Annotated in this window: 62 protein-coding genes, 1 tRNA gene and 6 pseudogenes (1 of these 69 running past the window's edge); 46 read left to right on the top strand and 23 right to left on the bottom strand. The window is 70.8% G+C overall.

Annotated elements, in window-relative coordinates:
• Window positions 1-1,410: hypothetical protein (locus AB0G13_RS01345; RefSeq protein WP_357867157.1), on the top strand; the 1,410-nt coding region annotated here is incomplete at its 5' end.
• 88 nt (window positions 1,411-1,498) lie between these two features.
• On the opposite strand, the gene AB0G13_RS01340 is transcribed toward AB0G13_RS01345, so the two are convergent.
• The gene (locus AB0G13_RS01340) at window positions 1,499-1,759 is read right to left on the bottom strand and encodes a hypothetical protein (RefSeq protein WP_357867154.1); all 261 of its coding nucleotides are present in this window, start codon (window positions 1,757-1,759) and stop codon (window positions 1,499-1,501) included.
• Window positions 1,760-1,963: 204 nt separating this feature from the next.
• Between AB0G13_RS01340 and AB0G13_RS01335 the strand changes: the two genes are divergently transcribed.
• Window positions 1,964-2,971 (top strand): hypothetical protein, encoded by a 1,008-nt coding sequence (locus AB0G13_RS01335; protein ID WP_357867150.1) that lies wholly within the window; start codon window positions 1,964-1,966, stop codon window positions 2,969-2,971.
• A 14-nt stretch (window positions 2,972-2,985) separates the two neighbouring features.
• Here AB0G13_RS01335 and AB0G13_RS01330 read toward each other — a convergent pair.
• A pseudogene (locus AB0G13_RS01330) lies at window positions 2,986-3,177 on the bottom strand (transposase); the annotation flags it as partial.
• A gap of 480 nt (window positions 3,178-3,657) precedes the next feature.
• Between AB0G13_RS01330 and AB0G13_RS01325 the strand changes: the two are divergent.
• From AB0G13_RS01325 to AB0G13_RS01310, 4 genes are all read left to right on the top strand, one after another.
• On the top strand, window positions 3,658-5,112 hold the full coding sequence (locus AB0G13_RS01325) for an alpha/beta hydrolase (protein ID WP_357867147.1): 1,455 nt from the start codon (window positions 3,658-3,660) through the stop codon (window positions 5,110-5,112).
• A gap of 396 nt (window positions 5,113-5,508) precedes the next feature.
• A complete protein-coding gene (locus AB0G13_RS01320; protein ID WP_357867144.1) occupies window positions 5,509-6,609 on the top strand; it encodes a hypothetical protein in 1,101 nt (366 codons plus the stop codon).
• A 269-nt stretch (window positions 6,610-6,878) separates the two neighbouring features.
• On the top strand, window positions 6,879-8,441 hold the full coding sequence (locus tag AB0G13_RS01315) for a hypothetical protein (RefSeq protein ID WP_357867141.1): 1,563 nt from the start codon (window positions 6,879-6,881) through the stop codon (window positions 8,439-8,441).
• A 72-nt stretch (window positions 8,442-8,513) separates the two neighbouring features.
• On the top strand, window positions 8,514-9,452 hold the full coding sequence (locus AB0G13_RS01310) for a hypothetical protein (protein ID WP_357867139.1): 939 nt from the start codon (window positions 8,514-8,516) through the stop codon (window positions 9,450-9,452).
• A 62-nt stretch (window positions 9,453-9,514) separates the two neighbouring features.
• Here the strand turns inward: AB0G13_RS01310 and AB0G13_RS01305 are convergent.
• The 5 genes and pseudogenes from AB0G13_RS01305 to AB0G13_RS01285 form a co-directional block, all read right to left on the bottom strand.
• Window positions 9,515-10,318, bottom strand: a pseudogene (locus AB0G13_RS01305) (MerR family transcriptional regulator).
• Window positions 10,311-10,847 (bottom strand): VOC family protein, encoded by a 537-nt coding sequence (locus tag AB0G13_RS01300; RefSeq protein WP_357867135.1) that lies wholly within the window; start codon window positions 10,845-10,847, stop codon window positions 10,311-10,313. Before AB0G13_RS01300 ends, AB0G13_RS01305 begins: the two are co-directional and overlap by 8 nt.
• 18 nt (window positions 10,848-10,865) lie before the next feature.
• On the bottom strand, window positions 10,866-11,771 hold the full coding sequence (locus tag AB0G13_RS01295; protein ID WP_357867132.1) for a helix-turn-helix transcriptional regulator: 906 nt from the start codon (window positions 11,769-11,771) through the stop codon (window positions 10,866-10,868).
• Window positions 11,772-11,844: 73 nt separating this feature from the next.
• Window positions 11,845-12,867, bottom strand: coding sequence for a zinc-dependent alcohol dehydrogenase family protein (locus tag AB0G13_RS01290; protein ID WP_357867129.1), 1,023 nt, complete (start codon window positions 12,865-12,867; stop codon window positions 11,845-11,847).
• A gap of 357 nt (window positions 12,868-13,224) precedes the next feature.
• Window positions 13,225-14,019, bottom strand: a complete 795-nt coding sequence (locus AB0G13_RS01285) for a hypothetical protein (RefSeq protein ID WP_357867126.1) — start codon at window positions 14,017-14,019, stop codon at window positions 13,225-13,227.
• Window positions 14,020-14,812: 793 nt separating this feature from the next.
• Here AB0G13_RS01285 and AB0G13_RS01280 point away from each other — a divergent pair.
• The 12 genes from AB0G13_RS01280 (at window position 14,813) to AB0G13_RS01225 (ending at window position 25,205) form a co-directional block, all read left to right on the top strand.
• Complete coding sequence (locus AB0G13_RS01280) at window positions 14,813-15,811, top strand: ABC transporter substrate-binding protein (RefSeq protein ID WP_357867124.1); 999 nt, start codon at window positions 14,813-14,815, stop codon at window positions 15,809-15,811.
• Between the two features lie 59 nt (window positions 15,812-15,870).
• Window positions 15,871-16,638: an ABC transporter ATP-binding protein gene (locus AB0G13_RS01275; RefSeq protein ID WP_357867121.1), complete on the top strand. Its 768-nt coding sequence runs from the start codon at window positions 15,871-15,873 to the stop codon at window positions 16,636-16,638.
• Complete coding sequence (locus tag AB0G13_RS01270; RefSeq protein WP_357867118.1) at window positions 16,635-17,435, top strand: ABC transporter permease; 801 nt, start codon at window positions 16,635-16,637, stop codon at window positions 17,433-17,435. The genes AB0G13_RS01275 and AB0G13_RS01270 overlap by 4 nt, the downstream gene beginning before the upstream one ends.
• On the top strand, window positions 17,432-18,511 hold the full coding sequence (locus AB0G13_RS01265; RefSeq protein WP_357867115.1) for an Ldh family oxidoreductase: 1,080 nt from the start codon (window positions 17,432-17,434) through the stop codon (window positions 18,509-18,511). Before AB0G13_RS01270 ends, AB0G13_RS01265 begins: the two co-directional genes overlap by 4 nt.
• A 28-nt stretch (window positions 18,512-18,539) precedes the next feature.
• Complete coding sequence (locus AB0G13_RS01260; protein ID WP_357867113.1) at window positions 18,540-19,274, top strand: SDR family oxidoreductase; 735 nt, start codon at window positions 18,540-18,542, stop codon at window positions 19,272-19,274.
• Window positions 19,271-20,911 (top strand): FAD-dependent monooxygenase, encoded by a 1,641-nt coding sequence (locus tag AB0G13_RS01255; RefSeq protein ID WP_357867110.1) that lies wholly within the window; start codon window positions 19,271-19,273, stop codon window positions 20,909-20,911. Before AB0G13_RS01260 ends, AB0G13_RS01255 begins: the two co-directional genes overlap by 4 nt.
• A complete protein-coding gene (locus AB0G13_RS01250; RefSeq protein WP_357867108.1) occupies window positions 20,904-21,275 on the top strand; it encodes a cupin in 372 nt (123 codons plus the stop codon). The genes AB0G13_RS01255 and AB0G13_RS01250 overlap by 8 nt, the downstream gene beginning before the upstream one ends.
• On the top strand, window positions 21,272-21,805 hold the full coding sequence (locus AB0G13_RS01245) for a hypothetical protein (RefSeq protein ID WP_357867105.1): 534 nt from the start codon (window positions 21,272-21,274) through the stop codon (window positions 21,803-21,805). Before AB0G13_RS01250 ends, AB0G13_RS01245 begins: the two co-directional genes overlap by 4 nt.
• Window positions 21,806-21,834: 29 nt before the next feature.
• Window positions 21,835-22,245, top strand: a complete 411-nt coding sequence (locus AB0G13_RS01240; protein ID WP_357867102.1) for a RidA family protein — start codon at window positions 21,835-21,837, stop codon at window positions 22,243-22,245.
• Complete coding sequence (locus AB0G13_RS01235; protein ID WP_357867099.1) at window positions 22,245-23,126, top strand: fumarylacetoacetate hydrolase family protein; 882 nt, start codon at window positions 22,245-22,247, stop codon at window positions 23,124-23,126. Before AB0G13_RS01240 ends, AB0G13_RS01235 begins: the two co-directional genes overlap by 1 nt.
• 181 nt (window positions 23,127-23,307) lie before the next feature.
• A complete protein-coding gene (locus AB0G13_RS01230) occupies window positions 23,308-24,078 on the top strand; it encodes a GntR family transcriptional regulator (protein ID WP_357867096.1) in 771 nt (256 codons plus the stop codon).
• Window positions 24,079-24,248: 170 nt separating this feature from the next.
• Window positions 24,249-25,205 (top strand): amidohydrolase family protein, encoded by a 957-nt coding sequence (locus AB0G13_RS01225; protein ID WP_357867094.1) that lies wholly within the window; start codon window positions 24,249-24,251, stop codon window positions 25,203-25,205.
• Window positions 25,206-25,252: 47 nt separating this feature from the next.
• On the opposite strand, the gene AB0G13_RS01220 is transcribed toward AB0G13_RS01225, so the two are convergent.
• Window positions 25,253-26,236 (bottom strand): LysR family transcriptional regulator, encoded by a 984-nt coding sequence (locus AB0G13_RS01220; RefSeq protein WP_357867093.1) that lies wholly within the window; start codon window positions 26,234-26,236, stop codon window positions 25,253-25,255.
• A 93-nt stretch (window positions 26,237-26,329) separates the two neighbouring features.
• On the opposite strand from AB0G13_RS01220, the gene AB0G13_RS01215 reads away from it, so the two are divergent.
• Both AB0G13_RS01215 and AB0G13_RS01210 read left to right on the top strand, forming a co-directional pair.
• Window positions 26,330-27,595 carry a TDT family transporter gene (locus AB0G13_RS01215; protein ID WP_357867091.1) on the top strand — a complete coding sequence of 422 codons (1,266 nt, stop codon included), beginning with the start codon at window positions 26,330-26,332 and terminating at the stop codon, window positions 27,593-27,595.
• Between the two features lie 582 nt (window positions 27,596-28,177).
• Window positions 28,178-28,434 (top strand): annotated as a pseudogene (locus AB0G13_RS01210) (hypothetical protein); the annotation flags it as partial.
• On the opposite strand, the gene AB0G13_RS01205 reads toward AB0G13_RS01210, so the two are convergent.
• Window positions 28,382-29,149, bottom strand: coding sequence for a VOC family protein (locus tag AB0G13_RS01205; RefSeq protein ID WP_357867088.1), 768 nt, complete (start codon window positions 29,147-29,149; stop codon window positions 28,382-28,384). The pseudogene AB0G13_RS01210 and the gene AB0G13_RS01205 overlap by 53 nt on opposite strands.
• Before the next feature lie 132 nt (window positions 29,150-29,281).
• Window positions 29,282-29,812: pseudogene (locus tag AB0G13_RS01200) on the bottom strand (VOC family protein); the annotation flags it as partial.
• Between the two features lie 507 nt (window positions 29,813-30,319).
• Here AB0G13_RS01200 and AB0G13_RS01195 point away from each other — a divergent pair.
• From AB0G13_RS01195 to AB0G13_RS01180, 4 genes and pseudogenes are all read left to right on the top strand, one after another.
• Entirely contained in the window at window positions 30,320-30,916 is a 597-nt protein-coding gene (locus AB0G13_RS01195; protein ID WP_357867085.1) for a hypothetical protein, read from the top strand.
• Between the two features lie 86 nt (window positions 30,917-31,002).
• Window positions 31,003-31,551 carry a sigma-70 family RNA polymerase sigma factor gene (locus AB0G13_RS01190; protein WP_357867082.1) on the top strand — a complete coding sequence of 183 codons (549 nt, stop codon included), beginning with the start codon at window positions 31,003-31,005 and terminating at the stop codon, window positions 31,549-31,551.
• A gap of 1 nt (window position 31,552) precedes the next feature.
• Window positions 31,553-32,590 (top strand): CU044_5270 family protein, encoded by a 1,038-nt coding sequence (locus AB0G13_RS01185; protein ID WP_357867079.1) that lies wholly within the window; start codon window positions 31,553-31,555, stop codon window positions 32,588-32,590.
• A gap of 259 nt (window positions 32,591-32,849) precedes the next feature.
• A pseudogene (locus AB0G13_RS01180) lies at window positions 32,850-33,203 on the top strand (transposase); the annotation flags it as partial.
• Between the two features lie 240 nt (window positions 33,204-33,443).
• On the opposite strand, the gene AB0G13_RS01175 reads toward AB0G13_RS01180, so the two are convergent.
• From AB0G13_RS01175 to AB0G13_RS01150, 6 genes are all read right to left on the bottom strand, one after another.
• A complete protein-coding gene (locus tag AB0G13_RS01175; RefSeq protein ID WP_121398059.1) occupies window positions 33,444-33,647 on the bottom strand; it encodes a cold-shock protein in 204 nt (67 codons plus the stop codon).
• Window positions 33,648-33,864: 217 nt separating this feature from the next.
• Window positions 33,865-34,089 carry a hypothetical protein gene (locus tag AB0G13_RS01170; protein WP_121398060.1) on the bottom strand — a complete coding sequence of 75 codons (225 nt, stop codon included), beginning with the start codon at window positions 34,087-34,089 and terminating at the stop codon, window positions 33,865-33,867.
• Between the two features lie 2,017 nt (window positions 34,090-36,106).
• Window positions 36,107-36,652, bottom strand: a complete 546-nt coding sequence (locus tag AB0G13_RS01165) for a hypothetical protein (RefSeq protein WP_357867076.1) — start codon at window positions 36,650-36,652, stop codon at window positions 36,107-36,109.
• Between the two features lie 384 nt (window positions 36,653-37,036).
• Window positions 37,037-37,453, bottom strand: coding sequence for a YeeE/YedE thiosulfate transporter family protein (locus tag AB0G13_RS01160; RefSeq protein WP_357867073.1), 417 nt, complete (start codon window positions 37,451-37,453; stop codon window positions 37,037-37,039).
• Window positions 37,453-38,115, bottom strand: a complete 663-nt coding sequence (locus tag AB0G13_RS01155) for a YeeE/YedE thiosulfate transporter family protein (RefSeq protein WP_357867070.1) — start codon at window positions 38,113-38,115, stop codon at window positions 37,453-37,455. Before AB0G13_RS01155 ends, AB0G13_RS01160 begins: the two co-directional genes overlap by 1 nt.
• Window positions 38,116-38,862: 747 nt before the next feature.
• On the bottom strand, window positions 38,863-39,273 hold the full coding sequence (locus tag AB0G13_RS01150) for a PPOX class F420-dependent oxidoreductase (RefSeq protein WP_357867067.1): 411 nt from the start codon (window positions 39,271-39,273) through the stop codon (window positions 38,863-38,865).
• Window positions 39,274-40,671: 1,398 nt separating this feature from the next.
• Here AB0G13_RS01150 and AB0G13_RS01145 point away from each other — a divergent pair.
• Window positions 40,672-40,768 (top strand) — tRNA-Arg (locus AB0G13_RS01145).
• A 109-nt stretch (window positions 40,769-40,877) separates the two neighbouring features.
• On the opposite strand, the gene AB0G13_RS01140 is transcribed toward AB0G13_RS01145, so the two are convergent.
• A complete protein-coding gene (locus tag AB0G13_RS01140; protein ID WP_357867065.1) occupies window positions 40,878-41,075 on the bottom strand; it encodes a tyrosine-type recombinase/integrase in 198 nt (65 codons plus the stop codon).
• A gap of 44 nt (window positions 41,076-41,119) precedes the next feature.
• Window positions 41,120-41,674, bottom strand: coding sequence for a sigma-70 family RNA polymerase sigma factor (locus AB0G13_RS01135; protein ID WP_357867062.1), 555 nt, complete (start codon window positions 41,672-41,674; stop codon window positions 41,120-41,122).
• A gap of 945 nt (window positions 41,675-42,619) precedes the next feature.
• Here AB0G13_RS01135 and AB0G13_RS01130 point away from each other — a divergent pair.
• Complete coding sequence (locus AB0G13_RS01130) at window positions 42,620-42,829, top strand: zf-HC2 domain-containing protein (protein WP_357867059.1); 210 nt, start codon at window positions 42,620-42,622, stop codon at window positions 42,827-42,829.
• A 27-nt stretch (window positions 42,830-42,856) separates the two neighbouring features.
• Here the strand turns inward: AB0G13_RS01130 and AB0G13_RS01125 are convergent.
• Window positions 42,857-43,664 (bottom strand): annotated as a pseudogene (locus AB0G13_RS01125) (transposase family protein).
• A gap of 277 nt (window positions 43,665-43,941) precedes the next feature.
• On the opposite strand from AB0G13_RS01125, the gene AB0G13_RS01120 reads away from it, so the two are divergent.
• Window positions 43,942-46,770, top strand: a complete 2,829-nt coding sequence (locus AB0G13_RS01120) for an AAA family ATPase (RefSeq protein ID WP_357867057.1) — start codon at window positions 43,942-43,944, stop codon at window positions 46,768-46,770.
• Window positions 46,771-47,363: 593 nt separating this feature from the next.
• Here AB0G13_RS01120 and AB0G13_RS01115 read toward each other — a convergent pair.
• Window positions 47,364-48,203 carry an SAM-dependent methyltransferase gene (locus AB0G13_RS01115; protein ID WP_357867054.1) on the bottom strand — a complete coding sequence of 280 codons (840 nt, stop codon included), beginning with the start codon at window positions 48,201-48,203 and terminating at the stop codon, window positions 47,364-47,366.
• A 169-nt stretch (window positions 48,204-48,372) separates the two neighbouring features.
• On the opposite strand from AB0G13_RS01115, the gene AB0G13_RS01110 reads away from it, so the two are divergent.
• Window positions 48,373-48,633: a hypothetical protein gene (locus tag AB0G13_RS01110; protein WP_357867051.1), complete on the top strand. Its 261-nt coding sequence runs from the start codon at window positions 48,373-48,375 to the stop codon at window positions 48,631-48,633.
• On the opposite strand, the gene AB0G13_RS01105 is transcribed toward AB0G13_RS01110, so the two are convergent.
• Complete coding sequence (locus AB0G13_RS01105; protein WP_357867048.1) at window positions 48,617-50,788, bottom strand: Hsp70 family protein; 2,172 nt, start codon at window positions 50,786-50,788, stop codon at window positions 48,617-48,619. The genes AB0G13_RS01110 and AB0G13_RS01105 overlap by 17 nt on opposite strands.
• 240 nt (window positions 50,789-51,028) lie before the next feature.
• Between AB0G13_RS01105 and AB0G13_RS01100 the strand changes: the two genes are divergently transcribed.
• Together AB0G13_RS01100 and AB0G13_RS01095 are read left to right on the top strand one after the other, a co-directional pair.
• Window positions 51,029-51,682, top strand: a complete 654-nt coding sequence (locus AB0G13_RS01100; RefSeq protein WP_357867046.1) for a response regulator transcription factor — start codon at window positions 51,029-51,031, stop codon at window positions 51,680-51,682.
• Between the two features lie 4 nt (window positions 51,683-51,686).
• On the top strand, window positions 51,687-54,041 hold the full coding sequence (locus AB0G13_RS01095; RefSeq protein WP_357867043.1) for a hypothetical protein: 2,355 nt from the start codon (window positions 51,687-51,689) through the stop codon (window positions 54,039-54,041).
• A 60-nt stretch (window positions 54,042-54,101) separates the two neighbouring features.
• Here the strand turns inward: AB0G13_RS01095 and AB0G13_RS01090 are convergent, their stop codons facing one another.
• Window positions 54,102-55,190 carry an ATP-binding protein gene (locus tag AB0G13_RS01090; RefSeq protein WP_357867041.1) on the bottom strand — a complete coding sequence of 363 codons (1,089 nt, stop codon included), beginning with the start codon at window positions 55,188-55,190 and terminating at the stop codon, window positions 54,102-54,104.
• Between the two features lie 86 nt (window positions 55,191-55,276).
• The gene (locus tag AB0G13_RS01085; RefSeq protein WP_357867038.1) at window positions 55,277-55,825 is read right to left on the bottom strand and encodes a sigma-70 family RNA polymerase sigma factor; all 549 of its coding nucleotides are present in this window, start codon (window positions 55,823-55,825) and stop codon (window positions 55,277-55,279) included.
• Between the two features lie 322 nt (window positions 55,826-56,147).
• Here AB0G13_RS01085 and AB0G13_RS01080 point away from each other — a divergent pair, with 322 nt between their 5' ends.
• From AB0G13_RS01080 to AB0G13_RS01005, 16 genes are all read left to right on the top strand, one after another.
• Window positions 56,148-57,566: a galactosyltransferase-related protein gene (locus AB0G13_RS01080; RefSeq protein ID WP_357867035.1), complete on the top strand. Its 1,419-nt coding sequence runs from the start codon at window positions 56,148-56,150 to the stop codon at window positions 57,564-57,566.
• Between the two features lie 84 nt (window positions 57,567-57,650).
• Window positions 57,651-58,919, top strand: a complete 1,269-nt coding sequence (locus AB0G13_RS01075) for a hypothetical protein (protein ID WP_357867032.1) — start codon at window positions 57,651-57,653, stop codon at window positions 58,917-58,919.
• Window positions 58,916-60,787 (top strand): hypothetical protein, encoded by a 1,872-nt coding sequence (locus AB0G13_RS01070; RefSeq protein ID WP_357867028.1) that lies wholly within the window; start codon window positions 58,916-58,918, stop codon window positions 60,785-60,787. The genes AB0G13_RS01075 and AB0G13_RS01070 overlap by 4 nt, the downstream gene beginning before the upstream one ends.
• A gap of 115 nt (window positions 60,788-60,902) precedes the next feature.
• Window positions 60,903-64,370, top strand: coding sequence for a right-handed parallel beta-helix repeat-containing protein (locus AB0G13_RS01065; RefSeq protein WP_357867025.1), 3,468 nt, complete (start codon window positions 60,903-60,905; stop codon window positions 64,368-64,370).
• A 56-nt stretch (window positions 64,371-64,426) separates the two neighbouring features.
• On the top strand, window positions 64,427-64,909 hold the full coding sequence (locus tag AB0G13_RS01060; protein WP_357867024.1) for a hypothetical protein: 483 nt from the start codon (window positions 64,427-64,429) through the stop codon (window positions 64,907-64,909).
• A gap of 118 nt (window positions 64,910-65,027) precedes the next feature.
• Window positions 65,028-69,002, top strand: coding sequence for a type VII secretion protein EccCa (eccCa, locus tag AB0G13_RS01055; protein WP_357867021.1), 3,975 nt, complete (start codon window positions 65,028-65,030; stop codon window positions 69,000-69,002).
• Window positions 68,999-71,035 carry a hypothetical protein gene (locus AB0G13_RS01050; RefSeq protein WP_357867018.1) on the top strand — a complete coding sequence of 679 codons (2,037 nt, stop codon included), beginning with the start codon at window positions 68,999-69,001 and terminating at the stop codon, window positions 71,033-71,035. The genes eccCa and AB0G13_RS01050 overlap by 4 nt, the downstream gene beginning before the upstream one ends.
• Window positions 71,032-72,411, top strand: coding sequence for a type VII secretion integral membrane protein EccD (eccD, locus tag AB0G13_RS01045; RefSeq protein ID WP_357867016.1), 1,380 nt, complete (start codon window positions 71,032-71,034; stop codon window positions 72,409-72,411). Before AB0G13_RS01050 ends, eccD begins: the two co-directional genes overlap by 4 nt.
• A 1-nt stretch (window position 72,412) precedes the next feature.
• Window positions 72,413-73,744 carry a type VII secretion protein EccB gene (eccB, locus tag AB0G13_RS01040; RefSeq protein WP_357867013.1) on the top strand — a complete coding sequence of 444 codons (1,332 nt, stop codon included), beginning with the start codon at window positions 72,413-72,415 and terminating at the stop codon, window positions 73,742-73,744.
• Window positions 73,745-73,861: 117 nt separating this feature from the next.
• Window positions 73,862-74,179 (top strand): WXG100 family type VII secretion target, encoded by a 318-nt coding sequence (locus AB0G13_RS01035; RefSeq protein ID WP_357867010.1) that lies wholly within the window; start codon window positions 73,862-73,864, stop codon window positions 74,177-74,179.
• A gap of 66 nt (window positions 74,180-74,245) precedes the next feature.
• Complete coding sequence (locus AB0G13_RS01030; RefSeq protein ID WP_357867007.1) at window positions 74,246-74,533, top strand: WXG100 family type VII secretion target; 288 nt, start codon at window positions 74,246-74,248, stop codon at window positions 74,531-74,533.
• 206 nt (window positions 74,534-74,739) lie between these two features.
• Window positions 74,740-75,111: a hypothetical protein gene (locus AB0G13_RS01025; RefSeq protein ID WP_357867004.1), complete on the top strand. Its 372-nt coding sequence runs from the start codon at window positions 74,740-74,742 to the stop codon at window positions 75,109-75,111.
• Window positions 75,112-75,113: 2 nt separating this feature from the next.
• Complete coding sequence (locus AB0G13_RS01020; protein ID WP_357867001.1) at window positions 75,114-78,335, top strand: hypothetical protein; 3,222 nt, start codon at window positions 75,114-75,116, stop codon at window positions 78,333-78,335.
• Window positions 78,336-78,423: 88 nt separating this feature from the next.
• The gene (locus tag AB0G13_RS01015; RefSeq protein ID WP_357866999.1) at window positions 78,424-78,846 is read left to right on the top strand and encodes a YbaB/EbfC family nucleoid-associated protein; all 423 of its coding nucleotides are present in this window, start codon (window positions 78,424-78,426) and stop codon (window positions 78,844-78,846) included.
• On the top strand, window positions 78,843-79,184 hold the full coding sequence (locus tag AB0G13_RS01010; protein WP_357866997.1) for a hypothetical protein: 342 nt from the start codon (window positions 78,843-78,845) through the stop codon (window positions 79,182-79,184). Before AB0G13_RS01015 ends, AB0G13_RS01010 begins: the two co-directional genes overlap by 4 nt.
• A gap of 97 nt (window positions 79,185-79,281) precedes the next feature.
• Window positions 79,282-81,241, top strand: the 5' end (the start) of a protein-coding gene (locus AB0G13_RS01005; protein ID WP_357866994.1) for a LuxR C-terminal-related transcriptional regulator. The gene runs 37,394 nt beyond the window's last position; the window shows 1,960 of its 39,354 coding nt (coding positions 1-1,960); its start codon is at window positions 79,282-79,284; the stop codon falls past the right edge of the window.

Here is an 81,241-nt window from a genome sequence, read left to right as displayed (position 1 = left end):
GCCGGCGCGCCGGCCGCCGGCGCGGTGCCCCAGGCCGAACTGCTGCGGGCCGCGCACAGCGCCCGGCTGGCGGGCCTGCCGCGGGCCGAGAGCGCCGCGCTGCGCACGGTGCGTGGCCTGCGCGCACACCGGGGACGGCAGAACGGCCACCGGCTGGCCGAGCTGGTCGAGGTGCTGCACGACCTGCTGTACGTCGCCGGCCGGCTGGCCGCCGGCGATCCCGACCCGGCGCTGGTCGGCGTCCTCCGGCGGGCCTACCAGCCGGACGGCACGCTGGAGGTGTACGGCGTCTGTCGGGAACCGGTGATCAGCGCGACCGGGTACGCCGGGGTGGTCACCCACCTGGTCGCCGCCGACGGGCGCCAGCTCTCCTTCGGCGACGTGAAACCGGGCGGCCCGGACCGGGCACGGGACTGCGCCCGGGCGGTCACCGAGATGGGTGCGGTCGCGGTCAACCACGCGGTGCTGGCCCGCGGCGGCCTGCGAATCACCGGCACCACCGTCTCCCCGGACGGCCGGCTCGGCGCCGGCAAGGGCGTCCGGGCCACGCCGCTCGCCGGGACCGACTGGTCCACCGGGGCGCTGGCGGGACTGTTCGCCCGCTCGCTCGCCGAGGTGGTGACCGCCCAGCTCGCCACCGACGACCCGGAGGACCCGGGGCGGGCGGGGACCGCGCTGGTCGGCGGTGACCTGATGGTGGTGGGTGCCGTCGGTGACCAGGTGCTGGCCCGCGAGTTGGCCCCCGCCACCGACGCCGGACCGGAGCGGGCGCCGGTGCCGGACGGGCCGGTGATCCGGTTGGTGCCGGTCGACTCCCACCCGATGCTGGCCCACGTGGCCAACCTGCGGCGGCTCGCCTCCCGGCCCGGCCTGCGGATCCGGGTGGTCGGCCGGCTGGACCCGGACCGGGCCAGCACCCTGCGTCCGCTCGCGGTCGGGCCGGTGCCCGGCGCCGCCGCGACGCTGCGGCTGCCGGCGGACTGGCACGGCCGGGTGGACCTCGGCTACGACGAGATCCAGGGCAGTCACCTGCCGCCGCGCGAGCCGGACCCGACGATTGGACCGATGCTCGCCGTCGGCGCCGACGCGATTGCGGAGTCCCCGCTGTGGCGGGTCCGCCGGCTGGTGGAGCTGGCCGTATCCGGTGGTCGCCGCGCCGTCGCCGAGGCGGCCCGCGGCGACGGCACCGGGCTCGCCGGCCCGCTGCGCCGCGCCGGCTTCACCACCGCCGCCGCCGTGGCCGCAGCCCTCGCCGCCGAGTCTGACCGGCGCGGCCGGGACGCGTTCGGCCGGCTCACCGATCCGGACCCGGACCGGTACGCCTGGGCCTGGCTCGCCGTGACCGCCCACCTCGCCGCCGCCGAGCGGGAGCTGATCCGGTCCTCCTGGACCGCCCCATCCGTCGGCTGACCCGCCGACACCGACCACCTGCGCCCCGGCGCCCGCCCGAACCCGGGCGGGCGCCGACCCCCGGACCGCTCTCGCGGCTGTGCGCGGATCAGCGCGGGCGTGCGACGTCGCGGGCCAGCGCCCGGCGGGCGGGTGTCGCCGGGTCGGCGACGAATCCGGCGGTCTGGGAGCGGATCCGCCGTTGCCTGCTGGCGTCCAGCCGGGCGGCGACGCGGGCCAGGGCCCTGTCGTCGGGACGGGCGGCGAGGTGGAAGTGCGAGGCCTTCGCCGGGGTCAGGTCCGCGCCCCACACGACGTGCCGGCGCAGTCGGCGAGGATGTCCCGCACGATCGCCTCCTCGTGTGGCCACAGCCGAATCCGGCTATGCTAATTCGTATTAGCGTATTGACGCCGCCGAGAGGGCGCGCGCAGACTCATCGATCAACGAGCCCGTCCGCGACGAGCGTCCACACCGTTCGGCCGCTCAGCGCGGTCGAGTGGCGTCTGTCTCGATCACGGCCGGCCCGCTCCCCATGCCCCCGTCGGCTCGCCCCCCACGCTCGGAGGGAACACGATGACGCGTACCCCTGAAGGCTCCTTCTCCCGACGCACGCTGCTGCGTGGTGCGGCCGCCGCCGGTCTCGCGACCGCGACCACCGGCGCCGGCCTCGCTGCGGCGCCCACGCCGGCGCTCGCCGGACCGGCCGGCTTTCCCAGCTATCGGTACGTGCGCGACGCGTTCGCCAGCCCGTTGCGCTACAGCCCGACCGGCGAGTTCATCTTCCCGTGCGTGCGCGGTGTCTACGACAAGATCGGCGGTTATCTCGGTCGCTACTACCTCTACTACGCGCCGCACGACGCGCCCGGCGGGATCTGCCTCGCCTACGCCGACCGGCTCGAGGGCCCCTACACCGAGTACGCCGACAACCCGATCATCGACCGGGTGCTGCCGAGCACGACGGTGAGCCACGTGTCGTCGCCGCACGTGGTGTGGGACGCGCCGACCCGGCAGTTCTACCTGTACTTCCACGGCGAGAACTACACGACCCGGGTCGCCCGCTCGACCGACGGCGTCCACTTCACCGACGAGACGCCGATCCTGTCGACGAGACTGGTGCCCAACACGACCGAGACCTCGTACGCGCGGGTCTTCGAGCACTCCGTGGCCGGCAAGGGCAACCGCTACGTGATGGTGTTCATGGGCTACCACACGATCGGACCGGGCACCCGGAAGATCTTCTGGGGCTGGTCGCCGAACGGCTGGAGCGGCTGGCAGTTCGACCCGAACCCGCTGGTGTCACCGTCGGGCGACGGGCTCACCGACATCTCCGCGCCGCACCTGTTGAAGCGCAACGGCACCGCCTATCTCGCGTACCACGGCAACAGCGGCAACATGTATCTGACCGAGATCGGCAACAACTTCGACCGCGAAATTCACCTCGGCGTGTTCCACCGACCCATCGCGTCGGACAACGGCCGGGTGGCGGCACCGACGTTCGGCACCGACGGCGGCGTGGAGTACATGCTCTACGAGGCCGGACCCCGCCTCGACGCCAGGATCTGCGTGGCCCGCGCGGTCTAGTAGTGCTTTGTTCAGCGGCCTTCGACGTGGTCCAGGCCGAGGCCGGTCTTCAGTTCGCGGTAGTCGTGTTCGATCCGCCAGCGGATCTTGCCGTAGCGGACCAGGTCGGCGTGGCTGGTCGCCTCGGGGAGGCTGGACAACCAGTACCTGACCGGGTCGGCCTCGTTGTCGGGCCACTGGGCGATCAGCCACCGCTCGGGCAGGATGGGGGCTACCCCCCCCCGGATCGGCAAACTTGCCGTGCGTCAACAAGCCACTGTGCATATCGCCGCGATCATCGAATGGCTATGACTTCGGATACACGCCCTAACCGGGTGATCCCCCGGCCGCAGGCAGAGTCATGTACAGGACCTGCTTTCGGATACTTTCGCAGCACTCTGTGAGTATTGCCGACCCGTTCTGCGGTCTACAGTGGGTCGTGCCCGGGTGGAGAGATGGGTCCTGCGCGATCCGTGCGCGTCTGGCATACCCGAAACGGGGCAGCGTTCCGATGTTCGGCTCGAGCCAATGCCTGAACGCGCCCATTCCTGCAATGAGGGGGAATTGTGGATCGAAAGATCGCGAGGGGCCTCGCCCTCCTCATCGCCGCGGCGACGGTGGCAGTCGCACCTGCGGCGAACGGCGCCTCAGCGGCGTCCGGAGCGGACACGGCAAAGGCTGCCAAGATCACATGGGAGCCCTGCGGGATGCCCGACCCGCAAGGGGTCGGCGCTGAGTGCGGGCTGCTCGACGTGCCGCTGGACTACAGCAAGCCGAACGGCAAGAAGATCCAGATCGCCGTCTCGCGGATCAAGTCGACGGCAGCCGCCAAGGACTACCAGGGCGTCATTCTGGCCCTTCCGGGTGGCCCCGGCAATTCCGGGCTCTGCACGTCGCCGGCACAGTGCATCCCCACCAGCGTCGGGGATGCATACGACTGGATCGGCTTCGACCCGCGTGGCGTCGGCTCCAGTGTGCCCGCGTTGTCCTGCGACAACGACTACTTCAACGGGCCGCGCCCGGAGTACATCCCGTGGAGCCGGAACATCGAGCAGACCTGGCTCAACCGATCGAAGAACTACGCCGACGCCTGCCGTGCGGCCGGCGGCGCGCTGCTGGACCACATGACCACGCTTGACACGGTCAAGGACGTGGAGTCGATCCGCAAGGCGCTCGGCGTCGGCCAGGTCAACCTGTACGGCGTCTCCTACGGCACCTACGTCGGCCAGGTGTACGGCACGCTGTACCCGAAGACGGTGCGCCGCATGGTGCTCGACAGCAACATCGACCCGCGCAGGGTCTGGTACCTGACCGGCCTGGATCAGGACGTGAACTTCGAACGCAACCTGCGCATGTGGTTCGAGTGGGTGGCAAGGTTCGACGACGTCTACCACCTCGGCAAGACCGCCGACCAGGTCAGACAGCGCTGGTACGCGGAGCAGAACAACCTGCGCACGGCGCCGGCCGGCGGCGTCGTCGGCCCGGCCGAGTTCACCGACATCTTCGTGTACGCCGGCTACTTCCAGTGGATCTGGCCGACCCTGGCCGAGTTGTTCGCCAGCTCCGTCAACGACCCCAACGCCGAGCTGATGGTCGCGGCGTACGAAAGCTCCTTCCGCCCTGCCAACGACAACGGCTACGCCGTCTACAACGCGGTGCAGTGCACCGACAACCGGTGGCCGCACAGCTGGAACACATGGCGGCGCGACAACTGGCGCACGTTCCGCAGCGCACCGTTCGCTACCTGGTACAACGCCTGGTACAACGCGCCGTGCCTCTTCTGGCCCGGCAAGGTCTCCAAGCCGGTCGAAGTCGACGGCTCGAAGGTCAAGAGCGTGCTGTTCGTCAGTGGCACGCTGGACGCGGCCACGCCGTTCGAGGGCAGCCTCGAGGCACGGCGCCGCTTCCCGAACGGCTCGCTGTTGGCGGAGGTCGGCCAGACCACCCACGTCAACTCGTTCAACGGCAACCCGTGCATCACCAGCGCCATCGCCGACTACCTCGCGACGGGCAAGCTGCCGCAGCGCAAGCCCGGCAACCAACCTGACGCGACCTGCAACGCCCTGCCGCAGCCCGACCCGACCGCAACGTCGCCGCAGGCGATGTCGCCGCGGGTCGACAATGGAGCGGTGCGTGCACCGCTGTACGCAGTGCGCCGCTGAGGTCTGTCCGTCAACGTTCTGTGGCTCCGCGCGGCATGACGCCGGCGGTAGGTACGCGCCGACAGTCGCGTGAGCGGCGGACGCGCGCAGCACGACGGCCCGGTCGCGATGCGGCCGGGTTGTCGGTGCTTCTCTGGTTCGGTGTTGCCGTGACCCCCGACGAGCTTTCGGTTGTGCGGCAACGGCTTGAGACGTTCGCCGGGCCCCCAGCAGGGACGCCAGGTCGGGATCCGCCATCGCCGCGGCGGTGGCGATTCCTGACAGGATGATCACGTGTTCTTCACCCCTCGCCTCGTGACGTCCTTCCGCGTGCCCGCGAACGCCCCTCGCGTACCTGGTTCCGCCCGCACTGCGGACACGCCGGCCGTCCAGCGGTGGCCGCATCGCAGGCTCGTCGTGATCCGCCGGGACGACGAGCTGTTGGCGTACGACCTCGACCGGCTCCTCGCCGGTGACGACGCTCCCGCCGCCCGCTTTCCGGCGCCATGGCCGCGCGGGGCGGGCGGGATCGACGCGGTGAGCCCCACTCTCGACCTGGCGGTCTTCAGCGGTCAGCACGCCCTGCACGCGGTCGACGCCGCCGGCGCGCTGCGCTGGACGGTGCGGCACGCATGCTGGGGCTCGTCCTGCTCCTCGTTCCACGACTCCTACGAGGAGTACGCGGGCAGCGGCGAGCACCGCCATCCCGATTCCGGCTCGTGCTGGATCAGCGCGGACGGCTCGACGGTCTGGGCGCACGTACGCACCCCCCTGCCGGATGACGTCGAGCCGGAGCTGGACGAGGAGTGGCTCGTGCTGGACGCCGCCGACGGCCGTGTTCTCGCACGGGTCTCGACCGGCACCGCGGCCGCCGGCTCCCACCACGTCCCGCACCCCGACCCCGGCCAGATGGGCCTCAGCGTCGGCGAAGGCCAGGACGGTGCGCCGTTGCGGTGGGGTCGGTGGGACGGCACTCGACTCACCGTCATCCGCATCGGTGATGACGACCGCTGCCTCGTCGACGTCAGCCCGTGTGGCACGCGGCTCCTCACGATCGCCCACTGGGGGAGGGAGCCGGCGATCCATCGCCTTCCCGACGGTGCGGTGACGCACGAGGTCGCCGCGGACCACCGGTTTCCGCCGCATCCCCAGGCGCCGCCGGACGCCGAGGAGGAGCCCGACTGGGGCTACCAGTGCGGCTTCGTCGACGAGCGCACGGTGGTCGCGAGCACCAGGGAGAGACACGGGCGTCCCCGGCACTGGCTGATCGGCGTGGCGCGCGGGGACGTGCTCGGCCAGGTGGAGTACCCGATGCCCGTATCCGAGGACCCGATGGCGCTTGGCGACGGCACCTGGCTCACCTGCGGCGAGGACGACCCCTTCCATCTTCTGCTGTGGAGTTCACCCGCGATGGTGGAGGGCGGCGTCACGTCCACCGGGACGCGGAGGGATTCTCCCCTGATGACGCGCGACGGCGGCACCGCCGAGGACGAAGGCGTGGTTACCCTGGCGCCATGACGTCCATCCTGCGTAGTGGCAGGTCTCGACCCGGTGCGGGACGAGGACGGCCTGCACGATCGCGGTCGCCCGGCGTCCGGGTGGCCTCGTCCCGGAGCCGTGGTGGTCCGACGGGACGATCGGTGGGCGCGGGCCGGCCGCGTCGCTGGCGGGCCCGGGGCCGGGCCACGGCCGGCAGGTGGCGGCCCGCTGTCACAATCGGACACGCGTTTCGCTCGACCATCGTCGATGCCCGGCTCGGTCGGGCACCTGGGCTGTGAGGTCATCGCATGGGGAGACTCGTACTGCTGGTCGTCGTGACGCTGCTGGCGCTGTCCGCGGTGCGATGGGCCGATCCGGACGCCCTGCGGGTTGATGGGTTCTGGCCGCTGGCGGCGGTCGCGCTGGTCACCTCCGTCGGAGCGGCGGCGACCCTGCGGCTGTTCCGCCTCGTCCTGACGCACGTGCCGCCGTGGATCAGCGGCCTCCTCGCCACCGTCGTCGCCTTCGCCCTGCTGACGTCGTTCACCGACGGCCCCGGCCTGGCGGCGGTCATCGGGGGGATCGTCATGGCGCTGGTGCTGCTCGTCTCCCTGCTGCGTGGCGGCGGACGCGCCCTGCGGGCGGAGCCGTTCCCGCCGGACGTCCTCGGCGTGGCGCGGCTCGCGGCACGGTTCGCGGTGCCGCTGCTCTGGTACCTCGCCGCCGTCGAGCTGGTGCCGGGCGTGCAGTCGGCGCAGCGGTGGCCGGGCGCGCTGCTGGGCGGTCTGGTCGCGGGCGGCACGCTGGTCATGGGTACGGCTCTGGCGTGGACCAGGCCGTGGCACGCCAGCGTGACGCCGGTGCCCGTGGACGGCGGCCTCCAGGTCGCGTACGGCGGGATCGGCCACCTCGTCGGGGTCGGCGACCCGCGTGCCGGCAGGGAGCTGCGGGTGATGGGCTCCGCCGGCGTGCTGATCGAGCTGGCGGGCCTGCTGCCGACCCCGATCCCGGACCGCATCCTGCCGTACCTCGACCGCCTCACGCCCGGCCTGGTGCGGGCGGTCTGCGCGGTCGAGACCCCGCAGCGCGTGCTGCTCGCCTCCGCCGGCTACGGCGAGGCCGTGCACCTGTGGGACCCCGCGACCGGTGCGGCGGTGCACGCCCTCGCCGGCCACCGGGGACCGGTGAACGCCCTGTGCGCCGTGCCGGCCGGCGACACCGTCCTGCTCGCTTCCGGTGGGGACGACCGGGGGATACGGTTCTGGGAGCCCGAGACCGGCCGTCAGCTCCGGGCCGTCGGCCGTGAGGTGCGCCCGTCCGTCCGGGCGCTGTGCACCCTGTCGGTGGACGGTCAGCTCCTGCTCGCGGCCGGTTACGCGGACGGCGTCGTCCGGCTGTGGGACCCGGTGCGGCTGCGGCTCGTCGGTCAACTGGGCGCCCAGCGGGGCGGCGTCAACGCCCTCTGCGCGGTCACCGTCGACGGCGCGGTCCGGCTCGCCTCGGCCGCCGGCGACGGCACCGTGGTCCTGTGGGACCCGGCCACGGGTGAGGGCCTCGGCTCCTTCGAGGACGGCGCCCCCCGGTACGCGCTCTGCGCCGTGGAGATGGACGGCGAGGTGCTCCTGGCCGCCGCTGGGGACGGCGTCGGCGTCACGCTGTGGGACCCGGCGAGGATGGCGCGCCGGGGCTCGCTGGGCACCGGCTCGCCGATCAGCATGCTGCTCGACTCGACGGGTTGGATCCGGTCGATGTGCCAGCTCGGCACCGGCGACGACGCGTTCCTGATGCTCGCGGGGTACGACCGGGCGGTCCAGCAGATCCGGCTCCGGCCGGCGCTGCGGTCCCTCGCCGAGAGCGAGAAGAACTCCTGATGGGGTTCGCTGGGCAGCGGCTCCGGTCGGGGGCCCCTGCTGCTTCGGGCGCGACGATCAGGGGGGTCGGGCATGGGTGACGCAGGCCGCACCACCGACGCCGGAGACGCCCCGTCCGGTTCCCGCGGCGGTCACCCGGGTGGCCGGCCCGTCCGGCCGGTCGCCGCTGTGCTGACCGCGGTCCTCCTCGGCCTGGCCTCGACGGCCACCTGGTACATCGAGCGGCGGTCCGATTCGCTGGAGCGGCAGCAGCGTCAGGAGGCGCGGGCCCTGTTCGAACGGGCGTGCAACGACCCGATCTCCGCCGCGGCCATGGTGATCAACATGCCGTCCTTCGCCAGCCGTTGCCCGGTGGGGCTGCGGCACCTGCTGTCGATACCGGCCGACGAGGTCCGCCCGGGTCCGGCGTTGGTCGACGCCTACCTGGACCGGCTGTTCGTCCTGCTCGGCGCCCAGGTCCCCGGCGGCGACGTCGGGCCGTACCTCAGCGCGCTGCACCGCGACGACGACCACGCCGCCGCCCTCCGCGCGGCGAACCGGGCCGTCCGGTCGTGCCGGGCGGTGCTGCCGACCGGCCCGCCCACGCCCACCCCGGACGCTTCCGGGCCACCGGCGGGCTTCTGGGACGACCCGCAGCGCATCGAGGTGCGCCCGCAGCGCTCGACGGTGCGGGTGAGCGGCGCGCCGGGCGGCGTCACGGTGATCGACGTTCGGGTGGTCGAGACGACCCCGTCCTGTCTGACCCGGCCACCGGAGGAGGTGCCGGTGCCGCGGTACATCGGCACCACCGCCCTGAGCCTGTCCTTCAGCACCGGCACCGGCCCGAGCGGGCAGCGGGTGTGGCTGCTCGACCGTATCGACGCCTGCCCGGTGCACCCGGACCCGCTGGCCTCGGCCCCGGTCATCGACGCCGACTCGATGGCCCGGAACAGATCGATCCGGGCGAGTGCGACCGACTCCCTCTTCGCCTACGCCGGGAGCACCTGCCCGTCGCCGCCCAGCCCGGGGTGAGCCGCCTCCGGGTTCGTGAAGGCGCCGGACGCCCCCACGAATGCGGGTTTCGGACCCGCGCTCTACCGCCAGGTGGCGGTGTCGGGGTCGATGTCGTGGGCGCGTGCGCTGGCGTCGATGCTTCGACGCAACCACGTGGCAAGGCCGGCGCGGATGCCGTCGTAGTGGGCGGCGAATCCCGGATCGGCCTCATACATGCGGCCGAGGCAGACCTGCATCTGCCGGGTGAGGGGAAAGTACGACGTGAACACTTCGCGATGCCGCTCGACGAGTCGATTGGCTTCCGGTCAGCCAGGGTTGACACCGGCGTCCATCGCGTCGGCGAGGGCACGGTCGAGGTCGGCGACGGCGTCGGCGATGGCCTGCCATTCCTCCGGAGTACGAGAGGCTGAGCGTTCGGCGTACTGCTGCCATTGCGTCGTGTCGCCGTAGCGCTGACGGGCCTGGGCGGGCCAGTCCGGGTCCCACTGGGGGCCGAAGATCGCGGCCTGCTGCTCGACGGTCAGCAGCAGGCCGCGCTCGTGGGCGGCGATCATCCGATCCAGGCCGGTGCTGAGCTGCTGGAGGCGCTCGATCCGTTGGGCGACCTGGGTGCGCTGCGCGCGCAGTGCGCCGGGCACGTCTGCGGTCGAGTCGTCCAGGATGTCCCGGATCCTGTCCAGGCCGAGGCCGATCTCCCGGTAGATGACGATGCGGTGTAGGCGTTCCAGGTCGCCAGCGGTGTAGAGCCGGTATCCGCCGGTCGTGCGCAGCGACGGTCGCGCCAGACCGATGTCGTCCCAGTGGTGCAGCGCGCGGACCGTCACGCCCAGACGCGTCGAGACCTGACCGACGGTCAGGCCATCGGCGTCGGTGGCGTCAGGCATGCTCGTCATTGTCGCCGCGGCCGACGTCCGGTGGGGTGATCCCGATGGCTTCGAGGTTCCGCGCCTCCTGACTGGCCGGATCGAAGGGCTTTGCCGCAGTGAGGACGATCCGGGCGTTCTCTGGGGTGATCACCTCCACGTCGCGGCTGTTCCAGGGGGTGTCGCGTGGGCCGTCGACCGAGTTCGGGTTCAACGCACGACAGGCCTCGACAAGGGAATCGATCTGGTTGAGCACGCACGCGAAGCTGAAGCTCATCGCTGGTGCCTGCGCCGGAACGCCCGCCGCCGAAACGAGGAGTACGTCCTGGAACGCCCACCGGCGCAGGTGCACGAGGCTGCCGGGGATGCTGAACAGCTCGAAGAACCCGAGCCCGCGAATCCAGAAGTCCACCGACGCCGCCAGATCGCTCGTGGGGATCGTCGCGAAGGCGGGCATTCCGTAGATGCCCCGGAACGGCTCCGGCGCCACCGCATCCGGGCCGGGATCGGGCACGGGACTCATCTCGAAAGCGTTGTAGTAGTCGCTCATGCACCCCACCCTCCGGCCTCACGCACCGTGAGGGTCAAGCCGGTCCGTTGCGCGGGGTCGCCGGTGACGCCGGTTCGCGAACTCCTGGGTGGCTGCCCAGGAAGCGAGCAGGGCGAACCTGTCGGCGGATTCGGTGCCTTCCTCGACGCTGTACGTGCCGATGGAGAGGCCCGGCTCGCCGGGCAGCCCGAAGACGTCGAAGGTGAGGCCGATCTCGCCGACCTGCGGGTGGCGGTACACCTTGCGACCAGTGCGGTGCTCGTGGACGTCCTGCGCGGCCCAGTCCCGGCGGAATTGCGGGCTGAGCGTCGACAGTTCGCCGATCAGGGCGGTCAGGCCGCTGTTGAGCGGGTCGCGCCCTGCCTCCAGTCGCAGCATCGCGGCGGTCATGCGGCGCGCGAGTGGCCAGTCGGCGTAGTAGTCCCGGGCCCGGGGGTCGAGAAAGACGAACCGGGCCAGGTTCGGCCTCTCGGCCTCGAAATGCGGCGAGAACAGGGCACGGCCCATGAGGTTGGCGGCGACGAGGTCCTGCTGCGCGTCGTACACGACGGCGGGGACGGCGAGACTGTCCAGGACCCGCTGCACCGAGGCGCGTACGGCTGGTTTCCCGGACCTGTGGTCACGCGCGGCCGGTGACACCGAGGCGGTGCGGGCGAGGTCGAACAGGTGCTGGCGTTCGACGTCGTCGAGTTGCAGTGCGCGGGCGATCGCGTTGAGCACGCTCTCGGACGCTCCGCGCAGGTTGCCGCGCTCGAGCTGGGTGTAGTAGTCCAGGCTCACCCCGGCCAGCATCGCCACCTCCTCGCGGCGCAGACCGGGCACGCGGCGCTCCCCGCCGAAGTCGGGCAGCCCGGCCCGGGCAGGAGTGATGTTCGCGCGACGGGAGATGAGAAACTCCCGCACCTCGTCCTTCCGCCTACTCATGTCCTCCACCGTAGATCCGTCGCCCGGGCGACCCCGGGCGTTCCCGAACCGGGGCCAGCGCGGCCGGGACGCGTCACAGGGTCAGCAGCACCTTGGTGGCGCGCCGCTCGTCCATCGCCCGGTAGCCCTCCGCCGCCTGGTCGAGCGGAAGGGTGAGGTCGAAGACCTTGCCGGGGTCGATCTTGCGGTCCCAGATGAGCTGGATCAGATCGGGCAGGAACCGGCGCACCGGGGCGGGCCCACCCTGGACGTGGATGCCGGAGAAGAACAGGTCGATGCCGGGGATCGACACGTCGTAGTTGACGCCGACGAAGCCCAGGTGCCCACCCGGCCGGGTGGCCTTGATCGCCTGCATCGTCGCCTCCTGCGTGCCCACCGCCTCGATCACCGAGTGCGCGCCGAGCCCGTCCGTGAGCTCCTTGATCTTCGCCACGCCCTCCTCGCCACGCTCCTCGACGATGTCGGTCGCGCCGTAGAACCGAGCGAGCTTCTGCCGCTCGGGGTGCCGCGACATCGCGATGATCCGCTGCGCGCCGAGCTGCCTGGCGGCGAGGACCCCCATCAGGCCGACGGCTCCGTCACCGACCACCGCCACGGTCTTGCCCGGGCCGGCCCCGGCGGCCACGGCGGCGAACCAGCCGGTGCCCAGCACGTCGGACGCGGCCAACAGCGACGGGATCAGCTCCGGGTCCGGCTGGCCGGGCGTGGCCACGAGGGTGCCATCGGCCAGGGGGATGCGGGCCTTCTCGGCCTGAGTGCCGATCGTCTGCGCCACGAAGGAGCCGTGTACGCACTTGGACTGGTAGCCGGCCCGGCAGATCTCGCACGTGTTGTCGGAGATCACGAACGATCCGACGACGAAGTCGCCGACCTTGAGGGTCTTCACCTCGGAGCCGATCTCCTCGATGACGCCGACGTACTCGTGCCCCATCACCTGGTGGTCGGCAGGCTCGACGCCCCGGTAGGGCCACAGGTCCGACCCGCAGATGCACGTCGCGGTCAGCCGGACGATCGCGTCCGTAGGCTCGACGATCTTCGGATCTTCACGCTCTTCCACCCGGACGTCACCGGCGGTGTGCATGATCACTCCACGCATCAGGTGTCTCCTTGCTCGTGCATCGACTTCGCGGCACCGGATGCCGCCCGAACAGCACAGCATCCGCGCCGTCGCGATCCATCGAACCCCGGGAACCGTCCCACCTGGGAGGGGCCAACAACACTCCCCAGCCCGGTGCCGGCCATGACCGGTCGCGGCGGCGGTCGGGTGAGCGGTTGGCCGTACGCCTCGAGGGAGGGCGGCGGCCGGGTGCCGGCGAGCCGACGGCCTGCGGTCGGCGGGCACGGCTGGCGCGTGGCGATCCGTCGGCTGCGACGCTGACAGATGAAGATCCCGTTCCGCGCCCGGCTCCTTGCTCCGTCGGCCGGGCTCACCGGTCGACGGTGCGCAGCCCGGCTAGCCGCTCCTGCCGGCACTCGGGCTGGTCTCGGGCACCGCAGTCGTCGCCTCGGCGGCGGGGCCGGTCGGTCTCTGCCACTTCGCGAGAACGACCAGTCCGACCAGCAGAAGCACCAGCCACAGCGGCACCAGCAGGGGAGCGGGTGCCCGCCAGATGGGCCACACCGGCTCGGCGAGCCCGTCCGGGAGCAGGTCCGCCCAGGTGAGGGCGGCGCCCGGGAGCATGGCGACCGTCACCAGCGTGCGGACCAGCCGGGGTACGGGCGGACGTCGCCGCGCCACCAGCCAGAACAGGGCCGCGCCAGCGGCAGCGCCGAGAAGGGTGCCGAGGAGCGTGGCGGCGAGGAACCGGTCCGGTGCGGCCGGCGTGACGTTCAGCGCCCACCCGGTCGCGCCGTGGGTGAGGGTGGCCACCAGCCCGTCCGCCTCGACTCGCCAGCCGTCGCACGGGTCGCCCGGCAACCGATGGAGGTTCTGCCACCCCCGCGATGCGGCGTTGCGCCGTAGCTGGTCCGGGAGCGCGCAGTCGGCGCGGACGCCGTAGTGGAACTCAGCCTGAGCGGAACCGAAATCGTCAGTGGCCAGGACGACGCCGTACCGGAAACCGCGTACGAACATGCCGCCGGTCGGCTCGGCCCCGGGCAGCAGCTCTGCCGCCACGTCCTGGGCCCGGTCGACGCTGAGCGGTGCGGTGCCGCGACCGCCGTACCAGGAGCCGAGGCTCAGGCCGGCCGTGCCGACGAGCATCGCGCCGAGCAGCAGCATGGCGACGCCCCGGAGCCGATGCCGCACCCACCCTCCCCCTGTCCTGGTGCGGCACAGCGTAGCCCTCGACGGTGTGTGCCCCGTGCGCCCCGCCGCATCGGTGCAGATCCTCGCCGGCGCAGGCTACAGGCTTGGTAGCCGCCACCGGCGGCGCGGTCATCACCCCCAGGCCCAAGCCACGCAAACGTCAGGCTTCACTGCCGCCAAGCGTCATCGCCGCGCACAAGGCGGTTCAGGCTCTTGCTCTGTCTGTCCCTTGCGGACGTTCGGCCTCTCGGTGGTTGCACGTCCGACGAGCAATCGTCGCAGTTCCCACGCCCTCCATCGTTTTACCAACATCCTCGACAGGCCGGTAAGAACGGGACCCGGTACCCCGATGGCGACCGCGAGGCCGGTGGCGAGGTCCACCGGCGCGGCGACACTCGGCTGAACATCTTGTACTCGAAACGTGCGACCGGCGAAAGAAGCACCGGCCCGCTGATGATCAGCGCCATCCAGGCCGTCTCGGCTTGATCAGCCGGAGCGGGATCGACGTGGCCAGCGCCAGGGCGAAGGTGGCTGCGTGACCTGCTCCGAGTGCGCCGGCACCATACAGCCGAGCCGTGCGGCGACGGCTCGGCTGTCGGCGCGCAACGCGATCCTGTGGTGTCGACTGTTGTCGCCATGGGCGGCCGGCGGGGCGTACTGCCAGGTCAATGGGCCTGGCGGGGGTGAGGTCGGCGGGACGGAACCGCCGGGGGTGGGGCGGTGTTGCCCAAACGAGGTCTTGACGCGTCGGAAAGTTTGACATTTGATAAATCCCGCCGATGCAGGAGGTCTCATGTCAGCTCGCACCCGTGTCGTCGCGGCCGTCGCCGCAGCGGCCCTTACACTCACCGTCGCCGGCTGCGGTGGTTCGGAGAAGGCCGATTCCCCCGATGCCGCCTCCGTCACCTACCTGACCTCCTTCGGGACGTTCGGTCGGGACGCGTACGCATACGTCGCCCTGGAGAAGGGCTACTTCAAGGAGGCCGGGCTCAACGTCACCATCAAGCCCGGCACCGGCACCGTCGATGTCATGAAGCTGATCGGGTCGGGGCAGGCAGACTACGGCCCCGGCGACCTCTCCGGGGTCATCACCACACTGGCCAACGAGAAGATGCCGGTGCGCGTGGTGGCCGCCATCCACCAGCGGTCGATGGCTGGCATTGCCTCGCTGGACAAGGCGATCGACTCGCCGGAGAAGCTGCCCGGCGCCAGCATCGCGGACAGCTCCGGCTCCACCAACATGATCATTTTCCCGGCGTACGCCAAGGCGGCCGGCATCGACCCGAAGTCGGTGAAGTTCGTCCCGTCCTCGCCGCAGTCGCTGCCGCAGCTGCTCGCCGCCGGCTCAGTGGACGCGATCGGGCAGTTCGCTGCCGGCAAGCCGCTGCTGGAGAAGGCGGCCGGTGGCAAGACCGTCACCATGCTGCCGTACGCGGACAAGCTCCCCGACCTGTACGGCAACGGGCTGCTGGTCTCCGCCGCGAAGCTGGAAAGCAACCGCGCAGAGGTCGAGAAGTTCACGGCAGCGCTGGTCAAGGGCCTGCTCTACGCGGTGGAGCACCCCGAGGAAGCCGCCCAGCTGCTCAAGAAACACGACCGGACGGCCGACGAGAAGGTCGCCGCCGCTGAGCTCACCGAGATGCGCCCGTACGTCCTGGGCGACGGCGGACCGGCCGGAAAGCTGGACCGGAAGCGGGTGGAGGCGATGACCAAGCTGCTCGCCGGCACCGGCACCCTCAAGTCGACGCCGAGCGCCGATGACATCGGCGTCTACGACATCGCAAAGCCATAACTTCCTCTTCGACGGCGGCGCGCGTGGCCGGTTGCCGCGCGCGCCGCGAGGGGCGAACCATGATCGGAATTCGTAACGTTTCGCAGATCTACCGCACCCGCGCCGGTGATGTGGAGGCCCTGCGCGACGTGTCGCTGGAGGTCGCCGACGGCGAGTTCGTGGCGATCGTCGGGCGGTCCGGGTGCGGTAAGTCCAGCCTGCTGCGGCTGGTGGCGGGCCTCCAGGCGGCCACCTCGGGCGAGATAACCGTCGCCGGCACTCCGATCCGGGGGCCACGGCGGGACATCGGCTTCATGTTCCAGCGCCCGGCGCTGCTGCCGTGGCGGTCGGTCATCGACAACGTGCTGCTGCCGACCGAGGTGTTCAGGCTTGACCGCCGGGACGCCCGGGCACGCGCGCACGAACTGCTCGACCTGGTTGGGCTGAACGGCTTCGAGAAGCGCCTGCCGCACGAACTCTCCGGCGGGATGCAGCAGCGGGTCTCGCTGTGCCGGGCCCTCATCCAGCAGCCGCGGGTGCTGCTGATGGACGAGCCGTTCTCCGCGCTCGACGCGCTCACCCGCGCCGACCTCACGGTCGAACTCCAGCGCCTCCAGATGAAGCACGCCTCGACGGTGCTCTTCGTGACGCACTCGGTCGACGAGGCCGTGCTGCTCGCCGACCGGGTCGTCGTACTCAGCCCGCGACCGGGCCGGCTTCGGCAGATCGTGGGGATCGACATCGCTCGTCCGCGTTCGCTGGGACGCGACGGCCACTCGGCCGAACTCGGCGTGCTGCGAGCCCAACTGCACGACCTGCTCATGACCCCCGAGGAGGTGGCACGGTGACGGTCACCGAATCCCGCCGTACCGGCCGCGACAAGCCACGCGCCGGGGGCCGCTGGGCCCAGCAACTCCCGCCCGTGCTCGGCGTCGTGGCCGCCACCGCCTTGTGGTGGGCGATCACGGTCGTCTTCGACGTGGAGAGCTTCATCTTGCCGTCCCCGGTGCAGGTGGCGCAGACCATGGTCGAGCAGTCCGGTTACTTGTGGGACAACACCCTGGTCACCCTCTGGGAGACGCTGCTGGGCTTCCTGCTGGCCATCGCGGTCGGGGTGCCGCTGGCGCTGATCGTCACCGCCTCGCGGATGCTGGAGCGGACCGTCTACCCGCTGCTGCTGATGCTCAACGCCGTACCGAAGGTGGCCGTCGCGCCGCTGCTGGTGGTGTGGATGGGCTTCGGCCAGTTCCCCAAGGTCTTCCTGGTCTTCCTGGTCTGTTTCTTCCCGATCGTCATCTCCACCGCCGCCGGGCTCAGCTCCACCCCGGCCGACCTGGTGGAGCTGGGCCGGTCGTTGAAGACCAACTGGTGGCAGACGTTCCGCATGATCCGGATGCCGGCTGCCGTTCCGCAGCTCTTCGTCGGTCTCAAGCTCGCCATCACCCTCGCCGTCATCGGCGCGGTGATCGCGGAGTTCGTCGGGGCCACCGAGGGACTGGGCTATGCGATCGTCGCCTCCGGCGCCAGCGCCGACACCGCGTTGGCCTTCGCCGCGATGATCCTGCTCGGGGTGATGAGTGTCGTGCTGTTCTACCTGCTCGCCGCGGTCGAGCGGTTCTTCGTACCGTGGGCGGATCGGTCATGACCGCGCCAGACTTCCCGCCGACCGTCCCGGCCCGGTGGCTCACCGATGCTGTCGCCTCGGTCTTCGGCGCACTGGGCTTCTCCGAGCAGGCGGCCGGTCTGGTCGCCGGCTCCCTGGTGGACGCCGACATGCGGGGAATCCCCTCGCACGGGGTGATGCTGCTGCCGATGTACGTCGACCGCATCAGGGCCGGATCGGTCAGCCGGGCCGAACGGGCCGAGGTGGTCCGCGACAAGGGCGCCATCGCGGTACTCGACGCCGGCCACGCGCTGGGACAGCTCACCGGTGATCAGGCGATGCGGCTGGCAGTGGCGAAGGCGCTGACGTACGGCGTCGGTGTGGTCACCGTCCGCCGGGCGTTCCACTTCGGCGGGGCGTTCCGCTATGTGGACCTCGCCGCGAACAGCGGCTGCATCGGCATCGCGGCGGCCAACACCCGCCCGCTGATGCCCGCCCCCGGTGGCGCTTCGGCGGTGGTCGGCAACAATCCGCTCGCGGTGGGCGTACCCCGCGCGGGCGGCAAGCCGGTGATCCTCGACGTGGCGCTTTCCGAGGCCGCCCTCGGCAAGATCCGGCTGGCTGCCGATGAGGGTCGCGAGATCCCGGCGAGCTGGGCGACCGACGCGCAGGGGCGGCCCACCACCGATCCGGCCGCTGCACTCAAGGGACTGTTGCTGCCGTCCGGCGCCCACAAGGGATACGGTCTCGCGCTCATGATCGACGTACTCACCGGGGTGCTGTCCGGCGGGGCGTACGGCCGGGGAGTCCAGGGCCTCTACGCCGACCTGTCGGTGGCCAACGACTGCGCGCATTTCTTCCTCGCCCTGGACGCCGAGGCGTTCGCCGAGGACGCGGAGGAGCTCGCCCGCCGGGTCGACGACTTGGCCGACCAGGTGCTCGGCTCCGCGCTGGCTCCCGGCACGGAGCGGGTTCACCTGCCCGGCGATATCGAAGCCGGCCGGTACGACCGGGCGGCGCGCGACGGTGTCGCGCTCCAGCCGTCAGTCTTCGCCGGACTGGCGAAGGTCGCCGCCGGGTTGGGCGTGCCGCTCCCGTCACCGCCCAGCGTCGGCTGACCCCGGTCAAGAAGGAGGAAAGGACGTCATGCAGGCCAGTTTCGACGCCACCGGCGAGGTGCTTGTGGTCACCGGGGGCGCCAACGGCATCGGCGCTGCCCTCGCCCACGCGTACGCGGACGCGGGGGGTACGGCCGTGGTGTTCGACGTGACATCGGGTCAGCCGCACCCCAGTGGGCGGGTGCACGAGCACCGGGTGGACGTGTCCGACCGCGACGCGGTGCACGCCGCGGTCACCCGGGTGCTCGCCGAGCATGGGCGGATCGATGCCCTGGTGGCCGGAGCGGCGGTGCAGCCGCGCTGCAACGTGGTCGACATGGACCCCGAGCAGTGGCGCCGCACGCTGGCGGTGAACCTCGACGGGGTGGTCTGGTGCGCGCAGGCGGTCCTACCGGACATGATCGCCCGCCGCTCGGGCGCGATCCTGGTCTTCGCCTCGGGCCTGGCCACCGCCGGCCGGGCGCAGGCGTCGGCCTACGCGGCGAGCAAGGGGGCGTTGATCGCGTTCGCCAAGTCGCTCGCCGCCGAGGTCGCCGAGCACCGGATCCGGGTGAACACCGTCTTTCCCGGTGTGGTGGACACTCCGCAGTTCCAGCAGGCCAACCCGAGCGGTGGCGAACGGGAGCACTGGGCGCGGGCCACCGGAATCGGCATGCCGGCCGACGTGGTTGGTCCGCTGATGTTCCTGCTCTCGTCGGCCGCGACCATGACCGGATCCACCCTCACCCGTGACCGGGCGTACCCGAGGAGCGAAGTGCGATGAGCAGCACGACCGAGCAGTTGCCGGTGGGTATCGTGGGCGCCGGGCCGGTCGGCCTGGTCACCGCGCTGGGCCTGGCCCACTACGGCGTTCCGGTGGTCATCTTCGAGGAGGACGAGCGGCTGTCGCTGGACACCAAGGCCGGCACCGTCCTCACCCGCACCCTGGAGGTGCTGCACCGGTACGGCGCCCTTAACGACGTGCTGGCCGGGTCGCTGCGCATCGACGAAATCGGCGAGCTGGACCGGGCCACGAACACCCAGACCCTCAGCGTCCGGACCGGCGACCTGACCGAGGACACCCGCTTCCCCTTCGTCATCAACATCCCGCAGCACGAGCTGGAGCCGATCCTGCGGCAGCGGCTCGACGCCACCGCCCCCGGCGCGCTGCACATGGGACACCGGCTGCTCGACTTCGTCCAGCACCCGGACCGGGTGGACCTGCGACTGCGCACCGCCGAGGGGGAGCGGACGGTTGCGGTGCGGTACCTGCTGGGCTGCGACGGCGGTCGGTCCGCCGTCCGGGACCAGATCGGCGCGCGGGTCGAGGGCGAGACGTACCAGGAGCGTTACATGCTGGTCGACCTGAAGGTCGACCTGGACGTGGAGAACCCGCGCGACTACCCGTACCTGGCGTACTTCGGCGATCCCCAGGAGTGGATGATCCTGGTCCGCCAGCCGCACTGCTGGCGTTTCCTCTACCCGCTGCCGGCCGGGCAGGCCGAGCCGAACCGGGAGGAGTTGGCCGACAAGGCGCGCCGGTTCATCGGGGACACCAAGACCCTGGAGATTGTCGGCACCAACATCTACAACGTGCACCAGCGGGTGGCCGACCGGTGGCAGGACGGGCGGGTCTTCCTGCTCGGCGACGCCGCGCACCTGATCACCCCGATGTGGGCACTGGGCTTGAACACCGGGGTCCTGGACGCCTCCAACCTGCCCTGGCGGATGGCCTGGGTGCTGCGCGGCTGGGCCGAGCCGAGTCTGCTCGACGGTTACCAGGTCGAGCAGGAGCCGGTCGCCACCAAGGGCTCCGCGGCGATGGCCGCAGCGGCACGGGCCTACATGGCCAGGCGCTCGGACGACCCGGGGGTGATGACCGCCGGCAACTGGGGCAACGCGTTCACCCGCGCCATGCTCGGGGTACGCCTCGACGTGGGCGGCACGGGTGACTGGTCGATGGTCGCCGCCGGTGACGAGCCGCTGCCGGTGCTGGCCGGGGCGCGCAGCCCCGACCTGCCGCTGTTCGGTCAGTCCGGCACGGTGCACCTGCACGACCTGGCTGCCGACGCCTTCGTGGCGCTCTACTTCACCGACCCGCGCCGGGTCCCTGCGCTGCCGCCACAGGAGTCGCCCGCGTTGCGGCACTTCGTGGTGAGCCGGTGGGACGCGCCGCACGACTCCGGGCTGCGGGACCGGGCGCTGTTCGACCCGGGAGACCGGGTGCGGCGCCGCTTCGGGGTCGACAACGACACTCTGGTGCTGGTCCGCCCGGACGGGCACGTGGCGGCGATCGTCCCGTTCGACCCCGTCTCCGGCGTCGACACGGCCGCCCAGCTTTACGCCCGGGTCACCGGCTGCCCACCGCCCGTGACCTGGCCCGACAACACACTCGTCTGCGAAAGGGATGACAATGAGTAGCTACGGTCACGCGATCGCCCCGGACGGAAGCCAGGTCGAGCTCGGCGCCGTCGGTCAGCAGGTGGTCTTCGAGAACGACCAGGTGCGGGTCTGGGAGATCAGCCTGGCGCCCGGTGAGCGGCAGCCCTGGCATCACCACCTCAACCCGTACCTGGTGATCGCGCTGGAAGCCGCCGACAACCGGATCGACGCGCTCGCCGGTGGCGACCCGCGCCTGGTGCACGAGGCCATCGGTGGGGTGGTCTACCGCGAGCCGGGGGAGATCCACATGCTCACCAACAACGGCACGACCCGGTACCGCAGCCGGCTCGTCGAGCTGAAGTGCCTGGGGGAGAACCTCGTGTCCGGGCAGGGAGAGCGATGAGCGACCTGCCGCTCGTACCGGCCCCGCCGGTGCCGGCCGGCGTCGATCCGCAGGAGTGGGCCAACAACCTCTCCGAGCCGTCGAACTACGGCGGCGAGGCTGCCGACCGGTCGCGGGAGGAACTGGTACCCGGGCCGGAAGGCTTGGTGCTGGCCCGCTTCCGCGAGATCCTGCTCCAGACCGACGAGCTGGACTGGGCGGACAAGACGCTGGCTGGCCTCTCCCACAAGGCGCTGTGGCGCAACGAGGAGACCGAGGCGTCCATCTCGCTGGTCCGGTTCCGCAAGGGCGCCGGCATCCCGCTACGCCACTCACACGCGTCCAACCAGTTCATGTTCTGCCTCAGCGGCCGGTACACCTACGTGCCCACCGGGCTCACCCTCACCCCGGGCTCCTTCTACTGGAACCCGAAGGGCAGCCTGCACGGGCCCACGCTCGCCGAAGAAGAGAGCGTCCTGCTGGAGATCTACGACGGGCCGCACTACCCGACCCAGCCGGAGTGGTACACCGACCCGGCAGACGCCCGCTAGCTCCACCACCTCGAAGAAGAGAAGATGCTATGCCCAAGCAGCAGATTGTTTCCCCCGAGCTGGCCGCCCCGAACGGCCACTTCGCCCAGGCCACCCAGACCAGGGCGCGGGGACGGATGGTGTTCGTGTCCGGCATGACCGCCCGCAACCGTGAGGGCGGGGTCACCGGCGTCGGCGACATCGCCGCCCAGACGCACCAGGTCTGCCAGAACCTGCGCGCCGCGATGACGGCTGCCGGCGGGTCGCTGGAGGACATCGTGCGGGTGGATGTCTACGTCCGCAACATGGAGGACTTCCACGCCATCCACGAGGTGCGCCGGCAGTACTTCACCGGTGAGCCGCCGGCCTCGACGATGGTGGAGGTCTCCAAGTTCGTGAACAAGGACTACCTGATCGAGATCAACGCGATCGGCGTGATCGACGACGAGCAGGACGCCTGATGAAGCTCGCCAGCGTTCTCACCGAGACCGGGCGGCGGATCGGGGTGGTGGACGGCGACACCGTTGCCGTGCTCCCCGCGAAGCTGGGCGAGCTCGACGAGGCGATCCGAGGTGGCGCGGACGCGTTGGAGGCCGTCCGCGCCGCCGCGCGGCAGGTCGCGGCGGTGCCGTTGGCCGAGGTTCGGCTCGACGCGCCGTTGCGCCGGTTCAACCGGGACATCCTCTGCACCGGTTGGAACTACTGGGACCACTTCGAGGAGTCGCGCGGCAAGCGGGAAGGGCAGGACCCCGCGGAGCGGCCCAAGCACCCGACCTTCTTCACCAAGGGCCCGGACACGGTCGTCGGTCCGTACGACGACATCGCCTACGACCCGCAACTTTCCGCCAAGTGGGACTACGAGGCGGAGGTGGCGCTGGTCATCGGTGCGGATTGCCGTTCGGTGAGCGAGGCGGACGCACTGTCGTACGTGGCGGCGTTCTGCGTGGCCAACGACGTGTCGCAGCGCGACCTGCAACGCGCACACGGCGGCCAGTGGCTCAAGGGAAAGAGCATCGACGCCACCATGCCGCTCGGGCCCTGGCTGACCACTTTGGACGAAGTGCCGGACCCGGCGAACCTGCGCATCCAGTGTGAGGTGAACGGCGTGGTGCTCCAGGACGCGTCGACCGGGCAGATGGCCTTCCCATTCGCCCGCATCATCGCGGAACTGAGCTGGGGGATGACCCTGCGGGCCGGCGACGTGGTGCTCACTGGTACACCGAGCGGCATCGGGAATGCCCGTGACCCCCAGGTGTTCCTGAACGACGGAGACCTGGTCGTTACCCGTGTGGAAACGCTCGGTGAACTGCGCAACCGCGTACGACTCACGAAGCTGCACTGACCCGCGACGGGTGCGGGCGGCGCGGAGCCGGCCCGCACCATTCCACAGCGACGAAATTGGTACCATTTCCAGGGCCCTGATGCGTTTGTGGGATCACCCGAACACCCATGAACCATGGATCATGTCCCGCGAGAACGGGACGAGGACGGCATCCACCAGCGGCTCTATCCGGAGGCAAACCGTGGTAACAACGCATCGCCGATCCGTCCTGGAAGACGCCAACGACGACGGCCGGGCCGGTGCCGGTGGAACCGACGGACAGCACCGCACCCTCGCCGACTCGGCGACCGCGGTCCTGCACGAGGCGATCCTCACCGGCCGGCTGCCGGCCGGCACCCCGCTACGGCTCAACGAGATGGCCGACCTGCTCGGCATGAGCATGAGCCCGGTCCGCGAGTCGATCCGACGGTTGGCCGCGCTCGGCCTGGTCGAGGTGGTCCAGCACAAGGGCGCCTGGGTCATGCCGCTGACCGTCGAGGACGCCGTCGACACCCATGAGACCCGGATCGCCATGGAGACGGCACTGATCGAACGGGCGGCGACCCGGTTCACCGCCCAGGACGCCCGGCGTGCCGAGGCGGCACTCGACGAGCACATCGCCGCGTCCGCGCGCGGCGACGCCACGGCCGCCCGCCGGGCACACACCGAGTTTCACTTCACCATCTACCGTGCGGCCGGATCGCGTTGGCTGCTGCGCGGTCTGGAGCCGGTCTGGGAGAACAGCGAGCGGTACCGGTTCGCAACGGTCACCCGGACGGGGCAGAACGAGGAGCGGGTCCGCGAGCACCGGGCCATCCTCGACGCGTGCGTGGCGGGGGACGTGGCGGCGGCGGTGGCCGCTGTGCAGGTCCACATCCAGCACGCGGCAGACCGGGTGATCGGCAAGATGAACACCGACGCCGCGGCAGTGCCTGCCGCCCGGGCACCGGGACGCGCGCGTACCGGAAGTTGACCGGCCGGCACCACCGCGTCAGCCGGTAGTTACGCCGCCCTCCCACCGCCGGGGCACCTCTGCTCCCGACGGACTGTCCGCCGCCGGGTGAGCGGCCACACCAGCCACCATCTCGTACGTCGGCGCGTCCCGTCGTGACCGCCGTCGGACCAAACCGTGAGGAAGCCCCGTTGCCTGGCATCGACATGCACGCCCACCTCGCCCCCGACCTGCGCTCGGCCAACCTGCCAGGGGTCGCGGTCGACGGTGACAGCATCGCCGTTCTCGGCGGCAAACGGGTCGGCCCGCCCGACCTGTACCACCCGGACCGGCTCGAGAAGCACCTGGACCAGGCTGGGCTGGACGAGGCGATCGTCAGCGTACCGCCGCCCTTCTACCGTCAGCGGCTGTCCGGACCGGAGGCAGCGGCGTGGGTCCGTGCGGTCAACGACGGTCTGCTCGCCGTGGTCGCCGACCGGCCCCGGCTGACCCCGCTGGCGTACCTGCCGTTCGAACATCCCGAAGTGGCCCTCGCCGAGTACGACCGGATCGCCGCCGACGACCGCTGGGCGGGCGTGGTGGGCGCCGCGGGTGGAGACGCCGGACCGCTCGACGGTGCGGCGCTGCACCCCCTGTGGCAGCGTATCGACGCGGACCGGCGCACCCTGCAACTGCACCCCGCGCACTCGGCGGATCCCCGCTTGGAGCCCTACTACCTGGCCAACCTGCTGGGCAACCCGGTCGAGACGACGGTGGCAGTGGCCCAGCTCGTCTTTGGTGGGGTGCTCGGCGGGTACCCGGGGATCCGGTTCGTGCTGGTGCACTGTGGCGGTTGCGTGCCGGCGGTGGTCGGACGCTGGGAGCGCGGTCACACCACCACCCGACCTGGCGTACCGGTGCTGTCGCCCACCCCGGCCGAGGCGGTGCGCGCCCTATACGTCGACAATCTGGCCCACGACCCGAAGGTGGTCGACCTGGCGGTGTCGGTCTTCGGCGCGGACCGGCTGGTGCTCGGCAGCGACTGGCCGTTCCCGATGGGCACCGATGCTCCGTCCGCCACGGTGGCACACCGGGGCGCTGACTACGCCCGGCAGGTGGCCACCGACAACGCGGCGCGGGCTCTGGGGCGGGCACCGGGCGGTCGGTGACGGGTCGTGCGGCGGACGCCGTCGAGCTGCCGCTGCCGCCGTCCGAGTCACCCGGCGCCGGGGCTTGGGAGCGGCCCCGTTGTGGGCGCAGCATGAGCGGTGAGGGTGCCGATGTGGGTCAGCAGGGCGCGTACGGCACCAGCGGGCGGCGTGCGGCCGCTGGTCCAGACCGCCCGCAGCTCCCGGCGGAGATCGAGCCCCGCCACCGCAACCTGCCGCAGCCGGCCCAGCCACAGGTCGTCGCTGACGGCGAGGCTACTGATCACCGCCGGGCCGGCTCCGGCCAGAACCGCCGCGCGCACCGCGGCTGTGGTCGACAGCTCCAGTGCGGGCGGTGCCTGCCGCATGCCGCCGCCGAGGGCCTGCCGCAGGGCGGTGGTCAGGAACTCCCGCGTGCCGGAACCGGCCTCCCGGGTGACCAGCGGCGTCTCGCACAGCTCGTCAGCCGCTATCCGGGAGGCCCGTCGGGCCCAGCGGTGATCCGGTGGCACCACCAGCACCAGCTCGTCATGCGCGACGATCCGGCTGCGTAGCCCGCTGGGCACGCCCGGCCCCTCGACGAAACCCAGATCGGCGCCACCGGAACGGACCTGCTCGATGACACGGTCGCTGTTGGTGGCCTCGAGCACCACCTGCACCGGCGGCTGACCATGACGCTGGGCGTCGGCCTGCAAACTGACCAGCCAGCTCGGCAGCAACTGCTCGGCCACCGTCAGGCTGGCGCTGACCCGGATCCGGCTGCGGGTGCCCTCACGCAACGACGCGAGACCGGCATCGACCTCCTGGGCGACACTGACCAGACGGTCGGCCCACTGCGCGACGACGACTCCGGCAGGGGTCAGATCGGTACCGCGGGTCGTGCGGACAGCCAGCCGCACCCCGGTCTGCGCCTCCAACGCGGCCATCCGCGCGGACACCGCCTGCTGGGTCAACCCGAACTCCCGGGCAGCCGCGCTCAAACTCCCGGTGCGGGCCACCGCGAGCAGCACCTCCAACGCCAACAGCTCCGGCATCCGCGCACTCAACGTCACAGACGCAGACTGTATCTGCCCACAAGCTGTGTTTGTAGGTTCACAACATCATCGCCGCTACCGGCAGAGCCGGGTCACCGCGATCGTGGAGACATGACCACTTCGACGTTGCCCAAACCGGCCGGCGCCGACAACGCCCCGCAGCGTCCTCGACCGCACCCGCTCGCCCGGTTCGGACTGCTGCGCGACCTGGACCACCCCCGCGACGTGCTGGCGCACCTCACCCCGAACTGGTACGCGTCGATCATGGGCACCGGCATCGTGGCCACCGCCGCGGCGTCACTGCCCCTGCGGTTTCCTGGGCTACGGCTGTTCGCCACCGTCGTCTGGGCGCTCGCCGCGCTGCTGCTGATCGGTCTGACCGTCGCCACCGTGGCGCACTGGCGGCGTCACCCTCGGGTCGCTCGCGGATACCACGTCGACCCGGTCATGGCCCACTTCTACGGCGCCCCGCCGATGGCGATGCTCACCGTCGGCGCCGGCACTCTGCTGCTGGGCCGCGACGCCATCGGCCTGGACGCTGCGGTCGGCGTCAGCTGGGCGCTGTGGTTCGCCGGCACCATCACGGGGCTGATCACCGCTGCGGCGGTGCCCTACCTGCAGTTCACCCGCCACGAGGGCGTCGACCAGCGCAGCGCGTTCGGCGGGTGGCTGATGCCCGTCGTGCCACCGATGGTGTCGGCCTCGACCGGCGCCATGCTCGTGCCCTACGCCCCCGCCGGGCAGGCTCGGACGACCCTGATCCTGGTCTGCTACGCCATGTTCGGGCTCAGTCTGATCGCCTCACTCATCGTGATCACGCTGATCTGGAACCGGCTCACGCTGCACAAGATCGGACCGGCGCGGATGGTGCCGACCCTGTGGATCGTGCTCGGCCCGCTCGGTCAGTCGATCACCGCGGCGAACCTGCTCGGCGGCGTGGCCGCCCAGGCCCTGCCCGGACCGTACGCCCACGCCCTGCAGGCATTCGGCGTCGTCTACGGCATACCCGTTTGGGGTTTCGCCCTGCTCTGGGCCAGCCTGGCCGCCGCCGTCACCGTCAAGACCGCCCGCGACCAGCTACCGTTCTCACTGACCTGGTGGTCGTTCACCTTTCCTGTCGGCACCTTCGTCACCGGTACCTCGGGCCTTGCCCTGCACACCGGCTCGGTCATGTTCCGCATCGCCGCCGTCATTTTCTACGCCGGCCTGCTCACCGCCTGGGCCACCGTCGCCGTCCGTACCGCCAGAGGCAGCCGCCGCGGAACTCTGTTCGGGCCGACAGCCGCAGGCGACGGGTGCGGGAGTCCAGCGCCTGGACCATTCGACGGGCCATCTCTGTGCCGGCCCACACCGCCGCCAATCCTTCCGCGATCGTGACGGCCAGGTAGGCGAGCGTCACCCACGGCGCCCCGGCCGCCGCGGAACGGAATACATCGAGAGGAAGGGGGAAGGCCGGATAGGCCCTGGCCGCGTCTACTACCAGCGCAAACTCAGCGAAGGAAAAACGCCCGCCGAAGCCCGACGCGCGCTCAACGACGCCTCACCAACGTCCTATACCGGCACCTCACCAAAGATCACCTCAAACTCACCACCGGCACGGGTTGACACACAGAGGCGCTCTTGAGCCTCTCCCCGCCCTTGGGGCGACGCCCGGGCCGCGCAGGCCAGATGAGAGCCACACGACCAGCGTGGGCAGCCGAAAAGAGAGCGACAACCCGGGCGCCTCGACCGAAGCCTGGCCGGGCCACGGTCGCAGGTCAACGAAACAAGTAGCCGATGAGCGGACGTCTCGGGGTTAGTGCTTGCGTTGGTCGGGTTATCCGGCACCGGCCGCAACCGGTCGGCGCCGGACGTTGCGGTTCAGCCGCCGATCATTGCTGGTCGGGTGCGTAGACGTTCATGACAACGTCGTTTGGGAAAGGGTTGTGAGCGGAGCCGCCGCAGGCCGGTCGGCTGGGGTTGCTCACCATGCGCGACCTCTCCGTGGCCGGCGAGTACGCCGACCGGCTGGTGCTGCTCGCCGACGGCCGGGTGGTCGTCACCGGCACTCCCCGCAGGTGCTCACCGAGCAACTGCTCGCCACCCACTACCGGGTCAGCGTCCGTGTCGTCGACGGCGAGCACGGGCCGCTGGTGGTGCCGGTGCGGCCGGATCCACGTACGGTCAGGGCGGAGTGGTCCCGAGGATCGAGAAGAACGCCCCCTGTGGATCGGTGAGCACCGCGAACCGGCCCCGCGTCAGGTCTGTCGGCTGGACGGCGAGGGTTGCGCCCATCCGTAGCGCCTCGGCGACGACCCTGTCGGTGTCGGTGACCGCGAAGTAGACCATCCAGTGGGACGGGAGGTCACCCCAGTCTTCGCCGATCATGGGCATCATCCCGGCGACGGGACGACCGTCCAGCTGCCAGGTGGTGTAGGTGATCGGGCCCATCGGTTGGTCGTCCGTCGTCCAGCCGAACACCGACCCGTAGAACTCCTTAGCCCGGTCCGACTCCCGCGTGGTCAGCTCGGGCCAGGTCAGCGAGCCGGGTACGTCGAACACCTCGGCCCCCGGCATGCCGAGCGACTGCCACACTCCGAAGGGCGCCCCGGCCGGGTCGGCGAAGAGCGCCGTCCGCCGGGAGCCGGGGACGTCGAAGGGCTCGGTCAGGATCCGGCCGCCGGCGGCGGTGACCCGCTGGCAGGCCGCCTCGGCGTCGTCGGTCGCCAGGTAGGGCACCCAGGCAGGCGGCCGTTGCGGGCCGGCCCCCAGCCCGGCACCGGCCACCGGTTTGCCCTGCTGGTGGAAGACGAGGTGACCGTCAGCCGCGGGTTGCCGGTCCGCCTCGCCAACGGCCCAGCCGAACAAGGGCGCGTAGAAGCGTGCCGCGCCGGGGAGGTCGGTGGTGACCAGGTCGACCCAGGTGGATGCCCCCGGTGGAATATCTGTCATGGCTTCGGCTTCGCTTCCTCTACTCGGGCAATTCTCGGCGGGATGGCGGCGGGCGGGCCCGTCAGCCGGCGGCCGTCAGCCGGCACCGGTGCGGGCGAGGGCTTGACGTTGAAGAGGGGCGCCCTGCGCGTCGAGCCGCCAGCCGGTGTAGGTGATCGTTCCCATCGGCTGGTTGTCCGAGTGCCAGCCGAAGACCAGCTCGTAGAAGACCTCGGCGCTCTCCGGGTCGGGGGTGACCAGCTCGTTCCAGGCCATCGCGCCGGAGATGTCGAACACCTCGGCGTCGGGCGCCGCCATCGGTTGCCAGACGCTGAACGTCGCGCCGGCCGGGTCGGCGAAGACCGCCATCCGCCCCTGGTCGAAGACCTCGAACGGGGGCACCACCACCTGTCCGCCGGCCCGCTCGACCCGGCCGGCCGCCAGGTCTGCGTCGTCGGTCGCGACGTACATCGACCTGATCGGCACCTGGTCCGGGATGGCCGGCGGGCCGGCCCCGGCCACCGTCCTGCCCCCGAGGAGGAAGACGGTGTAGCCGCCCGCCTCGGGCTCCGGCGTGATCCGCCCGGTCCAGCCGAACAGCTCCGGGTAGAGGCGCCGCGCGTCGGCGAGATCTGGGATGGCCAGGTCGGCCCAGCAGGGCGTGCCCGGCGGGACGGTGCTCACGTCGACCCCTCTCGACTGGGGGCGGCCACCGCCGGCACGCCCTGCCGGCATCGTGGCACCGTTCGCGCATCGTATGGGGCGGATCGGGCGAATCGTCAGCTGAACCGTCGTCCGGATCTGTCGCAGACCGTGCGCTACCCAGCGTCACCGCGACCGGATCAATCCGGCACCCGGTCGCGGCGAGAACGATGCGTCCCTGTCGCGACCGGAGGAACGTCCGGTGTCGCTACGCTTTGACCGTGGTCGATCTGCCGGAGACGTGGTGTGTTCCGGTCGTACGTGCGGATTTCCGCGACGACGGTGTGTGGGAGCAGCTCAAGGACGAGATCGTCAGTCCCACCGAAGAGGGCTTCGTGGCCGGTGTCGAGTTCGTCGAGGATCGAGCGCTGATTGGCCTCAGCGGTTCGGCAATCGCGGGCGGCTATCCTCGCGCCTACCCGCGTCAGTACAGGCACCCGGTGGTGGCGCTGGGGTCGCGCGGTTGTGAGCACGGCCGGCCCTCTCGCGTTGAGGCTGGACGTCGGGCTGGCGGACACGGCGCCGCTGTACGCCTCCCACGACCTGGACAACTACCTGTTTCCGCTGGTCCCGAAGCTGACGAGCCGGACAGGGCGGGACTTCGTCTCGGTATGGGCGACCAAGCGTCATGCGGCGACATCCTCAGTGGCGGTCTGCCCGGCTGTACCGGTCGATGATCCTGTCGGGACGTACGTGTTCGACGTGACGGCGTCGGCGTCGGCGTCGGCGTACAAGGAGCAGATCAGTGATCAGATCACGACTGGCGGCCCGGCTGCCGGCGATGGCGTTGCGCTCCAGATCGCGTTCGTTGTTGGGCCCCGCCGGGCCTGGCCAAATCTGTGGAAGCCGACGATCGACTCCTTGGGAGCGATTCTCGGCCACGACGACGGCGCGCGGGAGTGGAACGCCCGCGATGGGCGCATCACCGATCTCGGGCTGCACTGCGTCGTTGACCCTACTGTCGGCAGCGTGATCCGGATCGCGATCCGGGCGTCGCCGGTCCGTCCCGGTTCTATCCGGCTCGTTCAAAGTCGGTGCGGCGTCCCGCGCGCTGAGAGGTCAGCCGCGCCGGTTACGCCTGGTTGAGGTGGGGCAGGGCCGGATGGGGTGGTTCCTTCGTTGCGGGGTGTGACGTTCCGGTCGGTGCCGGACATAAGCACGTAGGAGGTGCGATGGACGCGGCGAAGGAGCAGTTCACCGAGCTGTACGAGCGTCATTACGGTGACGTGTGGCGGTACGTCGCTCGGCGGATCGTCGCGTCTGACGTCGGCGATGTTGTCGCTGAGGTCTTCCTTGTTGCGTGGCGACGCCTGGGGGATGTGCCGGACGGGTCGGCGTTGCCGTGGCTGTACGGAGTGACGCGTTTGGTGATGGCCAACGAGGCGAGGGGCCGTCGGCGGTGGCAGGAGTTGACGCTGCGGGTGGCGGCGGAGCCGGGTCAGGCGGTCGTGGTGGATCACGCGGACGGGGTGGTAAGCCAGCGTGACGTCGCGGTGGCGTTCAACCGGTTGTCTCTTGGCGATCAGGAGATTCTGCGGCTGGTGGCGTGGGAGCGGTTGACCCCTGTCGAGGCGGCGGCCGTGCTGGGCCAATCGCGGACGACGTTCGCGATGCGGCTGATACGAGCCCGTCGTCGGTTACGAACACAGCTCGGCGTGGTGAGTGACGGGGTGGGGCGGGCGCCGAGCGCGGCGCCGTCGATGTTGAGTGGGGGTGGGTGACATGAAGGCCATGGATGAGGTGCGCCAGCTGTTGGGCGGCTTGGACCCGGCCCGGAACACCCGGCCAGCCGAGGATAGTCGTCGTGAGCAGGATCTGGCTCATATTCTCTCCTGCGACCGCGCGGGAGGCGTGGCGCGAGGGGCAGTTCCGCGTCGTCGGTTCGTGCTGGCCGCGGCCGGCGCGGTGGTCGTGGTAGCGGCCGGAGGTGGGGTGGCGATCGAGATGTACCGCGAGCCGCAGCCTGCGTATGCGGCTACTCCGGCGGTCCTGAACTACGGTCCGCCGGCAACGCTGGAACCAGCCAGCACGCGGCTTCGGCGCCTGGCCGCCGTGGCGGCGGCGCAGGCCATGCCACCGCGGCCGGCCGGCACGGTGGAGCACCTGGAGTCGGCGAACTGGTTCCTGAACTCCTCAATCTCCGGCGGGCGGACGGTATCTGCTGTGGTGCCCCAACAGTGGCAGTCCTGGCGGACCGATGACGACGCCGGTCGCATGGTCAAGAGGGATCTGCCGCCGGTCTTCCGTTCGGACGCTGACCGCAGGCAGTGGCAGAAGTGGGGTGGCCGCATCGAATCGTCCGAGGAGGTGCGCGACTATCCGGCTGGCGAGTTCTACAACGGCTTCCGAGGTGCGGTGCCGACCGACGCCTCCGCGTTGCGCGGCTGGCTGAGAGCAGGCACGTCCGCGGTGCAGGCGCCGGTGCAGTACCTGGAGGACGTCGCCCAGCTCGCTGGCGTGCGGCTGTTGAACCCCGCTCAGCGCGCCGCGGTGCTCAGACTTCTTGCCGACCTCCCGGGCATCACGGTCACCGGAACCGTCACTGACCGCGCTGGACGTACTGGGGAGGCCTTCTCGATCACGACGAACGCCCACGGCCTGCCCGCCCAGTACACCGTGATCGTCGATCCGCGCTCCGGCATCTTGTTGGGATACGAGGAGGTGCTGACCACCACGGCGGGGAAGCTGAACGTGACGATCCCCGCGGTGATCTCCTACCGCTCGTACCTCATGGCCGAGTACGCCGCCATGCCACGCTGACGAGAGCCGGGTGTGTGTTGTGGAGACATGACCATCCGACGATCGGCGCGTACTGCTCAGGCGAGCGGAGCAGGAGTAGGCGGCTGTAGCTGTCCGCGCGGCGGGCGCCTGGCGCCGTGCGCTGTTATGCCGCATCGAGGAGGTGCGCGTTGGACCACGTGCGGGCGACCACATCGGATCGTCGTCGGCGCCGGACTTGGCAGCCGGAAGTGACCCGCCGGCGTCCGTATCGATCGGCGAGTAAGAAGGGGACGAAGTCGGCGGGGTTCAACGCCAGTACTCCGGGCACGGCCGGACGGGGGAGAACTGCCAGCTCGGGGTGTTCCTGGCCTACGCCAGCCCACACGGACGCACCCTGATCAACCGGGAGTTGTATCTGCCCCGCGGCTGGTACGACGACCCACCCGCCGCGAGAAAGCCGGCATCGCGGCGAGCGTCGGGTTCTCCACGAAGCCCGCGCTGGGGCTGCGGATGCTCGAACGCGCCATCACCGCCGGCCTTCCGGCGAGGTGGGGTCACCGCAGACGAGGCATACGGGCAGGACTCGAAGTTCCGGACCTGGTTGCAGCAGCACAGGATGGGCTACGTCCTCGCCGTGTCCCGCAACGCGTAGCGCCGGCAACCGAGTGCCGGTCGCGGCTGAACCCGCCGGGGACCGTCGCCGGGTGGGCGTCGGGTGCACGGTGACGTGGTGATCACGTCATGCGATGCCTTCTTCGAGCGGCACGTCGCAAATAAGGCACGGGCCGCAGGCCACGGGACATCGCAAGAGCGAGCCTGAACAAATGATGATAGATAAAACGCCGAACGGCGGCCCGCTGAACCAGTCAGGCCGCCGTTCGCAAAGCGTGGATCAGAGTGAGCGGATATCCGACGCCTGCGGGCCCTTCGGGCCCTGGGTGATGTCGAACTCCACCCGCTGGTTCTCCTCGAGGCTGCGGAAGCCGCTCGCCGAGATCGCCGAGAAATGGGCGAAAACGTCGGCACCGCCGCCGTCCTGGCTGATGAAGCCGAAGCCCTTGTCGCCGTTGAACCACTTCACAGTACCAGTAGCCATGTCTGCTCCTCGCAGGCTGTTGGAGACCGCACTGTGCGGACTCGCGCGCCACCGCGTTGATCACCCGCGCCGGGAACGACACGAAAACGAAGAAGCGCCTGGATGGGTTTTAGATAGCCCATCAGGCGCCGAAACGTCTACGGAAATCAAAACTGCAACTGGGCAATGTTAGCACAGAATCCGTGGCTCGCCGCCAGCCCCATGCCTGCGGCCTCCGTTACAGCACTGCACCGCGAGGCGCGACTTCGATCGCTGCGACGCCTCGGCCGTAGAGTACGACGAGCCGATCACCGTGTTTGGTGCGCAGCACTCCCGAATCCTGCGCCAGTGTCGAGATCACGTGGTCCACAAGCTCGTCCTCGTCGGAGACGTCCGGTTTGTCGTACGTGATGTCCATGCGGTCGCCGCCGATGAGCCGGACGCGTAGCACCGTAGTTGCCATGTCGTAGAGGCTAGTCGAGTGGGGATGCCAGGTGCAGTGGCGCTGCCGCGGGCTCCTCGGTCGACTCGCGCAGCCATATGTGCCGCCGCTGCTGTAGGTCGCAGCTCGCCGACACAGGCGAAGCTCGGACGATGGACCGCACCCGGGCGAGCGTGACAATGGACACGAGACAGGTGGTGTCGATCCTCGCCGAGAGGGAGCCACATTCATCGCTGGGGCCAGCTCCCGAAGCTGGCAGCGGCACCGCTGGGTGTAGTGCGCGTAGAGTAGGTGGTGGATCAGTTCGTCAACATCGTTGGCGGGCCAGCGCCTACCGGGCGCGCTGCCCAGGTCTCGGCAGTGTCCAGAGGACAACCTCCAGCTGTGAGGGCCGAGCGTTGGCAGACCATTCGATCGCCATCGACATTTCAGTGTGCTGACGGACAACGCCGCGTCCGTTACAGGCGACGACCAGCGACGCCGTGAGGCAAACCGTCATGACCGGAGGCGTGGCTGGCGTCCAGTGGCTGTTCATCCCCAGAAGGCGGGCCTTCAGGACACGTCTGCCCCAAGCACAACGACTCGCATCCCGACAGAGATCTTGCCCGGCTCATCAGCCGCTACTTCGCTGGCAGCAACCAGCGAATCCCCCAGCGCGGTGGTACGACGAGGCCGTTGCGGCACGGTGCGGCAGGTGGGCGTCAATCAGACTGGCTCGAGCGAGCAACACCGACACCACAGGAGAAGGACATTGACTTTCGTGTTAGCCCCGCCCACGGTCTCTCCGTCACCGCTGCGCGAGCCCGCCAAGACCCTCCGCGAAAGAGGGGCAAACAGTTTTCACGCCGCGCTCGCCGCGGTCTTGGCCGCCGGGTTGGAGGATGCTCTTGAAGCGGGTGACCATCCGAGAGCGATCAGCTTCATCAACCGCGGTTTCGCAGAAGGAAGCCCACAGTTGGGCTGCGACCTCCTCTGCCGGGCAATTGCGGTCGTCGGGACAGCCCGGACTTGGACCGTGCAGCTCGCGCCCCTGCGATCACCGTAACTCCTTGGATTGACGCGGCCGGCCACGCTGCGAATCGCTGCTGCACGAGTAATACCCGGCATTCCGTGACGCCTTCACCGACCGTATAGACTTCCTGACCAGCGCGAATGCCCGCACGGCGCTGGCGATTGGCGTACCAACAAGCTCGCCTACTCTGCGGTGAGCATCGATGTTGTCTGGGGACAGCGACTTCACCTGCCACCTGCTCCAACGACCGAGCCCCACCCACGCATCGAAACGCTGACGTTGAGCCGATCAATACATCCGGGTATCCGGATCTGCCGCCGAGCGCACGAACGTGCCGCACGTCGTATCTGGGTTGTCTCTGGCAGCCTCCGACTGGGCGCAAGCTTGCCCGGCTGTGCCGCTGACGAGGCGATGCGCGACGATCCACTAATGCAGCGGTTCGACAGCGTCGACTGTGACCACGTAATGGGCACCGCCGTCCCCGAGACGATCATCAGCCACGAGTGTTGGGGGGTTATGGCCCAGGTTATCGGGCATGAAACGGTGGGCGCGTCGGTCCACGCCGGCGTCATCGACAGTCCGTCAGGCTCACCTCGGGCACTGCCTGCGGAGTACCGCCAATCGGCGGGCAATTCGACGCGGTCGTGCAGGAGATCGACCGGTAGCACCCGTATGGATACGCCTGACGATGCGTGCCGGGGACGGAAGTTCAGCTGGCCGTGCGGATGCTGCGGTCAGCTCACGATCCCTCAGCCCTGGTGGTGACGGCATCACCGCCGATGTGCGCAGCAGTGAGGAACCGGGATGTGCGTCGTTCGCCGTGCACCGGTCCTGTCTGGCCGGCCGCCTCGACCCGGACTTCGACGGCGACCGGGCACGCGTCATGGCCGTGGGACCTACCAACCGCCAACTCCAGCGATCGGAAATTAATCGCCGTGATAGCAGCACCAACCGCCGGATGAGCCTTCCAGACGCACGAGATCGGCTACACGCTCATGCCGCGATCAGGGTGGGGGAGCGTGGGAGTCAGCGTGCGGTCGGTGCCGGTCTGCGGCGATCCCGCCACCACACCTCGACGAGGATCGGTGGCAGCGCGATCGCGGCGCCGGCGAACGCAAGTGCCCGGGTGCGCCGTTGCTGGATTTCTTCACGTAGTTCTTCGTAGGTGGCCTGGTGTTCGATGACGTCGCCGTGGGACCGTACGCATTCGTCGCCGGGCCCGATCAGGACATCGTGGTTGGCCGGGTTGGCCTCGAAGCAGGCGATCCTGGTCGGCTTCAGTTCCCAGTTGACGCGGTCCCAGTCGACGTCGATCCACGACTGCGACGTGCACACGTGGCCTGAGCAGGAGGTTCGCACCGGCAGCTCCCAGCCGGAACGCAGCATGAGAGCACCGACGAACAAGCCCAGCAGGACAGAGCTGAGGGAGACGACCGCGCGCATGTCAGGTTGGACCGCCGGCAGTCGTGCCTGGTTCCACCAGAGGCCCTCCAGAATGATCCTTTCCGCGCTCGCCTCGGCGTACTCCACCGAGAGGAGCGCGCTGGAAACCGGGTTGAACGCCTTCGCCACTACCTTCAGCGACCGCTTCCCCAGCCGCTGAAACCTACTGACCAAGATCGCCGGATTTAATGCGGTGTAGGCCTGTGGACGTCAGTCATCACATGGCACCGGCCACGGCACCCCCGCAGGCCCTTCTCCTTGCCTGACTTCTTGCCGGGCTTCTCCTCAGCCTTGCCCGAGCCGTCGGCCGACCTCCTGGCCTTCTTCCGGTCGACCCGCATCGCCTCGTGTAGCCGCCTCGGCGATGGCCCGAACCGCCTGAGCCGTGGCGTGCTGGTAGGTCGCCGCGGCCTGGGATGAGTCGTGCCCCGTCCGCGCTATCAGATCGCGGCTGCTCGCCCCGGTCCATGCCCCGGGAGAGCCTCGACCCCGCAACAGCACCGCATACAACTGCTACCGCCCGCAGGATCCGCTGTCGAGGTGGAAGTACTTGGCGTTGGCCCAGCGGCAGGCCCGGATGCCGACGATGACTCCCGCGATCGTGACAAGTGCGGGGAGGTATCCGCTGGCGACTTGGATGATCGGGATTGCCGGGCATCCACCAGAGATCGCCCAACCGGTGCCGAACAGCACTGCGCCAGGAATTACGCCTGCGTGGATGCGGCCTGGTGTGCGGCGGACCCGCAGCATGGCGAAGACCAGCACAGTGATCGCTACGGCGCCGCCGAAGGCAAGGAGCATGCGCAGATCCTGGAATGTGAACATGCGGTTCAGTTCGGCGTAGTCGCCGAACCCGATGTTGGTGATGGTGTAGCCGAAGGCTAGTCCGGCGATGATGTTGGCGAAGAGAACCCCGCCCCGCGTGCGCATCAAATCACCTTCCACAGCAGGAACGACACGAGGACTGCAGCGCCGAAGAAGACGGCTGTCGCGAGGAAGCTGTCTGGATGCAGCCGGCCGCAGCCGTTGAGTCCGTGGCCGGAGGAACAGCCTCCGGCGAGGCGGGTGCCAAAGCCGACAAGGACACCTCCAACGAACAACAGGCCGATCATCTGGGCTGGATTGTCGGTCACGAGTTCGCGGAAGCCGTCGCCCATGTCAAAGCGGAGCTCGAATCGGCCGGCGGTAACTGCTGCCAGCCATCCACCGAGGAAAATCGACAGAAGCAGGGCGGCCTGGCTAACCAGAGGCGCCGGGCGCCGGCTCGCGACCGAGGCCCTCTCAACCGGTGTTGACGATACGTCCCGGGCGTGTGTCGGCGAGCTACCAAGGGTGGACGCCGCATACGGCGGGGTGGGGGCTACGGGGTGAGTTCCGAAGTGCTCGGCGGTGGCGGCTGCAAGAGCTTCGGCGAGGGCGCGGTCGTCGGTGAACTCGCCTTCCATCCGTTCGACACGGCGTTCGGCGCGCCAGTGCAGGACGCGGTCCCACGCTGAGGACACTCCGAAGGACCGATCCGTGGTGATGGTGTAGTTGATGGTGACGACAGCGAGCCCGACAGCGCCCGCCCACCACGGCCAGTAGTTGCTCATGCGGGACCTGATATCCAATCGGCGAGTCGGGTCCACCAGTGGCGCCGCCCGGGTCGCGGCGATCGGGCTGGTGGGCTCCCTGAAGTCTGCGGAACCTGTGCGGATGCTGAGGGACTAAGCGGCCGGGCCGGTGCCGGCCACTGTCCGAACCCAGGCGCGGGCGGTGTAGCCGGCTCCATCCGGCGCGGATCGATCCCTGATGACGGCACATGCCGCGATTGGACCGTGTCTACGCCGGCGCCGGCTCTGAGGTGCTGTGCGTTGGCCCCGTTGGGGAGCAGCGTGATCGGCACGGGACCGCCCGTGAGTGACAACTTGTACCGGGCACAGCCGCGCCAACCGTCCTCGGTGTCGCAGTAGTAGTCGCGCCAGCCGCGTAAGCTTGCTCTGAGCAGTGGGAAGAGGGGGCATCGTTCACTGTGTAAGCAGCCCATATCGCTCCAGTCTGACTGGCACGAACCGCCCGGGATTGGTGGCGGTTCAGCATGATCCGAATTCGCGCGGCCCAGCGAGCGAGCATAGGCCATCAACAGTACGGCCGCAGCAGGACGGTTGATCATCATCGACGGCCCTGTGTCCTCCCAAGAGCCCCTGGTCGGCCCGGCTACCTCCCTGCAGCCGCCCGCCGGGCGAAGGAGCAAGCGGCGAGCCTCAGCGATGGCCCAGCCGCGCAGCTCGCCGGGTCGCCCATCTTGATCTCGTAATGCGTAGGTCGAGGCTCTCGGCGTCGCGGCCGTCCATCGGCGGTCAGCGGGCTGCGCTACCGAGCACCCGGTCAGGATGCAGCCGAACCACCACCCGCACGATGTCCGCCGGCAACTGCCGGTACTCCTCGCCGGCGCCGGGGCCCTCGTACTTGTCTGCCAGCTGAGCCGCCACCGTCCGGTCAATGTCCTCGGTCACGCTCGCCCGGCCGCGTACCTCGATGTACCGTTCAGCGTCGTTCCGGTCGATCACGGTCAGGCTCGCCCGGGGATCCCGCCGCAGGTTCTTCTCCTTGCGTCGACCGGCCTCCGTCGAGATCAGCAGGTCGTCGCCGTCTCGGGTGACCCAGACCACGGAGGTCTGCGGACCGCCATCAGGGTTGACGGTGGCGAGCACCGCAGGGTTCGGGCCGTCAACGAGTTCCCGGGCGTTGTCACTCAGCGTCGCAGTCATCGCGCGAGGGTAGCGATCGACACACTGGCAGCAAGATCAGCGGGAACGCTTTCTGCACCGCCTCTTCGGCCGCGATCCCGTATTTCTTCGTTCGATGTGCGACGCATGTGCCAGTAGCAGGTACCCCGGACGGTCACCAGGGGACACGAACGGTCACGCACTTCCTGTGTTGGCTCCGAGACGAGGACTGACGACCCAGCCGGGGAGAGCAGCGGGCCTGCCATGAGCGTGCCATTGCGCCAGGCCGGCAGGGGCCGGCCAGCATGATCCGCATCGCCATGATCGACAACCTCACCAAACGCGTCACCGACGAATCCCACCCAACCTGGCGAGACGACTGAAGGCGGGATCACTCACAAAATCCGTGAATCGGACGCCCTCTCAGAAGACCTGAAGGCTCGTGCGCAGCAGGCAGCGGCGCATCTCGCTGGTATCCATGCCCGCATCACGCTGCTGGAGAAGGAGATCGAGCGGCATCGGCAACGCCGCTGGATTTTTGGGTGTGGTCGTTGGGCGCCGGACAGAGGTCTGGCATCAGTTGCGGAGCTGCGGGTGGTCAGCGGTAGCACCGCCAGGCGTAGGGATCCCCAGAATTCGATGTTCGGGCGTAGGCGCCCGAACCGTACGTGTCGCGGCAGGCGACGTCCATGTCAACGCGGGACGCGAAGAGAAGCTCCCGGCATTGCCAACGCTGTCGTTGCGAGGCTCCGCTGAGCCCCCGCCGTGCTGATCGCAGTACTGCTGGACCATGGTCGTCACCCCGTCGTCGCTCGACGGGCCGAGCAGGAGCGGACTCGAGCTTCGGGTCTGCGTCGGCGTAGCCGCGGTCCGTGTCGGGGGCGACGTGGCGGAATGTGTGACTGACGGTGCGGCGCTGGGCGCGGCGGAACGTATGACTGACCGTGTAGTCCTGGGCGCGGCGGATGAGGTGAGCGGTATCGCGGAACTTGGCGCCGTCGACGGCATCTCCGGGAGGGCAACCGGTTCCGCAGATGGGCCCGGCGGAATGGTCGCCGCCGGCAGCGGCAGTCCGCCTTCCGGCGGCCGGTCCGACCCCCACACGAACGCCAGAGCGCAGAGCAGCGTCCCCAACGCGAGCCCGCCGACCGCGAACAGCCGGCGCCGCCGCCGGGCCTGTCGTGGGCGGGCATCGACCTCCCGGGTGAGCTGCACTCGGGGCTGGCCGTCCTCGACCGGCGCGGGGTGCCGGGTGTCGGGCTCCTCGTGAGGGTGGTGCTCCGATGGCGCTCGGATGTTCGGTACTGAAGGAGCACTATCGGGGGCTAGTTCAGCACCGCGGCGTCGCCACCACCTGCCGCCCTTCCGGACCCGTCGGGTGCAGCGCCCGGACCAGCCGAAACAAAAAGCCCTCCGTGTGGACGAAGGGTTTGCGAAACAGCGCCGGGTATGAGATTTTGTACTTGGCGGAGAAGGTTTTCTACCTAGCTGACTACGGATCAGAAGGTTAGGGGTTCGAGTCCCTTCGGGCGCGCCACAGCGGGTAAGGCCCTCGACCAGCCGAAATGGCCAAGTCGGGTGCTTTCCCATATCCGCCACCATCGCGGTCATCAGCGGCTTGGCCACCCTGGGAGCCACCGGGTCTTTCAGCCACCGAACAGCGCCCGACTCATGGCTTCGGCGGCAGAGCGCCGGTCGCCTTCCATCAGGTGCCCGTACACGTCCTTGGTGATCGCGATCGACGTGTGGCCGAGTACCTCGGAGACGACGTGCAGCGGGGTGGCCTGGGCGTGCATGAGCGAGGCCCCGGAGTGGCGTAGTTCGTGCACACGGAGATCGGACACACTCCCGTAGGAGGCGGCCGGCAGGCCGGCCCGGTTGGCACAAACTACCCAATCCTCGGGCTATTCGGGCTGGCGCCCATGGCGGCGCGCAGTGACCGGAGCGCGTGGTAGGTGCGCGACTTGACCGTCCCCTCCGGAATGCCGAGCACCGCGGCTGCCTCGGCGGCTGACCGCTCGCGAAAGTAGACTTCGATGATCACGTTTCGGTGCTCTGGGGTCAGCCGAGCCATCGCCCGCTTGATGGTCTGAACGGCGAGCATTCGTTCGATGGCGTCATCGCCGGATGGCAGGACCGTCATGTCGACCAGCCCGACTTCCGCCGGCCGGGCCCGCTTTGCTCGACCAGCGTCGATGGCCACTCGCCGCGCGACGGTGAGCAACCAGGGGCGGAGCGTTGCGATGTCCGCGTTCAAGGCCTCGATTTTGCGCCAGGCCCGCACCATCGTCTCCTGCAGCAGGTCCTCGGCCGCTTGGCGCTCGCCGAAAGTAAGCCGCAGGAGGAATGAATAGACCGGCTTGGCGTGGGTGTCATACAGGGCTTGCATCCGCTCCTCGGCGGATAGGTCCCTGACCGCGACGGTTCCGGTCGCAAGCGCCATGGCTGCCCTCCTCCATACCTGGTTCTCCCAAGGCAAGGCTCGTTCGTCGGGCACTGAGAGACATCGGGTAGCTCACGGATGTTTGGGGTCGTACCCGTACCGCACCGGGTTGCTGCGTAGTCATCGAGCCAGCTGCGTCGACCCGGCCGCGGACATCAGCCGCGGACGAGCGGCAACGATCTGGGCCGCCGTCACGGGGGCAGGAGCGGATGATCGCATCGATAGTCTCGTTGGCCTACTCTGTCACCGAGGTTGCTTGATCATGTCGGCGTCGGCGTCGGCGTCCATCTCCGGCCCGTTATCAGCGACTGGTGCGGCGGGAGCTCCGACGCCTGCGGGTGACAACGGTGACAGCGCGCGCCCGATAGCCGGTTGGCCTACCTCAGCCTCAACGCACCCGCATGCCCGCCGGGATCGAGTCCCGATCCGACCAAGCTGCTGGCCGTCCAGGAAGACATCATCGCCGGTGTCGTCCGGTGCGATGAAACCAACCCCGCGTTCGGCGTTGGATTGAATAACTCGTCTCGTTCTCATCGGCCTTCACCTGTCGCAACGCCTCGCCGAAAGAACTGCAACCTCGCCTGGAAGGCGAGCGAGCACTCTCCGTCCCTGCAGGCACCAGGCTGGTCCGGATGTACGGCGAAATTGGCCGACGATCGGTCGCCGGGCGGCCGAGGTCATCTTCGTAAACGCGCCGTGTCATTCCGACCTGCCGGTGATACCTGGCGCGATCTCGCGGGCGAACCCGCCCATCGTTGTGTTCGTCGGGAAGACCCGGGACGGGATCGTTGGCCTATGGAAATCCCGGCGGGCGCCGGTAGCCTGCCGATGCTGAATCAGCCAGCGCGCGACCGGCAGAACCACCGTTGGGCTGAACCGTGCACGCCGACGGCACGTAATCTGGGCGAGGAAAGCCAGCACGCGTCAACGGTAGGAAGAGAGTGAATGAGCCAGCCTGAGAGTTCGAATGACCCGTTCAAGCTGGCGCTCGGTGTCTTCGCGTTGGACGCTCTGCCCGACGACGAGCATCGGGTGATGGAGGCTCATATCGCGCGATGCCGGCGGTGCCGCGCGGAGTACGACGGGTTCCGGGACGTGGTTGCTGGCTTGGCCTTGCTCTCCGAAGACGACATACGCCACCTTGGGTGCGAATAGCACGGCGCGGCGCATAGTGAGCGCCTTTCATCGTGGCTTTTGGCTGGTCGGGCCGTGATGTAGGGCGAGGATGGCTTTGGTGATCGTGGTGGCGCGTCGGGGGGCAGCAGCGGAGCTTGGCCAGGATCTTCCAGCCCTTGAGGGTGGCGACGGCGCGCTCGCCGACGGCGCGGATCTTGGCGTGGTGCCGGTTGACGGTCTTCTGTCGGCGGGACAGTCGCGGCCGGTGACGGCGGCGCTTGAAGGGCCTGCGGATGCTGTCGCCGGCGCCATGGTGTGCCTTGTCGGCGAAGGCCATCACGATGGCGCTGCCCAGGACGTCGATCAGGCCGTGGGCGCGGGCGGCGGTCAGGTCGTGCACGGCGCCGGGCAGGGCGGGTGAGGCCCAGATGAGGCGTCCCTTGCAGTCCGCGATGACCTGCACGTTGACTCCGTGGCGCTTGTGCTTTCCGGAGTAGTACGGCCTCTGGTCCGCGACCCGGTCGATGCGGATCAGGGTGCCGTCGAGGATCACGTACGCGAGCCGGGCGATGCGCTGCCTGGCCGCGTTCAGGTCCTCGGCGTGCGTGGCGAGCAGGTCGATGGCTTCCTGGACGTACTGTCAGGCGGTCGTGACGCTGACTGTCAGGCGGTCGTGACGCTGACCGCGAAGCTGCAGGCCCGGACGGGTGATGGGCTACCCGTTAGGGAGATGGGCCAGGGCGAGTACGGCTTGCCGGCCGGCGTCGAGGCGCCGCCACCGGCCCCGGCGGTGGGTGCGTTCGGCGCGGATGAGGTCGGCCAGGTGGTTCAGGGTGCGGTTGGACAGCGCGACTGCGGGCGGGTGAGACAGCACAGCGAGGCTCCCGGCTGGAGCATCGGGTTTTGGACGACTGCTGTCTTACCGAGAGTTTCCTCCCATGTCGACAGACCCTTCCCCGCACCCACCGTGACCAGGCCCATCACGATGAAGAGACCTCACTCCCTGATCACGATGGAGAGCCTCTGAGTCGGATTGAGTGTTCGGGATCGTTCCCACCATCGGTGAGAGATGCGTGGGCGTTCAGGTAGAACCCTGCGTCCAGGGCTGCTCCTCGGGGCGGTTGCGCTACTGGTCGCCCTATCGTGACGGCATGCGTTCACCTGCCTCGGCAATGGTCGGTCGGGATGTCGAGTTGGCGGTCTTGCGAGAGCTGATTGGGGGGGTGGCTGAGGGGCGAGGCGGGATGGTGTGGGTGGACGGCGAACCTGGGATTGGTAAGTCGACACTGATCTCGGCGGCGATGGATGAGGCAGCGCGGTTGGGGTGTGCGGTGTACGCGGGGTCTGCGCCGGAGTTGCTGCCGCCGTTTCCTTTGCAGGTGTTGCTGGACGCGCTGCTGGTGGGGCGGGATTCGGTGGATCCGTTGCGAACGCCGTTGGTGGGGTTGTTGCGGGGGGAGGGAAGGACGGAGCTGGTGACGCCGCGGGATGTGGCGGCGTTGTTGGCCGAGCAGGTCCTGGCGTTGGTGGATCGGTTGTGTTCGGTGGCACCGGTGGTGTTGGTGCTGGATGACGTGCAGTGGGCGGACGAGGCGAGCCTGTCGGTGTGGTCGCGGTTGGTTCGGACCGCCGCCCAGGCGCCGTTGTTGCTGGTGGCGGCGTGCCGGCCGCTGCCACGCCGGCCGGAAGTGGCCGCGACGCGGCGGGACCTCGTGGAGCAGGGGGCGACGGTGCTGCCGCTGGGACCTTTGTCGGCATCTCAGGTGATCGAGGTGGTGGGCGAATTGGTGGGCGCGGTGCCGAGCGGGGCCCTGGGTGAGCTGACGGGGCAGGCGGGGGGAAATCCGCTTTATGCCCACGAGGCGGTCGAGGCGTTGGTCCGGGAGTCGCGAATCACCGTGGTGAGGGGAGTGGCGGAGTTGACGGGTGCGGGGGAGTGGCCGGGGTCGTTGCCGGAGGCGATCGGGCGGCGGTTGGGGTTCTTGCCGGAGAGGACCCGGTCGGTGCTGGGGTTGGCTGCGGTGTTGGGTTCCGCGTTTACGGTCGATGACCTGGCGGTGGTCTCCGGGCAGCCGGCGACCGAGCTGATGGCCGTGGTGGATGAGGCGGTGGCGGGAGAGGTGTTGGCGGCGTCAGGGGAGCGGCTGGTGTTCCGGCACGGACTGATCCGGCAGGCGCTGTACGAGGCGATGCCGACGAGTCTGCGGGCGGCGTTGCATCGGCAGGCGGCTCGAACGCTGGCCGGCGCGGGGGCGCCGGTGGAGCGGGTGGCCGAGCAGTTGCTCGCCGGACCGGTGACAGCCGACGAGTGGATGATCGATTGGGTGGCCCGGGAAGCCGCGGCGTTGACCTACCGGGCACCGCGGGTGGCAGTCGACCTGTTGACCCGGGTCCGCGGCGCGGTTGACGACGGTCCGCGCCGGGATCGGCTGGATGGCGACCTGACGGTCGCGCTGTCGCAGCTTGGCGACAACGAGCAGGTCGAGCAGTTGGCCCGTCCGGTGCTGGCCTTCAGCCGTGACCTCGTGGTGGCCGCTCGGGTGGCCTGGACCCTTGGGTACGCGCTGATGCGCATGGGGCGGTACGAGCAGGCCGTTGAGGTCGCTGAGCACACGCTGGAGCGGCCGGGGCTTCCGGCGGTCTGGACAGCCCGGCTGTACGCCCTGCGCGCCCTTGCGCTCATCGGCGTCGGGCGTTTCGACGAGGCTCGGGCGGCCGCCGTACAAGCCGAGGCTGAGGGGCACCAGGCCGGTGACCGGCTGGCGGTCGGATACGCCCTGCACGCCTTGGCCCTCGTCGAGCACAACCAGCGGCGGGACGTGGCGGCGCAGGTGGCGCTCATCGATCGCGCGTTGGCGGTGTTGGGGGACGAGTTGCCGGTTGCCGACCTGCGGCTGCTGTTGATGATCAACCGTGCGGGTGGCTTGGACAACCTGGGACGGCCCGCCGAGGCCGACGACGCCTTCGGTCAGGCCGTGGTGTTCGCCGAACGTGCCGGCACTCCGCCCCGGCTGGGGCATTTGCGGGCGAAGATCGCAGATTACAGCTTCTATCGGGGGCGGTGGGACGAGGCGCTGGCGGAGCTGCAGGCTGCTACCGACCTGCCGATCGACATGACGTATCGGTTGGCCGGCCGTGGGGTGCGGGCGTTGATCGCGGTTCACCGCGACGACCTGCCGGCGGCCGAGCGGGAGTTCTTCGGCGTCGAGGAGCTGACAAGCCCCGGGAACGGCTTGCGCTTGTACGCCGACCTCCTGCTGGTTGCCTGGGCGTTGGTGGCCGAGCGCGAGGGCCGGTCCTCCGAGGCGCTGGCTCGCCTGCTGGCTGTGTTCGATCCCGAGGGGAACCGCGAGTTTCCGCAACTGACCCCGGACACGCCGATGTGGTTGGCCGAGGTGGTCCGCCTCGCGCTGGTCTGCGGCGACCGTACCACCGCCACCGCCGCAGCCCAGGCAGTCGCCGCCGCCCAGGGGCAGGCGTCTTCCGCCACCACCGCTGCGGCAGAGTACTGCGCGGGTCTGCTAAAAGCCGAGCCCGCAGGGATTCTCGCCGCCGCCGACACCTTCCACTGCATCGGCTACCCCCTATTCGGTGCGCAGGCATCGGAGAACGCCGCCGTGCTGTACGCCGATCGCGGCGACCATCTTGCGGCGCGGGCCGCGTACGCGCGGGCGGTCGAGGGCTACACGTCGCTCGACGCGGTTTGGGACATCATGCGCGTCGACGCCCGCCTACGGCCGTACGGCATCCGCCGCGGCCGCCGCGGACCGCGCAGCCGTCCCACCATCGGCCGGGAAGCTCTCACCGCCACCGAACGGAAGATCGCCGACCTCGTCACCGCGGGACAGTCCAACCCTGACATCGCCGCCCAACTGTTTCTGTCCCGCCGTACCGTGGAAACCCACGTCTCCCACATCCTGGCGAAGCTCGGGGCCCATTCGCGGGTCGACATCGCTCGTGAGCTGGCGAATTCGCAGTAGGACAGCGACTTCAACAACGTCAAGCGGCTTCGCCATCATCCGGGCGCAGGCACCGATAGAGGCAGGGCCCAGGCAAGGTTGCGTCGACACCGGCGAGGATCCTGCGGATGGTGGGCTTGTCCGAGGCCCGGTACACCCCGGTTGACGGTTTCCACCATGCGCCGAGCCCAGCGAGGACCTGCTGCGGGGCGTCGTTCGCCCACTCGGCGACCGCTGCCGACCTGGCACCGGCCGGCACCGCCGCGACCGCGGTAGTCAGGACTCCCGCGAGGGGATCCACCACGCCCCGCGGGTCCCGTCGGTCCAGCACGGCCGTTGACGCCTCGACCAGACTCGGCCGGCACGAGGCAGGCGGCGACACTCCAACATGATCCGCGTGCACGGCGAGCACACCGATCAAGGTTGATGTTCCCAACGGGCGCGGTTCTCGGATGATCTTTCGGCTTCGACACGTGGATGATCACCGAAAGGCCGCGCCCGGCCTATACCGCCATGATCAGGAGCGTCCGCCCCGAAACACTCGCGACGGGCATATCGCTACCTTGCCTGAGCCCTGCCGATAGAGGGCGATGTGACGAAGTTGGGCAGACTCGTCAGATCCGTGAAGATCGAGATTCATTCACAGTCGGCTTTCGCCCTACGCCGCCGAGTATCCAGACCTCCTCCGGACTGATGTCCGTTTCGGTGTCGGGCCGCCAATCGGAAACGATCACCAGGCCGGGATCGATGAGGTGTACGCCGTCAAAGAAGCGTTCGATTTGTTTGCGCGTACGGTGTGTGGACGGATATTTGGTGTTCTTGTAAACCTCTGCGGCGCCACCAGCGTTGTCCGGCCTGGGGTCGGCGGTGGCGTGATTGATGACAAGGTAGCTACCCGGGGCCATGGCGTCGCGGAGGTGGGCGACGATCGCGTACGGGTCGGCTTGGTCGTCGATGAAGTGAAGGACGGCCACCAGCAGGATGGCCATTGGCTGGTCGAAGTCAATCTGCGCCCGGGTGTCGGGGTGGTTGAGGATGACATCCGGGTCGCGCAGGTCTGCCGTGATCACGCTCGTGGTCTCGGCTTCGGTGGTCTTCAAGGCGCGCGAGTGGGCCAGCACCTTCGGATCGTTGTCGACGTAGACCACGCGTGCGTCTGGCGCCTCAGCTTGGGCGATCTCGTGGACGTTGCCTTGGGTGGGCAGGCCACTGCCGATGTCGAGGAATTGGCGGATGCCCGCGTCGCGGGCCAGGAATCGCACTGCACGTTGGATGAACCCGCGGTTCTCCCGTGCCATGAGAATCACCTCGGGAGCCGCTGCGAGCACCTTGTTCGCGGCTCGACGGTCGGCTGCGGAATTGTCCTTGCCGCCCAGGTAGTAGTCGTACATGCCCGCCGCAGTGGGAATGGAGGGGTCGAAGCTGCCCGACTGGACCGATCTGTCCGTAGTCATTTGTTGCCGAATCCTTCCTCGAGAGCGTCCACACGGTTGGTCTGGATCCGACGTGGACCGACGACGCGATGCCCCTCGGCCTGCCGACCGTGGCCGCTTGCCCGGACCTGGGCGCCCTGTGCTCGCACACCGGTGATCTGCTGCTGGCAAGGGTTCCGGCCGGATTTCGGTGGCAAGGTTGGTCTGCGTCAAACCCGGACACCGCACACGCCTGCTGTACCGGGTGAAGGTTCACCGGCCCCGCAGGGGCGATCGGCGCAGCTTCGCCGAGACCGACTACGCCGCCCTGCTCGATGCCGCTCACCAGTACCTCAAGGCGCCGATCGTGCTGATCTGGGACAACCTCGACACAACCTCTGTGCTGCCGCCGGGCAGCCGGGTGAGGGACGTGCAGTCACGTTGTCACGGAGTGATCATCCAGCGGTTATGAGCGTGATGTAGGTGGTTGATGATTCGGTTGTTGCCGCGTTCGGTCCGAGCGTGACACGTCCTGCGGGCATCTTCTTGCTGAACACGACGAGGTAACCCTGGTCCTTGTCCGTGGTCTTGATGGTCATGTCAGTGCGTTTGAAGCCTTGCTGGTGCAGCCATGCCGGCCACCAGTTGTCCATCTCGGGTGCTCCGCGTCTGTCAAAGGCGACGTACCCTGTGGCGTCGTTTGCGAGGTCGAAGGCCAGGTAGTCCGCCGGGGCGCCTAGTCGCTTGTCGTTGCTGGCGCCGGGGATCAGCACTGCTCCGGTGAGGGGGGCGGGAAGGCTGGCGATGCTGAACCCCCGGTCGACGTAGGGCTTAGTGCCTAGTTTCGCGAGGCGAACCGCTGCCAGCTTCGACGGTGTGCGTACCTGGACGTCCTCGAGTGTGATCACAGCCCGGTCGGGCTGGCCGCTCGAGGCCTTGGTCCCGGGTGTTGCGCTGGGCTTCTGGTTGCTCGGGGTCTTGGTCGCGGCCGTTGCGCTGGGCTTCTGGTTGCTCGGGGCCATGGTCGCGGCCGTTGCACTGGGCACCTGCTGCTGGTTGCTCCGGGCGTTGGCCCCGGTATTTGCGCTGGGCACCTGCGGCTGGTCGCTCGGGGCGTTTCCGAACGCGATCGCTACGCCCAGCACGCTGATGGACACGATCAGCGCGACGAGGAAGCGTGCGTCGGTGAGCCGTGACCACCACCGCCGTGGCGGGGTCGGCTCGGCCGCCGGGCGGGTGTCTCCGGCAGGGCCGCTGGCCGGGCGTACCGATTTGGCTGGCGGCTGCGCCCGGTGCTTCGCGCCGCGCCCCGGCTTGGGTGCCGCCATGCCCACGGCTCCGGCTGCGGCTGCGGCAGCGGGCGCGCCGCTGTCACCTTCGGCCGCTGTCGGCGCAGCGCCGGTCAGGACCGCGGTGGTGGCCGGCGCGCCGCTGTCACCTTCGGCCGCTGTGGGCGCAGCGCCGGTCAGGACCGCGGTGGTGGCCGGCGCGCCGCTGTCATGTCCGGCCGCTGTGGGCGCAGCGCCGGTCAGGACCGCGGTGGTGGCCGGCGCTGCGCGCTTGGACCGCCGGGGCGCCGGGGCGCCGTGTGCCGTGTGGGTGTCGGTGCTGAGCATCGCGGCGCCCAGCGCGACCGCGTGTTTCGGATGGGTGTTGATCATGATTGGCCGCCGCAGTGTGTCCCGCAGCAATTGGGTGACCAGGGGGATCTGGGACGATCCGCCGACCAGCAGCACGGCGGTGAGGTCCGGCAGGGTGATGCCGGCGGCGGTCAGGGTCCGCCGGAAGGTCTCCATGGTGGTCTCCACGGACGGCGTGATCATCTGCTCGAACGCTTTCCGAGTCACGGTCACGTGCCGGACCGAGCCGGAGAGCGGCACGGTGATGTCCGCCTGCTCGCGGGTGGACAGCGCCTCCTTCGCGAGCATGCAGTCGCGTTGCAGGGTGGCCAGGATCGAGGCGGTGCCGGGATCGGTCGGGTCCAGCGTGGTGATCGCACCGTCCAGCTGGCGGTCGACGTGGTCCATGATTGCCTGGTCAAAGTCGGCGCCGCCGAGCCATTCGATGCCCTCGGGGGTTCCGATGATCTCCAGCCCGTCTCGGCCGTTGCGCACCACCGCGCTGTCGAACGTGCCCCCGCCCAGGTCGTAGACCGCGAGCAGACCATCCGGGGGCAGCGGCTGGGTGGAGCAGTAGTAGGTGGCCGCGGCCACCGGCTCCGTGGTGGTGATGACGGTCGGACCGTCCGACCCGGCCACGGACCCCGGCTCGGCCTGCGGGCGGGGCAGGCCGGCCAGGTGCGGGATGGCGGCGAACTGTTCACGCCGGTACGGGCCCCACACCGCCGGGTGGGTCAGCACGATCCGGTTGGGCGGGCCGCCCTGCGCCTGGCTGACGGTGTCCACCACGGAACGGAGCAGGGCGGCCATCAGGGCGGTGGGGGAGTACGGCGCCCCGTCCAGGATCACCGGGGTGGGGTCACCGAGGCGGCGCTTGAACTCCCGCACCGCCCGGCTGGGGTTTTGCAGACCGAGGCGGTCGGCCGCCTCACCGGTCAGCAGCGCGCCCTTCTCGTCAACGCAGGCGACCGACGGGGTGACGATCGCCTGCCCAGCCAGCGGCGCCATGTCCAGGGCCCAGGCGGAGGCGGTCGCCGCGGCGGTGAAGCTGGTACCCAGGTCGATACCTACCCCGTACATACTGAGATTCCCCTCGCCGAGCCCACAGCCGCTACGATGCCAGCTGTCACAATGGACATACGTAGGTGACCTCGAAGTAGATCACATCGCGCCATCACGATACGCCGCCGATTTCGGGCGTAACAATTCGTCGGTGTTGACATCGGGAGGCGAGCTATGGACGTTGCGGTGGCTGACGACGGCGCGCTGTTCCGGGAGGGCCTGCAACTGCTGTTGTCCGCTGCCGGGCACACGGTGGTCGGCTGCGTGGAGGACGGCGACCGGCTGCTGGAGTTGATGGCCCGTACCCCGGTCGACGTGGCCATCATGGACATCCGGATGCCGCCGGGCGCGGACGGCGGACTGGACACCGCCCAGCGCGTACGGGCGAGGTTCCCCGACGTCGGGCTGCTGCTGCTGTCCCAGCACGCCGAGGCGCACTACCTGTTCCGGCTGCTGGAGATCGGCACCGAGCGGATCGGGTACCGGCTCAAGGACAAGGTGGCCGGGGTGGCCGTGCTCGCCGACACGCTGGTGCGCATCGCCGCCGGTGAGATCGTGATCGAGCCGGTCCTGGCCGCCAACCTGGTGGACCGGCCGAGCCCCCCGGTGCGTAGCCTGCTGGCCGATCTCACCGAGCAGGAGCGTGCCGTGCTGCGACTCATGGCGGAAGGACGGTCGAACTCCGGGATCGCGGCCGAGCTGTTCCTGTCCGTCAAAACGGTCGAGAAGCGGATCGCCAGCATCTTCACCAAGCTGAACCTGCCGGCCGAGTCGGCATCGCACCACCGCCGGGTCCTGGCGGTGCTCGCGTACATGCGCTCGAACCAGATGGCGGACTAGAGCCGTGCTTCGGGTCACCGGCGGCGAGCGGGCGCATCCGTCCCGTCCAGCCGGGTCGTTCACCGCCCTGGTCCAGCTGGCGTCCTCGGGTGCGCTGCCCGCGCCGGCCGGGCCGCAGGACCCGCTGGGCGGGTACCGGCCGGTCTTGCGCACGCTGCTGCGGGAACTCGCCCAGGCGTACACGGTGCGCTATGCGGCACTGTGGATGCCGGCGGAGACGGCACCCGGCACCAGCGGCCCACCCTGGGCACCCGCCGTCGCATGGCAGTCCCGGCGCTGGGGGCGGAGCGCGCTGCCGAATCCGGTAGCCGACCCGGACCTGCTGCTGGACGCGGCCGGGGTGGTCGCGACGGCGGACGTGACCGACGGCGGGGCCCGGTACGGGGTGCTGGTGCTGGCACACCCGGAGGATCCCCGGTATTCGCTGGCCGGGACGGCGTCGCTGGGCGAGACGGCGGTCTGCGTCGGCCTGCTGCTGCGCCAGGCCCGCCACCGCGCGGCGTGCATCGCCGTGCGGGACCGGGTCGACCGGGCGGTGCAGCGGGTCGGCGCGACCCAGTTGGAGCTGCTCACCGTGCAGGCGGTGGAACGCGACCGGCTCGCCACGGCGGTCACGGCGACGCCCGGTCGGCAGCTACAGGCGATCCTGGACCGCACCACGGAGCTGAAGCGGGCACTGCGCGCCGGCTCACCGCAGGCCACGGAGATCGCCGGCGGCATCCGGGCCGGGTTGGGCGAGATGATCGAGCAGTTCCGGTCCGTCGTCCGCGGGGTGTACCCGCAGGTGCTGCGCAGTACCGGCGTGCGCGCGGCGCTGGAGGAGGTCACCGCGACGCTGCCCGTGCCGGTGGTGTTCAGCGGCGAACTGGGCCGGCGCCAGGGCTGGGAGGTCGAGTCCGGGCTGTACCAGGCGGGCGCGTCCGCAGCGGCAGCGCTGGGCGCCAGCGGCGGCGAGCAGCCGGTGACCCTGGAACTGGGCCGGTCCGGCGGCGTGCTGACGATCCGCGCGCAGCGGGCCGGCACCGAGCCGGCCGAGGTCGCCGTGGCACTGCGGGACGACTCCCGGCGGCTGGCCGCGCTGGGCGGCCGGCTGCGGGTGGAGCGGGCCGGTCGGGACGAGCCGACCGTGGTGGACATCCTGCTGCCGGAGCGGCTCGGCGGCGACTGGCCGGAGCCCACGCCTACCGCCGTGCCGCAGCCGGGCGTGCCGGAGCCGGGCGAGGCCGATGCCGCCGCACCCGAGCTGTTGGCCGGTGTTTCCGTGCGTCGCCTACTGACCCTGCTCGTGACCAGCCGGGAGGCGTCGGTGGACAGCCCGCCGTTACGGGTCGCGGTCGACCGGCAGGACGGTAGGGCCAGGGTGGCGGTGGTCGGGGCCCCGGCGTCCGAGCTGCTGTCGGTGCTGCGGGAGCCGGCCGGTACCGCCCGATGGGAGCCACCGGCCGGGGTGGTCCCGCCGACCGGTTACCAGTACCAGCCGTACCCGCGGATCACGCTGGACCCGGCTCGCGGGGCACCACCGTGGCGGCCGGTCCGGCTGTCCGACTGGTCCGGTGCCGCGTGGCCGGGCGCGGCGGCCGGAGTGGAGCGGATCCTGGTGGAGGGGCCGGTGGACGCGCTGCGCGGGCTGCGGCTCCTGCACCACCGCGACGACGTCGACGCCGACTTCGCGGCCCGGCTGCGCCGCTGGACGGGAACTGCCGACGGGCCCCCCGACGCGGTCGTGCTGGTGCTGTCCGGGCCGCCCAGCGCGGCGGAGTCGGAGTTCCTGACCGCCCTGCGGTCGCCGTACGGGGAAGGGTTCCCCCCGGTGGTGATCTGCGCGCTGCGCGCGGGCACCGCCGCGACGGCCGGATCACCGCCGGAACCGGGGTCGATGTGCGACGCGGTCGTGGACTGGCGTGCGTCCCCGGGCGGCGGTACCGAGATCGAGGCGGCGCTGCGCACCCGGGTACGCGCCCGGACCGGGGTGCTGGCCGCCCGGTGGGCGCTGCGTGCACTGGTGGCCTGCCTGACCGCGGGACAGTTGGACGACCAGTTCGCCCGGGCGGTGGAGGCGGCCGTCGCGGGCGCGCACGAGATACCCGAGCTGGACCTGTTGCAGGCGTTGCAGGGCAGGCGGATCCGGCTGCCGCGCGGGCACGACGAGGCGGTGCGCCTGCTCGGCGCGCACGGTCCGGACGCGCGGTCCCGGCTCGGCCTGGCCGGTGACGCGGGCTCGGGGGAGGTGACCCGGGCCGCGAACCGGGCACTGGCGTTCTGGCGGGCCCAGGCCATGACGCCGGACACGGGACCGGCCGGGCGCAGTGCGTGCGCACTGCTGGTACGGACGTGCGAGCGGCTGCTCACCGACGGGTGACCGGCGCGAGGCACGGGCGGGCGGTGCCCACGGACCGGCCGGCGGCTCCGGCGGGACGGCTCAGAGCGCCACGAACCCGCTGACCCGGGTACCGCTGGTCGGGCTCGACCGTACCGTCAGCGTGCCGTCGACCGAGGCCAGACGGGCGGCGAGCTGGCGCAGCGGCATCCGCCCGTCGGTGTCGAAGCCCGGCCCGCTGTCGGCCACCTCGAAACTCAGACCCCGGGAGGAGGTACGCAGCGTCAGCGTGACCGCGGCACCCGGGGCGTGCTTGTGCGCGTTGCTGACCGCCTCCAGGCAGGCCAGGTAGACGGCGGCCTCCACCTCGGGCAGGTACCGGTAGCCGACCAGTTCCGGGTCGATGTCCAGGGTGACCGTGTCGAGCGCGTCCAGCCGGGTCGTCAACGCGGTCACCAGCCCGTGGTCGGCCAACGGTGCCAGCAGACCGGTCGCGGTCGTGTGCAGCACCTCCTCGGTGCTGGCCAGCAGCTCCCGCAGCCGGTCGACGTGCCGGCCCGCCTCGGCGGCGTCGCCTGCGCCCAGCTGGTGCTCCACCATGGCCAGCGACATCTGCAACGCGACCATGTGGTGCTGGGCGCCGTCGTGCAGGTCGCGCTCCAGCTGGTACCGCTGGTGTTCCATCTCGCCCGCGGCCCGCAGCCGGGCGTCGGCCAGCAGCAGGTCGCTCTGGCCGATCAGCCGCTCGGCGCCGGCGGTGATCAGCTGGGCCTGGATGTCGCTGAGCAGCAGGCGGGTCACCGCGTGCAGCTCGGGCCACCGGCGCAGCCGCTCGGCCGCCGCCGGCGGCTCGACCACGAGGTCGGCCAGGACCTGCTCACCGTCACACAGCCGCACGGGCGTCGTCCCCGCCGTGGGTACCGCCGCCTCGGCGTCGGCAGAGGGCCAGCGGTACTCCTCGACGGTGTGTTCGGCCACCGCGTCGGCGTCGTGGCCCGCCGGCAGGGGCAGCCACAGGGCGATGGTGACCGTGGTGGCCCCCAGGCATCCGCCCAGCGCCCGGGCCAGGGCTTCGGCCTGCACTCCCGGCAGCGGCCGACCCGGCAGGCCGTGCACCGCGTCGATCACCCGGGCCACGTCGGCCGGCGGGCCCGGGGACGGCCCGTCGGTTTGCTGCGTCGAGCGGCGCATGCCCCTCACTGTAGGCGGCTCCGGTCGGGCCGGCTGGCCCGGCTCGTGGGCCGCGACGGCCGTCCGCCACGGTCGCGTCCAGCGGCTCACGCGACGCAGAGCAGGTGGCCGGCCGTCGCCTTGCGGGCCGCCCGCAGCGCGTAGTGCAACCGGCTCTTGACCGTGCCGACCGGCACCCCGAGCGTCGCGCTGATCTCGGCCGCGGTCCGGCCGTTCAGGTACGTCTCCACCAGCGCGGCCCGGTGCTCCGGCCACAGCCCGCCCAGCACCTGCTCGACCAGCAGGGAGTCCACCACGAAGGCCATCGGGTCCGCCGTGGCCACCTCGGCGGCGTTCTCGATGTCCACCTCGGTCGGCCGGGCCTTCTTCATCCGGTACCCGTCCATCACCAGGTTGTGCACCACCCGACGCAGCCAGCCCAGCACCGACCCCCGATCGGCGGTGAGCTGGTCCAGGTGCCGCCACGCCCGCAGGAACGCCTCCTGCACCACGTCCTCGGCGCGTCCGGTGTCGCCGTCGGTCAGTCGCTGCGCGTACCGCAGCAGCGGCTGTTGGTAGGTGTCCATCAGTTCGCGTAGGCGGGAATCGCTCTCCAGCGCGTTGCCCTGTCGCCTGCTCTGTGCCCGTTCGCCCATGCCCAAGACAGTGCCGCCGCGGGCCGGTCGGCCGACATGGTGCGGCCCCTGCTCCTGGGGGTGCCACCCCGCGAGTTGGAGAGGGTTGTCCCTACGCCCGCGCCGGTACCTGCGGCGCACGGCGCGCCGTCGCTGGTTCGCGGAGCGACCGGTGAACCCGACGGTGCCGTGGTGCCGTGACCCACGTGGACGCCCTCGCGCCCGGCGGCGGTACGGGCAGGCGGCGCGCGGCCGTCCGGCACCGCCGCGACGACCGGTACCACGGCCGGGGCGGTGGCGGCCCGAGCGACGGCGCCGTGGCGCCCCGACCGAAGAGGTGGGCATGGAGGAGACGGACTTCCCGACGGTGGGCATCGGGGTCACGACGCACAACCGGGGCGTCGTGCTGCGTACCGCCCTGGAGGCGATCCGCAAGTACGCGCCGAGCGGCGCCGCGATCGTCGTGGTCGACGACGCCAGCGACGAGCCGGTGGAGGAGGCGACGTTCCGTTTCGACACCAACGTCGGCATCGCCCGGGCCAAGAACAAGTGTCTGGAGCTGCTGGTGGAGCGGCGCTGTACGCACCTGTTCCTGTTCGACGACGACTGCTGGCCGATCGTGGACGGCTGGGAACGGCCGTACATCGAGAGTTCCGAGCCGCATCTGATGTACATGTTCACCGACACCCCAATTGGCCGGCTGACCGACTCGATGGAGATCTACCGGGACGCGGAGATCCGGGCGTACACCCATCCGCGCGGCTGCATGCTCTACCTGGAGCGGCGGGTGCTGGACCGGGTGGGCGGGTACGACACCCGGTACGGCCGGTGGGGTTACGAGCACCTGGACCTCTCCAACCGGATCTACAACGCCGGCCTGACCTCGTTCCGGTTCGCCGACGTGGTCGGCAGCGGAGACCTCATCTTCAGTTGCGACGAACGCACCAGGGTCGGCTCCAGCGTGTCCGACATCGAGCGCTTCACCCTGGTGCGCAATCTCAAGACCCGGTCGGAGGCCAGCTACACCTCGACCGAGTACCGCGAGTTCCGCACCGTCCCAGTCGGTGCGGCAGCGACGCGGAACGTGGTGCTGACCACGTACCTCACCGCGCAGGCCGACCCGCAGCGCGGCGTCACCTGGACGCCGAACTACGCCGACCTGGCGGAGTTGCGCAGCTCCGTCGAGCGGCACGGGCAGCGGTTGGTGGTGCTGCACGACTGTTTCGACGACGAGCCGGACACCGACCTGGTCACGCACGTGCGCGTGACACCGGGCGGGGAAGGCGGCTCGCCGTACTTCCACCGCTGGCTGTGCTGGTGGCGGTACCTGCGCGAGCACCCCGAGATCGAGCAGGTGTGGTGCGTCGACGGCACCGACGTGGAGATGCTGCGCAATCCGTTCCCGGAGATGGACGACCGCCTGTACGTGGGCGACGAGCCGGCGCCGCTGTGCATCCCGTGGATGGTGTACCAGCACGGCGGCAGCGCCAAACTGTTGCAGTTCCTGTCCGACAACCGGGGCGCCCACCTGCTCAACGCCGGGATCGTCGGCGGCCGGCGGGAGACGGTGCTGGAATTCTGCCGGGACCTGTTCGAGTTCTGCGTCACCAACGCCCGGGAGGCCGGCCCACTCGACATGGGGCCGTTCAACTACGTGGCCCGCACCTGGTACGCAGGGATGATCGTGCACGGCCGCCAGGTCAGCACGGAGTTCCGCAAGGACGACCGGACCAGCACCGAGTCGTGGTGGCGGCACAAGTAGGCGAATCCGGGCTGTGGCAGGCGTGAACCCTGCTGGCGCGCGGGGCGTGCCACAGATGAACCCTGGACACGGCGAAGGAGGGTGGTGACCGTGAACGTGGACACGGACCTGGACGTGGCACCGGAGGTGACACGGAACGACGACCGTGACGAGTCGATGCACGCGTTGCTGCTGCGGTTGGCCGGCTCGCTGTCGGACCGGGTGCTGACCGACGCGCGGGACGCGCTGGCCGCCGGCCGGCGGCTGGACGTCGTACAGGCGGTCGCCTTCGAGGCGATCTCCCAGCCACTGCAACTGGACGCCGACGAGATCGCGGCGATGCGCGAGGAACTGGCACTCAGCGGCGGGGACATCGACCTCGGTCTGGCGCTGGAGGAGCTGCGCGGGGAGCGTCCGCCGGCACCGTGGCAGTTCCTGTCCGACCTGCCGACCACCCAGGAAGAGCTGGCCTCGATGGTGCTCCCGCAGGACCGCACCGTCGACCCGGTCGACCTTCTCGACCCGGTCGACCGGGCGTTGCTGGCCGCGGCGTCGGCGATCCCGACGGTACGCGCGGTGTGGCGGGCGTGGCGGATGCCGTCCACCGCCCGCCCCTGGCAGGACCCGGTACGGGTGGTCGTGGTCAGCGTGGACGACACCTCGGACTCCCTTCCCGCCACCAGCGCCCAGCTACGACAGGTCATGGTCGAGGCCGGGGACGACGAGGCCCAGGTCGAGGTCTGCTGGGCCGGGGTGGAGGCGCCGTACTACCAGACCCTGGTCCGCTCGTCCGGCTCCCTGCTGTGGGCGGCGCGGCCGGCCGCGCCGGTGGCCACCGCCCGGCTCTTCGACGGCGTCGATCCGGTGCGCGGCCCGTGGTTCGCCACCAACCGGCCGGTGGTCTCCGATGCCACGGAACGCGACGACCTGCTCGAAGCACTGCGCGGAGGGGTGGTCATCGCGTGGAGCAGCGCCGCGATGCCCGACATCCTGGCCCCGGACCGAGGCGACGTGGTGCCGATGCACCTGCGTACCGACGGGACCTGGCTGTGGAGCGAGGCGGTCGGTTACTACCTGGAACACTACGGCCTGGCGCCGGACCCGCAGTTGGTCGCGCACCTGACCGGCGACGAGCCCGTCGAGCCCCTGGACGAGATCTCCGTGCACCGCGCCCTGGTGCACCTGTGCCGACCGGACGCCGAGGCGGTCGTCTGGTCGCCGTCCGGTGCCGACGACGAGCCGGTGGCACCGGCCGACGCCCCCTCGTCCGACATCCCGTCGCCCGACGGCCTGGCGCCGGCCCACCCGGAGCTGCCGGACGTGACACCCGAGGCAAGGCCGGAGGCCGGTACGCTCCGGCCGGTGTCGCCGTGACCGAAATGCTCGCCCTGCGGCAGCGGGGACCCCTGCCATCGTCCTGGAAGGTGTCGCAGCCGGCCCAGGGCGAACCGGTCGGGAAGCACGTGGCGCGGTACCTGCGACAGGCGTCGCAGGCGGTGGGCGCCGCCGTGGCGCGAATCCTGCCGGACGGCGGTGCGCGGGTGCCGGTGCTCGATCCGGGGCCGTGGGAGGCACCGGGATCGGTCACCCCCGGTCCGGCGGGTTGGTTCGCGCTCGCGGTCGAGGCCGGCCGGTCCGGCTTCCGGCTGGACGGCCGGCCGGTGGCCGCCGCCGACCTGGCCCGCGCGATCTGGCACTGCCCCCGCTGGCGGGGTCGGCCGGTGCTGCTGGTCACCCAGCGGTCCGCGTCGGCCGACGGGGTCGGACCGGTGCTGCACCAGCTCGCGGCCGACCTGGGGGCACCGGTCTACGCCTCGGACTCCGGGATCCGCTTCACCTTCGGGCGCGCCTCCGCGAACGGGCTGTTCTGGTGCTGGCGTCCGGGCGGCGGGGACGAACCGGAGCCGGCGGGCAACGTGCTGCCCCCGCTGGAGCCGGTACGCGTCCGTCCCACCCCGACCGGCCGGGTGCCCGGCCGCAACCACCAGCCGCCGTCGCCGGTGCCGTCCCCCGCGACCCCCGGTCCGGGGACCGCCCCGTCGCCCGCCGACCCGGCAGCGGCCACGTCACCCGCTGCGGCACCGGAATCCGGGCCCGAGCTGCCTTCGCCGGTGGAAGCGGCGTTCGAGGTGCACAGCCTGGCGCTTCCGGTGATCGAGCTGCCCCGGCCCGACCTCAGCGTCCAGCGCATGGTGCTGACGGAATTCGACGTGCCCCGGCTGGAGCTGGACACCTGCCGGCCGCTGATCGCCGCCCCGGATGCCGCCAGCCCGACCGCGTCCGTCCCGGCTGCGGCCACGCTGACGGCGTCCGTGCCAGCTGCGGCCACGCTGACGGCGTCCGTGCCGGCTGCGGCCACGCTGACCGCGGGCACGCCGGAAGCCACGGACGCTCCGACGACCGGCCCGGAGAGCACCGATGCCCCGGCCGACGGCGCGGGCGGCGGTCCGCCGCCGGCGTCACCCGCCAACCGGGGTGCGGCGTGGTTCGGTGTACGGGCCCGCACCGACGAGGCGGACCGGGAGCGGCTGCGTACCGTGCTGGGCTGGAAGTTCCAGGCCCACTCCCGGACGGTGGCCCGGGCGCTGTCGCTGCACCCGGGGCTGCGCAGTGCGGTCGGCGCGCACGACGTGACGGCCGGGCTGGTCACGGTGCTGGCTCTGCTCGACGGGGTGGGCGAGCGGGTCAACGACGCGTTGCGCGGTGGAGGCACGCCCGACGGGGACGTCCAGTTGCTGGCCCGGTGCGCCCGCGCCGGTCTGGAGCAACTGCCGGCCGTCGGGGGACCCGTCTTCGCCGCGGTACCCGCCGGACTGGACGTCGGCCGGTACCGGGCCGGGGACCTGGTGGTGGAGCCGGCGTTCACCACGGTGTCGTGCCACGGTGGCACCGAGGGCGACGCGGGCCGGTACGCGATCTGGTCGGCCACCGCGCGGCGGCTGGACCAACTGGGTACCGCCGACGGGCCTGGTGTCCGAGCCGGGCGGGCCATGTTCGCCGCCGGTTCCCGCTTCGCGGTGCTCGGCGTCGACGAGGGGCCGGACGGCGCGCCGTACGTACTGCTGCGGGAGGTCGTCTCCGAGCACCGCGACGGCGCACTCGACGAGCGGGTGGCCGGCAAGCTGCGCGACGCGCTCGCCGCCCAGCCGCAGCGTGCGGCGCCCGCGCCGCTGCCGTGGCCGCTCGGCTTCGCGGCCGGCGACCGCCCGTTCGCGCTCGAACCCGGACCGGGCGGCGCGTGATGTACGAGGAGACGATCCCCGGCTTCCTCCGGTCCGACCTCGGCGGCCCGGCCCAACCCGGGCCGCCTCACGCCGGCAACACCCCCGGTGGCGACAGTCAGCAAGGAGCTAATCCGTGACTACCAGCGTGCTGTCGGTGTCGGCCAGGGACACCGGATGCCTCACCGACATCTCCCGGGCACTGGAGTCGGCGGCGCCCGGCGACACCGTCGCGGTACGCCCCGGCGTGTACCGCGAGGCGCCGCTGTTCCGCCGGAACGTCGTCCTGGTCGCCGAGGACGGACCGGGCACCGTCACCATCGAGGTGCCCCCGGGCGGGGCCATCCTGGCCGCCGGGGGCGAGATCCTGATCCAGGACATCGCCATCCGTGGCGGCGACGAGCGGATGCCACTGCTCCAGGTGGCGGCCGGCCGGGTCCGTCTGGAGGCGTGCACCGTCGACGCCACGGCGGCGGCCGCGATCCACGTGCGCGGGGGCACCGTGGAGATGCGCAGCGGCGCGATCAGCAACTCCGGCGGGGCCGGCGTGGTCCACGAGGCCGGCGCGGGCGAGTACACCCGCGTACGGATACACGGCATCGCCAAGTGCGCGATCATGACGGCCGGGTCGAGCGCCCCGGTGTTCCGGGACTGCACGTTCACCGGGGTCGCGGAGGCGGCGCTCCTGGCCGTGGGCAGCAGCGCCGCGCGCCTGGAGGACTGCCACATCGACGAGGTCGGCCAGTACGCCGTCGTCGCGCAGCAGGCCGCCCGGCCGCACCTGACCGGGACCACGGTGTCCGGCGGCGAGGTCGGGCTGCTCGTCAGCGACCGGGCGACCCCGGTGCTGGAGCGCTGCGAGATCCGGGACGCCCGGGTGCACGCCGTGGTGACCATGGGGCAGGCGGCGCCCGCGCTCTCCGACACGCGCGTCACCCGGGCCCGGGGCCACGGCCTCGACTGCCGGGACACCTCCGCGCCGCAGCTGACCAACTGCGAGGTGCGTGACTGCGGCGCGGCCGGGGTGGTGGTCAACGGCACGGCGACGCCGCACCTCACCGGGGGTACCGTGGCGGACTGCGCCGACGCTGGGGTGTTCCTGACCGGCCGGTCGAAGGCGCGGCTGGACGGGGTCGGGGTCCGCGACGTCCCCATCGGCGTGGCGATCGAGCAGGAAGCCGACCCGCACCTGCACGGCCTGACCATCGAGGGCGTCCGCTACGGCCTGCACGCGACCGGCGGAGCCGGCCGGTTCTCCAACGGCCAGGTCACCGGGGCGCGGACCGCCGGGGCGAAGCTCGCCGACGGCGCGGCCACCGTGCTGTCCAACTCCCGGATCACCGGCTGCCGGGTCGGCGTGGAGGTGGCCGGGAACGCCCGGCCCACCCTGTCCTCGATGGCCGTGGAGGAGTCGGGTGGGGCGGGCGTGCGGACCGGCGGCCCCAGCGCGGCCACCCTGTCCCGCAGCCGGATCAGCGGCAGTCGCGGCCCGGGGATCCGGGCCGGCGCCGGCAGCTCCGTCACCGCGACGGACTGCGAGATCGTCGGCAACCAGGGGCCGGGTGTCGTGGTGGAGACCGACGCACCGGTGCGGCTCCACGGTGGGGTGGTGCGTGGCAACGGCGGCGTCGCCGTGGACGCGCCGAGCCCGACCGCCGCGGTCGAGTTGTCAGGGGTGGACACCGGACACAACGGACGCCCGATCTCCCTCCCGCCGCCCGGGGCCGGGCGGCCGGACGCACCGGTGGCCGACGCCCCGAAGTCCGCTCCCGCCCCGACCGGAGGCACCGGGTCGGACGTCACCCCGCTCGGGAAGCCGACCAGTGCCCGCCCGTCGGGCCCCGCGCCGTCCGACGTCGGGTCACCCGCTCCGGCGGTGCCCGCCGGCGGCGGCCCCGGCCCCGGTGACGGGCCGCCGAGTGGCGGCGCGCCGGGTGGCGGCGGGGAGGCGGACGGGCCGGTGGCCGCGCTGCTGCGCGAACTGGACGGGCTGGTCGGCCTGGCCGGCGTCAAGCACGAGGTGGCCACCCTGGTCGGGCTCAACCAGATCGCCAAGCGTCGCCGGGAGGCCGGGCTGCACGTACCGCCCATGTCCCGGCACCTGGTCTTCGCCGGGCCGCCCGGCACCGGTAAGACCACCGTGGCCCGCATCTTCGCCCGGATCCTGGCCACCCTCGGGGTGCTCTCCAGCGGGCAACTGGTCGAGGTGTCCCGCAGCGACCTGGTCGCCGAGCACGTCGGCGGCACCGCCGTGAAGACCACGGCCCGGTTCGAGGAGGCCCTGGGCGGGGTGCTGTTCATCGACGAGGCGTACACGCTCTCGACCGGCGGGGGCAGCGGCCACGACTTCGGCCGGGAGGCTATCGACACCCTGGTCAAGCTGATGGAGGACCACCGGGACGAGGTGGTCGTGGTGGTCGCCGGCTACACCCCGAACATGCGTACCTTCCTGGCCGCCAACCCGGGTCTGGAGTCCCGTTTCGCCCGCACCATCCAGTTCGACAGCTACTCGGACGACGAACTCGCCGAGATCGTCGAGCGGCTCTGCCGCGCCCACCACTACGCGCTGGAGTACGAGACGCGGCAGGCCCTGGTGCGCCACTTCAGCGAGATGGCCCGCAACGAGACCTTCGGCAACGCCCGCGTGGCGCGGCAGGTCTTCGAGGACATGCTGGGGCGGCAGGCGTACCGGCTGTCGAACAACCCGCAGGCCTCGGACCTGGAACTGGCCCGGCTGCTGCCGGAGGACCTAGGCGATCAGGCGGCTGCGCCGTCGGAGCCGGCCGGCGTGGCACAGGCCGTCCAGGACCTGCTCGGGAAGCTGAACGCGATGGTCGGCCTGGACGCGGTCAAGCGCGAGGTGACCGACGTCATCGACCTGATCGCCTCCACCGAGGCCCGGACCCGGGCCGGCCTGCCCACCCCGACGATCTCCCGGCACCTGGTCTTCGCCGGGGCGCCCGGCACCGGCAAGACCAGCGTGGCCCGACTGTACGGGCAGCTGCTCAACGCGATGGGTGTGCTGCGCACCGGGCAGCTCGTCGAGGTCAGCCGGGCCGACCTGGTCGGCGAGTACGTCGGGCACACCGCCGTCAAGACCACCGACGTGTTCAACCGGGCGCGCGGCGGGGTGCTGTTCATCGACGAGGCGTACGCGCTGGCCGGCCAGGGCAACGACTTCGGTCGGGAAGCCATCGACACGTTGGTGAAGCTGATGGAGGACCATCGGGACGACATCGTGGTGATCGTGGCCGGGTACACCGGGGACATGCGCCGGTTCCTGGCCAACAACGTGGGCCTGGCCTCCCGGTTCAGCCGGCAGGTCCCGTTCGAGTCGTACACCGCCTCGGAACTGGTGTCCATCGTGCAGACGCTGGCCCGGGACAGCGGCTTCGACTTCAGCAACGACTGCCTTCCGGTGCTGTCGCAGCACTTCGACAGCCTGACCCGGGACGAGAGCTTCGGCAATGGCCGGTACGCCCGCCAGCTGCTCGAACGCACCATCACCAAGCAGGCCAACCGGTTGCGCGGCACCACCGCGCCGACCGTCGACGACATGCGCCAGTTGTACGCGGCCGACGTACGGGCAGCCCTGGCCGCCTGACCCAGTAGCGACGAGAGAAGGTGCCCGGAGATGCCGGCAGTGAGTATGAGCGGTACGTGCGGATCACGGTGGTGGGCAAGGAGTACCTCTACGCGCAGCGGCTGGTGTTCTCCGGCGACGTCCAGAAGACGCTCGAACTGGAGGTCGGGACGTCGGCGTCCGCGAGTAGGCGGCGCTGGAGGCTGTGGTTCGAACACCACCGTGGGGACGGCGTCTGGCGGCCGAACGTCTCGGTGGAGGCGGGTGCCATCGTCCGGTGCGGCAACGAATTCCAGCGGTTAATCGCGACGAAGGACGTGTACTGGACCGTTGACCGTGGACACGACGACCTGAAGCTGCTGCTCACCCGGCCGGCATCGGCGGGTGCCCCGGAGGAGGGAGTGGCCGGGGTGCCCTTCGCCGTCGACGTCAACCTGCACGGACTGCCGGACATGCCGGTGCTCCCGGCGATGGACGGCGCGGATGCGACGCCGGAGGGGCTGCGGTCATATGTTCGGCCGGGGTCGGCGGGAACTCCCCTGCGGAGACGGTCCTTCTGATCGCCCGCAGGCCCCGACTCGCCCCGCCCGGCCGACGGCGTCTCCGCTATCTCGCGGTGCGGACAGTATCGATTCCGGTCCCGGTCAACCCTTTCCGGCCCGCAGCCGTGTAGGGGATGTGAGCACCAGACCTTTCCGGCGGCCGGCCCGCCGCAACGGACCCGAGCTACCGCACGGCGAGATCACCCTGCAGGAGCCGCCGGTCGTCCCGGAGGTCCAGCCCGCCGGGTTCCGCTCGCTCGGGATGATCCTGCCGAGCCTGCTGATGACCGGCGGGTTCATGTTCATGATGATGAGCAACTCGCTCAGAGGCCCGATGGGCATGGTCATGCTGGTCATGATGGCTGGCGGCATGCTGGGCATGGCCGTGTTCCAGATGACGATGACCGGCGGCAACCGCAAGCAGCAGATCAACGGCGACCGGCGCGACTACTTCCGCTACCTGTCCCAGACCAGAGCGCAGGTCCGGCAGTACGCGGCGGAACAGCGGGACGCGCTGGCCTGGCGGCACCCCGACCCGGAGTCGCTGTGGTCGCTGGCGATGACCAGCCGGCTGTGGGAGCGCCGACCGACGCATCCGGACTTCGGCGAGATCCGGGTCGGCACCGGCGCCCAGCGGCTCGCGGTGCGGATGACCCCGCTGGACACCAAACCGGTGGAGGACCTGGAACCGGTGTGCGCCAAGGCGTTGCGCCGGTTCATCAAGGCCTACACGACCGTGCCCGACCAGCCCGTCGCGCTGTGCCTGCCCGGCTTCGCGCACGTGCGGATCAGTGGCGACCGGGACGTGGCGCGGGGCATGGTGCGCGCCATGCTCGCCCAGTTGGCCACCTTCCACGCTCCGGACGAGCTGCGGCTGGCCCTCTGCGTTGGCGCCGAGCAGGCCGGGCAGTGGGAGTGGGCCAAGTGGCTGCCGCACGCCAAGCACGCCACCGACGTTGACGTGGCCGGGCCGGTGCGCCTGTTCGGCACCACCTTGGAAGAGGTGGAGCGGCTGCTGGGCGGGGAGTTCGCGGGCCGCTCCCGGTACGACGACGACGCCCAGCCCTCCCGCGAGGAACCGTTCGTCGTGGTGGTCTGCGACGGCGGCGTCATCCCGCCGGGCGCCCGGCTGACCGTCGCCGGGTACCGCAACGCCGTCCTCGTCGACTTCGACGGCCGTGGCCTCGCCGACGGGGACAACGTGCTCAACCTGGAGGTGTCCGCCACCGACGTGGACATGATCGAGAAGGACCACGTGGGCCGGGAGGTGCGCACCCGGCTCGCCGCACCCGACCATCTGGACCTGCCCCGGCTGTGGACGCTGGCCCGGATCATGGCCCGGCACGCCACCAAGGTCACCGGCGAGCAGCCGGCCAGCGGGCTCAGCGCCGTCCTCGACCTGCCCGACCTGCTGGACATCCCCGACCTGGACACCTTCGATCCGCGTGCCCGGTGGGAGTCCCGCTCGCCCGCCGACCGGCTGCGGGTGCCCATCGGGGTGGCCGCCGACGGTTCTCCCATCGAGCTGGACATCAAGGAGTCCGCCGAGGGCGGGATGGGGCCGCACGGCATGCTCATCGGCGCCACCGGGTCGGGCAAGAGCGAGCTGCTGCGCACCCTGGTGCTGGCCCTGGCGGCGACGCACTCCTCGGAGACCCTCAACTTCGTGCTGGTGGACTTCAAGGGCGGCGCCACTTTCGTCGGGCTGGACCGGCTGCCGCACGTCTCCGCGCTCATCACCAACCTGGCCGACGAGGCCGCGCTGGTCGACCGGATGCAGACCACCCTGCAGGGGGAACTGGTACGCCGGCAGGAACTGCTGCGCAGCGCCGGCAACTTCACCTCGGCGCGCGACTACGAGAAGGCCCGTGCCCAGGGCGCCGAACTCGACCCGCTGCCCACCCTGTTCGTGGTGGTGGACGAGTTCAGCGAGCTGATCGCGGCCAACCCCGAGTTCATCCAACTGTTCGTGATGATCGGCCGGCTCGGCCGCTCGCTCGCGGTGCACCTGCTGCTGGCCTCGCAGCGCCTGGAGGACGGGCGCATCCACCAGCTCGAGGGCCACCTGTCGTACCGCATCGGGCTGCGTACCTTCTCCGCGATGGAGTCGCGGGCCGTCATCGGCGTTCCCGACGCGTACGAGCTGCCGGGCGATCCGGGCAACGGATACCTGCGTTCCAGTGTCACCAGCATCACCCGGTTCCGGGCCGCGTACGTGTCCGGCCCGCACCGGGTGCGCAGCACCGGGCTGCACCGCGAGGTGATCGCCAGCCAGGTGGTCGCGTTCACCGCCGGGGCCGCCGCGCCCGCCGTCCCGGCGCCGCGCCCGCCCTCGGACCCGGCGCCGGACGAGACGACCGACACCGGCACCACCGTGCTGCACGCGCTGGTGGAACGGCTGGTCGACCAGGGTCCGCCGGCACACCAGGTGTGGATGTCGCCCCTGGAGGACGCGCCGACCCTGGACGACGTGCTGCCGCCGCTGTTGCCCGACCCCGAGCACGGGCTGCGTCCGGTCGACGCCGGCCGGCAGGGGTACCTGCAGGTGCCGGTCGGTCTCATCGACAAGCCGTTCGAGCAGATACGCGACCTGCTGGTGGTGGACCTGGCCGGGGTCGGCGGGCACGTGGGCGTGGCCGGCGGACCGCAGAGCGGCAAGAGCACGCTGCTGCGGTCGCTGGTGTGCGGGCTGGCCCTGACCCACTCGCCGCGACAGGTGCAGTTCTACTGCCTCGACTTCGGCGGCGGTTCGCTGGCCGGGCTGACCGGCCTGCCCCACATCGGCGGGGTCGCCGGTCGGCACGAACCGGAGCGGGTGGGTCGCACGGTGGCCGAGGTCCGCTCGATCCTCATCGAGCGGGAACGGCGCTGCGCGGATCTGGGCATCCACGGCCGGGACGCCTACCGGCAGGCGCAGGCCGAGGGCCGCATCCCGGAGGACCGGTTCGGCGACGTGTTCCTGGTCGTGGACGGGTGGTTCGTGCTGCGCCAGGAGTTCGAGCCGGCCGAGGAGATGGCCCGGGACATCGCGGCCCGTGGCCTGAACTACGGGATCCACGTGATGATCACCATGGGCCGCTGGTCGGAGCTGCACATGTCGATGCGGGACAAGGTCGGGACCCGTCTCGAACTGCGCCTGGGCGACCCGGTGGAGTCCGGGATCGACCTGCGCGCGGCGGCCCAGGTGCCCCGCCGGCCGGGGCACGGGCTGACAGACGCGAAGCTGCACTTCCTCGGCGCGCTGCCGCGCATCGACGGCGTCCAGTCGGCCGACGGGCTCGCCGCGGCCACCGAGCACCTGGTGTCCGCGGTGGCGGACAACTGGGCCGGGGAACGCGCCGCCGCGGTACGCACCCTGCCGGCCTCGCTGCCGATGGCCGAGCTGCCGACACCGCAGGACACCCGCATCGCGCTCGGCGTGGACGAGGACCAGCTCGCGCCGGTGTGGCACGACTTCCGGGCGATGCCGCACCTGACCGTGCTGGGGGACACCGAGAGCGGCAAGACGAACCTGCTGCGTCTCATCGCCCACGCGATCGTCGCCAGCCACACCCCGGCCCAGGCGCGCATCATGGCCGTCGACTACCGGCGGCAGCTCTTCGACGACGTGCCGGCCGCGTACCGGCTCGGCTACTCGGTCTCGGCGGACAGCACCCGGGACACCGCCGCCGAGGCGCTGGCCGGCCTCAGGGCACGGGTTCCCGGCCCCGACATCACCCCGGAGCAGCTACGCGCCCGCGACTGGTGGTCCGGCCCCGAACTGTACGTCCTGGTCGACGACTACGAACTGCTCGCCGGGCCCGACAACCCGTTGGCCCACCTGACCCCGTTGCTGCCCCAGGGCGGCGACATCGGCCTGCACGTGGTCGTCGCGCGGGCCGCGGCCGGGGCGATGCGGTTGTCGATGGACCCGCTGCTGCGGCGCATCCAGGAACTGAACACTCCGGACGTGGCGCTGTCCTGCCCGCCGACGGAGGGTCCGCTGCTGGGTAACACCAGGCCGCGTCCGCTGCCCCCGGGTCGGGCGCTGCTGTGCACCCGGCGCGGCAGCCGGCTGATCCAGACGGCACTGGTACCCGCGCCCGTGGTGCCCACCGGGGTCGGCCGATGAGCCGCACCGCCACCCGCCCGCGCCGTACGCCCACCCCACCGGCCCAGCCCGCCGAGCCCGCTGCGACGGCCGAGCCCGCTTCGGGGTACGCGGCGGCCGAGGAACTGGCCCGGCGGCTGCTGGCCCTGGCCTGCCTGCCCGGACCGTCCGCCGCGCCGACCGCCTGGCCCTGCGACACGGGGCTGCTGGACTGGCTGCGCCGGATGACCTACCCCGCCCTGTACACCTGGGCGGCCGAGGAGAACCTGGCGCGCCGCTGGATCGGCGGCGACGTGTTCGGCTCTCGCCGGCTGTCGCGGGCACCGGAGTTCCTCGCCGGCACCGACGTACGCCGTCTCGCCCCGCACCTGGTCGCGCCGCTGTTGCGGCGGGTGAGCATGACGCGTCCGGCCCCGAGCGCCGCCGACCTGGAGCCTGCGGCCCTCGCCGCCGACGCCAGCCGGGTCAGCACGTTCCGGCGCGACGGGACCGCCCGGCTCTGGGGTCAACCGGAGCACACGCCGCCGCTTCCCGACACCACCACCATCCCGCACGTGGTGCACGGCATCTGGCTCGGCCGGCCGCTGCCCGAGTCGAACGGCTTCTGGGCCAACTACGGCGCGGCGGCCGACAGCTACGCCGGCCAGGTCGACTTCGTGCTGTGGACGGACGTCCCGCGGGCCCACTTCGACGCGGCCCGCGCCACCCCGCCCGCCCCGACCGGCCAACCCGATCCGCTGGCCCCGGTACGCGCCCTGCTGACCTGGGCCGACACCCACGGCATCCACCTGGTGAGCGTGGCCGAACTGTTCCACGCGAACGCGCCGATGACCCTGCACAGCCCGTACGCCCTGGAGCTGAACCGGGGGCTGCCGCAGGGTTTCGCGGCGGCCAGCGACCACCTGCGGGTCGAGGTGGTGCACCGGTTCGGCGGCCTGTACGCCGACGGTGACCTGCACTTCCTCCCGGACGCCGCGCTCCTGCCGGACGAGCCGGCCGACAGCCCGGCGGGTCAGAGTGCCGAGGGCCCGCCGGGTGGTGGGTACCGGCTGTTCCGTGGCCGGTGGCACGGGCAGTCGGAGGCCGACGGGCCGGCCCGGTTGCCGGAGCTGTTCGACCGGGTCGCCGCGTCGACGCACGGGTTCACGCTGCACGCGCTCACCGACGAGATCGTCCTCAACGACGTCATCCTGGCCCCGGCGGGGCATCCCGCGCTGGCGTTGTGGCTGGAGGGCGCGCGGTACAACTACCTGCGCGACCCGCGCGACCTGTACGCCGCCGACACCCCCCAGCCGGCCGGGTCGGACGTGCCGGCCGGCTCGGATCCGCCGCCCCCGTCGGATTCCGGGGCCGGGTCCGAGCCGCCGGTCGCGGGGGCGTCCGGGTGGCGGGGGGAGCCGGCCTCCTGGACCTGGGCGGTCACCGCCATGCGTACCGGGCGGGTGCATCACTGGCTGCTGGCCCGGCTGGGCATCGGCGCGGCCGATCTGGTCAAGCCGGCCCCGGCGGTACGCGGGCACAGCGAGCTGAGCTGGCTGCCGCCGGTCGACGGCCAGCCGCCGGTCGCCTGCCCCGACCCGGACCCGCTGCCGACCCTGGTCGCCTGCGTGGACCTGCTGCGCTGGCAGCACCTGTCACGCTCCGGGGACCTGTGCCTCACCGCGGTCGCCCCGTTGGTACGCGGGCTGCCCGAGCCGGACACCGCGTGGACCGCGTTGCTGCTCGCGTTCGGGCACCTCTCCACCGATCTCGGCCCGGTCACGTCGGTCACCGACCGGCGACGCAACCAGGACCGGACCCTCGACACGGTCGTGCTGCCACCCGAGGCGGAGGCGCTGCTGGACCGCACCGCGACACCGGCCACCTGGTTCGGTTCCGCCCGCTCCGGCGACGCTGGCGAAGCCGGACCGGAGGCCACCGCCGGCCGGGAGTACTGGTTCCTGGGCGAGCGCACGGCCCCGGCCCGGCTGCTGCCCGCCGCCCCGCAGGCAGCAGTCGGGGCGGACGAAAAACTTGTGAACTCCCGTGACCGTGCACACGTGTTCGGGATATGAGCGCCGAGCGCGGGGAACTCTGCCGACTGCTGGTCGTTGGACCGACCAGCCAGGTCGACGTGAGTCTGCCCACCCACATCCCGTTGGCCGACATGATGCCGGCCCTGCTGAGCGCGCTGGGACCGGACCTCGCCGATCGTGGGCTGGAGCACAGCGGCTGGATCGTGCAGAGGCTGGGTGGACCGGCCTTCGACGAGTCGCGCACCGTCGGCGATCTCGACCTGCTCGACGGCGAGGTCGTGCACCTACGCCCGCGTACCGACCAGATCCCGCCGCTGGCCTACGACGACCTGGTCGACGGCGTCTCGGCCGGCATCCGCAAGCGGTCCGGGCTGTGGCGTCCGCAGACCACGCGGGTCACCGCCCTGCTGCTGTTGGCCGCCTGGCTGACCGCCTGGCTGGCCGCCGCGCGGATGTGGCCGGCCGCGTCCCGGAACCCTGCGCTGCTCGCCGCGATGGCGGGGATGTGCTTCGTCGCGGGCTTCGCGGTGGTGCGCAAGCTGGCCGACCGGGCCACCGCCGGAGTCCTGGGGGCCGCCTGTGTGGTCGGTACGGTGGTCGCCACGCTGGAGGCGGATGCCGGTGCCGCCGTACCCCGGCTGATCTTCTTGGGTGCCACCGCCGGCACCGTCGCCGCGTTGCTGGTGGCCGCGTTCGTCTTCCCGCGCACCGGCTGGCGGCAGGTCACCGTCGGCCTGCTGGCGGCATGGCTGCTGGTCGTCGCCGCGCTCGCACTGCACACCAGGGCCACGCTGGACTGGACCACGATCGCCGCGATCACGGTCGTCGTCACCACGGCGCTGCGCCCGGCGGTACCGTCGGCCGCCTTCAAGCTCGCCGGGTTCGCCCTGCCGGAGATGCCCGTCGAACCGGCGGACCTGCAGAAGGACATCGACCCGGAACCGGCCGCCGGGGTGCTCATCCGGGCCGCCGCCGCCGACCAGTTCATGACCGCCCTGTACGCGGCGCTCGGACTGGTCTCCGGAGCCGCGATGGTGTGGCTGGCGACGGCGCCCGGCTGGGCCGCACCACTGGCCGCCTGGCTGACCGCCGTCGCCCAGATCCTGGTCACCCGCCCGATGACGAGCATCTGGCACCGGGTGGCGCTGGCCGGCCCGGCGTTGGTCGCCATCGCGACCTGGTGCCTGACCGCGCCCACGGACCGGAATCCGCTCGCCGCCCAACTGGCCATCGGCTGCTGCCTGCTCCTGGCGGTGGCGTGCGGGGTGGCCGCGAGAATCCCGGTCGGCCGGCGGTTCAACCCGATCTGGGGCCGGATGGGCGACCTGGCGCACACCGCGATGGTCGCCGCCCTCGGGCCGACCGTCGTGGTCATCACCGGCCTGATCGACGTGATCCGGGCGCGGGTGGGTTGACATGTCGTCGCGTCGTGACCAGGTGGACGCCCAGCGGTACATGATGACCCGGGTGACCGGTGCGCTGGTGCGGGCCGAGCCGGAGACCGCCGAGTCACCGACCCGCCGGGACCGCACCGGCACGCTCGCCGGTCTCGTGCTCGGGATCCTGGTGCTGGCCGGGGTCGCGATCTGGGCGCTGATGCCGGGATCGGGCTCGACCAGTTGGCAGCAGCCGCGGATGCTGGTGGTGGACGCCTCGACCGGGGCGCGGTACGTGCTGGTCGACGGCCAACTGCGCCTGGTCAACGACGTGGCGACGGCCACCCTGCTGGCCGGCGGGCGACTCACCCCGGTAACCGTGTCCTCGTCCAAACTCGCCAAGGTGCCCCAGGGTCCGCCGGTGGGTACCCCGACCGGGCCGCAGGTGCTGCCGGCGGCCAACCGGGTCAACCAGGGCGTGTGGCGCGCCTGTAGCCGGGACACCAGCCGGATCGTGCTCGACGTCGACGTGCCGGCGGCCCCCGATCCGCTCGACGACGGGCAGGCGCTGCCGGTCACCGCGGGCGGTAAGACCTACCTGCTGTGGGGCGGGCGACGACTGCTCCTTCCCCGGCCGTGGATGGCCGACGTGCTGGGGCTGGGGCTGCTCGCTCCCGCACCGGTGGCGACCGCCTGGCTGGAGTCGATCCCGCTGGGCGGCACGGTCGGCCCGCCGAAGGTGGCCCGGGCCGGCGGCGCCGGGCCGAAGGTGGCCGGCCGGCCGACGTCGATCGGCCAGATGTTCGGCGTGGACCTGGGCAATGGCACGGTCAACCACTACCTGATGACCACCGACGGGCTGGCCCCGCTGACCGAGACCGAGTACCGGTTGCAGCGGGCCACGCCGGGCGGGGCCAAGGAGACCGCCATCACCCCGGCCGATCTGGCCGCCGCCGGTCAGCGCAGCCCGGTGCGCCCGCTGACCACGCTGCCGGCCACCCCACCAGTGGCACCGTCCATGCCCGAGGACGCCGTGGTCTGCGTGGAGTACGCGGGCCAGGCCGACGAGAAACCCACGGTCGTCCTGACCGGCGGGACCGGCATGCCGACCGGCGGCAGCGGCGGGAAGACCGCCGTGACGGTGCGGGTGCCGTCGGGCGGGGGAGCGCTGCTGATGCCCCCGGCCACCGCCGAGACCGACCGGTGGCGGCAGCAGGGCCTGCTGGTCAACGAGCGGGGGATCGCCTACCCGATCCTGGGCGGCGACGTCACCACCCTGGGCTACTCCCTCAACCAGGCGGTGGTCATGCCCACCGCGCTGGTCGCCATGCTGCCTCCCGGGCCGGCACTGGTCCGGCCGGAAGGGAGGTGAGGCCGCGGGGTACCCGAACGTCCCGCCGAGCGGCCCGCCCCTCCGGGCGGACGAGGCGGATACGAGCACACGTCCCACCTATCGCAACAACACGACCGATAGAAGACAAGGAGAGTCATGCCGATCAACAGGCAGGGAATTGTCGCCGATGAGGCGACCATCAAGGGCATGGTCATGGCGTTCGGCCAGGCGCAGGCCGAGGCCAAGGACAGCCAGGCCAACGTCACGGCCGCCAGCAACAACCTGTCCGCCCAGTGGCAGAGCGACGCGGCCGCGCCGCGGTTCCAGCAGGCCGTCCAGCAGTGGCTGAACGGGTTCATGAAGGTCCAGCAGGGCCTGAACATGCTCAACGACAACATGCAGCAGTACGCGCAACTGACCACCACGACTGAAGACGACAGCGCCATGCTGTCCGGCGGCTGGGCCCGCGGCTGACCGCCGAGCCCTCACCTGTGAAAGCCGGGACGAAACCCGGACCGACGAACGACAAGGAGGCCGAGAGTGGCCAACTACAGCATCAACCCCGCTGCGGTTCAGACCGTCGCCGATGAAATGGCCAGGGAGACCCGCGAGCTTGACCAGTCGCTGGCGACCCTCCAGGCCTCGGTGGCGCGGTTCACCGATGCCAACAACGGTCAGGCGCCGGAGGCCTACAAGGCCGCCCAGGCGCTGTGGAACCAGGGCCAGCAGGAGATGAGGGCGGCCCTGGCCGTGGGGCAGCAGCGCCTTCAGGAGATCAACATGAACTACCAGCACGGCGACAACCGGGGCGCGGCCATCTTCAGCTAGTACCTGGCCGAATCTGACGCCGCACGAGGCCGAAACGGCAATCCTGCCGAGCCGATACCGGGTCAGACGTACCGGTCCACCGCACCGTCGGGTGGACCGGTGCGTCTGACCCGCCGCCGTCCACGGACTCACCCAGACCTCGGCTTCCGTCGGGTGCGGACAGCCGAGTCCCGCTGACCCGTCTCCATCGAGAGAGGAAAGACACGATGAAGAACATCGTCATCAACGAGAACTACCTGCGGAAGCTGCACGGCACCTATACCAAGCAGGTCGACGAGATCGACCTGATGTACGGCAAGAACTACCCGTACGGCTCCCTGCCGGATTCCACCGTCGACATCACGAAGCAGTTCAAGCTGCGCCTCGGCCCGAAGGGCTTCACCGAGGCGGAGGAGCTGACGGGGGCGATCGAGGTCGTCCGGGCCGGCCTGGCCAACCGGCTCAAGGGCGCGCGAACCGAGCTCAACAACCTGGAGCATGGCATCAAGTTCCTGCTGGCCGACTCCGACGCCGTCGAGCAGACGAGCACGCTGAGCGCCGAGCAGTTCGAGTACTTCATGCCCAAAGCCGGGGGTTAGTCATGGCGAACACCGCGACGTTCGAGGATGCCCTGGCGAGCATTCTGGGGCTGGTGCTCGGCGGTGGGGAGGGCGGGGAAAAGGCTTCCATCAACGACAACTTCCGACCGCGGACCATCAAGGGCCCCGGTTACTGGTTGATCACCCAGACGAGCACCCTCAAGAACTCCGAACCCGGCGGATGGATGCCGGAGTACAACAAGGACGCGGTCACCTTCTACAAGTGGAGGCAGAGCGGGGCGACCAAGTACATCACCCGGGTGACGGTGTGGGTGGGCGTGACCAGCAGGGACGACACCCAGGGTCAGAAGTACAACTCCACCGACCCGGGGAACTCGACCAACGCCGACGGTAACCCGGTCGTCTCGCTCGGCAACGCGTGGGAGCGGATGATCGCCGACCTGCCCAAGGTGGCCGGGCCGAACAAGGCGTTCGACCCGGACTCGATCGGGTCGGTCCGCGAGATCCTGGCCAACCTGACCACCCACGCGCTGGGGATCTCGAGCGAGCTGACCGATCAGGTCAAGTCGGTGAACGCCAAGAGCCCCGACTTCAAGGGCTCCGCCGAATCGGCCTGGCGGCACCGGGTGCAGGAGGCGAACAAGTACCTCGTCGACATCATGCCCCAGGCCAAGCAGTGGGACACCACGCTAGCCCAGGTCGAGCAGGCCATGAGGGACTTCATCACGGCGGTGGCCGACACCTTCGAGAAGTGGTCCTCGATCCACCCGGCCGGCATCTGGCAGCACCCGTACCGGGTGATCGCCCAGATGTTCAACGAGAGCACTCTTGAACTCGGTGACCTGCACGATGGCCAGTCGAACGCCTGGGACCTGGGCCAGCAGTACGCCGAAACCGGGGAGCAGTCGAACCAGGGAAAACGGGTCGGCGGACGAGACGGAAGTCTGCCCATCATGTGGACGCCGCCGGCATGGGTGAAATATCACCCGTTCGACGCGTTCAGCATCCCCGAGTGGAACAAGCTGGACCAGCATCTGCGCCAGCTGTGGGCCGAGCACGCCCTCAAGACCTTCGAGCCGGCGGTGCTCGCGGCGAAGGAATTGGTGTCGGTGTTCGCCGAGGCGCGCAACCCGATGAGCATCACCGACCCGAAGCCGGTGCCACCGAATCCGATGCCCAACGACGTGGGGATGCCCAACGGGGCATTCCCCAACAACCCGTTCGGGAACATGGGCAACCCCTTCGCCAACTGGGGCGACCCGTTCGCGAACATGGGCAATCCGTTCGCGAACATGGGCAATCCGTTCGCGAACGTGGGTAACCCCTTCGCGAACATGGGCAATCCGTTCGCGAACATGGGCAACCCGTTCGCGAACGTGGGAGCGAACTTCGGCAACCCGTTCCCCAACGGCGGCGGCTTGGGTAACCCGTTCGCCAACGGCACCGGTGGCGGTGCTTTCATGCCCACCAGCCTGATGCCCAACTCGGGCGCCGGTGGTGGTGCGGGTAATCCGTTCGCCAATGGCTTGGGTGGTTCCTTTGGTGGTGGCGCGGAGAATCCGTTCGGTGGTGGCGCCGGGGGTGGCCTTCCCGCCGACCTGAAGGTCAAGTCGGGTATGCCGTCCGAGGGTGGTGGTGCGGGTAATCCGTTCGCCAATGGCTTGGATGGTTCCTTCGGTGGTGGCGCCGGCGCCGGCGGCGGCCTTCCCGCCAGCATAATGCCCAACTCGGGCGATGCGTTTGGTGGTGGTGCGGGTAATCCGTTCGCCAATGGCTTGGATGGTTCCTTCGGTGGTGGCGCCGGCGCCGGCGGCGGCCTTCCCACCGACCTGAAGGTCAAGTCGGGCATGCCGTCCGAGGGCGGTGGCGCGGGCAATCCGTTCGCCAACGGCGGCTTGGACGCTGCGGTTGGCGGCGGTGGCGCGAGCGGTCTTCCCCCCATTCCGACCCCCAAACCGGTCACCCCGTCTGCCGGCGGTGGCCTGGAGAATCCGTTCACCGGCGGTGGCGCGGGCAGTTCCCTGCCGACCAGCAATCTCGGGCTCAACCGCAAGCCGTCCGGGCCGCAGTCGTTGGGTGACCTGACGCCGTCCCAGTTGGAGCAACTGGACAAGGCCGGGCTGCTGGACGATGTGCCGCTGACGGCTGAGCAGGCGGACTACCTGCGGAAGAACGGTCTGTCGCCGGGCGGTGCGACGAATCTCGGTCAGCTCAGCCCGGATCAGCTCGACGCGTTGGATCGCGGCGGGCTGCTGGACGATACCCCCCTCACCAGCGACCAGCGGGCGAAGCTCGGCCTGGACGGGCCGCAGTCGTTGGGTGACCTGACGCCGTCCCAGTTGCGGCAACTGGACGGGGCCGGGCTGCTGGACGATGCGCCGCTGACCGCTGAGCAGGCGGACTACCTGCGGAAGAACGGTCTGTCGCCGGGGGGTGCGACGAATCTCGGTCAGCTCGGTCCGGATCAGCTTGACGCGCTGCAACGCGGCGGGCTGCTGGACGATGTCCCTCTGTCGCCGGAAGAGCGAGCGAAACTCGGGCTGCCGCCCAACCCGTCGGGGAGTTCCGGCGGGGGTGGGTCCGTACCGGGGCTGGACGCGGGCAGGTTGCCGTGGCCCGACACCGGCGGGGCCGGATCGGCGCCGGGGCTGGACGCGGGCAGGTTGCCGTGGCCCGACACCGGGCCGTCGGCACCGATTGACCGGAATGCGTTCCCGACCACGGTCGACGGTAAGAACGTGTCGCCCAAGCCGGGTATGACCGGAGGCATCACCACCCCTCCGGCATTCGGTGACGTCACGAGACCCGGTTCGGCAAGCTTCCCGCAGGTTCCCGGGGTGCAGGTCGGCACCGGGGGTCTGTCGGCGGTGCCGGGTGTATCCGGCTCGCCCGGGGCGCTGAACCCGGACAAGCTGGGGGTGCCTGTCGGAGGCCCGGTCGGGACCAACCTGAATTCAGGTCCGGGTGCCGGTCCTGGTCTCCCGCAGCCCGGTGGGGGCGGTATGCCGGGCGGTGGGATGCCGTTCATGCCCCCGATGATGCCGGGCATGGGTGGCGCACCCCAGCAAGGACAGGACCGTGACCGCCAGCGCAGCACCTGGCTGAAGGAGGACGAGAAGGTCTGGGGCACCGACCCCGACTGTGCGCCCGCGGTGATCGGCCGGCGCGGTCGGGACACCCGGGTCGAGGACGACGAGTTCGGCATGCCGGTCGACGAGCGCCCCGGCAGCCAGGACGAACGCCGCCGGTACCGGGGCCGTTGACGCTGCTGCACCGGCCGTTGAACACTCTTGCACCAATGTGAACCCGGTGCCGCAGATCAGCCGTGGGATAGAAGAGGAGGTAGTCGGGATGAGCATGTTGGGCGACGAGGAACTGTTGGCCGAGATGCGGGCGGCCCTGAAGGACGTCGACGAGGCGGCCGACCGGGTACGCCGGCGCGTGGCCCGGGCGCAGACCACCGTGGAGGACAAGAAGAAGCTGCTGTCGGTGACCGTGGGTGGCCACGGCGAGCTGACCCGGATCACCTTTAACGGGGACGCCTACCGGCGACTCGCGCCAGCCGAGCTGGCCGACCTGATCGTGACGACGGCACGTACCGCCCGCGAGAAGGCCCAGCGCAAGACGATGGCCGGCACCGCCGAGCTGACGCGTCACCTCACCGGCCTCGACGACGCCGCGCAGTCGGCCGGGAGCATCGAGGAACTTGTCGAGGGCATCGCCAGCATGGTTTCCGGCGGTGCCGACCGGCGGACCGGGCAGGCGGCGTCATGAGCGGGCAACGGATCGAGCACCACGGGGATATCCTGCTCCAGAATGTGCCGGCGGTGCTCCAGTTCAAGGACCACCTGATCGGCACGGTGGACCCGGTGCGCCAGATCGCCGAGTGCCGGTGGGCGGCCGGCGTCCCCGCGGACGACGAACTGAGCCTGCAGGCCCGCGCGGCCGTGCAGCAAGTGATCGGGGTCATCGTGCTCGCGGCGTACGCCAAGCTGGCTCAGGCGGCCGGATTCCAGGGCGAGAAGTTGCACAACGTTTTCCGTGTCGGGGAGAACACCGAGGCCACCATCAACGAAATGGTCCCGGACATGAGCGGTGGCGCGCGGGGTTGATCCGCGGAGACGAGATGGCCGAGGGCCGGGGCGGTGGTCTGCGCCGCTGAGTGATTCGCACTGAGCGACCAGGGGCAGGGAACGGAGGCGTTGCGCGATGGGTGAGGTCGCCGTTCCTTCCGTTGGTCTCAGTGAGTCGTCGAAGCGGGCCCTGGAGGCGTTCACCGGGATGCGGTTGCACCGGTCGAATCTGCTGATGTTGGCGTACGACCTGAACGCGTTGGAGGTGCTGGCGGATCGGGTGCGGACCCTGTTGGTTCCGGAGCTGATCCAGGCGATCAAGGCGGTTCGGGCGGCGGGCGAGGGTGAGGTCTACGACCGGTTCGTGGCGCAGACGGCTCCGTTCGTGGAGTTGTTGGACGGGGTCGCGGATCTGAAGGTGGACGCGGCCCAGGCAATGCGGGGCTTCCTGAACCAGATGGAGCTGACGGATCGTCAGGCGTTGGTCATGTTCATCTTCATGATGACGGAGTTGGCGGTCGCGTTCGCGATGGCGTTCTTCCTGCCGGTGGAGGCGGCGGCGCACATCGTGAAGACCCGGACGATCATTCAGACGATTCTGCGGTCGTCGATGGTGCGGGCGGCGGCGAGCAGCACGGCGATCCAGATGTTGTTCATGCCGGGGTCGTCGTTGTTGGCGCAGATCAGCATGCTGGCTGATGGTCTGATGCCGGGGATCGACTGGGCGCAGGTCGGCAAGCAGGCGTTGTACGGGTTGGCGGTGGCGGGTATCACCACGGCGGCCGGGCCGGCGATGGGCCGGTTCGCCGGGGTCGTGGGTGGTGCTCTGGCGAAGTTCGAAGTGTCGGATGCCACGCGTAACCTGCTGACCAGCCTGATGATGGTGCCGGTGTCGGAGGTCGGCCTGGAGGTGGTCGGCGATATCGCCGCCAGCTACATGGTCGACGGGACCTACGACCCCAGTGGTCTTGCTCTGGCCGCGGCGTCCGGGGCGGTGTCGGGGGCAAATGAGCTGGCCGGGACCGCGGCCGGGGCCGCTGCGCGTCGCGTGGCGGTCGGGTTGGGGTTCAACCCGACCCGGCCCCGGTGGAACATGCCCGGTGGCCCCGGCTTCACCGCGGACGGCAAGCCGGTCGCGCCGGTGCCGCCGCCCGTCCCGGTCACTCCGGACCCGTCCGCCTATCAGCCGGAGGTCGACGATCCGGCGGGTGCGGGCACCGGCGGGCCGGCCCCGGTGCCCGTCCCGCTGGTGTCGGCACCGGCGCTGCCGGCACCAGCGCCGGGGGCGTCTGAACCGGTGCCGCCGGTACCGGCGTGGTCGGCACCGGACCTGTCCGCGCCGTCGTGGTCGGTGCCGGACCTGCCGGTGCCGTCGTGGTCCGTGCCGAACCTGCCCGCCCCGGCCGCCCCGGCCGCCCCGGCGGTGCCGGTGGTGCCGGTGGTGCCGGTGCCGGAGTGGGTCGTGGCCGCCGGCGCGCCGGTGGTGGAGCAGTGGCAGCGGTTCCAGCGGGAACTGGTGGACCACTACGGTGGGCTGCTCGCCGGGACCGCGCAGGCGCGGCAGTTCCTGGCCGGGCTTCCCGTGCCGGTCGAGCAGGTCTTCACCGAGTGGGCCGACGCCCGGCAGAACGACCCGGCCGTCCCCGCTTTCCTGTCCCAGATCGGCCTGCCCGCCACCGCGCTCACCGAGCGGTACCTGTTCGGTGTCCGGGACCAGGCCGTCGCCCGCGTCACCGAAGCCCTCGCCGGGCAGATCCCGGCGGGCGGGCAGATCCCGGCGGCGGTGCGCCCGGAGCAGGTCGTCGCCGCGCTGCCGGCGGAGTTCGACCGGCAGGCGTTGCGTTCGGCCGCGCACCTGGCCGCCGAGCACCACATCGACCAGTACCTCACCACCGGCACACCGACGCCCGTCACCCTGCAAGGCGGACTGGTCCTGCCCGGGGCCGTTCAGGTGCCGGGGGCGGGTGGCGTGCCGGGCGGTGCTGCCGTGCCGGCGGTCGTCGGTACGCCGGGGACCGCTGGTGTGCCGGGTGGCGCGGGCGTGCCGGGGGCCGCCGGGGCGGCGGCGGTGCCGTCGGACGCCGTGCGCGCGGCGG

The sequence above is a fragment of the Micromonospora sp. NPDC023633 genome (genome assembly GCF_040640035.1).
GTDB lineage: Bacteria > Actinomycetota > Actinomycetes > Mycobacteriales > Micromonosporaceae > Micromonospora.
Note: the sequence above shows the minus strand (reverse complement) of the source record. Positions and strands in the feature narration are given on the sequence as shown.

What these genes read in the sequence shown, in the direction of transcription:
- AB0G13_RS01335 (WP_357867150.1), top strand. Translation starts at nt 1,964, where the DNA reads ATGACGCGTACCCCTGAAGGCTCCTTCTCCCGACGCACGCTGCTGCGT.
- AB0G13_RS01325 (WP_357867147.1), top strand. Translation starts at nt 3,658, where the DNA reads ATGCCCGACCCGCAAGGGGTCGGCGCTGAGTGCGGGCTGCTCGACGTG.
- AB0G13_RS01315 (WP_357867141.1), top strand. Translation starts at nt 6,879, where the DNA reads ATGGGGAGACTCGTACTGCTGGTCGTCGTGACGCTGCTGGCGCTGTCC.
- AB0G13_RS01310 (WP_357867139.1), top strand. Translation starts at nt 8,514, where the DNA reads ATGGGTGACGCAGGCCGCACCACCGACGCCGGAGACGCCCCGTCCGGT.
- AB0G13_RS01300 (WP_357867135.1), bottom strand. Translation starts at nt 10,847, where the DNA reads ATGAGCGACTACTACAACGCTTTCGAGATGAGTCCCGTGCCCGATCCC.
- AB0G13_RS01295 (WP_357867132.1), bottom strand. Translation starts at nt 11,771, where the DNA reads ATGAGTAGGCGGAAGGACGAGGTGCGGGAGTTTCTCATCTCCCGTCGC.
- AB0G13_RS01290 (WP_357867129.1), bottom strand. Translation starts at nt 12,867, where the DNA reads ATGCGTGGAGTGATCATGCACACCGCCGGTGACGTCCGGGTGGAAGAG.
- AB0G13_RS01280 (WP_357867124.1), top strand. Translation starts at nt 14,813, where the DNA reads ATGTCAGCTCGCACCCGTGTCGTCGCGGCCGTCGCCGCAGCGGCCCTT.
- AB0G13_RS01275 (WP_357867121.1), top strand. Translation starts at nt 15,871, where the DNA reads ATGATCGGAATTCGTAACGTTTCGCAGATCTACCGCACCCGCGCCGGT.
- AB0G13_RS01265 (WP_357867115.1), top strand. Translation starts at nt 17,432, where the DNA reads ATGACCGCGCCAGACTTCCCGCCGACCGTCCCGGCCCGGTGGCTCACC.
- AB0G13_RS01260 (WP_357867113.1), top strand. Translation starts at nt 18,540, where the DNA reads ATGCAGGCCAGTTTCGACGCCACCGGCGAGGTGCTTGTGGTCACCGGG.
- AB0G13_RS01255 (WP_357867110.1), top strand. Translation starts at nt 19,271, where the DNA reads ATGAGCAGCACGACCGAGCAGTTGCCGGTGGGTATCGTGGGCGCCGGG.
- AB0G13_RS01250 (WP_357867108.1), top strand. Translation starts at nt 20,904, where the DNA reads ATGAGTAGCTACGGTCACGCGATCGCCCCGGACGGAAGCCAGGTCGAG.
- AB0G13_RS01245 (WP_357867105.1), top strand. Translation starts at nt 21,272, where the DNA reads ATGAGCGACCTGCCGCTCGTACCGGCCCCGCCGGTGCCGGCCGGCGTC.
- AB0G13_RS01240 (WP_357867102.1), top strand. Translation starts at nt 21,835, where the DNA reads ATGCCCAAGCAGCAGATTGTTTCCCCCGAGCTGGCCGCCCCGAACGGC.
- AB0G13_RS01235 (WP_357867099.1), top strand. Translation starts at nt 22,245, where the DNA reads ATGAAGCTCGCCAGCGTTCTCACCGAGACCGGGCGGCGGATCGGGGTG.
- AB0G13_RS01215 (WP_357867091.1), top strand. Translation starts at nt 26,330, where the DNA reads ATGACCACTTCGACGTTGCCCAAACCGGCCGGCGCCGACAACGCCCCG.
- AB0G13_RS01205 (WP_357867088.1), bottom strand. Translation starts at nt 29,149, where the DNA reads ATGACAGATATTCCACCGGGGGCATCCACCTGGGTCGACCTGGTCACC.
- AB0G13_RS01190 (WP_357867082.1), top strand. Translation starts at nt 31,003, where the DNA reads ATGGACGCGGCGAAGGAGCAGTTCACCGAGCTGTACGAGCGTCATTAC.
- AB0G13_RS01185 (WP_357867079.1), top strand. Translation starts at nt 31,553, where the DNA reads ATGAAGGCCATGGATGAGGTGCGCCAGCTGTTGGGCGGCTTGGACCCG.
- AB0G13_RS01175 (WP_121398059.1), bottom strand. Translation starts at nt 33,647, where the DNA reads ATGGCTACTGGTACTGTGAAGTGGTTCAACGGCGACAAGGGCTTCGGC.
- AB0G13_RS01170 (WP_121398060.1), bottom strand. Translation starts at nt 34,089, where the DNA reads ATGGCAACTACGGTGCTACGCGTCCGGCTCATCGGCGGCGACCGCATG.
- AB0G13_RS01160 (WP_357867073.1), bottom strand. Translation starts at nt 37,453, where the DNA reads ATGCGCACGCGGGGCGGGGTTCTCTTCGCCAACATCATCGCCGGACTA.
- AB0G13_RS01155 (WP_357867070.1), bottom strand. Translation starts at nt 38,115, where the DNA reads ATGAGCAACTACTGGCCGTGGTGGGCGGGCGCTGTCGGGCTCGCTGTC.
- AB0G13_RS01150 (WP_357867067.1), bottom strand. Translation starts at nt 39,273, where the DNA reads ATGACTGCGACGCTGAGTGACAACGCCCGGGAACTCGTTGACGGCCCG.
- AB0G13_RS01135 (WP_357867062.1), bottom strand. Translation starts at nt 41,674, where the DNA reads ATGGCGCTTGCGACCGGAACCGTCGCGGTCAGGGACCTATCCGCCGAG.
- AB0G13_RS01130 (WP_357867059.1), top strand. Translation starts at nt 42,620, where the DNA reads ATGAGCCAGCCTGAGAGTTCGAATGACCCGTTCAAGCTGGCGCTCGGT.
- AB0G13_RS01120 (WP_357867057.1), top strand. Translation starts at nt 43,942, where the DNA reads ATGCGTTCACCTGCCTCGGCAATGGTCGGTCGGGATGTCGAGTTGGCG.
- AB0G13_RS01115 (WP_357867054.1), bottom strand. Translation starts at nt 48,203, where the DNA reads ATGACTACGGACAGATCGGTCCAGTCGGGCAGCTTCGACCCCTCCATT.
- AB0G13_RS01105 (WP_357867048.1), bottom strand. Translation starts at nt 50,788, where the DNA reads ATGGCGCCGCTGGCTGGGCAGGCGATCGTCACCCCGTCGGTCGCCTGC.
- AB0G13_RS01090 (WP_357867041.1), bottom strand. Translation starts at nt 55,190, where the DNA reads ATGCGCCGCTCGACGCAGCAAACCGACGGGCCGTCCCCGGGCCCGCCG.
- AB0G13_RS01085 (WP_357867038.1), bottom strand. Translation starts at nt 55,825, where the DNA reads ATGGGCGAACGGGCACAGAGCAGGCGACAGGGCAACGCGCTGGAGAGC.
- AB0G13_RS01080 (WP_357867035.1), top strand. Translation starts at nt 56,148, where the DNA reads ATGGAGGAGACGGACTTCCCGACGGTGGGCATCGGGGTCACGACGCAC.
- AB0G13_RS01050 (WP_357867018.1), top strand. Translation starts at nt 68,999, where the DNA reads ATGAGCCGCACCGCCACCCGCCCGCGCCGTACGCCCACCCCACCGGCC.
- eccD (WP_357867016.1), top strand. Translation starts at nt 71,032, where the DNA reads ATGAGCGCCGAGCGCGGGGAACTCTGCCGACTGCTGGTCGTTGGACCG.
- eccB (WP_357867013.1), top strand. Translation starts at nt 72,413, where the DNA reads ATGTCGTCGCGTCGTGACCAGGTGGACGCCCAGCGGTACATGATGACC.
- AB0G13_RS01035 (WP_357867010.1), top strand. Translation starts at nt 73,862, where the DNA reads ATGCCGATCAACAGGCAGGGAATTGTCGCCGATGAGGCGACCATCAAG.
- AB0G13_RS01025 (WP_357867004.1), top strand. Translation starts at nt 74,740, where the DNA reads ATGAAGAACATCGTCATCAACGAGAACTACCTGCGGAAGCTGCACGGC.
- AB0G13_RS01020 (WP_357867001.1), top strand. Translation starts at nt 75,114, where the DNA reads ATGGCGAACACCGCGACGTTCGAGGATGCCCTGGCGAGCATTCTGGGG.
- AB0G13_RS01015 (WP_357866999.1), top strand. Translation starts at nt 78,424, where the DNA reads ATGAGCATGTTGGGCGACGAGGAACTGTTGGCCGAGATGCGGGCGGCC.
- AB0G13_RS01010 (WP_357866997.1), top strand. Translation starts at nt 78,843, where the DNA reads ATGAGCGGGCAACGGATCGAGCACCACGGGGATATCCTGCTCCAGAAT.